Origin of the sequence: Pseudogracilibacillus auburnensis (assembly GCF_003201975.1) — a bacterium.
GTDB lineage: Bacteria > Bacillota > Bacilli > Bacillales > Amphibacillaceae > Pseudogracilibacillus > Pseudogracilibacillus auburnensis.
Genome location: NZ_QJJQ01000011.1, coordinates 1 through 115,343 on the forward strand (window position 1 = coordinate 1; position 115,343 = coordinate 115,343).

101 protein-coding genes, 1 pseudogene, 1 riboswitch and 1 other annotated feature (1 of these 104 running past the window's edge) are annotated in these 115,343 nt (G+C 34.5%); of the genes and pseudogenes, 18 read left to right on the forward strand and 84 right to left on the reverse strand.

Annotated features, from left to right (window positions below):
* Nucleotides 1-130 precede the first annotated feature (130 nt).
* A complete protein-coding gene (locus DFR56_RS14445; RefSeq protein WP_110396159.1) occupies nucleotides 131-2,560 on the reverse strand; it encodes a Lon protease family protein in 2,430 nt (809 codons plus the stop codon).
* Nucleotides 2,561-2,730: 170 nt separating this feature from the next.
* On the opposite strand from DFR56_RS14445, the gene DFR56_RS14450 reads away from it, so the two are divergent.
* From DFR56_RS14450 to DFR56_RS23020, 3 genes are all read left to right on the forward strand, one after another.
* Nucleotides 2,731-3,039 carry an ArsR/SmtB family transcription factor gene (locus tag DFR56_RS14450; RefSeq protein ID WP_110396160.1) on the forward strand — a complete coding sequence of 103 codons (309 nt, stop codon included), beginning with the start codon at nucleotides 2,731-2,733 and terminating at the stop codon, nucleotides 3,037-3,039.
* A 61-nt stretch (nucleotides 3,040-3,100) separates the two neighbouring features.
* A complete protein-coding gene (locus DFR56_RS14455; RefSeq protein ID WP_244916547.1) occupies nucleotides 3,101-3,970 on the forward strand; it encodes a permease in 870 nt (289 codons plus the stop codon).
* A 14-nt stretch (nucleotides 3,971-3,984) separates the two neighbouring features.
* Entirely contained in the window at nucleotides 3,985-4,128 is a 144-nt protein-coding gene (locus tag DFR56_RS23020) for a hypothetical protein (RefSeq protein ID WP_158525656.1), read from the forward strand.
* Between the two features lie 23 nt (nucleotides 4,129-4,151).
* On the opposite strand, the gene arsC is transcribed toward DFR56_RS23020, so the two are convergent.
* The 10 genes from arsC to DFR56_RS14505 form a co-directional block, all read right to left on the reverse strand.
* Nucleotides 4,152-4,571, reverse strand: coding sequence for an arsenate reductase (thioredoxin) (gene arsC, locus DFR56_RS14460; RefSeq protein WP_110396162.1), 420 nt, complete (start codon nucleotides 4,569-4,571; stop codon nucleotides 4,152-4,154).
* Nucleotides 4,572-4,592: 21 nt separating this feature from the next.
* Complete coding sequence (locus tag DFR56_RS14465; RefSeq protein ID WP_110396163.1) at nucleotides 4,593-5,885, reverse strand: arsenic transporter; 1,293 nt, start codon at nucleotides 5,883-5,885, stop codon at nucleotides 4,593-4,595.
* Nucleotides 5,886-5,900: 15 nt separating this feature from the next.
* Entirely contained in the window at nucleotides 5,901-6,233 is a 333-nt protein-coding gene (locus DFR56_RS14470; protein WP_242694809.1) for an ArsR/SmtB family transcription factor, read from the reverse strand.
* Nucleotides 6,234-7,904: 1,671 nt separating this feature from the next.
* Nucleotides 7,905-8,420 (reverse strand): methylated-DNA--[protein]-cysteine S-methyltransferase, encoded by a 516-nt coding sequence (locus DFR56_RS14475; RefSeq protein WP_110396165.1) that lies wholly within the window; start codon nucleotides 8,418-8,420, stop codon nucleotides 7,905-7,907.
* Between the two features lie 1,971 nt (nucleotides 8,421-10,391).
* Nucleotides 10,392-11,420, reverse strand: a complete 1,029-nt coding sequence (locus tag DFR56_RS14480) for a DUF4179 domain-containing protein (protein WP_207520523.1) — start codon at nucleotides 11,418-11,420, stop codon at nucleotides 10,392-10,394.
* The gene (locus DFR56_RS14485; RefSeq protein ID WP_110396166.1) at nucleotides 11,410-11,940 is read right to left on the reverse strand and encodes an RNA polymerase sigma factor; all 531 of its coding nucleotides are present in this window, start codon (nucleotides 11,938-11,940) and stop codon (nucleotides 11,410-11,412) included. Before DFR56_RS14485 ends, DFR56_RS14480 begins: the two co-directional genes overlap by 11 nt.
* A gap of 208 nt (nucleotides 11,941-12,148) precedes the next feature.
* A complete protein-coding gene (locus DFR56_RS14490; RefSeq protein WP_110396167.1) occupies nucleotides 12,149-12,676 on the reverse strand; it encodes a hypothetical protein in 528 nt (175 codons plus the stop codon).
* Nucleotides 12,669-13,295 carry an ABC transporter ATP-binding protein gene (locus tag DFR56_RS14495; protein WP_110396168.1) on the reverse strand — a complete coding sequence of 209 codons (627 nt, stop codon included), beginning with the start codon at nucleotides 13,293-13,295 and terminating at the stop codon, nucleotides 12,669-12,671. Before DFR56_RS14495 ends, DFR56_RS14490 begins: the two co-directional genes overlap by 8 nt.
* An 11-nt stretch (nucleotides 13,296-13,306) precedes the next feature.
* The gene (locus tag DFR56_RS14500; RefSeq protein WP_110396169.1) at nucleotides 13,307-14,041 is read right to left on the reverse strand and encodes a hypothetical protein; all 735 of its coding nucleotides are present in this window, start codon (nucleotides 14,039-14,041) and stop codon (nucleotides 13,307-13,309) included.
* Nucleotides 14,042-14,052: 11 nt separating this feature from the next.
* Nucleotides 14,053-14,868, reverse strand: coding sequence for a hypothetical protein (locus DFR56_RS14505; protein ID WP_110396170.1), 816 nt, complete (start codon nucleotides 14,866-14,868; stop codon nucleotides 14,053-14,055).
* Nucleotides 14,869-15,930: 1,062 nt separating this feature from the next.
* Between DFR56_RS14505 and DFR56_RS14510 the strand changes: the two genes are divergently transcribed.
* Nucleotides 15,931-16,452, forward strand: coding sequence for a DUF402 domain-containing protein (locus tag DFR56_RS14510; RefSeq protein WP_158525659.1), 522 nt, complete (start codon nucleotides 15,931-15,933; stop codon nucleotides 16,450-16,452).
* 241 nt (nucleotides 16,453-16,693) lie between these two features.
* On the opposite strand, the gene DFR56_RS14515 is transcribed toward DFR56_RS14510, so the two are convergent.
* The 6 genes from DFR56_RS14515 to DFR56_RS14540 form a co-directional block, all read right to left on the reverse strand.
* Complete coding sequence (locus tag DFR56_RS14515; RefSeq protein WP_110396172.1) at nucleotides 16,694-16,978, reverse strand: hypothetical protein; 285 nt, start codon at nucleotides 16,976-16,978, stop codon at nucleotides 16,694-16,696.
* A 2-nt stretch (nucleotides 16,979-16,980) separates the two neighbouring features.
* The gene (locus tag DFR56_RS14520; RefSeq protein ID WP_146214297.1) at nucleotides 16,981-17,214 is read right to left on the reverse strand and encodes a hypothetical protein; all 234 of its coding nucleotides are present in this window, start codon (nucleotides 17,212-17,214) and stop codon (nucleotides 16,981-16,983) included.
* A gap of 122 nt (nucleotides 17,215-17,336) precedes the next feature.
* Entirely contained in the window at nucleotides 17,337-18,743 is a 1,407-nt protein-coding gene (locus tag DFR56_RS14525) for a hypothetical protein (RefSeq protein ID WP_110396174.1), read from the reverse strand.
* Nucleotides 18,718-19,488: an ATP-binding cassette domain-containing protein gene (locus DFR56_RS14530; RefSeq protein ID WP_110396175.1), complete on the reverse strand. Its 771-nt coding sequence runs from the start codon at nucleotides 19,486-19,488 to the stop codon at nucleotides 18,718-18,720. The genes DFR56_RS14525 and DFR56_RS14530 overlap by 26 nt, the downstream gene beginning before the upstream one ends.
* 77 nt (nucleotides 19,489-19,565) lie before the next feature.
* A complete protein-coding gene (locus DFR56_RS14535; RefSeq protein ID WP_110396176.1) occupies nucleotides 19,566-19,856 on the reverse strand; it encodes a hypothetical protein in 291 nt (96 codons plus the stop codon).
* Nucleotides 19,857-20,263: 407 nt separating this feature from the next.
* Nucleotides 20,264-21,520, reverse strand: coding sequence for an MFS transporter (locus DFR56_RS14540; RefSeq protein ID WP_110396177.1), 1,257 nt, complete (start codon nucleotides 21,518-21,520; stop codon nucleotides 20,264-20,266).
* A 2,261-nt stretch (nucleotides 21,521-23,781) separates the two neighbouring features.
* Between DFR56_RS14540 and DFR56_RS24025 the strand changes: the two are divergent.
* Nucleotides 23,782-24,064, forward strand: a pseudogene (locus DFR56_RS24025) (IS110 family RNA-guided transposase); the annotation flags it as partial.
* A 275-nt stretch (nucleotides 24,065-24,339) separates the two neighbouring features.
* Here DFR56_RS24025 and DFR56_RS14555 read toward each other — a convergent pair.
* Nucleotides 24,340-24,978: a response regulator transcription factor gene (locus DFR56_RS14555; RefSeq protein ID WP_158525660.1), complete on the reverse strand. Its 639-nt coding sequence runs from the start codon at nucleotides 24,976-24,978 to the stop codon at nucleotides 24,340-24,342.
* 5 nt (nucleotides 24,979-24,983) lie between these two features.
* The gene (locus DFR56_RS14560; protein WP_110396180.1) at nucleotides 24,984-27,041 is read right to left on the reverse strand and encodes a sensor histidine kinase; all 2,058 of its coding nucleotides are present in this window, start codon (nucleotides 27,039-27,041) and stop codon (nucleotides 24,984-24,986) included.
* 59 nt (nucleotides 27,042-27,100) lie between these two features.
* Here DFR56_RS14560 and DFR56_RS23030 point away from each other — a divergent pair, with 59 nt between their 5' ends.
* Nucleotides 27,101-27,265, forward strand: a complete 165-nt coding sequence (locus tag DFR56_RS23030) for a hypothetical protein (RefSeq protein ID WP_158525661.1) — start codon at nucleotides 27,101-27,103, stop codon at nucleotides 27,263-27,265.
* Here the strand turns inward: DFR56_RS23030 and DFR56_RS14565 are convergent.
* Entirely contained in the window at nucleotides 27,234-28,151 is a 918-nt protein-coding gene (locus tag DFR56_RS14565; protein ID WP_110396181.1) for a polyprenyl synthetase family protein, read from the reverse strand. The genes DFR56_RS23030 and DFR56_RS14565 overlap by 32 nt on opposite strands.
* A gap of 855 nt (nucleotides 28,152-29,006) precedes the next feature.
* Here DFR56_RS14565 and DFR56_RS23725 point away from each other — a divergent pair.
* Nucleotides 29,007-29,141 carry a hypothetical protein gene (locus tag DFR56_RS23725; protein WP_280523462.1) on the forward strand — a complete coding sequence of 45 codons (135 nt, stop codon included), beginning with the start codon at nucleotides 29,007-29,009 and terminating at the stop codon, nucleotides 29,139-29,141.
* 341 nt (nucleotides 29,142-29,482) lie between these two features.
* On the forward strand, nucleotides 29,483-29,668 hold the full coding sequence (locus tag DFR56_RS14570; protein WP_110396182.1) for a hypothetical protein: 186 nt from the start codon (nucleotides 29,483-29,485) through the stop codon (nucleotides 29,666-29,668).
* Between the two features lie 2,252 nt (nucleotides 29,669-31,920).
* On the opposite strand, the gene pheT is transcribed toward DFR56_RS14570, so the two are convergent.
* The 3 genes from pheT to DFR56_RS14585 form a co-directional block, all read right to left on the reverse strand.
* Nucleotides 31,921-34,347, reverse strand: coding sequence for a phenylalanine--tRNA ligase subunit beta (gene pheT, locus DFR56_RS14575; RefSeq protein WP_110396183.1), 2,427 nt, complete (start codon nucleotides 34,345-34,347; stop codon nucleotides 31,921-31,923).
* A 482-nt stretch (nucleotides 34,348-34,829) separates the two neighbouring features.
* The gene (gene pheS, locus DFR56_RS14580) at nucleotides 34,830-35,864 is read right to left on the reverse strand and encodes a phenylalanine--tRNA ligase subunit alpha (RefSeq protein WP_110396184.1); all 1,035 of its coding nucleotides are present in this window, start codon (nucleotides 35,862-35,864) and stop codon (nucleotides 34,830-34,832) included.
* A gap of 378 nt (nucleotides 35,865-36,242) precedes the next feature.
* A complete protein-coding gene (locus tag DFR56_RS14585; protein WP_342353165.1) occupies nucleotides 36,243-36,986 on the reverse strand; it encodes a TrmH family RNA methyltransferase in 744 nt (247 codons plus the stop codon).
* 91 nt (nucleotides 36,987-37,077) lie between these two features.
* Between DFR56_RS14585 and sspI the strand changes: the two genes are divergently transcribed.
* Complete coding sequence (gene sspI / locus DFR56_RS14590; protein ID WP_110396185.1) at nucleotides 37,078-37,296, forward strand: small acid-soluble spore protein SspI; 219 nt, start codon at nucleotides 37,078-37,080, stop codon at nucleotides 37,294-37,296.
* A 379-nt stretch (nucleotides 37,297-37,675) separates the two neighbouring features.
* Nucleotides 37,676-38,437, forward strand: coding sequence for a lytic transglycosylase domain-containing protein (locus tag DFR56_RS14595; RefSeq protein ID WP_244916543.1), 762 nt, complete (start codon nucleotides 37,676-37,678; stop codon nucleotides 38,435-38,437).
* 350 nt (nucleotides 38,438-38,787) lie between these two features.
* Here the strand turns inward: DFR56_RS14595 and DFR56_RS14600 are convergent, their stop codons facing one another.
* From DFR56_RS14600 to citZ, 27 genes are all read right to left on the reverse strand, one after another.
* The gene (locus tag DFR56_RS14600) at nucleotides 38,788-39,150 is read right to left on the reverse strand and encodes a VOC family protein (RefSeq protein ID WP_110396186.1); all 363 of its coding nucleotides are present in this window, start codon (nucleotides 39,148-39,150) and stop codon (nucleotides 38,788-38,790) included.
* A 303-nt stretch (nucleotides 39,151-39,453) separates the two neighbouring features.
* Nucleotides 39,454-40,227, reverse strand: coding sequence for a YibE/F family protein (locus DFR56_RS14605; protein WP_110396187.1), 774 nt, complete (start codon nucleotides 40,225-40,227; stop codon nucleotides 39,454-39,456).
* Nucleotides 40,227-41,342, reverse strand: coding sequence for a YibE/F family protein (locus DFR56_RS14610; protein ID WP_110396290.1), 1,116 nt, complete (start codon nucleotides 41,340-41,342; stop codon nucleotides 40,227-40,229). The genes DFR56_RS14605 and DFR56_RS14610 overlap by 1 nt, the downstream gene beginning before the upstream one ends.
* A 171-nt stretch (nucleotides 41,343-41,513) precedes the next feature.
* Complete coding sequence (gene dpaL, locus DFR56_RS14615) at nucleotides 41,514-42,731, reverse strand: diaminopropionate ammonia-lyase (RefSeq protein ID WP_110396188.1); 1,218 nt, start codon at nucleotides 42,729-42,731, stop codon at nucleotides 41,514-41,516.
* A 79-nt stretch (nucleotides 42,732-42,810) separates the two neighbouring features.
* Entirely contained in the window at nucleotides 42,811-43,896 is a 1,086-nt protein-coding gene (locus DFR56_RS14620; RefSeq protein WP_110396189.1) for a M42 family metallopeptidase, read from the reverse strand.
* A gap of 19 nt (nucleotides 43,897-43,915) precedes the next feature.
* A complete protein-coding gene (locus tag DFR56_RS14625) occupies nucleotides 43,916-44,401 on the reverse strand; it encodes a dUTP diphosphatase (RefSeq protein WP_110396190.1) in 486 nt (161 codons plus the stop codon).
* Between the two features lie 340 nt (nucleotides 44,402-44,741).
* Entirely contained in the window at nucleotides 44,742-45,098 is a 357-nt protein-coding gene (rplT, locus tag DFR56_RS14630; protein WP_110396191.1) for a 50S ribosomal protein L20, read from the reverse strand.
* 118 nt (nucleotides 45,099-45,216) lie between these two features.
* Complete coding sequence (gene rpmI / locus DFR56_RS14635; protein ID WP_110396192.1) at nucleotides 45,217-45,411, reverse strand: 50S ribosomal protein L35; 195 nt, start codon at nucleotides 45,409-45,411, stop codon at nucleotides 45,217-45,219.
* Between the two features lie 38 nt (nucleotides 45,412-45,449).
* Nucleotides 45,450-45,953: a translation initiation factor IF-3 gene (infC, locus tag DFR56_RS14640; RefSeq protein WP_110396193.1), complete on the reverse strand. Its 504-nt coding sequence runs from the start codon at nucleotides 45,951-45,953 to the stop codon at nucleotides 45,450-45,452.
* A gap of 241 nt (nucleotides 45,954-46,194) precedes the next feature.
* Nucleotides 46,195-46,322 (reverse strand) — a sequence feature (ribosomal protein L20 leader region).
* 113 nt (nucleotides 46,323-46,435) lie between these two features.
* A complete protein-coding gene (gene thrS, locus DFR56_RS14645) occupies nucleotides 46,436-48,373 on the reverse strand; it encodes a threonine--tRNA ligase (RefSeq protein WP_110396194.1) in 1,938 nt (645 codons plus the stop codon).
* A gap of 726 nt (nucleotides 48,374-49,099) precedes the next feature.
* Nucleotides 49,100-49,936, reverse strand: a complete 837-nt coding sequence (gene ytxC / locus DFR56_RS14650; RefSeq protein WP_110396195.1) for a sporulation protein YtxC — start codon at nucleotides 49,934-49,936, stop codon at nucleotides 49,100-49,102.
* 432 nt (nucleotides 49,937-50,368) lie between these two features.
* Nucleotides 50,369-51,301, reverse strand: a complete 933-nt coding sequence (dnaI, locus tag DFR56_RS14655) for a primosomal protein DnaI (RefSeq protein ID WP_110396196.1) — start codon at nucleotides 51,299-51,301, stop codon at nucleotides 50,369-50,371.
* A 21-nt stretch (nucleotides 51,302-51,322) separates the two neighbouring features.
* Nucleotides 51,323-52,666 (reverse strand): replication initiation and membrane attachment family protein, encoded by a 1,344-nt coding sequence (locus DFR56_RS14660; protein ID WP_110396197.1) that lies wholly within the window; start codon nucleotides 52,664-52,666, stop codon nucleotides 51,323-51,325.
* Between the two features lie 267 nt (nucleotides 52,667-52,933).
* Complete coding sequence (nrdR, locus tag DFR56_RS14665; protein ID WP_110396198.1) at nucleotides 52,934-53,395, reverse strand: transcriptional regulator NrdR; 462 nt, start codon at nucleotides 53,393-53,395, stop codon at nucleotides 52,934-52,936.
* Between the two features lie 319 nt (nucleotides 53,396-53,714).
* On the reverse strand, nucleotides 53,715-54,758 hold the full coding sequence (locus DFR56_RS14670) for a glyceraldehyde-3-phosphate dehydrogenase (RefSeq protein WP_110396199.1): 1,044 nt from the start codon (nucleotides 54,756-54,758) through the stop codon (nucleotides 53,715-53,717).
* Nucleotides 54,759-54,947: 189 nt separating this feature from the next.
* Entirely contained in the window at nucleotides 54,948-56,051 is a 1,104-nt protein-coding gene (locus tag DFR56_RS14675) for an SDR family oxidoreductase (RefSeq protein WP_110396200.1), read from the reverse strand.
* A gap of 194 nt (nucleotides 56,052-56,245) precedes the next feature.
* Entirely contained in the window at nucleotides 56,246-56,857 is a 612-nt protein-coding gene (gene coaE / locus DFR56_RS14680; protein WP_110396201.1) for a dephospho-CoA kinase, read from the reverse strand.
* Between the two features lie 400 nt (nucleotides 56,858-57,257).
* Nucleotides 57,258-58,085 (reverse strand): DNA-formamidopyrimidine glycosylase, encoded by an 828-nt coding sequence (gene mutM, locus DFR56_RS14685; RefSeq protein ID WP_110396202.1) that lies wholly within the window; start codon nucleotides 58,083-58,085, stop codon nucleotides 57,258-57,260.
* 18 nt (nucleotides 58,086-58,103) lie between these two features.
* The gene (polA, locus tag DFR56_RS14690; protein ID WP_110396203.1) at nucleotides 58,104-60,737 is read right to left on the reverse strand and encodes a DNA polymerase I; all 2,634 of its coding nucleotides are present in this window, start codon (nucleotides 60,735-60,737) and stop codon (nucleotides 58,104-58,106) included.
* Between the two features lie 435 nt (nucleotides 60,738-61,172).
* Nucleotides 61,173-62,546, reverse strand: coding sequence for a two-component system histidine kinase PnpS (gene pnpS / locus DFR56_RS14695; protein WP_110396204.1), 1,374 nt, complete (start codon nucleotides 62,544-62,546; stop codon nucleotides 61,173-61,175).
* Complete coding sequence (locus DFR56_RS14700; RefSeq protein ID WP_110396205.1) at nucleotides 62,543-63,235, reverse strand: response regulator transcription factor; 693 nt, start codon at nucleotides 63,233-63,235, stop codon at nucleotides 62,543-62,545. Before DFR56_RS14700 ends, pnpS begins: the two co-directional genes overlap by 4 nt.
* Nucleotides 63,236-63,659: 424 nt before the next feature.
* On the reverse strand, nucleotides 63,660-63,821 hold the full coding sequence (locus DFR56_RS23035; protein WP_158525662.1) for a hypothetical protein: 162 nt from the start codon (nucleotides 63,819-63,821) through the stop codon (nucleotides 63,660-63,662).
* Between the two features lie 50 nt (nucleotides 63,822-63,871).
* Nucleotides 63,872-64,822, reverse strand: coding sequence for an IS3 family transposase (locus DFR56_RS14710; protein ID WP_110396207.1), 951 nt, complete (start codon nucleotides 64,820-64,822; stop codon nucleotides 63,872-63,874).
* A complete protein-coding gene (locus DFR56_RS14715) occupies nucleotides 64,780-65,085 on the reverse strand; it encodes a transposase (RefSeq protein WP_110396208.1) in 306 nt (101 codons plus the stop codon). The genes DFR56_RS14710 and DFR56_RS14715 overlap by 43 nt, the downstream gene beginning before the upstream one ends.
* Before the next feature lie 358 nt (nucleotides 65,086-65,443).
* The gene (gene mdh, locus DFR56_RS14725; protein WP_110396210.1) at nucleotides 65,444-66,382 is read right to left on the reverse strand and encodes a malate dehydrogenase; all 939 of its coding nucleotides are present in this window, start codon (nucleotides 66,380-66,382) and stop codon (nucleotides 65,444-65,446) included.
* Nucleotides 66,383-66,403: 21 nt separating this feature from the next.
* Nucleotides 66,404-67,669, reverse strand: coding sequence for an NADP-dependent isocitrate dehydrogenase (icd, locus tag DFR56_RS14730; RefSeq protein ID WP_110396211.1), 1,266 nt, complete (start codon nucleotides 67,667-67,669; stop codon nucleotides 66,404-66,406).
* 386 nt (nucleotides 67,670-68,055) lie between these two features.
* On the reverse strand, nucleotides 68,056-69,174 hold the full coding sequence (gene citZ, locus DFR56_RS14735) for a citrate synthase (RefSeq protein WP_110396212.1): 1,119 nt from the start codon (nucleotides 69,172-69,174) through the stop codon (nucleotides 68,056-68,058).
* A 290-nt stretch (nucleotides 69,175-69,464) separates the two neighbouring features.
* Between citZ and ytvI the strand changes: the two genes are divergently transcribed.
* On the forward strand, nucleotides 69,465-70,574 hold the full coding sequence (gene ytvI / locus DFR56_RS14740; protein WP_110396213.1) for a sporulation integral membrane protein YtvI: 1,110 nt from the start codon (nucleotides 69,465-69,467) through the stop codon (nucleotides 70,572-70,574).
* A 543-nt stretch (nucleotides 70,575-71,117) separates the two neighbouring features.
* Here ytvI and DFR56_RS14745 read toward each other — a convergent pair.
* The 7 genes from DFR56_RS14745 to dnaE form a co-directional block, all read right to left on the reverse strand.
* The gene (locus DFR56_RS14745; RefSeq protein WP_110396214.1) at nucleotides 71,118-71,507 is read right to left on the reverse strand and encodes an FxsA family protein; all 390 of its coding nucleotides are present in this window, start codon (nucleotides 71,505-71,507) and stop codon (nucleotides 71,118-71,120) included.
* Nucleotides 71,508-71,569: 62 nt separating this feature from the next.
* Entirely contained in the window at nucleotides 71,570-73,330 is a 1,761-nt protein-coding gene (gene pyk, locus DFR56_RS14750; RefSeq protein ID WP_110396215.1) for a pyruvate kinase, read from the reverse strand.
* A 527-nt stretch (nucleotides 73,331-73,857) separates the two neighbouring features.
* Nucleotides 73,858-74,817 (reverse strand): 6-phosphofructokinase, encoded by a 960-nt coding sequence (gene pfkA, locus DFR56_RS14755; RefSeq protein ID WP_110396216.1) that lies wholly within the window; start codon nucleotides 74,815-74,817, stop codon nucleotides 73,858-73,860.
* Nucleotides 74,818-75,016: 199 nt separating this feature from the next.
* Entirely contained in the window at nucleotides 75,017-75,976 is a 960-nt protein-coding gene (gene accA / locus DFR56_RS14760; protein ID WP_110396217.1) for an acetyl-CoA carboxylase carboxyl transferase subunit alpha, read from the reverse strand.
* On the reverse strand, nucleotides 75,973-76,884 hold the full coding sequence (accD, locus tag DFR56_RS14765; RefSeq protein WP_110396218.1) for an acetyl-CoA carboxylase, carboxyltransferase subunit beta: 912 nt from the start codon (nucleotides 76,882-76,884) through the stop codon (nucleotides 75,973-75,975). The genes accA and accD overlap by 4 nt, the downstream gene beginning before the upstream one ends.
* 218 nt (nucleotides 76,885-77,102) lie before the next feature.
* Nucleotides 77,103-78,356 carry an NADP-dependent malic enzyme gene (ystJ, locus tag DFR56_RS14770; protein WP_110396219.1) on the reverse strand — a complete coding sequence of 418 codons (1,254 nt, stop codon included), beginning with the start codon at nucleotides 78,354-78,356 and terminating at the stop codon, nucleotides 77,103-77,105.
* A 156-nt stretch (nucleotides 78,357-78,512) separates the two neighbouring features.
* Nucleotides 78,513-81,851, reverse strand: a complete 3,339-nt coding sequence (gene dnaE / locus DFR56_RS14775) for a DNA polymerase III subunit alpha (protein WP_110396220.1) — start codon at nucleotides 81,849-81,851, stop codon at nucleotides 78,513-78,515.
* Nucleotides 81,852-82,222: 371 nt separating this feature from the next.
* Here dnaE and ytrH point away from each other — a divergent pair, with 371 nt between their 5' ends.
* The 3 genes from ytrH (at nucleotide 82,223) to DFR56_RS14790 (ending at nucleotide 83,736) form a co-directional block, all read left to right on the forward strand.
* Entirely contained in the window at nucleotides 82,223-82,555 is a 333-nt protein-coding gene (ytrH, locus tag DFR56_RS14780; protein WP_110396221.1) for a sporulation membrane protein YtrH, read from the forward strand.
* Nucleotides 82,555-83,052: a sporulation membrane protein YtrI gene (ytrI, locus tag DFR56_RS14785; protein ID WP_110396222.1), complete on the forward strand. Its 498-nt coding sequence runs from the start codon at nucleotides 82,555-82,557 to the stop codon at nucleotides 83,050-83,052. The genes ytrH and ytrI overlap by 1 nt, the downstream gene beginning before the upstream one ends.
* 495 nt (nucleotides 83,053-83,547) lie before the next feature.
* Nucleotides 83,548-83,736, forward strand: coding sequence for a YtzJ family protein (locus DFR56_RS14790; RefSeq protein WP_110396223.1), 189 nt, complete (start codon nucleotides 83,548-83,550; stop codon nucleotides 83,734-83,736).
* A 58-nt stretch (nucleotides 83,737-83,794) separates the two neighbouring features.
* Here the strand turns inward: DFR56_RS14790 and DFR56_RS14795 are convergent, their stop codons facing one another.
* Nucleotides 83,795-84,739 (reverse strand): DHH family phosphoesterase, encoded by a 945-nt coding sequence (locus DFR56_RS14795; RefSeq protein ID WP_110396224.1) that lies wholly within the window; start codon nucleotides 84,737-84,739, stop codon nucleotides 83,795-83,797.
* A gap of 119 nt (nucleotides 84,740-84,858) precedes the next feature.
* On the opposite strand from DFR56_RS14795, the gene DFR56_RS14800 reads away from it, so the two are divergent.
* Nucleotides 84,859-85,155 (forward strand): YtpI family protein, encoded by a 297-nt coding sequence (locus DFR56_RS14800; protein ID WP_110396225.1) that lies wholly within the window; start codon nucleotides 84,859-84,861, stop codon nucleotides 85,153-85,155.
* A 401-nt stretch (nucleotides 85,156-85,556) separates the two neighbouring features.
* On the opposite strand, the gene DFR56_RS14805 is transcribed toward DFR56_RS14800, so the two are convergent.
* The 16 genes from DFR56_RS14805 to ald all read right to left on the reverse strand — a co-directional run bounded on the left by DFR56_RS14805 (nucleotide 85,557) and on the right by ald (nucleotide 101,996).
* Nucleotides 85,557-86,864 (reverse strand): DRTGG domain-containing protein, encoded by a 1,308-nt coding sequence (locus tag DFR56_RS14805; RefSeq protein WP_110396226.1) that lies wholly within the window; start codon nucleotides 86,862-86,864, stop codon nucleotides 85,557-85,559.
* Nucleotides 86,865-86,986: 122 nt separating this feature from the next.
* Nucleotides 86,987-87,214, reverse strand: coding sequence for a hypothetical protein (locus tag DFR56_RS14810; protein ID WP_110396227.1), 228 nt, complete (start codon nucleotides 87,212-87,214; stop codon nucleotides 86,987-86,989).
* Between the two features lie 72 nt (nucleotides 87,215-87,286).
* Nucleotides 87,287-88,819, reverse strand: coding sequence for a DUF7305 domain-containing protein (locus DFR56_RS14815; RefSeq protein ID WP_110396228.1), 1,533 nt, complete (start codon nucleotides 88,817-88,819; stop codon nucleotides 87,287-87,289).
* A complete protein-coding gene (locus DFR56_RS14820; RefSeq protein WP_110396229.1) occupies nucleotides 88,819-89,253 on the reverse strand; it encodes a PilW family protein in 435 nt (144 codons plus the stop codon). The genes DFR56_RS14815 and DFR56_RS14820 overlap by 1 nt, the downstream gene beginning before the upstream one ends.
* Entirely contained in the window at nucleotides 89,237-89,701 is a 465-nt protein-coding gene (locus DFR56_RS14825; protein ID WP_110396230.1) for a type IV pilus modification PilV family protein, read from the reverse strand. Before DFR56_RS14825 ends, DFR56_RS14820 begins: the two co-directional genes overlap by 17 nt.
* Before the next feature lie 14 nt (nucleotides 89,702-89,715).
* Nucleotides 89,716-90,399, reverse strand: a complete 684-nt coding sequence (locus DFR56_RS14830; protein ID WP_110396231.1) for a coiled-coil domain-containing protein — start codon at nucleotides 90,397-90,399, stop codon at nucleotides 89,716-89,718.
* Complete coding sequence (locus DFR56_RS14835; protein ID WP_146214299.1) at nucleotides 90,392-90,991, reverse strand: hypothetical protein; 600 nt, start codon at nucleotides 90,989-90,991, stop codon at nucleotides 90,392-90,394. The genes DFR56_RS14830 and DFR56_RS14835 overlap by 8 nt, the downstream gene beginning before the upstream one ends.
* 2 nt (nucleotides 90,992-90,993) lie before the next feature.
* Complete coding sequence (gene pilM, locus DFR56_RS14840; protein ID WP_110396233.1) at nucleotides 90,994-91,968, reverse strand: type IV pilus biogenesis protein PilM; 975 nt, start codon at nucleotides 91,966-91,968, stop codon at nucleotides 90,994-90,996.
* Between the two features lie 75 nt (nucleotides 91,969-92,043).
* Nucleotides 92,044-92,505: a type II secretion system protein gene (locus DFR56_RS14845; protein WP_242694689.1), complete on the reverse strand. Its 462-nt coding sequence runs from the start codon at nucleotides 92,503-92,505 to the stop codon at nucleotides 92,044-92,046.
* 374 nt (nucleotides 92,506-92,879) lie between these two features.
* Nucleotides 92,880-94,094 carry a type II secretion system F family protein gene (locus DFR56_RS14850; RefSeq protein ID WP_110396235.1) on the reverse strand — a complete coding sequence of 405 codons (1,215 nt, stop codon included), beginning with the start codon at nucleotides 94,092-94,094 and terminating at the stop codon, nucleotides 92,880-92,882.
* Entirely contained in the window at nucleotides 94,094-95,131 is a 1,038-nt protein-coding gene (locus tag DFR56_RS14855) for a type IV pilus twitching motility protein PilT (protein WP_110396236.1), read from the reverse strand. Before DFR56_RS14855 ends, DFR56_RS14850 begins: the two co-directional genes overlap by 1 nt.
* 12 nt (nucleotides 95,132-95,143) lie before the next feature.
* Nucleotides 95,144-96,799, reverse strand: coding sequence for a GspE/PulE family protein (locus DFR56_RS14860; RefSeq protein WP_110396237.1), 1,656 nt, complete (start codon nucleotides 96,797-96,799; stop codon nucleotides 95,144-95,146).
* Nucleotides 96,792-98,321 (reverse strand): G5 domain-containing protein, encoded by a 1,530-nt coding sequence (locus DFR56_RS14865; protein WP_110396238.1) that lies wholly within the window; start codon nucleotides 98,319-98,321, stop codon nucleotides 96,792-96,794. The genes DFR56_RS14860 and DFR56_RS14865 overlap by 8 nt, the downstream gene beginning before the upstream one ends.
* Nucleotides 98,322-98,395: 74 nt before the next feature.
* Nucleotides 98,396-98,479, reverse strand: a riboswitch (cyclic di-GMP riboswitch).
* A 116-nt stretch (nucleotides 98,480-98,595) separates the two neighbouring features.
* Nucleotides 98,596-99,348, reverse strand: coding sequence for a prepilin peptidase (locus DFR56_RS14870; RefSeq protein WP_110396239.1), 753 nt, complete (start codon nucleotides 99,346-99,348; stop codon nucleotides 98,596-98,598).
* A gap of 487 nt (nucleotides 99,349-99,835) precedes the next feature.
* Nucleotides 99,836-100,516 (reverse strand): metal-dependent hydrolase, encoded by a 681-nt coding sequence (locus DFR56_RS14880; RefSeq protein WP_110396241.1) that lies wholly within the window; start codon nucleotides 100,514-100,516, stop codon nucleotides 99,836-99,838.
* Nucleotides 100,517-100,880: 364 nt separating this feature from the next.
* Nucleotides 100,881-101,996 (reverse strand): alanine dehydrogenase, encoded by a 1,116-nt coding sequence (ald, locus tag DFR56_RS14885; RefSeq protein ID WP_110396242.1) that lies wholly within the window; start codon nucleotides 101,994-101,996, stop codon nucleotides 100,881-100,883.
* Nucleotides 101,997-102,639: 643 nt separating this feature from the next.
* Here ald and DFR56_RS14890 point away from each other — a divergent pair.
* Nucleotides 102,640-103,074 (forward strand): universal stress protein, encoded by a 435-nt coding sequence (locus DFR56_RS14890; RefSeq protein ID WP_110396243.1) that lies wholly within the window; start codon nucleotides 102,640-102,642, stop codon nucleotides 103,072-103,074.
* 32 nt (nucleotides 103,075-103,106) lie between these two features.
* Here DFR56_RS14890 and DFR56_RS14895 read toward each other — a convergent pair whose 3' ends face one another.
* The gene (locus DFR56_RS14895; RefSeq protein WP_110396244.1) at nucleotides 103,107-103,604 is read right to left on the reverse strand and encodes a MogA/MoaB family molybdenum cofactor biosynthesis protein; all 498 of its coding nucleotides are present in this window, start codon (nucleotides 103,602-103,604) and stop codon (nucleotides 103,107-103,109) included.
* A 373-nt stretch (nucleotides 103,605-103,977) separates the two neighbouring features.
* Complete coding sequence (locus DFR56_RS14900; protein ID WP_110396245.1) at nucleotides 103,978-104,538, reverse strand: DoxX family protein; 561 nt, start codon at nucleotides 104,536-104,538, stop codon at nucleotides 103,978-103,980.
* 158 nt (nucleotides 104,539-104,696) lie between these two features.
* Between DFR56_RS14900 and DFR56_RS14905 the strand changes: the two genes are divergently transcribed.
* Nucleotides 104,697-104,933 carry a hypothetical protein gene (locus tag DFR56_RS14905; protein WP_110396246.1) on the forward strand — a complete coding sequence of 79 codons (237 nt, stop codon included), beginning with the start codon at nucleotides 104,697-104,699 and terminating at the stop codon, nucleotides 104,931-104,933.
* Between the two features lie 114 nt (nucleotides 104,934-105,047).
* On the opposite strand, the gene DFR56_RS14910 is transcribed toward DFR56_RS14905, so the two are convergent.
* From DFR56_RS14910 to DFR56_RS14930, 5 genes are all read right to left on the reverse strand, one after another.
* Nucleotides 105,048-106,256 (reverse strand): acetate kinase, encoded by a 1,209-nt coding sequence (locus DFR56_RS14910; protein WP_110396247.1) that lies wholly within the window; start codon nucleotides 106,254-106,256, stop codon nucleotides 105,048-105,050.
* Between the two features lie 202 nt (nucleotides 106,257-106,458).
* Complete coding sequence (locus DFR56_RS14915; protein ID WP_110396248.1) at nucleotides 106,459-107,448, reverse strand: class I SAM-dependent methyltransferase; 990 nt, start codon at nucleotides 107,446-107,448, stop codon at nucleotides 106,459-106,461.
* Between the two features lie 757 nt (nucleotides 107,449-108,205).
* Nucleotides 108,206-108,706, reverse strand: a complete 501-nt coding sequence (tpx, locus tag DFR56_RS14920) for a thiol peroxidase (protein WP_110396249.1) — start codon at nucleotides 108,704-108,706, stop codon at nucleotides 108,206-108,208.
* 93 nt (nucleotides 108,707-108,799) lie between these two features.
* Nucleotides 108,800-109,807: a biotin synthase BioB gene (gene bioB / locus DFR56_RS14925; RefSeq protein ID WP_110396250.1), complete on the reverse strand. Its 1,008-nt coding sequence runs from the start codon at nucleotides 109,805-109,807 to the stop codon at nucleotides 108,800-108,802.
* 23 nt (nucleotides 109,808-109,830) lie between these two features.
* Nucleotides 109,831-110,379, reverse strand: coding sequence for a biotin transporter BioY (locus DFR56_RS14930; protein ID WP_110396291.1), 549 nt, complete (start codon nucleotides 110,377-110,379; stop codon nucleotides 109,831-109,833).
* Between the two features lie 233 nt (nucleotides 110,380-110,612).
* On the opposite strand from DFR56_RS14930, the gene DFR56_RS14935 reads away from it, so the two are divergent.
* Nucleotides 110,613-112,667: a catalase gene (locus DFR56_RS14935; RefSeq protein ID WP_110396251.1), complete on the forward strand. Its 2,055-nt coding sequence runs from the start codon at nucleotides 110,613-110,615 to the stop codon at nucleotides 112,665-112,667.
* A 170-nt stretch (nucleotides 112,668-112,837) separates the two neighbouring features.
* On the opposite strand, the gene DFR56_RS14940 is transcribed toward DFR56_RS14935, so the two are convergent.
* The 3 genes from DFR56_RS14940 to DFR56_RS14950 form a co-directional block, all read right to left on the reverse strand.
* Nucleotides 112,838-113,041: an alpha/beta-type small acid-soluble spore protein gene (locus tag DFR56_RS14940; RefSeq protein WP_110396252.1), complete on the reverse strand. Its 204-nt coding sequence runs from the start codon at nucleotides 113,039-113,041 to the stop codon at nucleotides 112,838-112,840.
* 767 nt (nucleotides 113,042-113,808) lie between these two features.
* A complete protein-coding gene (gene thiI / locus DFR56_RS14945; RefSeq protein ID WP_110396253.1) occupies nucleotides 113,809-115,008 on the reverse strand; it encodes a tRNA uracil 4-sulfurtransferase ThiI in 1,200 nt (399 codons plus the stop codon).
* Nucleotides 115,009-115,015: 7 nt separating this feature from the next.
* Nucleotides 115,016-115,343, reverse strand: the end of a protein-coding gene (locus DFR56_RS14950) for a cysteine desulfurase family protein (protein ID WP_110396254.1). It continues 812 nt past the right edge of the window; only the last 328 of its 1,140 coding nucleotides appear in the window; the start codon falls outside the window, past its right edge — the gene reads right to left on this strand; its stop codon occupies nucleotides 115,016-115,018.

Below are 115,343 nucleotides of genomic sequence, written 5' to 3' on the forward strand. Positions count from 1 at the left end.
AAGAAAAATTGGCTGGATTGAGTCCAGTCGAATACCGAACTCAATCCAGCCAATCAGCTTCATAATAAAAACTCTAACTTTTGGGGGTAACCACCATATCGATAGTGGATAACTAGTCTTTAACAAGCTTTTATTCTATTTTATCTTCTTTTTTCGATATTTTGTTAAAATGGTGTAACTTGTCAGCAACTTTTTTATAAAGCGTGTTTTCTTCATAAGCACCAAATTCATTCCGTTCACCAGCAGGTATCCCTGTTAAAGTTTCGATTCCTTCTTCGACCGTTTTTACGGCATATATATGAAACGTATCTGCTTTAACCGCATCAATCACTTCATCTTTAAGCATTAAATTCCGGACATTTTGATGAGGAATTAATACTCCTTGTTTTCCGGTTAATCCCTTATTTTTACATACCTCGTAAAATCCTTCTATCTTTTCATTCACTCCACCAATTGGTTGGATTTCGCCCTTTTGGTTCACTGACCCAGTAACAGCTAGTCCCTGATCAATCGGAACATCAGCAAGGCTTGATAAGAGTGCATATAATTCTGTACTTGAAGCACTATCTCCGTCGACACCACCATATGATTGTTCAAAGGCTAAGTGAGCTGTTAGGGCAAGTGGATATCCTTGTGCAAACTTTTGTCCTAAATATCCGCCTAAAATATAAACACCTTTATTATGTATGTTCCCACTCATTTTACTTTCTCTTTCAATATTAATAATGCCATTTTGTCCGACAAAAGTAGTTGCGGTTATTCTTGACGGCGTTCCAAAACTGTATTGCCCAAGGTTATATACGGCGAGCCCATTTACTTGTCCCACTTTTCTTCCATCTGTATCAATTAATAGTGTTCCTTCAATCATACTTTCTTGTAATTTTTCCTTATATAAATTATTGCGATAATTTTTCTCCTCGATTGCCTTGATGACATGTTTAGCTGAAACAATCTCATCATCCATCATATTTGCCCACGCGTCTGCTTCATAAATAATTTCCACTTGTTGATTAAAACGAGTAGATAATTTATTCTGATGGCCAGCAAGCCTTGTACTAAACTCCACAATTTTTGCGACCGCCGTTCGGTCAAAATGTAATAACTGATGATCTTTGCAATGTGTATGAATAAAACTCGCAAGTCTTGTCATGTTTTCCAGATTGGAATCCATTTCCACATCAAAATCTGCTTTCATTTTAAACAATTTTCTAAAGTCTTCATCATAATGATAAAGCAATTGATAGAGATGTAAATTTCCGATGATAATCACTTTTACATCTAACGGGATAGGTTCAGGATGAATCGATGTTGTCGTAAGAAGCCCTGAATGTTCACCAATATTTTCAATTTGTAATTGTTGATGTAATAGAGCTCTTTTTAATCCTTCCCATGCAAAACTTTTAGTAAAAATATCCTTCGCTTGAAAAATGATATAACCACCATTTGCATAATGAAGGAATCCAGGCTTTATTTTAGAAAAATTGGTGCTCATCACACCCATCCGGCTCTCATACTCGACTTTACCAATTAAATGATAATATGTAGGATTATCAGCAGTAATCACTGGTGCACCTTTCGTTTCACTATTATCGACAAGTAAGTTAATGCCATATTTTGAATGAATATTATTCTCTTTTTGAGGCAATATCTTGCCCAAAGGATTCGTATTACTTTCTTTTTCATCTTGGACAAAGTCATTTATATTTTTCAAAATGTCTGTCTGTACTTCCTCGAAATATGTAATGACATCTGTACATTTTTTATACTTTTTCTTTAATTCTTCGATATGAAATCCAGCCGCTGTCAAGGCTACATCTTTATCAAGTTCTTCAATGGTCTCTTTCGCTTCTTTTTCAATATTCCGTAATTCGCTCGTATAGTCTAATACTCTTTCTTGAAGGGCAGAGGATTTTTGATTCATATCTTTTAATTGTTCTCCACTTAATTTTTGATATTCTTCTTCATTAATAGGTGAACCATCCACGATCGGAATCGTCAATATCCCCGTACCAGACTGTCTTACAACAAAACCGTATTGTTTAGCGATATCATTTATTTGTTCAAAAACTTGATTACTTTTTTCTTTATATTTACGGATGATCGAACCTTTTTCTTTCTCATAGCTTTCTTCACTAAACGCCTTAGGGATGTCTATTTTTAAATCATGAATTAATTTTTCCATATCTTCTTTCAGACTTCGTCCCATTCCTACTGGAAGTTGCAAGGCTTTTGGCTTGTAATTGTCTTCAAAATTATGAACATAACACCAGTCAAATAATTCTGTATCTTTTTCGGCAAATTCTTTCACAATTGATTTTGTAAAAGTTGTTTTTCCAGTACCAGCAATACCTGAAACGTAGATATTGTATCCTACTTTATGTACGTTCAGTCCAAAATTCATTACGGCTCTTCCACGTTCTTGCCCGACAATACTCGTCAAAGTGGGCACTTGCTCTGTCGTCTCAAATTCAAAGTCGGTATAATCTACCGTTCTTTTTAACTTTTCAGGGGATAAAGCAACTTTTTGTTTTATAGATGATGCATGATCATGACTATTCATATTTATCTCCTTTACTAGTACGAATTTAGTTCCTCATATCGACTATATGAATCTATTTTCATTTTCTCAAGTGAAAAGATGTTACAAAATAGAACGATTGACACTATTTGATTATTGAATTAATATAATATGTATTACATCAAAATATTTTGATATGAGGACTGGTACATATGATAACAAATCTGCACGTCTCAAATAAAGAGTTAAAACATTTTAAAGCTAAATTTAAGGCGCTATCTGATGAAAACAGATTATATATACTTCATATACTAGCCGCAAATGGAAAGACATGTGTTTGTGATCTTAGTGAACAATTAAATTTAAGCCAATCAAGATTATCTTATCATCTAAAAGTGTTGATGGATGCTTATTTTATTTCAGTTGAAAAGCAAGGTAAATGGAATTATTACTTTACAAATCGTGAAGAAATAAAGAAAGTATTATCGTCTGATTTATGTTGTCTTTTTTATCCAGAATAATTTTTTTACATCATACATCAAAATATTTTGATGCATGGAAATGAAAGGGTGTCTTACATTGATGATTGATTTTCTAAAAAACTTTTTTATCCTTTTTATTGAATTAACGGGACTTTTTATTGTTATTAGTTTTATTGTTAGTTTATTACAACAAATTGTTTCAGAAGAAAAAATAAAGAGCATTTTACAAAAGGGCAATAAAACATCGGGATATATATCAGGAACATCATTAGGTGCACTTACTCCGTTTTGTTCATGCTCAACAATCCCTATTTTAGCTGGATTACTTAGTTCTGGAGCCCCTTTTGGCCCTTCGATTTCTTTTTTAATTTCATCACCCTTATTAAATCCAGTTATCGTTATTTTATTATGGAAACTTTTAGGAGTAAAACTAACTGTTTTCTATGTTGTCGCGATGTTTCTTTTTGCAGTTCTAGCAGGAATTGTATTTCATTTGTTAAAACTAGAAAAACATTTGCGAAATATCAAAATTAGACGTTCTCACAGTAAAGCAGAAAATGATACAAAATGGGTAGTTGCTTTAAAGGATGCATGGAATTTTTTCTACCCCGTATTACCGTATTTAGTAATCGGAGTACTCATCGGGGCAATTATTCATGATTTTATTCCAGCAGAATTTATTACATCTGTTGCTGGTAATGAACATCCTTTTGCAATTCCGATTGCCGCAATCATTGGAATTCCGATGTATATTCGCTTAGAAACGATGATTCCAATATCAGAAGCTTTAGTTAGCAAAGGAATGAGTATGGGAGCTGTCATAGCATTAATTATAGGTGGCGCTGGAGCTAGTCTCCCAGAAGTATTACTATTAAATAAATTATTTAAGCCTTGTTTATTAGTTAGTTTTCTTTTCGCCATTCTTTTTGGGGCTATTACGACAGGTTATATTCTTTACTTTATTTATTAAGGGGGTGAGTACCAATGAAAAAAGAATCAATCTTTAAGAAAATATTTTCTTCTAAGAAAGACTGTTGTTCAATTGATATCGAAGAAGTGGATGAAAAAAAAGTTAATACAATAAAGGAAGAAGCATCTCATCAAGAAAACACTTCTTCCGATAAATAATAGAAGGCCTAGAAATCCTTCTATTATTTCCCTTCTACTTTAAATTGTTTAATCCGAGCTTCAATTTCATCTCTTACTCTTTGAAAAACGATCCATTTCTCTTCTTCGGTTCCCTCCGCTTTTGCTGGATCATCAAATCCCCAATGCCATTTCGTTACATGTGGAGGTGTAATCGGACAGTTTTCATCTGCGTCGCCACATAACGTAATAATTAAATCGGCTTTATTTAGTATGTTTGGATCAATTACATCAGATGTTTGAGCCGCAATATCAACACCTGCTTCTTTCATTACTTTTACAGCATTCGGGTTTAATCCATGTGCTTCAATGCCTGCCGAGTATACATTATATATATTGCTTAAATATTTCCTACCAAATCCTTCCGCAATTTGACTTCTACAAGAATTACCTGTACATAAGAAATATAGTGTCTTTTTAGCCATTTTATTTGCTCTCCTTATTGATTAATGAACAATCTGTAACCAAATATATAGCCCGACTAACGTAATAAATAAAGTTGGTATCGTAAGAATGATTCCTACTTTAAAATAATAGCCCCAAGAAATTTTTACGCCTTTTGTTTTTAGAACATGTAACCAAAGAAGCGTAGCAAGCGACCCGATTGGCGTTATTTTCGGCCCTAGATCAGAACCGATCACATTCGCATAAATTAATGCTTCTCTCATTACTCCTGTCGTATTTGTATCAGAAATTGCTAATGCATCAATCATAACGGTAGGCATATTGTTCATGATTGATGATAAAATGGCTGCAATAAAACCCATACCAATTGTTCCAACAAACAATCCTTGATCTGCTGTAGCTTGAATGATATTCGCAAGCACACTCGTTAACCCAACATTTCTTAATCCATATACAACAACATACATTCCGATCGAGAAAAACACGATCGCCCATGGTGCCCCTTTTAAAACCGTCATTGTATGAACGACTGGACTACGTCTTGCAATGAGTAAAAATAATATTGCGATGGCACCAGCGATAAATGACACTGGAATGTTAATAAATTCACTTGCAAAATAACCGATTAATAAAACAGTGAGCACACTCCATGACAAACGGAACATAGATAGGTCTTTAATCGCTTCGATTGGCTTTTTTAACTGATTTATCTCATAATGTTTAGGAATACTGTTTCGAAAAAACAAATATAAAACGAGCATGCTTGCAACGATACTAAACAAATTAGGTACGATCATTCGTGTCGCATACTCAACAAAGCCAATTCCAAAAAAATCTGCAGAGACGATATTTACTAAGTTACTTACAATGAGCGGAAGGGATGCTGTATCAGCAATAAACCCTGATGCCATAATAAAAGGTAAAATCATTTTTTCTTTAAAGTTGAGTGCCCGAACCATCGCTAAAACGATTGGGGTTAAAATAAGGGCTGCTCCATCGTTTGCGAACAAAGCAGCAACAATCGCTCCTAAAATAGTGACTAAAAAAAACATTTTAAGCCCATTTCCGTTAGCAAAGCGAGCCATATGTAATGCAGCCCACTCAAAGAACCCAATTTCATCTAAAATTAATGAAATAATAATTAAGGCAACAAATGTAAGTGTCGCATTCCAGACAATGCCTGTTACATCCATTACATCTTGAAAAGAAACAACACCAACGAGAAGCGTCAGTAATGCACCGATACAAGCAGACCACCCAATGGATAGTCCTTTCGGTTGCCAAATAACAAATAATAGCGTAACTAAAAAGATAATAAAGGCTAAATAAACCACTGGATAACTCCTTCCCTATTCACATAAAACTCTTTTACCTTCCACCACTAAGTTGTTGACATTCCCTTTCAATGCGGGAAGGACACTTACTAAGTGAAGAAAAAATGTGTATAATGTATGCTCTTTATTCAATGAATAAAAAACCCATTTTCCTCTTCTTTCTTCTAAAATAATTTCCGCCTCTTTTAATCTTTTTAAATGTTGACTAATTGATGGTTGACTCATTTCAAGAAGTTCAACTAGTTCACAAACACAAAATGTATCGATCGTTAAATAAGAAATAATCTGTAAACGTGTTTCTTCTCCAACGGCTTTTAAACAAAACTCTGCATCACGATAATCCAACAAGATTCACCACCCAACATAAATGAATGGATATGTAAATCCATCATTTTTATTTTTTTAAATTGATATACCAATTATATAAGTGTTCGATTATATAATCAATTGATTATATGTTTTCTTTAAGTGAAATAGTACAAAAATGAATCTTTTCAAATTGACGTAAGTTTTTTTATTTTTATTTACTATTTTCCATATATAAGTAGTATGAAATATAGATATATTTGACAAAGACTCATTCATATAATTTATTAATTATTGTTATATTAACAGGCATTTCTAGGTTAGTTCCGTTATAAGTTTTACTTTTTACGTATTTCTAGATATTGTCTCTGCCAATAATGAAAATACTGAAAAGCTACAAAGTCATTTACTCATTCTTAAGGAATAGCATTTCATTATCCTTTAATACTTGTAGCTAAGAAAGACATTTTCCCTTTATATTTTCAGGGAACATTTTTATATTCTGTTGTCTCAATTGGAGTGTAGTGACGATTGCGGATATTACAAAAGCCATCTAACTTGCTCAGCCCACACCATTCTCATTCATCATGAATTCCCATCCAATGCCAATTTATTTCGACAACAATAACAGGCGATGCTTCGTTTGACGAGTTCCTTTAAAAAGGACATCAGCCAACAAAATATCAGCCTGTTTATTTTCTGCTCCTTCAAAATGTCATCCTCTTCATTATCCCACCAGGAATAATTTTTGCTTAATAACATGACATCATTGGACATATTTATATTCCATGCAAAAGAAGAACAAACATCGATGGAATTGCTTTGTATAACTTTATAATAATATTTACGTCCATTGCGCCCCATTCGATGTAGTTTTCCATATATGCACACGTTTACTTTGAAAGGATTTTGACGTAATCAACAGTAATATACCTATAACAATGAAGGGAATTGATAATGACGCTAATGAATCAGGAGGCTAATAATTCTACTAAATCCAACAACCTTTTAATTCAATAAGCTTTTATAAATTTGCACTTATTTTAATTCATCTGTTGCGGATTTAATCTTATCTGTTGTTCTTTTAAATTGCTATAAAGAATTATTTCTATCAATGATTTTTTACTCTTTCTTTAGGCGAAATTGACCAACTGTTCAAAAAAAGCGCATTTCCCCTTCCTTTCTTGAGCTTAATCAGGAAGTTATACCAAAGTCAAAAGTAATTGATTTTTTCTCTGTATTGCAATGTACAGAACAACTCCATCCTAGTAGTACAATACCAACTACATTTTAACATTATCAAATAGTTGATATAACGCTATAATGATAGCGGTCACATTCAAAGAAATAACGATAGATAATAAGGCTATTCCCGCGTCTCCATAATTAGGTAGAATGATAAAGTAAATGGACCTAAGTAAACAGCCCAAAGGAAAAGAAAAAAAACTAAGTAGAAAAGGGATTAATAATTTTGATTTCACACTTGTCCACCCTCTCGGAATAAACTAGATTCTCACAATCACGGCGGTCTGTTACCCAATTCTCTTTCTTTTTAGAAAAACCGACCACATTTTTCATATTCTCAAACTATGATTTTCCATTCTCACCATAAATTCTGGAAGCAATAATTCCAACTAAAATGCCTGTTATCGTTCATAAACTACTATAAATATTAGAAAACATGAGTTGACGATAATCCAAATCCCCAATGATTTATATAGATACCCCTTCTAGGTCGAGCAATTTCTTTTTCATCGCTATTCCACCTCGATAGCCCGTAAGTTTTCCACTTTTCCCAATGACACGGTGGCATGGTACGACAATGGGTAATGGATTTGCTCCAATGGCTGTCCCTACCGCACGGACAGCTTTCGGTTTACCAATCGAGTCAGCTACGTCTGAATAAGACTTCGTTTCACCAAATGGAATCTGTTGTAACGTTGCCCAAACTGCCTCTTGAAAAGGTGTCCCTTGTAATACAATCGGTAGTTGAAAGTTTTTCCGCTCTCCATCCATATACTGTTCTAACTCATCAGCATATTTTTTCACTTTTTCAAAATCTTCTACTAAATGATCGATAGGGCGTCGTGTTTTTTTCAACCAAGCTTTCACTTCTTCAAGTCCTCTGTTTTCCGAACCGATAAAACATAAACCATCCTTTGTAGCAACAAGATAAAGCGACCAATCTTTTGTTACTAACCTTCCATAATAATAAGTATTTTCTTTCATCTGCACGTACTCCTTTACATAAAAATACCTTTAAGTATTTAATAGATAACTCTATTTTAACTTAAAGGGGAAGAACATGCATCCGCTTATTTTTCATTTGAATAAAATAGCAATATTAAACATGTAAATCTATGAATCCTCCAGCAAAAATGCGTCAAAAACGGTCACTAAGTTTCGCATTTTAATCATATAACATAACAGGGTCGTTGATAAAAATATCATTCATAAAACTGATGCGCTGCTAAATGATATAATGACTCGCTCGTTTCGACCCAAATCCGAAAAGCTGTTTTATCATAATCTAGTTGTCGTAAAACGTTGCCGAAAACCCTATATTTAAACATACAAAAAATAATGCAGGGAAACATATCTACTGAATTTTCAAAACTCATTATGTAACGCTAGTATTGTTTTAAAAAAAGGGAGGCATTTAAAGGGTAGTTTAAATGCCTCTATCAAACAATGCCAATACATCATTACATTCTAGATCCGGTACGATCAACTAAATACTTTTCGTAACTTCTCCAAAGATAATTAAAGTAAGACAACCAAATTTAGTTCTTACTCATTCCACCTCCTTTCAATTTTCTTCTTATTATTCAGTTGAATGTATTTTTTAATAATTACGTATATAACTGAAGTTCCAGTTTATTAAATGCCAAAAAGTCTTGTATTTCCTTTTATGAATTGAAACTAGAATGAGTAGAGAAATTTTTTTCATATATTTAATTGTTTTAGTAATTTACTACTGTAAACTTGGGCTCTTTTTATTTGATTTAATCCGCTTTTCACCACTAAATAAATGAACATACATGCTGATGCAACTAAATAGTATGATGGTTAGGTATTTGCTTAAATGTGTTTAACATTAATGATCATTACAACGTTAATAAACAATTCGTGGTGATTTTTTCTATACCTATTTCGCTTTCAAAAACATCCAAAGCAAGCACAAGCTAAACCAGTCAATTTTTCCATCAGTAATTTTAATACAATGAAAGTAAAAAAAATACTATTATACATAATGCTAAAAGGACTAAAATCCACTACACATTAAATGCCAATAATATTGATTTTCTATCATTGTTGCTTGAAATATTGAAAGATAAAAGTTTTGTTAGACTGGGGATTAAAAAGTAGAGTATGTTAAAGGCTTGTCCGACATGAAAAAGGTTAAATAACTTCCCCATCATTTATCCCCATTTCCAACTATATTACCTCTAATCAGTTACTCATATAATATCACATAATTCATTCGTATTTACCGCAAAAAATCCCTAAATTAAAATACTAATTATTTTGGGGATATCCCTAAATTTATTGGTGAGTATACAGAAGATCTAATTAAATCAATCATTAAATAGCTTTAGCTAAAATTAAATTAAACTCACATTCATTCACGCCTTCTCTCCCATTTTGACAAAATCATAAATATGAACAAAGACAATTGCTAATATAATAACGACCGCTTTATTTGAGTCATTATCTTTATTCATCACCTACAAAGTTATTTATGAATCAAAAACATCTAATTGTTGCCATCCTTTCGGTTCTTATGGTTGTTTCGTTGTTTAGTAGAAATCCCGTTCAGGCTCATTAAGAAAAAGATAGTTTCACAGAACTACAGGCTGCTCCAAAAACAAGACAAGTTGAAAAGATTGATAAAGTTACAAAGCCACCATTCTATAAGCATTTTAAACATTCAGCCTATAACTACTAGATATCGTGGCTTTCTAACCCTTTATTAGAATCGATGGATATTATACAAATTATTATAAGGCTACATTGTATAGAATAGATTTACCCTATCCTACCAATTAGGGTATAGACGTATGCAATCCGTTTTGGCTCTTTCAAGATTTGAGTAGAAAATAGATTGTCATTCTCCTTTCACTTTACGCATTTAAAAATTACCATGATAAACAAATCCCGATTCCTCTTCTAGCAAGATGAATAGGGATTTTTTACCAATTATTTTTTTACAAGTTCTACCTCTCCTAATTCTTCCACGATTAGCTTTAGATTTAGGGAATCGTTATACGAAGTGATAGGGAAGTTTGTTGAAATAACAGTTTTTCCATTTTTCTTACTAATTCCAAAATCTTTTGCATGATATTCATTACCCTCTTCGTCGATGATTTTCATCCGATGAGCAAAAGTGTTTTCATCTTCATAAACTCCATCCACTGAAAAAGTTACATGTAATGACGTTGGATTTGCGTTGGCTTCAGAAACTTGGATGTTCGATTCTGAATCTAGCATTGCGTATTGAACAGTTATATTTGATTTTTCATTATTAGTTATAGGTAGCTCCCAATTTCCATCGATATCCTTCATTTTATCCGCACCATAAAAAATATGGACACTTTCTACCTCTACCACCGCATCCTTTAAAGCTGGGATACTCCCTTGATGTGACTCCATTAATACATCAAATTGAACGATTCCCGTTTCGGCATCCAAAATAGGGACATGGTATTCAAGGCCGGACACGTATCTATTTTCGCCTTTTAAAGTTTTTGTGTCTTGAATAAACTCTTCAATGTAGTCACCGTCTCCATTTTTTATTCGATAATCCATTGAAACGTCATTTGCATTCTTTAAAAAGGAAGGATTTTCAAATTCCAATTGAAAACTAATACTCATTTTATTAGCATCTGATAAATAATTGTCTAATGTTATTTTAATACCCTGGTTGGTAGCTTCACTATTATTTTCTTGGATATATCCATTATGAACAGCCTCTTCAATACCTTTATCTCCAAAGTTAAAAAATTCGTTAATACTCGCCATTATCTGTTCATTGGTAAGGACAACTCCAGTTATGATAAGAGCACAAGCGGCGGCAGCAACTTTCTTCCAAATGAAATTGACTTTTTTCTTTTCTGATTGAGCACGAATAATATCATAGGTTTGATCGAGCGTTTTCCTTACATTAACAGGAATTTCCTTGTCTCCATTCATCAGCTGAGTAAACTCCTTTTCGAAGTTATTTTTCATAAGCAGTCACTCCCTTATTTTTATAATAATTATTTCTTAATATCACTTTGGCTCTAGAGAGTCTGGATTTAATCGTCCCTTCAGGTTCTTTTAAAAATTCACTCATTTCTCTAATATTTAGGCCAACAATATAGTATAAAATGAGTGCTAATCTATAGACTTCATTTAAACTATTAAGCGCTTCTTCCAACTCTATTTTCTGAAATTCATCATTTCTTTTATCAGGAATTACATCATTATTCAACATCAAAATGTTTTTATTTTTACTGAGCAAACTGTTGCATTTATTGATTAAAATTTTACAAATCCAAGTATTAAAATACTCATTGTTTTTTAGCGTATGTAATTTTTCATAAGCCGAAATAATAGCCTCCTGCATAGCATCAGCTACATCTTCATCATTATTTAACATTCTACTTGCTGTTCGATACAATACATCTTCGTATTGCTTCACAAGTGAAACAAATGCTTCTCCATCCCCCTTTTTTGCCTTTTTGACTAAGGTTTTTAGTGATCCCATACAGGTCCCCCCCTGATTATTTATTTCAAATTCCATATTGGATACAAAGGGTATTAATTGGTTACATTAAATACGAAAATAATTGTGCGTTTAATTAATCATGATATCCGCTGAATTAATTATTGATCATGTACCCATCAAGTGAACAGGTACATGATCAGTTGAAAATCATTACTAGGAACCGTAACGTTCGTACGAATTGATAATATTATTTCGGACTTATAGTCATTTGAATATTTGTACTGTTGTTAGTGAGTTCAACCATAACATCTTCTGTATTCATAGCCTCTATTTTATTTTCTTTTACACTCGTCACCAACTCATTCACATCATACGACACTTCTAAAGAAGTGAACAACTTTTCCAAGGTCGCGATACACTCTTGTTCAATATTAGTAAATTCCGCGCTCGGTTGATCGATCAATATATAAATATATGTGAGAGCTTCATTTTTATCTGCTGAATCACTTTTATAATCTATTTGGATTAAATGATCCTTCGTTACATATCCCATTTCCGTTTCGTTTAATAAAACATCATTATTTTGTGTTTGCATATTTTTTCCGAATTGTTCAAGCGTAATTGAAAATGTCTTCATATTTTCCATCTCGGCAATTTCTTCTGGTGTAGCCTCGCTATCATTTGAATCTGAGTTAGGATCTCCTGTTAGCCCATAAGGGGAACAGGACGTTAAAAATAACAGACTCATAAAAATATAAGGAATAACTTTATTCAACAATCTCTCCCCCATTCAGCTCATATACTTGATCACATAAATAATCAATTTGCCTATCATCGTGACTCGTTAAAAGAATAGTAGTCCCTTTATTTTTATAATCTAAAATCAGATCTTGAATCTCTGTAATCGAGTCTTTATCTAATCCATTAAATGGTTCATCCAAAATTAAAATGTGTGGATGTTCCATAATAGCTTGAGCAATTCTAAGGCGTTGCTTCATTCCTAAAGAGTATTCTTTAACCTTTTTATCTTTTGCATCAATTAAACCCACTTTCTTAAGAGCGAGTAAAACATCATTCTTTGATATCATCTTTTGTATATTGGCTAGGGCGAGTAAATTATCCATCCCTGTCAAATAGTTAATAAAAGAGGGTTGTTCAATAATAACCCCTGCATTTTTAATATACTTTTCACTAAAGATAATTTGTTTATTATCTACCCATATCTCTCCAATATCAATTTTAGTAAATCCACAAATTGCTTTTAATAGCATTGTCTTACCTGAGCCGTTATGCCCTACAAATCCAACACAAATCCTTTTTTTAATAGAGATCGAGATGTTTTTTAAGATGACATGGTCTTTCATTTTTTTATTTACATTTTTAATCTCAATCATGTTATAACTCCCTATTCAATTTCATATTTTACGTTTTTAAGAAATAAGTGAGATAGAAAAATCAGAACGAACCCAATTATTATTCCACCTACAAAATAAGTATCATCACCAATAAATACAATACTTATCATTTTCCAATTCAAATCTACAATAAATAAAAATAGAATAGATATAAAAATAACTAAAAGAGCCATTATTTCATTCCATTTTATATATACATAAAACATTAATGATGAAAGTCCGATAGAGAGTAGGATGCTCGAAACGGTTAAAAAGACACTTCTCTTAATAAATTTCAACATATCTTGATAGACTAAAACATCATTAAAATAAATAAAAAGATAAATGGTGGCCACATACATCACAATAAATAGGACAACATTTTGAACATAGGGACCCCTTACTATTTTTAAAGCTTCTTGTTTGTTCTTTATTCTTGAATATATGAATTGATGGTAGTTCTTGTTAAGTAATAAATAATAGAAAGAGCCCCAGAAAATAGCCAACATATAACATGTAAACGGGCTAATAAAATGAAATACACTATTGCCTTCCATATATTCGAGTTTAACAAAATCAGTATTCACAAAAATTCGATCAAATACAGCTTCTTTCGTCAACACAACATGATAATCATTCATATAGGTAACTATGTTTTTATATCCCTGCTTAAAGTTAATGAACCCTAGTAAAATAGCAGATGAAATGATTATGATAGATAATATGATTCTATTTTTTATTGCCATATTCAAATTCCTTATCCTTCAATATTTTTAACTGTCTTATTGACACCTACTGCAAGTAATATAAGTGAAATGATAAGTAAAATAACTAACGGTATAAACGTCTCACCAGTTGAATAGAGTGTATTAAATGCTGTGAAACTCGTGAAAATATCAAACCACGTACTTTCTGTGTATACACCTAGTTTTCCATATAAGAAATAAATAAGTAGGACCAATAAAATCACTTTATACTCTCGGTCTGTCAGTAAGATTAATGCACAAGCTAACAAGCTAAATACAATCGCTAAACTAAAATAAATAGTGCATACCATAAAAACAAAAAATAAGTAGGGATGATTCATATAAAAGTTTTCAGGAAGAATAGATGAAAAACCACCTATATCATCAATACTTCGATAGACAAACAGTCCTCCGATAGAATAAAAAATTAAAAAGGAAACAACAACAGTCACCGCTGACAACAATACATATTGCATCACATCTTTATAAATCGCTTTTTTAAACGAAGGGTAACGATGTCTCCCGAGCACATATAGACTCCTTTTTTCAACAAATAAACCTAATGTTGGTAGGATAAATAGCACTGGGATAAAATTAATTACATAAAACATCGATGCATCTACGAATGTTTCCCATGTTGAAATCTGTTCTAAAAAATTATGTCTAATTTCTTTTTTCGTTCCTACTAAATCAGGTGCATTATAATCCATCGTCATAATTTCTAAAAAGTGACTGGCAAATAACCAAGAACTTGTAAGTCCGCCAATCAAAAAAATGAGCGTTAACAACATAAATCTACTTCTTATTTTAAATTTACTCGGTACCATTTCTTCCTCCATTTCCTCTTATAAACAGTCGTCTCATTTAGTACAAAAAAACTTTTGGGCTCCTTTAAAGATTTACTAATTTCTCTAATATTCAATCCACCAATAAAGGATAAAATTAGTATTAACCCGAGATAATTGCCTCTACATAGCATCCGCCACGTCTTCATCAATATTTAACAATCTAATTGCTGTTTGATGTAACACACTTTTCTCTTTTTGACTAAATCTTTTCAGTGTTCCTATGCAGACACCCCTTATTCGTATTTTGTTTTTCAATATATTAGATAGGGAAGAGTATCAATTGGTTGCATTTAAATAAAATAATTTTATTGTCGCTTTTGAAAAAGGTTATTTGATCACTAAGATCCAGGGAGAACGAAAAAACTCGCACACACTAACCAAGGTGAACGTAACCAATGGATGGTACTTATCACAGGATTTCGTGAGGCAAGTTACTTAGAAGGAATAAAATGAAATATAGAAATGATAAAAGTTTCATTATGCTGGATATTAAAAAGTAGAGGGTATGATGAAAGCATGTTCGACATTTATAAATAAGGTTAAAGAAATTCCCATAATTCATTCGTATTTATCGCAGAAAACCCCTAAATTAAATACTAATTATTATAGGGATTTCCTAAATTTATTGATAAGTATACGAATCTAGTTTATTATTTGTGAAGATTTATCTAAAGTGATTTCAAAATTATATTAGATGATTTTTTTCATTCCAAATACCGAAATGTGAGAATGTTATTGGTTACAAATGTTGATTTTACGTTATACTTTAAAAAGCGGGTCAACACTCCAAATATTGTAAATAAAAAAGAATCCTTCACAGTAACCAAATCCTTGGTATTCCAACAAAGAAAAAAACCAGGAACTAAACAAATAAGAATGATATCTTGAAATAAATTGAAATCGAATGTAAATTTGGAGAAGACAAGCACCGTACGGCATGAACCTTATTTGGTCAAGCTTCAACAGACAAGAATATGAACGTATATTTAAATGGCTAATAGTTTTGCGTTATGCTACTTCATACATAGGAGGAGAGGTCGGTTGAAAAATAATACGAATGTATTAGTTTATAAGTATAATGGAAAACTTCACTATCAATGGGAGGCTTCAATAATAGAGTATACAGAAAACTATATAGTGGTTTACGGGACACCCGAAAGAAAATTAATTCACCATACAAAAGGTAAGATTTTTGATTGCAATACTTACTCAATAGAATATTATCCTTTACGTAAGTGGTTTACGGTCAACATTGACATTGATGAGGATGGAAATCATGAATATTATTGTAATATCTGTATACCACCTAAAATCATAAAAGGAAATATCTGTTTTACAGATTTAGACATAGACGTAATTAGGAATAAAAAAGGGTTCTGGACAATTGTAGATGAAGATGAATTTGAAGAAAATTCAATTAAAATGTGTTATCCAACATATATAATTGAAAATAGTAAAAGATCATTAAACGACTTGTTATTTAAAATAAAAGAAGAACGATATCCATTCAATGGATTTTTCGAAAAATATATTAACGAGTTAGGTAAAGGGGGAATTAATTAGGCATCATCTTTACTTGATTGGTCGTGAATCCGTTTCTAGGGTTATTGAAAGTTTTTTTACCCAAGGTGATCGTTCTTAGACTAATGGATTAACTCTCGCATCGGGAATGAGTCCTTCACATTTTCTTTTTTCGTACTTACTGAAAAAATCCGTAGGTTAAAATTTGAGGTATACCCTAAATTTATTGGTATTTGTACTATTAAAACAAACATTTAGTTATGAAATCAAATTAAACCTACATTCATTTACTTCTTCTCTTCCACTTTTTTGGTATCAAGAGAGGAATCAAATAATAAAGGCTAGTTCCTAAAAGTAGGGATAGAAATAAACCTAAATTAGTCGCTTTTGAATAGAATGTATCACCATTTATTTCAATGATATATAAAGGAAAGTTGAAAATTGCAGGTTTTGAATTGATATCAGAATAGCCTAAGAGAAATAAAACAATGGGTGCAGCCATAACAATAATCATATAAATAATTACTAAGCTAATTCCTCCAAATAATGCCTTAAAAAACGTCATCATATTTATCGCTCCATTTCTTTCATACTACTTAAAGCATTTTTTCCATCTGGAAACATAGGATGCAAAAATAGCAAATTCAATATTGCTAACAGAAACATTAATGAAGTAAATTGGGATGTGAACATACCCGTGATAACTATCGCAATAAGTAAAGGAAAAGCAGATCCAGAAATCGCAACAATTAGATTTTTAAAAGGTTTTTTATACTTTATATGTGTAACATAGATATGCTTCAAACCTATTTTAATCCTAAAATCATAAATCCTTCTTCCTTCTGTTACATTAAAAATCATAATGCATATGATATGACCCAATTCATGCAATACAAACGTAAGAATCATTGCCAAAATGAAGGCCATCATTTGAAAAAAGGTTTCCTTATATAATTAGTAATAATAAAAAGCAAAAATACGATTGAGATTAAAACGTTAAACAAGTCAATATATACTGCCGCTTTTAGAACATTAAAGATGACAAAATCATAAATATTAACAAAAACAATTGCTAATACAATGACGACCGCTTTATTTGAGTCATTAATTTTAATAAAAAAGCCAACCGCCATAGAAAATGAAGTTATAAAAAAGATGGAACATAGCGTGCTGAATGTGATTATATTAGCAAGCGACTGCTTCATAAACACATAACTTATGCCCATATAGAGAATATGGACAAGCAAATTCATCAATAATACTAAAAAAAATCTAGGAATAAAGTAATATGATTCTTTATGGTTCAATAGATAACTAGCATTCCGATATTTTCTATAGGATATACCGATTGTTAAGGAAAACAAAATAAAAATTTCCTTTAATCCAAAGTTTATTAAATATAAATTAAAAATGACAAAATCATAATCCGTGAGTGTGAAATATAGAGTAAAACTAATAAGTACAAGGATGAAAAATACTAAAGATTGTTCTTTTAAAACATTATTTCTATAGAGATGTAACCACTCCAATTTCATGTTTAAATAATAGCTATTTTTGTGTTGGAAATGAAGACTTTGCTTTTTATTACGTGAACCCTCACTATTTAGTTGGATAAATATATTATTTAAATATATGGTCGATGAGCGAATCAGTATCCATCTTAACGCAAGAAAAAGTAATACCAAAATGATCAAAAAAGATGAAACCCTATAAATAACATACTTTTCAATCACATAAGTCAATATATACAAGGTGGCCCCTAAAATAGCAAAATATAAAAATGAAGTGAGATAAAACTGATCTTCTGACTTCGAAAATATTTGTTTCACTATTAGATTTGTTAGGATCCACACGGTACATGAGTAACAAAAAACAAAAGTAAGCGCTAGAAACAATACAATAACATCTAATGTAGAATGGAACTCTCCTTGATACCAAAAAATAATTAAAAAGGGGGTAAACATAAGAGTAATGATAAGCACATAAGAAATATATATAAATGCATATCCACTTAACACTAGCTCAAAAGGTTTAACACGAGAGTTTAAGAAAAAAAACATATAGGAATGATCTTTGAATTTATTTCTTGAAAAAATAACGAAAAAGCTTGAAAGAGCTGCTGTCGCATAGATCACATTTTGATACGCTTGGGTTGTGTCTAAAGGCATTGTTATAAAGTTTTTTACAATAATAATAAAATACATGGTATAAATTAATGCTAGTAAAAGAATGAATGCTACGATAGGGGTCGGATATTTAACGATAACACTACTAGCTCTGCCGATAAACTTTGGGAGTTCAACTCTTCTAATCATTTGCCTGGTTGAGTTCATGTAAGATCCCCTCAATATGTGTATAATAATCTTTATTCACTTTTGTATATATTTCTTCCAGCGTGTGATTGCTATATTGTACCTTCACCTGTTCTTTTGACGCATTTAATTTTATTTTCCCATCTCTAAGTACCATTATTTGGTCATATAATTCTTCTCCGAAACTTAAGTTATGAGTAGATAATAATATTCCTATATTCATCTTTTTAATGATTTGCAACACTTTTTTTAGCACGATAATCATGTCAGGATCCAATCCATTCGTTGGTTCATCAAAAATAATATAATTTGGTTGCTTAAGTAGTTGGGACACAATTTGCGTTTTTTTCTTATTTCCATGTGAAAGGGTCGATATTGGATTGTCAAGATAAACTTCAAGTTCAAATAACTCAATTAAAAGATTTAAAAATTTGTCATCAACTTTTTCCGTTACTGTGTTTTTCATCAGTGAGAAATATTCACTCGGTGTTAAATAATCAAATAGTGACAATTCATCAGATATATAGCTTGTTTCTCGTTTGAAAAGATCCAGATCTTGTGATTTTTTTAAGGATATGACTCTATTATTGAGTTTTAAATTTCCTTTAAATTCGACTAACCCAAATAGAGATTTAATAATTGTTGTTTTTCCGGCACCATTGTGTCCAAGCAATAGCGTTATTTCATTCTTCTTTATATCTAGATCAATTTTCTCTAATTTGAACGTGTTATTATAACTCATACGATCAATATGCAATGAAATCATTGAAGACCTCCTTTTAAATGAGATTAGTCGAAATATAGGAGTGTAGAATTAACTACACCCCTATATTTTAATTACAACTAAGAACATCTAATTCTGACCTTCGCTCCTAAAACTTCAAACTTACCATCAAACTTGGCTCCTCCTCCAAATTTATTACACGCCCACATTAAGCCAGCAAGTACAAGACCACCTACAATGAGCACTATTAATACGATAATCCAAAAAGGTGCTGCATTATGCTGGTAGTCTTTGTCCATTACAAGTGATTTATTGAGGAATTCTACTATGTTATCAACAGTATTTAGGGTGTAAATATAAAGTATTGAGGCGATAAAAGCGTACTGGTGCTGAAGAACTGAAGTATTCATGTTACCCCTCCTCTCAAATTGATGATATAAAATTAACTTCTTACACAAAATATTAGCATAGAAACGAACCGTATTTTCCGTAATAAAGACCTTAACTTTTTGCAATTAATTTTCAGGTAATACCCTAACGTATTACTAAATTACAATTAAGGCTACTGTTGTTTCTATACCGATTTATTGTAAACTTTAAGTATTGTGTAACTTTCAAAAAGAATGTTATAAGATTAGAACATTCTCACTTTCATTCTCTATAAGGTTATCATATAAATAAACTGTATTTTCCGTAAAAATACCCTTAAATTTGTTCCTATCATCTTTAGGGAATTCCCAGATTAAATTAAATAATTAATCCTTTTTAATAAAAATCCTCGAGTGAGTCTTATTATTAGATTAGAATTACTTGGTATTTAACAGATAAATTTATTATCTGTATTACCCTGCATTTGGTTGTTAGATTTAGTTTTTAAAGTTATTGCACCTATAATACCCGTAAGCAATATAGCCACTCCCCCGCCTGAAAAAACAATAGCTGTTGAAAAAATAGCTAATATGCCACTGATAGCTCCTAAAGATAATGTGTCACTAGTGTAGTTTAAAGAGGAAGAAATACTAAATACTTTACCTAATATATTTCTTGGTACTTGATTTTGAAGGATTACAACCCTAGCTAACCCCTCACTTGCTTGACCAATTCCTATTAAAATCGTTGCAACATAAATTATAGTTATTGAAGGATATATACCAATAGCTAAGAGTCCTGTTCCCCACAAAATAATGCCTGCATTAAAAACAATTAATTGACTAATTCTTTTTAATAAACCTAATAGAATTGAAGTGCCGAACGAAGTGGCTCCTAAAATACCAGTTATATAACCAAAAGTATCAATATCTTTCCCTAAGTAAGTTTCTAAATAAATAGGTAAACCTACCCTCCATAAACCAGTGTTAATCATTATACTTATTCCCTGGACAAGCATGATAAATAAAATATCCTTGTGCTTTTTTAAATAACCTATGGTTTGCTTTATATCATTTAAAGTACTCGGGGGCTTTTCTTCTAGATCAAAAAACTGCTTAGGTTTGTAGCTGATTAATAAATGAAAAATAGCTGCTATCAGAATCAAGATAAAAGCCAAACTGAACAAATGAATTTCTGTCGTAATCTTTAATACGATTCCTATCGATACCGGTACTAATATGGAAGCTCCCCGTTGAAGAGAATCTAAAAGTGCATTTCCTTCTTGAAGTTTAGATTTGGGCAATAACTCTGGTATAATTGCTCTGAAACAAGGTTCAGAAAAACAACTAAATAACGTTATCATTACTGTAATTGCCATTAATATAAAGTAATTAATCATATTAAGTTGGTATAATATAGGCAATGATATTAATAACACAGCAATCCCAATATCGCTAATAACAATAACTGTCTTTTTATTCCATCTATCAGCTTTCACTCCGCCATATATCCCAAAAAGTATAAAAGGCAACGTCTCAGCCATCACGACAAGAGAGAGCAGTAGTGGCGAATGATTTGTTAATTCCATCGTTAACCAAATCAGTTCAATACTAAATAATATTAGAGCACTGCGCTTGGAAAATCTTCCTATTAAAATATTAATGAAGTTTTTTTCTTTTAATATTTCTTTATAGGGCATATTCATTAATTAGCCCCCTTTTTGATAGCATTTGATAAATCTGTCCAATCTTCTTCTAAAACTAACTGTTCTGTAGCGCAATTTATTCGAACATAATCATAACCATTCACTTCCCGAGATCAATAAAAGCTTATGATTTTCTAAGGCATACCTAACAAAGTAATCAGAAGAACATTTTGCATCGTTAATATCAACCCAAAGAAAGAAACCACCTTCAAGTAATGTGACTTCAATTCCAGCCCTTCTTAATTTAATTTTTGCAATTTCTATATTCTTTAAAACTGCACTTTTCACCTCGTTTTAAGTATGGACACAAAAAGATAAAGCTAAATGCGTATACCGTCAAAGACGGTGGAGTTGAACCCCGCCCTTGTGAATTAAAAAGATCATAAATCAAAGGCATGATTCCACAAATTTATGTAAAATCATCAAAATCATCTTCTAGATTTATTTTAAGTATAAGTGCTATGCTATTTCTTTAAGGTTATTATTTAGGAAAGCTATTTATTTTTTTCCTTTTACAAAAAAATAAAAAAAACTAAGTTCGAAAACTAAAAAAGAAATCACCAGACTTCCCCAAATAGGATACGGAGAATCAATCGAATAGAATAGTATTAACGATAATACGAAAAAAAGTAATGTAATAATTATTATTTTTTTAAAATGACTTCTCATCCTCTCGATAATATGTTTAGAGCTCAGATTTAGTCGAAATTTCAATTGCTCCGGACAACCAGAAAGACCCTAAATCAATTTCCAGAATTAATTCTGCATTAAATGGTTGAGTAGCTACATTGCTTCCTCATCCACTCTGTTTTTTTCAACTTTTTCACCCTCCTTACCCCCAGGTGAGGAAGCCACAGCGTAGCTGCTTACTCTAGAATGTAGCCCTCAATACTTAGCTTGCAGTTTGTGGGTTCAGGGACCCGCCCAGCGAAAGCTTAGTGTTGTTCCGCCCATGGTATCCCATTTGCTGAGTTGGGTTCCCTTGAGGGATTTATTTAATCCAACCCACAATTGGACAAAACACCACGGGCGGATGGACAAGGTCAAGAGTGGCGGATAATACTAACTTTTTACCGATAATTAATACATTATCGGCTTATTTGTTATGCTTTTTTATATCTTAATATGAGAAAGTATTACTAATGTGCTAAGTACGCATTTTTTACCAATTTTTTTGATAGATTTCTTAGACTTGCCTATGGGACAATGGGATTGACAAGTTTTTCTCAGGAGATTTCTTTCCCTCCTTGCGGACACTTTTGTGTACTGCTGTTTTAGCTCTCTCCCCATGATCCATCATTGAATTTCTAACCGCTGGTTACACCTTTGACTTTAAAGGGGAAGTAGTATCCCGTTAATTGTCTTTCCAGTCGAATGAGTGCTGATGACGAAGTAGATCTAGATGGTTTCTATGGGCACCCAGGTCTGAGATAAGCTTGATTACTGCTTTACTTAGAGGTTATACTATGTGGCAAATGTTAGTTGATGCAGACGTAAGTTTAAAATTTCATCATGTACAATTCATGGCTGAGAATGGCACTTTGTGTTTCTAATGATCAAACTGAGGCAGATACCCTCATTAAAAAATGGTAGAAACATGCGAAAAGCACCAGCTAAACACAATAATAATAGAGATGGAAGCTACTTCAAATCTTGGTTGGCATCTTGCACATTATTTAAGAGAACAACTCCAAGGATATGAGCCTAATATCCAATCACATATCTACGTCTTAAATGCGAGGAATATCGCTCGTTTTAAAAAAGGGATATGATACCTTTGTGAAAATGATCGTATTAATCCCTGGGTTATCGCAGACCACCTACGTTTTGGACGACTATCTAACGAAATGAAAGAATCTTTTCATTACGAAGCCCTGCAGCGTTTAACAAGAACCCGTTTTCACTTGATGAAAAATATCACAAGGGATAAGACCCGTTTTCTAAATCAAGTATTTTTAAAGTTCAGTGGATTACATCAAGATAATCCATTTCCAATATATTTGGCGCAACTTGTATAGTTATCATCCAAGAGCTTGAACCTGAACAGGTTGCTTAAATGTCCATCGAGGGACTAATGGAGTTTATTCAGGAAAAAGTAAAAGTCGTTTTGAAAATCCTGAGAAATCGCAAAATACCTTCAAAAGATAGCGCTCAGTTCTTACCGTTTATATAAAGCGATGGCTAATCCCGTTAATATATCTTTATCCGTAACACTTAGTGTTTTTAATACATGAAATCTGAAGTGAAACGATTGGGATAAAGGTCTCGTTTGGAATCAGCCTCGATCTGGAGAGTTTGAGGCTGATGAACCGAAGCGCATGCTAACGGGAAACAAGTACCTTAGATATTATTTGGTTCAAGCAGCTGACAAAATTAGAAATCATGACTCAGAATATAGAGATTTTTACCAAAAGAAATATAGAAGTAACGAAACATCAACACAAACGAGCACTCGTCCTTGCCGCTAGAAAATTGGTACGGTTAGTGTATACGCTACCAAGCACTAATCAATTGTACACACCACCTGAAAGGAGGGATCAATAAATTCCTAACCAATACAAGTTATTAGGTGCAAATGTTAAAAATAGAGTGGATAATGGTCAACTGGCTATAAAAAATTGTTTGACAAATTACTTCTTTAAATTTTATCATATATACTAACTGTATTTACCGTAAAAAATTACTAATCTTATAAGTAGTGTTTTGAGAGGATCCCCTAAAACCCTCAATATCAAGCTATTTATAATATCCAGGAAAGTAACAACTTTTTATTGTTTGCAAAGTAAGTTTGAGCAGTAAAAGCAAACAAAAATCGCCATTTATTTTTGCTCATCCCCTTCCTCATTTAGATCTAACAAGTTTAAACGAAATGCTTCAACAACTGCTTCTTCTCTTTTTTTTACATTCAAGTTTTTGTATATCTTTGATAAATGATATTCTACCGATCTATCAGCAAGGAATAATTTTTTCGCTATTTCCTTATTACTTAACCCATCAGAAACATATTTTAAGATTGTTAAGTCTTTTTCTGTTAATCCGAGAGTATATGTATTCGTTCTTTTCTGCTTTTTATGTTTAAAAATGGATAAAGGTACAAACGTATATCCAGACAATACTGTATTTATTAATGTAATTAGCTCTGACTTTGTGGCAGTTTTACTAATCACTCCACTAATACCAACTTGTGTAAAGAGACTAAGGGACTTTTGATTGTGTAGACCAGTATATAAAATGATTTTTAAATCATTATTTCGTTTTAATAATTTTTTTGCTAATTCAATTCCTGATAAATCTGGCATATGTATGTCCACGATGTAAAGATCATATATAGTGTCCATATCTAAAACTTCTAAGGCACTTGCAACATAGTGAACACAAAATTTTTCTTCACCTTCAAGCATCTCTTTTGTTCCTTCCCCTACTAAATGATGATCATCCACAATTAAAATACTTATCAATGTATTCACCTCGGTATGGTAATATAAATTTTAACATTCTCCGGTATTTGCGTTTCAAATTCAATTTCTCCTCCGTTACTCTTGATTCTTTCCACCATTCCCTTTAACCCAATCTGATCTTTGTTACTTACTTCCTCAAAATGAAAGCCTTTTCCATCATCTAAGTAATCGATACATATTTGTTGATCTGACTCCCAAATCGTAACCGATACACGCTTCGCATCCGAATGTTTTATTGAGTTATTTAATAATTCTTCTATCACCCTGTAGATAGCTATCGGCTTTTCATAATCCACAAAGTGATCATCAGATATATCTACCTCATAAATTAATTGGAATTCACCTTTTTGTTTAAATTGTTCTAATAACTCTGCCAAAGAAAAAGCTAATCCATTGTTAGATAAATCATTTGGAAGAAGTTCCGAGCAAGTTTGTCGAGTCTTATCAATAATGTTCTTTAATCCATTCCTTATTTCTACTAACTCTGGATGATTGTTTTGCGCAAGCTCATCTAACTTTCGATAGATATATATTTGATCCTGTAAAATCGTATCATGAATGTCTCCCGCCAATTTTTTTCTTTCCGTTTCGGCAAAATGGAATAAAAAGCGCGAAAGTGAAGCCGAAGTTTTTTCTTTACTATTAGTAATTTGTTTTACATATTGCTCGTTCATTACAATATTTTCATAAGTAAGTCTAATATACGAACTAAACAAGATTAACCAAGACTTTTCATTAATCGTCAATGATCTATCGTTTTGTTTTTCAATCCATAAATATTTGGAAATAGCATTGTTTTTTGTTAAGAAAATCCCAAGAGATCTACCAATGTTAATGAACGTTTCTTCTTTATTATTTTCGATAGCTTGTTTTAATGACTTTTTGTTTACATCCGACTTTCCTACTAAATGTTTTAACTTAATTTGTTCTAGTGAGTCTTGATAATCAATAACCGTGATTGTTGTAGTATTAAAATGTATTCCTATTTCGTTTATAATGAAATTTTCTAAATCTTTTAAGGTCATGATCCTAGATAGTTCTTCCCCTATTCGTTCAATAAATTGAGCATTATTTGATTTATCATGAAATAAAAATCTACGAAAATAAAAGTCAAATCGTTCTTTTACCAATAGATAAAGAATATGAAATACATATATAATGACAAATGTTTGGAAAATGGTAAAAATATGAAAGGAAGAACTTAATAATACTAAAACAATGGATATAAATAATGAAGGAAATAATGCCATACCTCCATAATAAATGAACCGATTAAATACAAACGTAAGGTCTAATAATTTTTTTGTTAAAATTAAATAAGTATATCCAAAAGGGATAGCAAAAAATGCAATTGCTGCTACATAAGAATCTATCCATGGTTCACCGAATAACGATGGTAAAGCATGTAAAAAAATAAATGGTCCGAATGCACATGTTGGAATGAATAACATCCAGAGTAAAAAAGTTTTATGTTGTTGTGTATGTTTGTTTATTAATAATCGAGTTATTTTTAGTAAAGGTAGAGAAACATTTATAAGAAAATAAAAAATAAATAATGTTCTTATAAAATTTAATGTGGGGTTTAAATTTAAAAATTTAATATTTAATGATATGTTCACCTCTAAAAATATACTAACAATATACAGAGAAGGTAGCATAAATAAAGTAATTAGATTAAATTTCTCAAACTTTTTATTGTGTCTTTTTAAAACTCTTTTATTAAATAATGTCTCTATTATAAATCTTTGAAAATAATAGCCGGACAACTGAAAAGTATAAACAAATATAATGATTGAAGTTATATCCTCAAAACCTGATTCAGAAGAATAGAAAAATGCTGTTGAACCAGTTAATAAAAAAATAATAAGGTATTTACTGGATTTATTACCACTTTGTATGTATATAATATAAGTTAATAAACAACTTATTGCCGAAAACGAGAGTGGAAAATAAAGTTTGTCCCATAAAAATTCATAGTTTTGTTTTGTAATATGAACTATCATATAAACATGTATAAGCAGATATATAATTACAAACAGAATATAGTAGTTTTTCTTTTTCAACCGATTCCACTCCTTACGTTTAGGTAAATAAGTATTCTAAAAGAAAAGAGGTGATTATGATGATTATGAGTGCAGTAAATGAATTATTAGAAAAAGACAGTAGTCAACTTTCTCAAGTAAACGTTGATTCTTTTTCACTTGAAGAAATCTCTATTATTGAAGAAAGTATTAATCAAGATAAAGACGAAAATGTTAATTTTTCAGAAAAATATTTATGGCTGTAAAGAGTTGTTGTTTTAATCGATGACTTGTTTTTAAGTTATCAATACCAACTTTGAATTTGTTTAGAAATATTTTTATCACAATCGAACAGTAAAGCAGTGCATCACCGCTCATCAAATCCTGCTGAATTCTTTCTGCATCAAGATTTGATGAGCTATTTAAATAATAGTCTTTAATAGAATCATAGGCTTCATTTTTTGTATTTAAATAATAAATGATTGGCAAAGTCCTTTTTTTAGATAAAATATCATTTTTGATAAATCCATTTTTCATGTCTAAGACATCATTTCTTAATTGAAAAATGACCCCTAAATAATTAGCGTACTCTTTTATGCCTTTATTTATTTCATCATCCACTTTACCAGCACCTACTAAGCATGCAAGTCGTATCAATGATCCAGATTTCATATTACACATTTGAATATAATCATCTTCGCTTATGATTTCATTTTTCAAATCGATTTGTTGTCCATTTAATGACTGCAGCATAAGGTCTTTAATTTTTTGTTTGATCCACAGTGTCTCATTCACGCCTGCTATGCCATCCGTTTCTTGCAAACAAATGATTAACATTCCGACGACAATATTTAAATTAAATGCATCATCAACATTGCTCCACGGAACATCTTTTGCATCTCGATCTTGAATATCATCCAGTATATCGGATGCAAGTATAATTAATTCGACAATAGTCATCGCTTTCATTTTATGAATACTATTTTTATTTTCTCTAAAAATATCAAAATGAATTTCAGTTAATTTAGCAAAATTAATAGACTGATTAAACTTAAATTCTACATAACGTTTCGCATCAACTCTTAAACTATCTTCCATAAACCCTTTATCGATAAATTTACATGCTGTATCAATTAATCTCTCTCTAGGCATTCAAATCCCCCTTTCATTTTATATTAGCATAAATTTTAGTATAATCTCATTTTTTTACAATTTTATTATATTTATGTAAACCGTTTTTTTAAGGAATCTAGTAAATTAAAACGAATAGCAAGCAATGGTTGAATAGATATTCACAAATACCTTCCAATTACTTTATAATGGCGGTTTTTAACAAATTGTACTAGAAGTTTGATGCCCTAAATAATTCGCTCATGATTTGCCGATTTTTTTAGGAAACCTCTAAATTATTGCTTAGTAATTTCAGTGGTTTTTTACGGAAAATACGGTTGAAAATAATGGTATGATGTAATTAAGATTATTTGATAATTTTTTTGGTGATGGATCGGATAGGGAAAAATAATATGATATTGTTCAAAATATTATTAGTTGCCTCTTGTTCTTCTTTTGATCACTGTACGGGAATCAATGAATCTATCTTAAATATCACAAGTAATAAAAAATTATCTCGCGTAATTTCGATGCAAAAATGGTAGTTATGCAAAAATGGTAGTTATGCGAAAATGAAAATTCAAAATTAAAATACTCTACACCAACTCCAGAAGGGTTGGTGTATATAGATATCACTAGATACGTCTATGCGATTATGTATAACTGGGGGCAATCCCCATTGAACAAGAAAAAAGATTGCTTACAGAAGATGAATTGGAGGTTTAATAGGTGAGTGATTATTTTCGTGTGATAAAAGAACGACCGTAAGACCTGATAGAATATAATGATATTATAAAAAAATATAAATTTAATAAAAGTCCTTGAATAACATAACAATAGTATGTAGAATTATACATAATTGTTATATTATTCAAATTATTAATTGATGAGGGTGAAATGTTAGAAGAATCTTTTATTATGCTTATCGTTATGGTTATTTTACTTGGTAGTTCGGTCTCTTTTGGTAGTACAAGTTATGCTAGTGAAGCAAAAAACACTAACACTTTTATAGACATCGCTTATATTTATTAGATTTAGAAAATAATCAATATAAAATTGTTAATGAAGATAAAGGGAGTTACTAAGGTAAAGTTGCATTGGTGGGGAGCAGCTATTTAGTTGAGTAAAACCTTTGCTATAAATACATTAATAATTGATGTACCTATAACAGTAACTGGTCTTGTAAGTTTGATTAGGACTGCTACAACAAGTGTTACTGGTCCAGAAGTGTTACTCTGGTCCAGTAATTGCAGCTGTGGCGGGAACGGCTGTTTCTGCATATGTTGCACAATATGTTAGTTCTCCCATAGCCATAGGTGACAATTACAGGTAAATAAAGAACAATTCGTCCGCAGTAGGAGGTTATTTTCATCATGCAAAAAGGAACCTTTTATCCAGTATTGATAATAATATGTGCGATGATATATGCTGGTACCATTTCTTGGATGGTGACTTCATTTATACCAATTAGTAACTTTAGAACAGTTCTTTTGTTTATCTTACTTCTTTTTGGTACCTTAGTGATGGTTGGTCTGCTTAAAAAGGCTAAAGAAAGTTGAAAGATGAATTAATTGTGTTTGCAATATTACTTCGTGTAACATCAGCTCTTTATCTTGATAATAAGTATTCGCTGATTTTTACGGATTGTCTTTATTATTAAGTTTGATAGCTTTTATTTTAGCCGTTAAATATTTGAGGAATGGAAAACGTACAAATCATTAAGAGTCATATAAGTATTTGATGCTAGTATAGTTTCACGGGCATTCTTAGTTAAGTTATTAAAATCAATTTTACCAGGGTGTGCCCGATGAAACCTCAAAATAATAATAACTTCATCTCAGCCTCTAACACAATTACTTTCTATCCTACTCTTTCCTAAAACACCAGTTACAATGAAGTGATCAAATATGAGTGTGTCTGTATCTTTAAAAAAGGCAACGAAAAAAACTAATTTGATCGTGAGCAAAATGAATATGATAATAGTCCGTGTTTAAAAAGGATCGAGAAGTTCAAGGCGGCGTAGCTTTGAGGAACGGAGCGTATGCTTTTACATACGTGAGTACCGGAAAAGCCAATACAGGAATTCGATGTGTCATTTTTGTTGGACTTTTTGAACAACCTCTAAAAATATCAAAATGAACTTCAGTTAGTTTTAGCAAAATTGAATAGACTGATTAAACTTAAATGCTATATAATGTTTCGCATTAGCTTTCACACTTTCTTCCATAAACCAAACCCTTTATCGATAAATTTAATTGTCATGTTAAAACTATTACCTACTTCATTTATAAAGAGTTATCTGATTTGTAGTTTTTAAGGGATTTACCTAAATATTGTCTTTATACGTTTAGGGGATTTTTTTGCGGAAAATACAATTTAATAAAATGATATGATTTAATTAAGATGAATTTTTTTATGGGTTTAAAATTCCTTCTTTCGCTCTACAATTAGGGTTCAGCTGATGAGGAAGTGGTTTCGATGAATGATAAACTAAAGTTGAATTTAATAAAATACATAAATTCATTCCCAGTTATAGGCTTACTTTCTAGTTTACTCTCTTTTATTTTATTTTTTGGAATTATCGGTGTAAATGTATTGTTTAATGCCATTTATAGCATGGATGTTATTTTATGTAGCATTTAAATTAGTTTTAAAGAAATATAAAGATTAAAAATTGGTATGTATCCAGCCCTTAATTTTATTAAGAAGGAAGTTTTAATAAATACAAATTATTTATTATTGATCTTATTTACTAGCCCTTATGGTTTGCAATGTTTATACATTAGAAATATTAGTAATTGATAAAAAATAGCGATCCAAGGGGTCTAGGTGTTTTTGCTTCATCTTATGTTGCACGTCCACTTGTTATAGAAATAAACTGGGTAGGCCAAGTGTGCGAGGTTGGTAAAAATTGAGTCCATTAAAGCGGATATTGATAAGTTGTTTAATTGTAATAGGATTATTTTTCACAATTATTATATGGGTTAAACCAGGCGTGCTACAATCTTTTTTAGTTGGACTTACTATTTTTGTGGCTATTGTAATGACAAACTTTATCGCACAGAAAAGCGATCAAAAGAAAAAATAAAAAAGCGCTTGTCAAATGGGGATAAAGATCTTCTAAGTGTAGCCAATTCATAACCGTTGCTCAGTTTTGAGTATGACATACCTTCCCGCTTTTGGTTTTTTTATCCGAAAATCTAATCCTTTTATCAGAGTGTTCTCATTGAGAATGCTCCTTTTTTACTTTTCTAAAACTAGTAGTGGAGGAGTGCTTTCTACAGTGTTCATTGTGTACATAACTTTACGAATAGTACTACCATAAATGATCAAGTTGTTCCAGATGTTGAAAACTCCTAGTAAGAACACCAATAGCACCCAAATAGGTGGCCCATTGTTGTTTAAAAGTACCAAAACCTTTTAGGCTTCATTAACCAAAACAGAGGTGAGAATACTTGAATCAAAAAACAGATTATTTTCTACCAACCCTATTTATTATTTTGTTTGTAATAGTATTGATTAATAACCCCTTTGATAATGAACAAGTTAAACACGTTTCGTTTGTTCTATCTTTTATTGTTCTTTGTTTATTAACTTACGTTTTTTACAAGAAACGGATATATAACATAGTTTTTCTCTTCATTTTCCTCCTATTTATTTATCTATTTTTCTTTATTAAAATTTTGATCTAACTTTCCAGCTCTAAAAAAGGAAAAGTTTGTCTTCACGAAGTAAGACAAACTCTTCCATAATAATATTCTATACTATTTAATTAAATTGCACTTATCCATCACTCTATGAGTGGTTAGTTTCACGATCTTACATACCCACCAAATTTTTCACTTACCGCTTCAACAATTTCCTTAAATGATGCATCCACTTCTTCGTCCGTCAACGTTTTTTCTGGATCTTGATAATGAACATTGTATGCAATGGACTTTTCGTTATCAGCAATATTTTCACCAGTATAGACATCAAATGCTTCCACACGTTTTACAAGCGGTGTCCCGATCCGTTCGATCTCTGCTTTAATGTCGCCTGCAAGCACATTTTTATCAACAACAAATGCGATGTCACGTAAGATGGACGGATATTTTGGTACAGGTTCGTACGAAAGTTCATGTTCTGTCGTTTGTAAAATATATGCTAAATCGAGATCGAATACATATGTTTCCTTTAAGTCCTTTTCTTTTGCAAGGTTCGGATGAATTTGCCCAAGAAATCCAATTTTTTGATCATCAATGGAAATCGTTGCACATCTACCAGGATGCATCCCTTCAACTGTTGCTTGGTCAAATGTTACTTTTCGATTTAAATAACCGAATAATCCTTCGACAATTCCTTTTACAACATAGAAGTCCACTTGCTTTCGTTCTTGTTGCCATTGATGATCAAGCCATTTTCCAGTTATCGCACCCGCAAGACGAAGCTGTTCTTTTGGCTGTTTCGTAAGTGTTTCCTCTTCAGATAAAAAGACGGAACCAGCTTCATACAATGCAACATCAGCTTGCTTTCTAGCTACATTATAAGTGAGCCGATTTAGCAATTCAGGTAGTAAGCTTAAGCGTAAATATTGATGGTCTTCACTCATTGGTCTTGAAAGCTCTACTGGAATGAAATCTTTCGAGAGTTCAGGGCTAACGAATCTTGTCGCATCCTTTTGATTTAACAATGAATACGTAATTGCTTCGGATAAGCCGACACTTTGTAAATAGCCTTTCATTCGACGTTTTAACAATTGCTCGTCTGTAAGCCCACCTGGTTTGGATGCATTTGCTGGCAATGTATAAGGTAAATGATCATAGCCAAAAATGCGCGCTACTTCTTCTAACATATCTTCAAAAATAATAATATCACCACGACGTGTCGGGATATTTACAGTAAAATCCTCACCGTTTCGTTCAAATGTAAAGCGTAACTTACGTAAAATTTCTTCCATTTCTTCGATTGAAATGTCCGTACCAAGTCTTTTGTTTACATAGGATGCATTCATTGCAACCGTTTTTTCACCGCGATCTAACTGATCAAATTCAGCAACACCTTCGATTACTTTTCCACCTGCATATTGAACGAGTAATTCACATGCACGTAACCCAGCTTCTTTTACCCGATTAGGATCAACACCTTTTTCGAACCGGGAACTTGCTTCACTTCGGAGTCCTGTTTGTTTTACTGCTTTTCGGACTGTTTGCCCATCAAAATATGCTGCTTCAAGTAAAATCGTTTTCGTGTCGTCATTTACCTCTGTATTTGCTCCACCCATGACACCTGCAAGTGCGACACCTTTCTCACCGTTCGTGATGAGTAAATTTTCATCTGTTAATGTACGCGTTTGATCGTCTAATGTAACCATTTGTTCATCGTTGTTTGCACGTCTGACGAGAATTTCTTTTGAGTCGAGTAAATCATAATCAAATGCGTGTAGCGGCTGCCCATATTCAAGTAATACGTAGTTCGTAATATCCACGACATTATTAATTGGGCGAATGCCTGCCGCAAGTAAATAATTTTGCATCCATAATGGAGCCGGTCCTATCGTTACATCTTTAATGATGGACGCACCATAGTAAGGACATAAGTCAGGATCATCTACCGATACCTTCACATAGTCTGACACTTGCTCGTCTATTGCCTCTATGGTTGGTTTTGGTAACGAAATTTCTTCTCCTAATATTGCTGCTACTTCATAAGCAACGCCTAACATACTTAATGCATCCGCACGGTTCGGTGTTAAATCAAATTCAAGTACCGCATCATCTAGATTAAGCAGTTCATCAACCGACGCTCCAACTACAGCATCTTCTGGCAGCACAGCAATACCCTCTGCAAAAGCAGGTACAATAAATCTTTCTCCAACACTAAGCTCTTGTAAAGAACAAATCATTCCATTTGATTCAATTCCCCGCAGTTTTACTTTTTTAATTTTAAAATTGCCTGGTAACACTGCTCCAGGTTTTGCAACGACAACTTTTTGTCCTTGAGCGACATTCGGTGCGCCACAGATAATTTGTAACGTTTCTTCCCCTACGTCCACTTGACATAATTTTAATTTATCTGCATTAGGATGCTGTTCACATTCCTTCACATAACCAACAACGATATTTTCACTTTTTTCATTTACGATATATTCAATTCCGTCAACTTCGATCCCAGATTTCGTAATTTTCTCAGCAAGCTGTTCTGGTGTAAGCGATCCGAAATCAACGTATTTTTTTAACCAATTTAATGATACTAGCAAATTAGTCCCTCCTCTTAAAAATTCCTAAACTAATATAATTGTTTTCAGCGATACAGATCAGTCTTTCGTTTTGACAGTTGAAATTTTCGCACTTGCTCCGGATATTTACGCAGTTTGACTAAAATTCCAGCACTTATTCAAAATTTTCCGCAATGATACACGAAATTTCAGCACTTTTTCTAAAATTTACGCACTTTAATTAAATTATCCGCACTTTCCCTAGAATTTCCGCACTCTCTTGAAAGACTCAGCACTTGCTCAATAAATTTCAGCAATCCCCTTAAAATTCCAGTAATGAAACTTAATTTTCCTCAATCATGCATAAATTTTTCGCAAACAACCGAAATTCCACACAATAACAAATAAAAATTCCGCTAGGTGCCCGAAAATTTGCCGCGCTTCTAAAGCATCGTGTTACATAACGCATGAAGTTGTTTTACACTTTTTTACGGAAACTCTCCATTTCTTTGTTCATCCTACTTTTAAGCTTCATGAAACTGTTTCAAGAAGCGGATATCATTCGTATAAAAACGTCTAATATCATCAATTCCGTATTTTAACATCGCAATTCGGTCTGGTCCCATGCCAAATGCAAATCCTGTGTAAACATTTGGATCATAGCCGGCCATTTCTAGCACTTTTGGATGCACCATTCCAGCTCCTAAAATTTCAATCCAGCCTGTTTGCTTACAAACGGAACAACCTTTTCCACTACATACTTTACACGAAATATCCATTTCAACAGATGGTTCTGTGAATGGGAAAAAGCTCGGACGAAGACGAATTTCTCTGTCTTTTCCAAACATCTTTTTTGCAAATAGGTCGAGTGTCCCTTTTAAATCACTCATACGCACATTTTTATCGACGTATAATCCTTCAATTTGTGTGAACTGGTGACTATGTGTTGCATCATCACTATCACGACGGTACACCTTACCTGGACAAATCATCCGTACAGGCTCATTTCCATTAAGGGAGCGCATCGTCCGTGCTTGAACAGGTGATGTATGTGTACGCATTAGCAGTTCATTTGTTAGATAAAAGGAATCTTGCATATCTCTAGCTGGATGGCCTTGTGGTAAATTTAGCGCTTCAAAATTGAAGTAATCCGTTTCCACTTCTGGACCTTCTCGAACCTCATATCCTAAACCGATAAATAAATCTTCAATTTCTTCGATAATCGATGTTAAAATATGTGTTCCGCCAAAGTTCACTGGACGACCCGGAAGTGTGACATCAATCGTTTCTTTTTCCAATTGTTTTTCAAGTTCTGCTTGTTCTAACAATTCTTTTTTCTCATCGATTGCCTCTTGAATCGCTGCTCTTACCTTGTTCGCAAGTTCTCCAATTACCGGCCTTTCTTCTTTGGACAATTTACCCATCCCACGTAACACTTCAGTAATCGATCCTTTTCTTCCTAAATAAGCAACTTGCACTTCTTGTAAATCTTTTACGTTTTCTGTTTGACTTACTTTTTCTACCGCTTCTTTTTCTAATCTTTGTAACTGTTCTTGCATATTTAAAAACCTCCTTCATAATCATTCACTATTTGTTCTTTTTGGATGGTTCAGTTTTCGACTTACGTCATGCGTATGATTATTTAAAACAATAAAAAAAGCCCTCCCAAAAAAGGGACGAGGCTTGTTGTTCGCGGTACCACCCTTGTTGATGCAATAATGCATCCAACTTTTCATTTGATAATGGAAATCATTCCAGAACACGATTAAGTGTCAGCTCAAGTGAGTGAATCGTAACAGCTCGGTACAATAGAAATGCTTTCAATCTATGACATTTCTTCCCTTTCTTGCCCTTTGTTGCTCGTTACTTGGCTCTCTGTCAACGCCGTTTTTATATGAAACTACAAATAGTATATCCAAGCATTCATCATTATGCAACTATTTTCTCATTTTATACATTAATATGCCCGCTGCGACACTTACATTTAATGATTCTGCTTGACCGTAAATAGGAATTTTTACAATGTGATCAGCAGCTTGTAAAACCGCTTCTTCTATTCCTGCTCCTTCATTTCCGACAATGAGAGCCGTTTTTTCTTCGCCTTCTATATCATGATAATCAATAGCATCTTCTAGTGCGCTTGCCCATATTGTATACTCGTTATTTTTTAACTTTTTTATCGCTTCTAATATGTCATCCTGCTCAATTGGAATATGAAAAATCGAACCTTGTGACGCGCGAATTACTTTATCATTGTAATGATCAACTGTTCCGACTCCGAGCACAATTTTTGAAAAGCCTGCTGCATCGGCCGTGCGAATAATCGTTCCTAAATTTCCAGGGTCTTGAATCGCATCAACTAAAAGGACAAAATCATCTGCCTTTTGTTCTAATTTTTTCATTTTAACAACAGCGGCAATTCCTTGTGGTTTTTCTGTTTGTGTAACTTCTTTAAAAACTCGTTCATCAACATATGTAATTGTATATTGATTACTCCAATCTGGAACATCGACTCCTTCACGGACGATGATCGTATCTATTTCCCAACCACTTTTATATGCTTCTTCTATTAAGTGAAACCCTTCAATTAAAAAACATTTCATCTCTGTTCGGTATTTTTTTGTATGTAATTTACGCCAATTTTTCACTTGATTATTTTGAATCGATGTAATCACTTGCATCATTCCTCTAGCTTATTTATTTCTATCATACATATTCCAATGATGTCTGGTCAAACTAAATAAAAATAATGACGAAGGAGAGTAATTTGACATGGATTTGGATATAAGAAAAGCAATTTTACACAATATTAAAGAAAATTCGAGAGATCAACTAGAGGCAACAATTGTCGATGCAATTCAAGATGGGGAAGAAAAATTACTTCCCGGACTCGGGTTTTTATTTGAAATCATTTGGAAACAGTCTGATGAAGATGAAAAACTAGAAATGCTTGATGCACTTGAAAAAGGAGTAAAACAAGCTACAGTTTAAAGAAATATCATGAAAGAGGAAGCCAGTCTACTACATAAATATCAACCTTATTTGCTTCATTATTAAGGAATTTCCGCAACTAGCTTACCTCTTTTATCGTTCTTTAGTTTTTTGTTTAGAAAACTGACGTGGATGAATGCCACCGACACTTTTTCATCGTTTTCTCCTATGAGGGGAACGAGCCTGGACACAGCGTGACATTTCGACGCAGTTTCTCGTACGAAGGGAACGCGGAGGAACACTCACGTGACTTTTATGAATCGTTTGGTTCAATCATAAACGACCATTATTTTTAAAATTGCAACATTAGTCCTATTTCTTCTTGATTATTTTACTAATAAAAAGTATGATATAAAGAGAATTAAAATGGGGCGATCTAATGAATAATATGAATTATTATCTACCGAATACAATTCAATCAAACATTCAACCAAGTCAATTGATGCAAACAACGCAAGCACCGATGCAGCAGACGATGGATTTCAATCAATTATTATTAGCAAAAATTGAAATGGCAATGCAATTAAATAGTCAAATGGACAATTCCATGAATAGCATGTCCTCTTTTTTTCCTAATATGTTTCAGTTATTTAACCCTGACATGTCAAGTATGTGGAATAACCAATTTAGTTCTTATGGCACGCCAATGGAACAAGCTTTTTCGGCATATAATTCTACTCCTTATCCAATGCAAAATCCTGTGCATCCTGCTGTAAATCCTTATCAAGCGGTTGAAGGGGCGGGACTAAAGAAACAGCCGCCAACAAATGAATATAACCATTTAATCAGCCAAGCAGCCCAAAAATATAACGTCGATGAAAACTTAATTCATGCGATTATTAAAATGGAATCGAATTATAATCCAAATACGAAAAGCCATGCAGGAGCAGTTGGTTTGATGCAATTGATGCCTGTTACCGCTCGCGAAGTTGGTGTAACAGATCGCTGGGATAATGCGCAAAACATTGATGGTGGGACACACTACTTTAGTAAAATGCTCGCCCGTCATAATGGAAATGTGGAATTAGCACTTGCTTCCTATAATGCTGGTCCCGGTAACGTAAAAAAATACGGTGGAATTCCTCCTTTTAAAGAAACACAAAATTATGTGCGCAAAGTAATGGATTATTATGTAGGTTAAATTAATAATTAGACTAAAAAGGATTAGTGTTAAAAACATTAATCCTTTTTTCACTTTCGAAAAAATATCCTCATTCTTAAAGCAAAGTATTTTTAATTTATTAGTCGATAAATAACGTTATCATTTCGCTTATTAGCTATAAACTTGAACATCATTTAATGAACGTTAAAGGAACACGATAAATAATAAAATGAAACTCAATCCTACTAATAATGTTTCTGAAAAACGAATATTCCTTTTCATTCACCAGATGGTTTAAAATATCACAACAAGAAAAAGAACCCTTCCAATGAAACCGATAGTTAATAGGCATAGAGGACAAAACCAAATATGAAAACATGCCTATGAAATTAAACTTTTTGTATCATCTCCACCCTATTTCCAAATGGGTCTCTAAACTCAAAACGTTCGAAATGAGGTATTGGTACTGAATCTACTATTTTAATATGATTATTTTCAATGATCTTTCTCCAATAAGTTATGTCTCTCACTTGGTAAGCGATATGTGATTTCGTTTTTGTTCGATCAAATCCATCTTCTGTTCCAACGTGTACATCTTTATCGCCAACTTTTAACCAAAATCCTCCTCGATCTTTGAGTATTTCAGGTTTTTCAATTTCAGGTAATCCTAATACTCCACAATAAAATTGTTTCCCTTCCTCTTCCGCACCATTCGGAATCGTGATCTGAACATGATTCAAACCAATAATCATAATCTCCCTCCTTTATGATATGCCTGTATCCTTTAAACAGTAAATAATTGTAAACTTTATTATTTGCTCCAAAATGACTACCACTTTTAAATAAGGAACTATCCATTAAAGCAATGATAAAAAGATCATTATTTTTCCACACCATTACCAAAGAGGTTCTTACTCTTTAATTAGAAAGCAATTCCACTTTGGTTTGGACCTTACTCTTTTTGGGACAAGAATTTAATTTGGACTACGAAATGATCATTATAATTGTTCAACACTATTGATTTATTATGACCTTAAAGAAAAAAGAGTCTGTTTCTAGTTTCCTTCTGACTTTTCTCTTCTTTTCACCAAATAATAAGCATTAATCCAGGAGGAGATCGGAATAATGAGCGCAATCCCAATTCCTGCACTAAAGATCGTAATCATCTCCGCACTGAAAATTTTTGAATTGACAATTTGTCCAAAAGTGTAAGACAGATCCTTAAACCATATGAGTAACGCCAAGTATCCACCAATGAAGGCGAAAAAAAGTGTATTTGTATTGGAACCTAAAATATCTTTGCCAATCGTTAATCCAGATGTGAATAATTCCTTTCTACTTATGGACGGATGATGGCGGAAAATTTCTCGCATAGGAGATGTGATCGAAATAGCAACATCGGTGATAGCTCCAATCGTACTCATAATAATGACAGCTGCCCCAATTTTAACAAAATCAACTCCAAGATAAAGAGAGAATACGTTTAATTCATCTATTTCTTCCTCACCAAAACCTTGTATCATCGTTTTCTTGGTCACGATATAAATAAAAAAAATTAAAATCGTAATCGTAACTACAGTAGAAATAAAAGCTGTGACTGTTTTACTGTTCACTTTATTAATATAAAAAAGATTGATGCTACTTATTGCTGTACAAGCAAAAATTGTTATTATAATTGGATTACCATTTGGATCTGTCATAATAAATACAGTAAATAGAACTACTCCAAAGTTCAAGAACAAAGAGATAAAAGAACGTGCCCCTTTTTTTCCCCCTATTAGGACCATTAATAAAAATAATAAGACAGCTAGTAAAAATAGAACATTCATCATTTTTCCCTCATTCGATTAACGAAAAAAATAGAAGTATATAGGCCTATTGGAATGGTAATAACAATTCCGATACCACCAGCAAGTGCCCGAGCTAGTTCTAGTGAAAGATTGATAGATAGGGTAAATCCTAGCGGTGAATAATTTTTTAAGTACAAAATAAGCATTGGAATAGAACCACTTATATAGGCAAAAAACAGAATATTTGTCATCGTTCCCATAATATCTTTGCCAATGTCGAAACCTGATTTTTTTAAAGCTTTGACTGAGATATTTTTATTTTTTTGGTATAACTCGAACATCGCAGAAGATATGGATATGGCTACATCCATAACAGCTCCTAACGATCCGATAAATAGCCCTGCCAAGAACACTAGTTGATAAGGTCTAGTCAAAAATTGCATTTCCTCATAGTGAAGACCGTTTTCATCTGTGACCCACATAGCAAGATAAGTTATAAGTAGTGCAATAAATGTTCCTAAAAGTGTGGCAACGATAGCCGCATATGTTTTTCCATTAAAGCCATTCACAAGTAGTAATGAAAGAACGGTGAATAAAATGACCGTAATCCCACATAACCATAGTAAATTGATATTCGTGTTCACATATATGTCCAATGTATAGGACAATAAAATGATGTTGACTGCTAAACTGATACTTGCAAAGAGTCCTTGTTTTTTTCCGACAATAAGTAAAGTAAAGATGAAAATCCACCCGATTATTACAAGGTATTTATCACGTTTTAAGTCTGTTATGCTTCCGGTTAAATTCGTATTTTCTTTGCTATTTTTATCAAACACGATAAATACTTCATTTCCTACTTGATATGGGTAATCATAGGCTCCAGATGCTGAATATTCGTTCGTTAAGTGGATCAGCTGCCCTTTTTTATCGCCGTTTTTTATTTCAGCAACGATACGTTGAGTGAATAGCTGATCTTCATTATCATATGAATCGGTTATGTCAGTTACTTCTTCCATACTCGTTTGGGTAATTTTGGCTATTGGGCGTTCATAAAATGCATAGTTATGATAAACAAAAATAACGGAGGTGATAAAACAAAATGCGAAAATAATGAATAAAATAATATGTTTGTATGTCAGATTTTTAATCATCCTATTCAATCTAAATCCTCCCGTTATTTTGAGTTAAATTTTTGGAATCATCATTATTTTAAAGTTCATGGCTATTTTACCATAGTTAGAAAACGCTACAAACTAAAAATACACACGCTTTTTTAATCATATAAACGTGTGTATTGATAAAATTTGGATAAAGATACTGTATTATTGAGTCGGATATATTCCTTTCCATACGACATCTAAATAATGATCAAAGTCGGTATCTCCTTCTGTATTAATACATAGAACTCGGGAGTTTTCGTGTAATCCGATTTCTTCTCGAACTTCATTTTTCTCGTTTAGAGTATGAAGTAATCCGACTGCAACTGCTGCACCTGATTCACCCGAAGTAATTTTCGGATCTTGTCCGAGTGGATTCCCTAGTATCCTCATTCCAAGAGCCGCTACTTTATCATCAAGTGAAAAAGAGGCGTTCGCATATTGTGATAAAATACGAAATGCTCTAGTGTTTGGTGCTCCACAGCAAAGACCCGCCATAATCGAATCCATATGGCCAGTAACGATCTCCATTTCTCCAACCTTATTCGAAAAAGAACGATAATAACAATTTGCCAAATGTGGTTCAACAATTATGATTTTTGGGGGATTATCCCTGTAATATTGCGTAAAATATCCAGCTATTCCAGCAGCAAACGAACCGACACCAGCTTGTACGAATATATGTGTTGGGGGCTGTTCACTATTTCCCTCAAGCTCTTCGATCGCTTCGGCGGCAATTGTCGCATATCCTTGCATAATCCAAAGCGGGATTTTATCGTAACCCTCCCACGCAGTATCTTGCACCATTACCCAACCGTTTTTATCTGCTAACTCAGCGCACATTTTTACTGTATCATCATAATTTTTATCAGTAATAGCAGCATCGGCACCTTCATTCCGAATTGCATCTAAACGTGCTTGTGAGGAACCTTTCGGTAAATAAATAACTGAGTTTTGCCCTAGTTCACGAGCAGCCCATGCAACCCCTTTTCCGTGATTCCCGTCTGTTGCTGATATAAAAGTTAGTTGACCAATTTTATCACTTACTTCCTTTAATTGGGAAAAGGACAGCTGATCAATATTTTCTTCTAATTGCTCAGCTATGTACTTACCGATCGCATAAATACCACCTAGTACTTTAAATGCATTTAAGCCAAATCGATAAGCTTCATCTTTAATCTTCATATCCGCTACATTGAAATAGGATGCGAGTTGATCAAGTGAATGTAGTGGAGTCTTTTCATATGCCTCATGTGTTTGTTGAAAGTTCTTTACTTTTTTTATTTCTTCTTTATTAAAATAGATAAGTTCTTTTTCATTATAAGTCGGTGAATAGTGTTTATTTTTGACAAAAGCAATATCGTTTTTCAATACTTTTTCCAATATGCCCCTCCTAAAAAGTATATTTTTCTATCAAAAACATCGCTTATTTAATTAATATTAAACAAACGATGTTTCCTTCTTATGCTAAACGAACATTTTCTACTTTTTTTGCATCAAGTTTCTTAATCACTTCAACGATTAATGTAACCGCATGTTCAAAATCATCACGGTGTAACATAGCAGCATGTGAGTGAATGTAACGTGTCGCAATCGTGATCGATAATGCTGGTACCCCATCTGCTGTTAGATGGATTGCTCCTGAATCCGTACCGCCACCTGCCATTGATGAATATTGAAAAGGGATTTCCTTTTCTTCTGCTGTTTCAACGACCAAATCACGAGCACCTTTATGGGATATCATGGATGCATCATATAAAATAATTTGCGGTCCTTCTCCTAATTTACTGTCCGCTTCTTTATCCGAAACTCCTGGTGTGTCCCCAGCAATCCCAACATCTACTCCAAATGCGATATCCGGTTTAATTAAATGGGCAGAAGTTTTTGCACCACGAAGTCCTACCTCTTCTTGAATCGTTCCAACCCCATAGACAATATTTGGATGCTCTTCGTTTTGTAACTGTTTTAACACTTCAATCGCAATCGCACAGCCTATGCGGTTATCCCAAGCTTTTGAAAGAAGCATTTTTTCATTTTTCATTTGTGTAAATTCGAAATACGGAACAACAGAATCACCTGGACGTACACCAAATTTTTCTGCTTCTTCTTTACTAGAAGCACCAATATCGATAAACATATCCTTTATATCTACTGGCTTTTTTCGTTGTTCAGCCGATAAAATATGTGGTGGTTTAGAACCGATTACTCCAGTAAGATTTCCTTCCTTCGTCATAATGGTGACTCGTTGAGCGAGCATTACTTGGTTCCACCAGCCACCTATTGTTTGGAAATAAAGGAAGCCATCTTTATCAATTCTCGTGACCATAAAGCCAACTTCATCGAGATGTCCAGCGACCATAATTTTCGGTCCGTTTTCATCTCCTGATTTTTTGGCGATAAGACTACCTAAATGATCTGTATAAACTTCATCAGCATATGGTTTAATATACCTTTCCATTACATCGCGTGCTTCTTTTTCATGCCCTGAAATGGCATTCGCATCTGTTAAATCTTTCAGCATTGTTAACGTCGGATCCAAATTTGACATATGTATTGCCTCCTGATTTTTAATAACCTTTTTCTTGTCTTTCATAGTTTACTTCATTCTTTTTATGATATGCTTCCATGATATCTTTTTCCGCAAAACCTAAAAGTTTTGCTAAATGTAAATATTCACGAAACATATTAAGATAGTTTTCTTCTGTCTGGTGTTTATAAAAGTCCAGACATTTTTCAAATACATGATTAAATCCCATCGTTTCATTTAAATATGTAATCGAGAAATCAATTTGAGAAAATTTGTACCCTTTATGTAACCCAATCGATAAAAGAAAATGAATATTATCAACATATTCTTCTAAAATAGTCGTTTTACCTGATTTCTCTTTTGTACTCCAATATTTAAAACATCTCGTTTCGTTGGCAAGCTCACCAAGTTCAACAAGCAACGCAAGAAATCTTTCTTCAAACGTGTCTGTCTCTTGGAGTTGATGTTTATCTTCAATATAGTCATCTAGCTCTTTTTGCATCGAAAAAAGTGTGTCCCAATCCAAAGGAATTCCCCCTATCTTCTTATTATTGTAACATTATGTTCTACCTAATTTCTATTAATTTATTTGCTAAACGAGGAGATTAAGTAGGTTTTAGCTATTATTTGTAAAAAAATAAAGGGTACTGTTAGAGGTACAGGTAGGGGTTATTCGTAACCTTTTTTCAGAATTTCCGATTTTGAGAGTACGATTGGAGACTTTTCGTGATCGACTTTCCAGAATTTCCACTTTTAAGGGTAGATTAGAAACTTATTCGTTACTAAGATCGAAAAAATGCAGGAAAAAGGCACAATTTTTGTACAACATATAGAAAAAGCCAAATCTCAAGATTTGGCTTTTTTACTTATTTAATTGCAGCTTTTGCTTGGTTCACTAATTCTGTGAATGCTTTTTCATCGTTTACTGCAAGATCTGATAACATTTTACGGTTAATATCAATACCTGCAACTTTTAAACCGTGCATTAATTTGCTGTAAGAAATATCGTTTAGACGAGCTGCAGCATTAATACGTGCGATCCATAACTTGCGGAATTCACGTTTTCTTTGTCTACGGTCACGGTATGCATATTGACCTGATTTCATTATTTGTTGTTTCGCCGTTTTAAATAATTTATGTTTTGAACCATAATATCCTTTTGCTAGTTTTAATACACGTTTACGTCTTGCACGTGTAACTGTTCCACCCTTTACTCGTGGCATTGTCATTACCTCCTAAAATTACAAACCTATATGTTTTTCCGATTATATAAATAAAAATCCACACTAAAGTTTAAGCCAATTCATCTTAAAACTTCAGTAATTGATGTCTCCTATTACCTTATCTAGGTAACATTTGGTCGATACGGTTTAAATCGCCTTTTGACACCATAGAAGATTTACGTAGTTTACGTTTCTGTTTTTGTGATTTATTTGCAAATAAATGGCTTGTATACGCTTGTGAACGTTTTAAGTTTCCAGATGCAGTTCTTTTAAAACGTTTTTGCGATCCTTTATGTGTCTTCATTTTTGACATTCCATTTCCTCCTCAATTACAACTAACATTGCATTTCATTATTTTTCAGTGATTGGTGAAAGCATCATAAACATTTGACGGCCTTCCATTTTAGCCTTTGACTCCACTGAAGCAATATCTTTTACTTCGTCAGCAAGTCTATCCAACACTTCTTGTCCCAGTTCTTTGTGTGTAATTGCTCTCCCTCTAAAACGGACAGATGCTTTTACTTTATCACCATTTTCGATAAACTTACGAGCATTACGTAATTTTGTATTAAAATCATGATCACCAATACCAGGTGAAAAACGCACTTCTTTTACATTGATCACTCGTTGCTTTTTACGCGCTTCTTTTTCTTTCTTTTGTTGCTCATAACGATACTTACCGTAGTCCATAATACGACAAACTGGTGGTTTCGCTCCAGGAGCTACTAATACTAAATCAAGATTTCTCGTTTGCGCAATTTGTAATGCCTCATCACGAGATTTTACCCCGAGTTGATCACCATTTGCATCAATAAGACGTACTTCTCTTGCTCGAATCGTTTCATTAACATTCATTTCCTTGCTAATATCTAGCCACCTCCGAAATTTTTTTGATCACGAATGACAAGATGATGAGCATTTTCTATTAGTAAACTCGGCTTATCGCTAAAGAAAACACACCGACTGACGAGCCGATAGGCGACGACAAAGGTGATGTTGCACTTATGTGAATAAGTTAATTAACTTATTTACCAAGCCTTTAGACGAAAACCTTAGTTACACTTATGCAGTAGAAAAAGTTTTTACCTTCCCATCTGCCAAAATAAAAATGTGGGCACACGAATGCACCCACATGTCTCTCGATAATTTTTGAAAGATAACTAAACCAGCCAACTACAAATTTTGCGTTAGTCAGGTGAGAAGCGGGTGCTCCTACTTGTCGTTAGATCATTTATGAATTATTAAATTCAACTTATACAATATAACATGCTCCTTAATATATGTCAAATTTTCCATGTTTTTTCTAGCATTTTTATTATAGAAAAGTGATAGATCGTTTATTTATGCCCTATTTTACCCGCAATTTCTTTTTGAATAACGGTTAAAAATTCATCAAACGCTAACGATTCAGTCTGTTTCTGTCCATAACGGCGGACATTGACACCTTGCGATTCAATTTCTTTATCCCCGATCACTAAAGCAAATGGGATTTTTTTCGTTTGTGCCTCGCGAATTTTATAGCCGATTTTCTCATCACGAACATCCACTTCCACACGGATTCCTTCCCGTTTTAATTTATCTGCCACTTCATTTGCATAGTCGATATGAACATTCGGTGAAACAGGGATAACTTGTACTTGAACAGGTGCAAGCCATGTTGGAAACGCCCCTTTATATTCTTCAATTAAATAAGCGACAAATCGTTCCATCGTCGAAACGACCCCACGGTGAATAACGACAGGACGGTGATGTTTTCCGTCTTCTCCGATATAGGATAAGTCAAAACGTTCCGCGACTTGATAATCAAGTTGAACGGTTGATAGAGTCTCATCATGGCCGAGCGCTGTTTTTACTTGTACATCCAGTTTTGGCCCGTAAAAAGCTGCTTCTCCAATCGCTTCTACATATGGTAAATCAAGCTCATCCATCGTTTCTTTTAAGGCTGTTTGAGCTATCTCCCACATTTCATCATTATCAATATATTTTTCTTTATCTTCTGGGTCACGATAAGAAAGTCTAAAATAATAATCTTCAATACCGAAATCTTTGTACACTTCTCTAATTAATTCTACAACACGAACAAACTCATCTTTTATTTGATCTGGACGTGCAAATATATGTGCATCATTCAATGTCATTCCACGAACACGTTGAAGTCCCGCAAGTGCGCCTGACATTTCATAACGGTGCATCATACCAAGTTCGGCAATTCGAACAGGTAAATTTCGATAACTATATAAATTATTTTTATACACCATCATATGATGTGGACAGTTCATTGGACGTAAAAATAATTCTTCATTTTCCATTTTCATGGAAGGGAACATATCATCTTGGTAATGGTCATAATGGCCACTCGTTTTATATAGTTCTGCACTTCCAAGCACTGGAGTATATACATGGTCATATCCGAGCTTTTCTTCTAAATCAACGATATAGCGCTCGATAATTCGCCGGATTGTCGCACCATTTGGAAGCCAAATCGGGAGTCCTTGCCCTACCTTTTGTGAAACAGTAAACAGTTCTAATTCTTTTCCAAGTTTACGATGATCCCGCTCTTTTCTTTCTTCTAAAATGCGTAAATGATTTTTAAGCTCTGATTCTTTTTCAAAAACTGTCCCGTAAATTCGTTGCAACTGTTTATTTTTACTATCACCACGCCAATAAGCACCTGATATACTTAATAATTTAAATGCTTTAATTTTGCTCGTTGACGGAACATGAACTCCACGACAAAGATCAAAGAACTCACCCTGCTTATAAATAGAAATTGTATCCCCTTCTGGGATAGCTTCAAGTAATTCAAGCTTGAGATTGTCTCCAATTTCCTCAAACATTTCTTTCGCTTCTTCGCGGGATACTTCCATTCGAACAATATCTAAATTTTCATTAATGATTCGTTGCATTTCTTTTTCAATTTTTGGTAAATCTTCGGGTGTGATTGATTTTTCCATATCAACATCATAATAAAAACCTTCTTCAATGACAGGACCAACACCAAATTGTACATCTTTATAAAGACGTTTAATAGCTTGAGCCATCGTATGGGCTGTAGAATGGCGCATAATATCGATACCTTCATCATCTTTATACGTAATTATTTCCAATGCTCCGCCTTGATGAAGAGGTTGCTTTAAATCGATTACCTCTCCATCTAATTTAATGGCCAATGATTGTTTTCTTAACCCTGGAGAAATAGACTGTGCAATTTCTTCTCCTGTGATCCCTTCTTCAAAATCCTTCTCATTCCCATCTGGGAAAACAATTGTAATCATACTAGACACTCCTTTATATATGAATTAAAACTCTTTTTGCAAGAATGTTGTTGCGAAAACACTTTACACATCAAGAGGACGTCTAGTGCCTTCGACGTGAAGTCACAAATCCTCTCTGATGGGACAAAACGAAAGTACAATCCAAGAACGTGACGATTGTTATCGCTCTTGAGGAAGGTGACATAAGGGTCTCACTGACGCCTCCTCCATGACGGACTAAAGTTAAAGTGTCGACGTTAGTAAAAGGACGTGGACGTGTTTCTAGTCGATCAGCAGTCTACGGGTCTCGTGCCACAATGCACATTTCGTCATGTACTTTCTTCATTAATGCAACAATCTTTTCAAAAACAGTTCAAATTAAAAACACTCATCCCCTATACAAAAAGGGACGAGTGTTAACACGTGGTTCCACCCTCATTTTCGAAAGTAAATTACGCAAAACGCAACATACTAAACTGAATAATCAATTGTTCAGTAAAAAATGATTCGACTTCATTACTCCTTAACGCGGGGCTACGCTACAATATACTCTTATTTCCATTGCAGGGTTCAAAGGTGGTAATTATTTTCAGCCAATAGCAGAAGCTTTCAACCAATGACTTCTTTCTCTTTCTATTGCATCAAAGGATAGCGAGTCCTTATAAAAATAATCATGTCCTTATCATTACCATATATTTTAAAAAATTTTATAAAACAAATTATAACAGCAATTATGTATGATAGCAATTATTTTACATTTACATGAAAAGGAAATTGTTCTTTCGGGAAAAATTGCACTCTCTCTTGAAATAAATTAATTAATGTTAATGTTTTTGGTTCGGATGGATGATCACCATAAATATATATACTTTTTGGTAATAATGAAATAACAGGGGATAAGTTCATTTCGTTTTCATCTAATCCTAATAAATAAAGAGGTTCTTGATGCATTAACGTTCTTAATTCCAAAGACGAATATTGTTTTCCGTTCGCTTTATAAAAAGAAAAACATTCTCCTTGTACAATATAAAGTTCGTTTAACTTTGTTTTTCTTCTCGTAATATATTCCCTAGTCGATTGAATAAAGCTTTGATAATCTTCTTCCCGTTTCATCTCGTCAATGCCATATCCGACCGCCCGTTGCAAACTTTTTATAAGGGGCTTTAAATTAAAAGTAACTAATGAATCGAAATGTATAGGGTGACTAAGGTCTATATTGGCCATTAATAACTCAGTGATATATTCTTTTAATGATCGGTTATGCTCAAATAAAAACGTCTCATAATATTTTTCCGAAATGACCCAGTTTGTTAATTGACAGATTCGCTCAATCTCATCGGCATCAGTGTAATAATAGTTATCGTGAGCTATTTTTTTAATCATCCTATTCAGCCGAAAATAGATAAAAACATCGACTAAAGAGGAAATAATTTCACGTTCTGTTAATTCACGTTCCTCTAATAAAAGTTCATTGCCCCACTCCTTGTCTCTTTTCCATTGAATATAAATTTCATCTTTAATATGAAACAGCATTTCACAAAAATATATTAATTCCTCATCTAACCTAAAATAAATATTTTTCAAATGATACCACCCTCATCCTGTACTCCGTAATACATTATATGGACGAGGCTTGCAAAAAATGATTAGTAAAATATATTGAACCTAAATTACTGAAATGAATGGATCATGAGAATGGCTACACCTATAGGTAAAAGGACAAAGATCTATGAAAAAAATAAGTTAACTTTTATCTAAGCTCATCCTTAACAAAATTGACTTATCGTTAAAGAAAACACACCGATTGACGAGCCGGTAAGGCGGTGGCTAGGCGATGTTGCACTTATGTAAGTAAGCTAGCGGAGAGCTAGTTTTCTTGACGAAAAAAAACACACCGATTGACAAGCCGTTAATAAGAACTTAAATGTTACAATTATGCATCCAGAATGTTTTATTCCTTCTTATCCATCAAAAAAGGATATTCACTCGAATTCGGCGAATACCCATACCTTACCATTATTCATTTCTACGGTTTTTTCCTGCTACTTTTACTTCTTTACTAACTTGTTTAATTCGTTCCATGATCCGGCCAGCTTTTACTTTTTCCACTTCTCCTTTTGTCGAAGTAGCTAAAATATTTTCGAGTTGTTTCATCGTATAGTTAGAAGTGAAAAATACAGGCAGCTTCTCCATCATGCGATATTGTAAAATCGATCCAAGCACCTCATCTCGAAACCATGCCGATAAAGTTTCCGCACCAATATCATCCAACATCAGCACATCAGCTTGCTTAAATATATTAATCTTTTTTTGCACCGTATTATCTTGAATCGCTTCCCGAATTTCCCGAACAAATTCTGGCATATAAATAAGCATAGAAGAAATATTGTCTTCCTGTAGTTCATTTGCGATAGCGCCAAGTAAGTATGTTTTACCGACTCCAAAAGGGCCGGTAAAAAATAATCCTTTTTCAGGTAAACTGTTTTTAGCCGCCTCCAAAAAATCATCCGCTTCTTTTAATGCCAATGTCCGATGATAATCAGGATAAATATTACTCATACGAGCTTGCAAAATTTCTTTTGGCATATAAACACTTTGGATGAGCTTTTGTTTTTGTTCCATCTTCTCAAAACGCAAATGGTTTGTACATTTTTCATATGACAGATGGATCTCATTATTTACATATTGCAAAATTGGTGAATACCCTTGCAACATATTTTTACAAGCATTATAGCTTGTACAACGTTCACACTGAATAGACTGTGTAATGTACTCATACAGCTTGTTCAGTCGTTTTGTGATTTCTTGATCTGATATTTGTGGATGCTTTTCTAAAAAAAGCCTAATTTCAGGATGATTCAATATTTCCTTTTTCATCCCCTCTAGCCTTTGTTTAAAAGCATCGTTATCATTGATCCATCTTTGTAACGAAGACTGAATCGGCTTCATTTCGATCATTCCTTTGAAACATTAATTATTTTTTTGCGCATACTTTTGTAATAAGGCTATCATTTCCGCTTCTTCTTGTTCTTGCTCTTTCGTTAATACAACCTCTTCATTACTTCCTTCCTTGTTCTGCTCTTCTCTTTCTTTGAACCAGTCAGGAATAATTTCGTTCGATCTTTTCTTCTGAGAATAGCTTTTACGTGGCTTTGGCTTTGTCGCTTGTTCTGTCTGTTTTTTAGCAAATTCAACCGCTTCTTTTGCAGATTTCAACTGTGCTCGCGACCAATGACTAGCAATCTTTTCAAGATATGCTTTTGATAGTTTCATATCCGACTGTAACAAAACGTAATGGATCAGTACATTCATGACAGGAGCTGGTAAACCTTGACGAATCATAAGCTCACTAATCATTTTCATATCTTGCTCTGATGCATTATGTCCCGCAGATAAATCTTCTAGTAATTGTTTAGGAGAAATTGTTTCAAATATCTCGATAAGATTTTCTTCTCTCGTTAACGTTCTTTGTTGTTCAGGCTTTTGCACAGCTTGCTTCACGGACAATTTTACTTCAGCGACATTGTGTTTCGTTTGAAATAAATCGTGGCAGGCTGCTTTAAACTGCTCTACATCTAACTTATTTTCATCCGTTAATGCCCAAGTAAGAGCATTTTCTATTTCATACGCTTCCAGTTCGTATAAATGTACTAACTGTGTGATGATCATTTTGTTTTTTTCAGTTAATACTTTATCTACTGGAATCATTTTCCGCTTCAATGCTTGTTTAAGTGGTAAAAAGTCGATCTGTTCTACTGGAACTCCGATTGTTTTTTCTTTTGGAAACGGAGCTGGCGGACGATGGTTGTTTGTTGGTTGAAACGTCTGAAATACATCATTAAAAGAGACAGTAATATTTTGACCTGATAGTTGCTTTTCTCTTTTTGTGTAAAATTTCCTTAATGACGTAAACTTCGACTTGCCAATATGTCGATACAATAATTCTGATAGCATCGTATCCTGAAAGAACTGCTCAGGACTAAATGGAATTTGTAAAAGATATGTATAACAGACTCTTTCTTCTGTTTCCTCTTGAAATGTTTTTAACAATCCGATTCCTTCCAGCTTACATCTTGCTCCATAGATTCGATCTAGCGGTAAATTTAAATAATTCATTAATGTATGATGTGTTTGTATTTGAACCTCAGAATAAAAATCAATTTCGTGGATGAGTAGTTGATATAAACTAACAGCCTCTATTCCTAGTAACGGTTGATATAAATGCATTAATGATTGTAAGTAATCAGATGGTAGACTTTTTTCAAGTCTTACTTCATATCCGTCAACAGGTAAGATTTTTCCAAAATGTTGCATTCCTCTCACCCTTTCTATTTATGACTTTTTACTTTGGCTTTTTGATTGTTAGAAAACTTGACATACGTTAAAGAAAACACACCGATTGACGAGCCGATAGACGCCGGCAGAGGTGATGTTGCACGTATGTAAATAAGGTGGATGAACTTATTGACTAATTCTTTACTGCGAGAACAAAAGCTGCACTTACGATGTACAATGATAATTGCAACGAGTATGCAAGTCCCAGGACGTCGCGCTTTTAACAAGTGAGCGGTAAGAAAGGATTTATGCTTTCTTATCTGCTAAAATCTCTTTTAATTCGTCTAAAAAGACATTAATATTTTCAAATTGACGGTAAACAGAAGCAAACCGTACATACGCTACTTCATCAATTTCAGATAATCTTTCTAATACCATTTCCCCGATATGTTGACTATTAATCTCGGGTTTATCTGAATTACGTATTTCTTGCTCTACATCAAGAGCAATTTGTTCAATTTCTTCAATTGTAACTGGCCGCTTTTCGCAAGCTCTCATAAGTCCTCTAATTAGCTTATCACGATTAAATTCTTGTCTTGTCCCATCTTTTTTCACAATAATTAACGGCGTCTCTTCTTTTCGCTCAAACGTTCTAAAACGAAATCCACATCGTTCACATTCTCGTCGTCTTCGAATAGCATCTCCGTCTTCAAAAGGTCTTGAATCGAGAACACGTGAATTTTTATGGTAACATTTTGGACAGTTCATTTACTTTCAACCCCATTCATCTTTCGAAACCAATTAACGTCCATTCTATATTCTTATAGTTTATCATGTTTTAGACGATTTCCATAATGATTGAAAAGGATGGGTATTTTGTCCAACGTTTATCTATGAAAAATTAGTCATTGTTGTAGAAGATAATATGACAATGAACTTGATCTTACAAAGAAAAAAGGGATTTAGCCTTTGGAGGAACCTTTTACCTTTTAGGATAAAGGACATATATACGTGAAAAACTCATCATAAAACTGTATTCAAACAAGAAAAAGTTGTCCTATGAAAGACAACTTTTTTGGACGACAATTTATGAAATTTTAACCTTATTTTTCAATTCTATTTGTTCAATTGATTTTCCGACAAATTTCGCCAAATCAACAACCCTTGCGGAATAACCCCACTCATTATCATACCAAGCTAAAATTTTAATTTTCTTATCTTCCATTACAATAGTAGAAAGCCCATCAATAATTGCCGAATAATCTGTTGTAGCATAATCGATCGATACAAGTGGTTCATCACTATATTGAACAATACCGCTCATCTTCCCATTTGCCGCTTCCTTAAAAACATTGTTTACTTCTTCAACCGTTACTTCTTTTTCCACATCAACAACTAAGTCAACTAATGAAACATTTGGCGTCGGTACACGTAATGCCATCCCGTGTAGTTTTCCGTTTAAATGTGGTAATACTTCACCTAATGCTTTTGCTGCACCGGTTGAAGTTGGAATGATTGATTGACCACATGCACGTGCTCGACGTAAATCTTTATGCGGGTTGTCCAAGCTTTGTTGATCTGACGTATATGCATGAACAGTCGTCATTAATCCATTAATAATCGAATAGTTTTCATCTAATACTTTTACTACCGGGGCTAAACAGTTTGTCGTACAAGATGCATTTGAAACGACATGATCTGTTTCTGGATCATACGTGTCTTCATTTACTCCAAGAACAATTGTATTATCAACGTTCGTTCCAGGAGCTGTTATAATCACTTTTTTTGCTCCAGCTTGTAAGTGACGACTTGCTCCTTCTTTTGAATTAAATTTTCCAGTTGCTTCAATTACGATATCAATATCATTTTCTAACCATGGTAATCTTTCCGGCTCACGAGAGTTTACATGTAAAATTTTTTGTCCATTTATTTCAAAGCCGTCTTCTAAAATGTTAATATCACATTCAAAAATGCCATGGACACTATCATACTTAATCAAATGTGCTAATGTTTCCTCAGGATAACTTGCATTAATTGCTACGACATCAATATTTTCATCTAAAATAGCTTGACGAAATACCATTCGTCCAATTCTTCCAAATCCATTAATGGCAATTCGAGTTTTGCTCATGTATAGTCCTCCCAATATGTGCTACACTGATTCAATATATTTCATAATTAGTATAACACATTTAACGGAAAATGTGCTATCAAATGTGTATAATTTCGTAATTTATTTTATCCTTTTTCCATATTTACTATTCCATCTTCCATTTATTGAGATGGAATAAAAAAGGAGCAAACCTTTTTTCAAGTTCACTCATTGTATGTCAATATGTTTACTCCTATCATCTTTATATTTTCGATAAAAATCAATCATCGGGTGTAAAGTCTCTTGGAGATCAGGGCAGTCAATATTTGCTTCTTTCAAATCCGCTTGCGCTTGAGAGGAATCATAGGATGAGTGAATCGTAAAATAATCCATTGCTTCTTCTTCTACTTTTAGCCATTTTCTAATTGGTGAAAAGGATAACCATAATTTCACAAAGGATACGGGAATCGTTCCTTTCGGGGTTCTTCCAATATAAAGTTCAGCAATCATTTTTTGTAATTCGTCTGTATTGTATGGATTAGGGTCTGTTAAATGATACGTTTTTCCTTCACCAATTGGATTCATTGCTAAAAAACTTGTCGCTTTTAAAACATAATCACTAGAAACAAAATTACCTTCGGGTGGTTTCTTTGCTTTCATATACGGTAACATTGGCAAATGTTTTAATTTATCGTAAAAATGTAACATAAAATAAAGCCCATCAAACTTAATCGTTTCACCTGTTTTAGAATGGCCCTTTACAATCCCTGGTCGAATAATTGTAGTTGGCACATATGGTTTACGTTTTTCCACTAGTACTTCTGCTTCAAACTTTGTTTGTTCATAATGGTTACGGAATGTTTGCCCTTTTTCAAGTTCATGCTCATATATGCGGCCCTCACGTTTCCCGGAAACATATGCCGTACTAAAGTAAATGTATCGCTCTAAATGAGGGAGTGATTGTACCCAGTCGTTTACACATTTTGTACCATGAACGTTTACTAGTTGGGCGATTTTTTTAGGCACTGCGAGATCATAAATAGCAGCTAGATGAAAAACATGTGTCACGTTATTTTGCAACTTTTTTTGATTAAGTTCATCAATCGCTAAGCTTTCCTTCGTTATATCACCGACAATTAATGTGAAAAAGTCTTTTGGAAGAGCTGCTTTTTTCACATAATAGTTTATTTCCGTTTGTGCCTTCCCTTTTTCATTTGCTAAAACGAGTAAATAAATATGTGAAATGGAATGACGATGATCTTGAATTAACTGTCTGATTAAATATGATGCTAAAAAACCTGGATAACCTGTTAAAAATAATGTTTTTTTCATGTATCTAAGTCCTTTCACATCTTTTTAGAATTTTCTAATATTTTGTGCTGAACAAGAACAACCATGTCATGTAAACGATATGACCGAAATTCTTGCCATTTGAGTATTCTTTACTTAAACATATGCAAAGTTCCATCCAACGTGAGGTTTCAGAAATAACATCAGCAAAATCACTACTTACATAAAAATTTCACTCATGACCCTTTAACTCCCCAGGTTAATAAAATGTCCTTCAATTGTTGATATGATTGCTCTTCTGTTCCATTATTGTCAATGACAGCATCTGCCTTTTTTGCTTTTTCAGCGACCGGAATTTGGGCATCTATTCTCCGCTTCGCTTCTTCTTTTGTACTATCATCTCGCTCCATAATCCGTTTAAGTTGTACACCAGGATCAACTGCAACAACGATAACTTTGTCAACAAAATGTGTAAGTCCACTTTCATATAAAAGAGGAATATCTAAAACGACACTTTTTTCTCCCTGTTCTATATAGCGGTCTCTTTGTCTGATCATTTCTTTTCTAATTGCGGGATGGATAATTTCATTTAATTTTTTTCGTTTATGCTCGTCATTAAAAACAATTTCACCTAATGCCTTTCTATCAAGTGTCCTATCCCTATCATCTTGCAAAATTTGTTCACCAAATGCAGCAACAATCTTTTTATATGCCTCTTCTTCCGGCTCTACAACTTCACGGGCAATTACATCTGCATCGACAACTGGAATACTCCATTCACGAAACTTCTTGGCAATTGTACTTTTTCCAGTACCAATACTTCCAGTGAGTCCAATAATTAGCGCCATATGTCAATCTCCTTTTTTGTTAAGCTCACCTGCTATTTAAAACAGCCCCGAATACACTTTCGCTTCCCGATAGCAGTCGGCGGGTAAACCTCCGACGCAAAATGTTTATTGCACTAAACTGAGGTATCAGAAGTCTAGAACGTACCAATGTTGGCACAAAAGCTCTTCAATGCGACTGAGCAGACACATGGACATGACGTTTATCATTGACCTCGGAGTTCGAGTCTTCAACGGCTATAAAGGTTTCCGACGCACCTAAACGTGCTCGTGCAATCTTTACAGTGGACGAGTGAAAGCGTAGTCCAAGTTTGTAGTGTATTTAGTCAGCGTGTATTCGGTTTAGTCAGTGCATCTAATAAAGTTTTTAACTGTCTTGAAATCCTCTCTTACGGTGCCGAATCTACAAAGATTGGCATTTGGGGCATATATGGGTTCCACGACCAGCAACTTTCAATTTAATAATTTCAACACCACATACTTTACATTGTTTATTTTGTTGACCGTAAACAAATAATTCTTGCTGGAACATCCCCATTTCGCCTGCTCCATCCACATAAGACCGAATCGTCGTTCCACCTTGTTTTACTGCTTTTTCTAATACAAGATGCGCATTTTTCCATATTGTTTTTACTTCATTTTCGGTTAACTTATTTGCACGCTTTTCTGGATGAACGTTCGATAAAAACAATACTTCATCCACATAAATGTTTCCAAGTCCTGCAATAATCGACTGATCAAGCAATGTCGCTTTAATATTTCGTGTTGTTTTCATTACTTTATCCAAAACATAGTCTTTTGTATATTCCTTTTGAAATGGATCGGGTCCTAATTGATTCAATGGTTTTGTATTTAATTCTGATCCAGTTGGAAAAACATGCATCGTACCAAATTTACGAACATCATGATAACGAAGCTCTGATCCATCGGTAAAATGGAAAATGACGTGTGTATGTTTTGCCACAGGTTCACTCATTGGTACGACCCGGTATTTTCCTTCCATGCGTAAATGGGAAACAAGCACATGATCAGTTAAATAAAATAATAAAAATTTACCCCGTCGGTCGACTTTTCGGATCGTTTCATTCTTCAAAATAGTTTTGAAATGTTCCACATCATCTGGCTGCTTAATTATTTTCGGCCAATGGACAGTTATATTTTCAATTGTTTTATTGATAACCAAGTTTTCTAATGTTTTTCGAATTGTTTCTACTTCTGGTAACTCTGGCATTTCAGTTTAACCTTCTTTCTAATTCGCATCAAACCAGCTTTTCCCGTATGAATAATCTACCATTAATGGTACGTTCAGTTGGACTGTCTTTTCCATCACTTCTGGTACTATTTTTGCTAATACGTCCATTTCTTCTTTTGGCGCTTCCAAAATAAGCTCATCATGTACTTGCATTAGCATACGTGCTTGTAATTTTTCTTCTTTCAACCGTTGATCTAAATCAATCATCGCTTTCTTTATTATATCTGCTGCACTTCCTTGTATTGGTGTATTCATAGCTGTTCTTTCGGCAAAACTTCTTTGATTAAAATTACTGCTCGTAATTTCAGGTAAATATCGTCTTCGTTTCATAATCGTAGAAACGTATCCATTATGTTTTGCCTCTTGTACGATATCTTCCATATACTGTTTAACATCAGGGTAAATGGCAAAATATTTATCAATAAATTGTTTTGCTTCTTTACGTGTAATTTGTAAACTTTGGGACAAACCATAATCACTTATCCCATATACAATTCCAAAATTAACCGCTTTTGCTTGGCGTCGCATATTACTGTTAACTTCCGATTCTTCTACATGAAAAACGTCCATCGCTGTTTGGGTATGGATGTCTTTATTTTCTTGAAATGCCTCCATTAATTTTTTATCGCCCGAAATATGAGCAAGAACGCGTAATTCAATTTGCGAATAATCCGCTGCAAACATTAGCCAATCTTTTTGGGAAGAAGTGAAAGCTTGTCTAATTTTTCGGCCTTCTTCCAATCTAATCGGTATATTTTGTAAGTTCGGTTCTGTTGAACTAAGTCTTCCTGTTTGTGTTAATGCTTGGTTAAAGCGAGTATGAATCTTATGTGTATCTTTATGGACGACTTTAAGCAATCCTTCGACATATGTTGATTGTAGCTTTTTTAATTGACGGTACAATAATAGTTTCGGAATGATTTCATGTTCTGGTTGTAATCTTTCTAGTACATCGGCTGCCGTAGAATAACCTGTTTTTGTCTTTTTGATCACTGGTAATTTTAGTTTTTCAAATAAAATTACCGATAGTTGTTTCGGTGAGTTTGTATTAAATTTTTCCCCAGCAAGTTCATGTATTTCCGCTTCTATCGTATCTAAACGTTCCGTTAATTCTACACCCATCTCCTTTAAACGTTCGACATCGACTTGAACACCGACATGTTCGATGTCAGCAAGGATTAAAGCTAATGGTAATTCTAGTTCTTTAAACAGTTCCATTTGTTCATTTTTCTTTAATTCATCTATAAACCGATCCTTTAAAGTGTAAATAATATTCGTTTTTCGGGCGATATGTTCACTTAAAACGGAAAATGCTGGGACAGCAAGTTTTGCCCCTTTCCCGTATACTTCCTCGTCTAAATAAACATCTTTTTCTCCCAGACGACGGCCAATAGCTGTAATTTCTTCATTATTATCTGCCGGATTAAGTAAGTATGCAGCGAGTTGCAAGTCAAATGAAATTCCTTTTAGATGGACTCCACGATTTAATAAAGCAACTTTCATTGCTTTTGCATCAAAGACAAATTTTTTCTTTGTCTCATCTTCAAGCCATTGGATAAATACATCTGATTGGAATGCTTTTTCTGTTTCTATGACAAAACAACCTTTTTCACCAACAATACTAACTGCTTCTATCTTTGCTTCATGATAGTTTTCCGTCACCATCTCTAAATGAAGAGCTTCTTCACCTGTAAAAAGGTCTGTTGAAAGCTCGTCAATGATGTCATAATGAAACGGCTCCAGTTCCATTTGCGGTGCTTCCTCAGCTTCACCATGTAATCGATCTAGCAATGTTCTAAATCCAAGTTCTGAAAACAATGAATAAATATCTTGATATTCATACCCTTCAAAATTTAGATCTTCTAGTGAAATCGTTATTGGTGATTCTATATTAATCGTCGCTAAATCCCTGCTCATCCATGCATCTTCTTTATATGTTTCTAATTTTTCTTTTAATTTTTTCGCTGTTATTTCATCAATATGATCGTATAAATTTTCAAGTGTCCTATATTGTTTCAGTAGTTTTGTTGCTGTTTTAACCCCAACTCCGGGAACTCCAGGAATATTATCTGAACTATCTCCCATCAATGCTTTTAAATCGATAATTTGTTCTGGAGTTAATTCCATTTTTTCGAGTAAACTTTCAGGTGTATACGATTCTACTTCACTAACGCCTTTTTTCGTTACATCTACTGTTACATTTTCCGAAACGAGCTGAAGTAAATCTTGATCTCCAGAAATAACTTTTACATCCCACTTTTCTTTATTGCTCATATTAGCAAGCGTGCCAATAATGTCATCTGCTTCATACATATCTAATTCATAGTGTGGAATATGAAAGGCTTTAAGTAGTTCTCTCGTGAGAGGAAATTGTTCAGATAGTTCAGGTGGTGTCTTTTGTCTACCGCCTTTATACTCTTTAAATGTGGAATGTCTGAAAGTAGTTTTACCCGCATCAAAGGCTACGAGCATATGTGTTGGTTTTTCTTCTTCTAAAATGTTTAACAAAATATTTGTAAATCCATAAACAGCATTTGTATAGACTCCTTTATCATTATGCAGTAAAGGGAGTGCATAAAAAGCTCGGAACAATAAACTATTTCCATCAATTAGTACTAATTTTTTTGACATAAAATTGCCTCCTAAAATACAACCTCGTACACTTTATTATAGATTAAACCACAACAATGATAAAGTAAACACACCGATTGACGAGCCGTTTGGCGACGGCAGAGATGATGTTGCACTTATGTAAGCAAAACAGCGGGTAGCTGGTTTTATGACGAAAGTAAACACGATTCACGAGACAAAAGGCAAAGTTAGAGGTGATGTTTCATTTACAACGCACCAAGACGTGTTAGTGCAATGTTTTTATTACAACGGGCAAGCATGCTACACGTTTCCCAAGTAGCTGTGTTAGGGGGAATTAATTAGATTGGTTTTAGGTATATTGTGAGTGGGAGTATTTAGATAGTGGGTGTAGGAGTTTTGGGAACTGCGGAAAATTTTGAAAAAGCACGGGAATTTCGTGTGTCAATGCGGAAAAACCCCCATATCGAGGGGGTATTAATTTTGATCTTTTGGAATATAGACTGCGAAGGTGGTTCCTTTCCCTAATTCACTTTCCACCTCAATTTCACCTTTATGGACTTCCACAATATGCTTTACAATGGCAAGTCCTAGTCCAGTACCACCTGTATCGCGACTTCTATCTTTATCTACTCGATAGAACCGTTCAAAAATACGTGGTAATGCTTCTTTTCCAATGCCAATCCCAGTATCTTTCACTATAAAGCATACTTTATCTTCAAATTCTTTAATCTTTACCGATACTAATCCTTTTTCAGGTGTATAACTAATAGCATTCGTTAATAAGTTTAAAAGAATTTGTTTCATTTTATCCTCATCAGCTTCAAATTTTAATTCTTCCTCAGCATCAACTTGAACTTCTATTTGTTTTTGATCTGCATGTTGTTGAACGAGCGGTAAAATTTCATCTAACATTAGCCCGACGTGAACGGTAGATACGTTTATCGTCGACTCGTCTTTTTCCAATTTAGATAAAATGAGTAAATCGTCAATAAGTAATTGGATTCGTTTACTTTCGTCGAAAATAATATTTAAAAACTGACTACGTGCTTCTGGATCTTCGGCTGCGCCATCCAATAATGTTTCTGCAAACCCTCTAATGGATGTGATAGGAGTTTTTAATTCATGTGAAACGTTTGCAACAAAGTCTTTACGCATTACTTCTACATTTTTAAATTCCGTTATGTCATAAATTACTAGTACAGCTCCTTTTAACATATTTCGTTCATTAAAAATAGGGGCTCCGACAATTTCTAAGTAAACTCTTTCCCCACCTTCTTTTATCGAAAAAAGATGTTTTACATGTTTTTCATACAAAAATGTCTCTTGAACGGTATGATGAATTTGTTCATTTCCTAATACATCATAGTATAAATAACCAATGTAATCTTGTGGGGTTCTCCCAAACATTGAAATGAATTTTCGATTTACGACATGAATATACCCTTTTTCGTCTATTAAAACTAGTCCACTTTCTGAATTTTCTATGACAGTAGACAACTGTTCTGCTTGAATTTGTTCTTGAATCGTTAATTCACTTAAATTTCTTGCAAGTGAATTTATTTTTGTACTCAATTGTCCGATTGATCCGTTCATTCGGTGGTGAATTCTTGCGTGGTAATTCCCTTGTAATAATTTATCCATCGTTTCGGACGCTTTATCAATCGGCTTCACATATTTATCAAAAAAGTAAAATAACGCTAATACTAAGGTGATATACTCGATTACTAGCACGGCTAAAAGCACATAAAAGTTAGAAACAAATTGGAATAAAATCGCACCAGATAAGGCTAGTACGAATAAAATTAAGAATGAATAACCTATTAATTTTTTAGATAGCAGTTTTTTCATGTAGGCTCCTCCATTTTGTATCCGAAGCCTCGTACAGTCTTAATATAGACTGGATTTTTAGTATCCGATTCTATTTTATCCCGTAAGTGACTAACTTGTACATCAACAATTCGCGTATCTCCAACAAAGTCATATTCCCATACCGAATTTAACAATTGTTCTCTTGATAAAATTTGTCCCTTATGTTTAGCTAAATAAACGAGTAACTCAAATTCTTTTCTCGTTAATTCAAGCAATTCTCCTTTGAAATACGCTTCAAACCTTTCAGGATGCACTTCAAGATCCCCAACTTTTAACTCAGGTGTTTCATAATCTGTGCTTCTATCTGTACGCCTTAAAATAGCATTAATTCTAGCGATTAATTCTTTTGGACTAAATGGTTTCGTTAAGTAATCATCAGCCCCCATCTCAAGTCCATATATTTTATCATATTCGTCATCTTTTGCTGTTAACATTAGGATTGGGATATAGTCATTATTTTGCCGTATTGTTTTGCATACCTCCATCCCATCCATCTTTGGTAACATTAAATCTAATACAATTAAGTCAAACTTGTTCTTCTGCGTCTTTTCGATTGCTTCTTCCCCATTATAAGCAACCTCTGTCATAAAGCCTGCCTTTTCAAGATTATATTTTATTAATGTTACAATAGATGGTTCGTCTTCTACAATTAATATTGATCGCTCCAATATATACCCTCTTTTCTAAGATATCGGTATCTTCCTTTCTATTCTACAATGAACTATGACAAAAGTGAAAAAATTTAAAAAGAATTAATGAAAAATTTACAATCATCATGTATAAATGGAGAATATACTATACGGTGGAGAAGATTGGATAGTTTTATGGAGGACTGGGGAATTGATCGCTGTTTTGTTATAGAACCGAAAATATTTGCGATCCCTTACCCTTAACGTTTCGAGGTTTTTCTAAGTTTTGGCTGGAGGCAAATTTTTGTTGCTTCATTATATATTTTAAATGATGTTCACTTATGAACGAATTAATTATACGCTACTATCATAGTGGGGTCCTATGGTTAACATGGTATGATCTTGGGCGATTATTTAGCGATTATTCATGATTATATGGCTCATCTTGACAATTATATGGTGATTATCCATGGTTATATGGCTCATCTTGGCGATTATATGGCGATTCTTCATGATTATATGGCGCATCTTTGCGATTATATGGCGATTCTGGTCTTCTGTCAAAAAAATAGACAATAATACTCCATGGGTTGGCGTATTGTTTTCTTCCGCGCTCCGTATTCACTTCGCTTGGAGCCCTCCGCATAAGGAATAGGTCAAAAACCGACCAATTCCTTACGCAGATGTAACTTGGTCTTGTATGGCGTTTTCTTTATGCGCCATTTTATACGCCAATTCATACTCTATTGGTGTGGCGTATCCAAGAGTCGAGTGCATTCTTTTCCTGTTATAAAACTCAATATAAAACTGTACAGCTGCAATAGCTTGAGACTTTGTGTGAAATACCCATTTATGTAGATACTCCTTTTTCAATGAAGCAAAGAATGATTCAATACATGCATTATCATAAGGATTTGCTTTTCTACTCATGCTAATAGTGGCACCAGCCTCCTTGAGTGTTTCAATATATTTGTTCGAACAATATTGTGATCCTCTATCTGAATGATGGATCCATCCTTCCTTAGGATTACGTACGGCAAGGGCTCTTTTTAAAGCTCGTAATGGTAATCGATAGTCCATTGAATCATCAATCGCATAACTAATAACCCTTTTTGAACAAAGATCAAGAATAGGATTTAAATATAAGAAGCCTTCACCCGTATGAATATAGGTAATATCTGTTGCCCATACTCGGTTGGGTACTTCTGGGTTAAAGTCTCGATTTAACTTATTTTCATACACAAGTTTTTCATGATTAGAATCTGTTGTATGGATATGTTTTTTCGGAGGAATTGCGTACAATCCCATCTCTTTCATGCGGTTTGCCACCTTTTTTTCTGATACTACCAACCTATCTACTTCCCTAAGTTTCCTATGAATACGTGGACTTCCGTATGACTCTAAATTGTCGTAAAAATGAAATGTAATCCTTTCGTCTATGATACGATTCTGTTTCTCTCTTTCCGTTTCTTTTCGATCTAGCCGTTTTACATAAGCATAATAACCAGACCTAGACACACCAATCACTTCGCACATCTTCTTAATGGTGTATTCATCCTTATGCGCATGAATAAATGAAAATTTTACCCCTTCGCTTGAGTGAAGATGTGCATCGCCTTTTTTAATATTTCATTCTCCTCTTGGAGATCAAGTTTCGCTTGTAATTCTGCTTCATATAGCTCTTTATACTCGGAGGCAGTTAATAACTTATTCTGTGTAGCTTTTTCGGATTCTTGTAGTTGTTTACGATAGCTTGCTACCCATTTTTGAAGCGTATCATAAGGAATCTTAAGTTCTTTACTTACATCTACAATTCTTCGCCCATCTTGAACAATTAACTTGGAAACATACTCACGAAACTCCCCAGGATAGGATCGTTTTTTTCCCATTATAAACACGTCCTTGTTGTTGTTATTTTTATTTAAACATTACGCCAAGACCCGTGTCCACTTTTTATACTACATTCAATTCTTCACAGTTATATGGCGCATCTTGGCGGTTATATGGCGATTATTCATGATTATATGGCGCATCTTGACGATTATGTGGCGATTATCCACGCGAATATGGCGATCCCCCTCGCAACGATGTACCCTTTTAACAAAGTATATGGCAGTTTCATGGGATATGGCCGAAGTATGCTGATCGCGACACAAATACTCCATTTTTCGTGTTTGATTAACTTCTATCAAAAAAATCTCTTTCCCGTCATCAAAACGGAAAAGAGATTTTTTTTGTATTTTCAATTTAAGATAATACTTCCATTACACTTTTAACAGATTCGACTGATTTATTTAAGGCCGTTTTTTCGTCTTCTGTTAACTCTAATTCAATGATCTGTTCAATCCCTTTACCGCCTAACACTACCGGTACCCCGAGATATAGATTAGAATATCCATACTCTCCTTCTAAGCAAGCAATTGCAGGTAGTACACGACGTTGATCTTTTAAAATCGCCTCTGCCATTTCAGTTAATGCAGCAGCTGGAGCATAGTAGGCACTACCGTTTCCGAGAAGTTCAACGATCTCTCCGCCGCCTTTTCGAGTACGCTCAACGATTGCGTCTAATCGCTCTTTTGAAATTAGAGTTTCTAATGGAATTCCACCAGCATAAGAATATCGGATTAATGGAACCATATCGTCTCCATGGCCACCTAATACGAAGCCTGTAATATCTTTTACAGACAAATTAAGTTCTTGGGCGACGAATGTACGGAATCTTGCAGTGTCTAATACACCTGATTGACCAATTACACGCTCTTTTGGAAAACCAGTTTCTTTAAAAATGGTGTATGTCATGGCATCTACAGGATTAGATAGAACTAGAATGAATGTATCAGGTGCATGCTTTAGAATTTCTTGTGCAACTGATTTCATAATTCCTGCATTTGTATTTACTAAGTCATCACGGCTCATTCCAGGACGACGAGCAATACCTGCAGTAACGATGACTAAATCAGAATCTTTGATATCTTCGTAATTAGAAGTTCCAATGATATTTGCATCGAAACCTTGTACAGGGCTTGCTTCAAGCATGTCTAATGCTTTTCCTTTAGTTGGCTTCTCCATATTTGGAATGTCAACCAACACGACATCGCCTAGTTCTTTTTGAGCAACCATTAGAGCTGTTGTTGCACCAGTGAAACCAGATCCTATGACTGAAATTTTTCTCCGTTTAATACCCATTGAAAATCCCCATTTCTTTTTTTAGTTCATGTTCTTAATCAGTTCATCAGCGAATTCAGAACATTTAACTTCTGTTGCACCTTCCATTAAGCGTGCAAAGTCATATGTTACTACTTTAGATGAAATTGTTTTGTCCATCGAACTAGTAATTAAATCTGCAGCTTCTTTCCACCCTAGATGTTCTAACATTAACACTCCAGATAAAATAACAGAAGATGGGTTTACTTTATCAAGTCCTGCATATTTTGGAGCTGTACCATGAGTTGCTTCAAAAATAGCGTGACCAGTATTGTAATTAATATTTGCCCCTGGTGCGATTCCTATTCCACCAACTTGTGCAGCTAATGCATCAGAAATGTAGTCACCATTTAAGTTCATTGTTACAACAACGTCGAACTCATTTGGACGAGTTAAAATTTGTTGTAAGAAAATATCGGCAATCGCATCTTTAATAATGATTTTACCAGCTTTTTCAGCTTCATCTTGTGCTTTATTTGCAGCGTCTTTACCGTCTTTTTCAACGATACGATCATACTCTGCCCATGTAAACACTTTGTCACCAAATTCGTCTTCAGCAACTTCGTATCCCCAGTTCTTAAAAGCACCTTCTGTAAATTTCATAATGTTTCCTTTATGGACTAATGTAACGCTTTTACGTCCTTCTTCAATTGCATATTGAATACTTGCACGAACGAGACGTTTTGTTCCTTCTTCTGATACTGGTTTAATCCCAATTCCAGAAGTTTCTGGGAAGCGAATATTTTTAACACCCATTTCCTTTTGTAAAAAGTCAATGACTTTTTTCACTTCTGGAGTTCCTTTTTCCCACTCGATTCCAGCATAAATATCTTCAGTATTTTCACGGAAAATAACCATATCAACATCTTCAGGATGCTTAACAGGTGAAGGAACACCTTCAAAATAACGTACTGGACGTAAGCAGTTAAATAGGTCTAACTCTTGACGAAGCGCTACGTTTAAAGAACGGAATCCACCACCAATTGGTGTTGTTAAAGGTCCTTTGATTGCAATTTTATATTCATCAATTAAATCTAACGTTTCTTGTGGTAGCCACTCACCAGTTTTATTAAATGCCTTTTCACCAGCATATACTTCTTTCCAAGCTATTTCCTTTTTCCCATCATATGCTTTTTCTACTGCAGCATCTAATACACGACTTGCAGCAGCCCATATATCAGGACCAGTTCCATCACCTTCAATAAATGGAATTACCGGGTTATCAGGTACTCGTAATGTTCCATTTTCTACAACAATTTTTTCAGTCATAATAAAACCTCCTAATTGTATTGGCACAAACTTTTGCAGGATCGAATTACGATTTATCTTTCCGGATAATAAATGAACGTAAAAACCGATACATCTTAATACTAAAAAGTTTGTAATAAGTATTTTTTCTCTCTAAATGAATCACACTAAAGAAAACCCGCTAATGCAAGCCGTTGGGCGCTAACAGAAGCGTAGTTGCTCTTATGCAAGTAAGACAGTGGTTGACACCAGCTTACATTGCGAAATTTGGTTGATTGCTAAGCCGTCAGACGAGAACAGAAGCACAAGCTCCACTATGTAGATAGTAAAGTTTTTCTTTTCCTTTACCAAAATAATAGCCGGGAATTCCGGCTATTATTTCTGACAGCCAGTTTCCTGACCTACTATTAATTACGTTCATTCATTGGAACAAATTCACGTAAATTTGGTCCAGTATATTTTGCACGTGGTCGAATTAAACGGTTATTGTCATACTGTTCTAAAATATGTGCTAACCATCCAGACATTCGGCTAACTGCAAAAATCGGTGTAAATAAATCATGATCTATCCCTAAACTATGATATACAGAAGCGGAATAAAAATCAACATTTGCGGGTAAACCTTTATTTTCCTTAATATATTTTTCAATTTCAACGGACATTTTGTACCATTTCTCTTGTCCTGTTAGTTTTGTTAATTCTTCTGACATCTTTTGTAAATGCTTTGCACGCGGATCTCCTGAACGATACACGCGGTGACCCATCCCCATAATTAACTCTTTATTTGCTAGCTTTTCTTTAATATAAGGAATAGCATTTTCTTCTTCACCAATTTCAAGTAACATTGCCATTACTTGTTCGTTTGCTCCGCCGTGTAAAGGCCCTTTTAATGCACCAATTGCGGCTGTAATTCCAGAATAAACGTCTGATAATGTCGCGACACATACACGTGCTGTAAACGTGGAAGCATTTAATTCGTGGTCTGCATGAAGTACTAACGCTTTATCAATTGCTTCTATTTCAATTGGTTCGCCTTCTCTTCCGTTTAACATATAAATAAAGTTTTCAGCGAAACCTAGATCTTTTTTAGGCTTAACAGGATCTTTCCCTTGGCGAATTCTTGAGAAAGCAGTTACAATCGTAGAAACTTTTGCTTGTAGGCGAATCGCTTTTCGACGGTTCGCTTCTTTTTCCATGACATCCGCTTCTTCAACATATACACCTAATAATGAAATTGCCGTACGCAATGCTGCCATTGGATGAACCTTCGATACATCATATGAGCGTAAATGATCAATTACCGCATCAGGTACTTCCATTTCATTTGCTAGTTCTTGGCGAATCTCATCTAACTGCTCTTGATTAGGAAGTTCACGATTCCATAGTAAATAAACCACTTCTTCAAAAGTAGCGTTTTCAGCTAAATCATCAATCGTATAGCCTACATATGCTAACTTGTCATCAATGATAGAACAGATTGATGATTCCGTTGCGATAATTCCTTCAAGTCCTTTTGTCGCTGTCATAACTAATCTCTCCTTTTAAAATATTCCTCAATAATTGAATGAATTGTGTCTCTTTATTATTTTTTCTTTACAAATATTATAAAGGATTTTAGCCCTAAAGTGAATTGAAAGCTATTACATCTTAACGGTTTTGCCCTTATTTTGATTTATTAAAATATTTGTTGAATGAGGAAATAAGACCGTTAAGACGATATTATGAGCACGTAAAGTCTATAAATTAACTATTGAACATATAGTAAAAAAAGAGGTTTAATTTTAATAAAAAGTGATGAATGTAAAGAGGTTATTTGATGAATAATACATTATATTTCCAAATTGTACGGGCATTTTTGGTTCTGCTTATTCTTTTATGTATTTATTTCTTTTTAAAATATTTATTCCTTTATATCTATCCTTTTTTCATTGCAGTTCTTATTGCTTTTGTCTTACATCCACTCGTGACGTTATTTGAGCTGAAATGGAGGATGAATCGGGGAATCGCCACTTTTTTTGTGATGAGCAGTTTTTTCACTCTCTTTATTACTATTTGTTTTTTCTCCATGAAACAATTGCTGCATGAATCTACTAATCTTGTACAGACATTACCAGAACATGTTCATCGCATTCATCAAGTTTTGTCTAATATTGGACAAACATTCATCATTCCTTATTATGAAAAAATTACATCTACTTTTCCTTTTTTACCTCGTTTTGAGGAATGGAAGGTAGATAATTATTTGCATCTTTTAATAGATGAACTCGGTTCCTCAAGCTCCATTTTTGTGAAAAACATCGTTTTAACAACATCCAATATACTTGCTTCTTTATCTTATATTGGAACAATCCTACTCTTTATTTTAATAGCTTCTTTCATCATGACGAAAGATTTGGAAGAAGTGAAAGGTTGGTATAAAAAAATAGTGCCAATAAAAATAACGAAGCAACTCGGCAATATAATGAACCATTTAAAACGGTCTGTTTTTGGTTTTATTAAAGCACAAATTATTATTACGTTTATTTCTAGTATAATTGTATTTATCGGATTATTTATTTTTCAAATAGATCATATTTTTACTATTACGTTGACCATCTTTTTTGTGGATTTTATTCCTTATGTCGGAATCGGATTTATTTTTATCCCGTGGATCGTTTATACCTTTATCACTTCAGATTATGTATTAACCATTCAACTAGCTACACTCTATATCATTATCATTATTATCCGCCAATTGATTGAGCCGCGAATTCTCGCCTCTAGTATTGGCATTCATCCACTTATTGCCATCATCATTTTATTTATCGGGATTCAAAGTTTAGGTATTGTAGGAATATTTATGACACCGATTATTTTAATTCTTATTAGTGCGATTTATCACGCTGGTATTGTTCATTATGTATGGTATTTCGTTAAAAATGGATGAAACCGGGACAAAAGTGTTTTCACCAAAGAAAAACTCGAACAATGGTAGCTGGGTATAACCCGCCCAAAAAGACAGGTTGTCTTAATGACCAAAAGGCATGTTTTCCATACTTTTGTATCACTCACCCAATAGGATGAAAGAAAAAGTCAACATTCCATGTTTGTGTGGAATCCGAATTCACGAAGACTCCTGGGATTGCGCTAAATGCTCGTCCCATCGTAAATATTTGCGGGAAAAGCAACAGCCGAAAATCGATTTCAAACGTTTTGAATAAAACGTTTGAAATTAGTTGAGGCGTTGCCCGCGGAAAGCGAAGTGGGGTCGGATGGAACACATGTACACAAACTTTGGGGACTTTTTCAGCAGCCTCCCTTTCCTCTCGCAGGAGTCTACGTATATTTCCTTCGCTAAGGTGATACATTATTCGTTTTTATACTTGATAGTCTTCATCGCCTGTCGCCCTCGGCAAGCCGGGGCGGAGGGCACGCCCCGGGCTAGTTGGGGTATTAAAATACCCCAACTAGCCCGGCCTCCTGAACTTACTTACCATCTACGAAAAGGAATTTTCCCGTTAGCAATTCGTTTCATGATTAAAAAGCCTAGAAACGTTTTAAACGGTTTTCGGGTCATAGGTAATACAAGTAAAAAGCCTAGTAAATCGGTGATAAATCCTGGTGTTAGTAAAAATATCCCACCAGCGATGATACAGATTCCATCTAAAATTTGCTCTCTTGGAACTTCCCTGTTATGGATAGCAAATTGAGCACGCCTCCACGTTTCTAAACCTTGCTTTCTCACTAATGCGACTCCAACCATTCCTGTAAAAATAATTAATAAAGCGACAGGTAAGGCCCCAATTTTACTACCTGTCCAGATAAAAATGGCGATCTCAGTTGCTGGTACAAGAATAAAAATGAGTATTAGCCAATACATTAAATCAACCTTTCTGTTTTACATGTAGGAATACAGGAGGTGAGAAACTCTTTCATCAACGATTATAATACACTTGCATGGCCTTGATGAATATTTCCTGTACCACCATCGATCGTAATATTTTCCCCATCTTTTACTGTTTCAAATAAATTATGAACACCAACAATGACTGGAATTCCGAGATTAAGTCCAACGACTGCTGCATGAGATGTTAACCCACCTTCTTCTGTAACAATGCCACTCGCCTTTTTAATTGCTGGCATCATGTCTTTATCTGTTGCAGTGGTTACTAATATATTTCCTTCTTGCATTTTTTCGATAGCTTCTTTGGCATCATTCGTCACTACTGCTTTTCCATATGCGTAATGTCTCCCAATTCCTTGCCCTGTTGCAATAACATTACCAATCACATGGACTTTCATTAAATTGGTTGTTCCACTCACACCAACAGGAACACCTGCTGTAATAATCACTTTGGAGCCACGAGAAAATAGATTTGTTTCAAGCCCTTTGTTTACAGCTGTATCCAATAATTCGTCTGTCGTATATACTTGATCACTTAGAACTGGGTAAACTCCCCAAACTAACGATAATCGGCGATACACATTTTGGGAAAAAGTGACAGCTATAATTGGAGCTTTTGGTCGGTATTTAGAAATCATGCGTGCAGAATGTCCTGACTGTGTCGGTGTAATGATGGCACTAACACCTAAATTGGCTGCTGTATGTGTGACAGATTGACTAATTGCATCCGTAATAGTCATCGAAACCGATCTTGTCCGATTTTTAAGTAACAATTCATGATCAAGAGCTGTTTCTGTTTTATGGGCAATAACGTTCATCATTTTTACTGACTCAACTGGAAATTCGCCAGCAGCGGTTTCACCCGATAACATAATGGCATCTGTACCATCAAGAATAGCGTTAGCAACGTCGGAAGCTTCTGCTCGAGTTGGACGCGGATCCCATTGCATCGAATCAAGCATCTGTGTCGCTGTAATAACCGGTTTTCCGTCAAGATTACATTTATGTATCAATTCTTTCTGTACGAGCGGAACTTCTTCTGCAGGAATTTCCACCCCAAGATCCCCTCTTGCGATCATAATGCCATAGCTTGCTTCTAATATTTTATCAAAATGGTCGACACCTTCCCGATTCTCTATTTTAGCAATAATTTGAATGTGAGAAGCGTCGTTTTCTTCTAACAATTTTTTAATTGTTAATACATCCGTATGTTCACGGACAAATGACGCGGCAATAAAATCTACATTCTGTTCAATTCCAAATAAAATATCTTCCTTGTCTTTTTCCGTTAATGAAGGTAAATTAACGTGTACGTTCGGAATATTAACACCTTTTTTATTTTTAATTTTTCCACTATTAATTACTCTTGTTTTTATTTCTTCTTGCTCATGATCAATAGCCACTACTTCTAATTCAATTAATCCATCATCTAAAGAAATGCGTGTCCCAATTTCAACATCATCAATTAATCCTTTATATGTGACGGAAAAACGTTCAGCAGTTCCTTCGATTTCCTTCATACAAATATAAACGACATCCCCACGATTTAGCATCGCTTCTCCGCCTTTAAACGTTTTCGTGCGAATTTCAGGCCCTTGTGTGTCTAATAAGATGGAGACTGTTTTATTCATTTTCTTTGCTGCTTCTCTAATATTTTCAATTCGTTGTTTATGTTCCTCATAATCACCATGGGAAAAGTTTAATCTCGCTACATCCATACCGTTTGAGATTAATTGTTCAAGTATATCAACCGATTCTGATGCAGGTCCAATCGTACAAACAATTTTAGTTTTTCTCATTTACATTCTCCTATTCATATCCTAGATAATTTAAACTTATTTTACGTGTTCCATACAAATTTATTTATGCTAACATACCTTATACCTTTTTAATGCATGTTAAAACTTGATCTTATAAGGGTTGTTCAAAAAGTCCAGTAAAAATTACACGTCGTATTCCTTTGGTAGTAAAGAGGCTGGCAAATACCAAGTTTTCTAATTGGCTAGTTTGTTTAGCTACTCTCGTATTAAAATGCCGTAGGGGATCTTCCGTTAAATTCGCCCACGTCCTGGTCGGCTAAAAGCGGCGGTCACGTCCTGGGACTGCGCTTACTCGTCCCATCGAAAAGCGTTTGTGACCAACGCCCGACACTAGCACGTCCTGTGCGTCGTGGGCAACACGGAAGTCATTACATCCGTGAAAGTCTGTTGCTCCATGCTACGCCGCCTCAAGCTGTGACGCACAATGTTTTCGGTGGGACGAGCGTTTAGCGGAGTCCTAGGACGCCGACGATCTTAGCCGAACTCGATCCTATTTGAACATGTACTTATATAGATAGTTCCTTTGATAATCCATACATTTCTTCATTGATCTCATGGTTCCTAGATAAAACATCTGAAATATCTTGGGCTAGTAATTCGTTATTTTTTAAACCAACTATTTTCCCATCCTCACCAGCAATAAGTAAATCGACAGCCTTTGCCCCTAGCCTACTTGCTAACACGCGATCTGCTGCAGTTGGCGATCCACCACGTTGAATATGGCCTAATACAGTAACCCGAGTCTCAAATGTAGTTTCTTCTTGAATTTTTCTCCCATACTGAAAACCTTCACCTACCCCTTCGGCAAGAATAATGATACTATGCTTTTTCCCACGTTCATGCCCTCGTTTTAATCGCATAACGACATCAGCAAAATCATGTTTCTTTTCAGGAATAATAATGCTTTCTGCACCACCTGCTAGCCCTGCATAAAGCGCAAGATCTCCAGCATCTCTCCCCATCACCTCAATGACATACGTTCTTTCATGTGAAGTAGCTGTATCTCTAATTTTATCTATTGCTTCAATCACTGTATTTAATGCTGTGTCAAAGCCGATTGTTTGATCTATCCCGGCGATATCATTATCGATCGTAGCGGGAACCCCAATACTCGGTACTCCTCGCTGAGATAAGGCTCTTGCTCCTTTAATACTCCCATCCCCACCAATGACAACTAACCCATCAATTTCGTGTTTCTTCAATTGTTCCATCGCTCGTTGTTGACCGGCTTCTGTTATAAACTCTTCACTTCTAGCAGAATACAGAGATGTTCCTCCTCGATGAATAATGTCACCTACAGAGCCAACTTCCATCTTTTTAATCGTTCCATCAATTAATCCTTGAAACCCATAATATATTCCGTACATTTCAATTTCATGAAAAATTGCCTTTCTAACGACAGCTCGAATAGCTGCATTCATTCCAGGGGCATCTCCCCCACTCGTTAGTACACCTATTCTTTTCATACGATCACCTCAATTAATCATCATTATTCGTACTTTCATTGCCAATGACTCACTCTATTTATTATTTTCATGTAAATTAACATATGCTACTTCGTTGTAACTGTAAATAAATGCTATGTTATAGTGTTAATCGTATCATACTAATTGCATAAAATGAGGAAGAGGTTGACGAATGTCAACCTCTACAAAGAGTAAAATCCTATTCAGCTTCACTAATTTCTCCGATTTTTTTAAATTTTTGCCATCTGTTTTCTAGTAATTGTTCGGAAGACAAAGAAGATAAAGAATCGATTGATTGCTTTAGAACTTTGTCAATATTTTTTGCTTGTTGTTCCACATCACGATGTGCGCCACCTTTAGGTTCGGGAATAATTTCATCAATAATGTCAAACTCTTTCAAATCATATGATGTAATCCGCATTGATTCAGCAGCTTTTTGTGAAAGTGTAGCATCTTTCCATAAAATCGATGCAGCTCCTTCTGGTGAAATAACAGAATATGTTGAGTTCTCTAACATATGGACATGATTACCAACACCAAGTGCTAGTGCTCCACCACTTCCACCTTCACCAATAACGATGCAAACGATCGGAACTTTAAGTCCTGCCATTTCTTTTAAATTGTATGCAATTGCTTCACTTTGACCACGTTCTTCGGCAGCTTTCCCCGGTTCTGCCCCTTTCGTATCGATAAACGTTACAATTGGACGATGAAACTTTTCCGCTTGTTTCATATGACGAATCGCTTTTCGATATCCTTCTGGATGAGGCATTCCGAAATTTCGTCTAATGTTTTCTTTCGTTTTCTTCCCACGTTGATGGCCGATTACCGTTATAGGACAGTCATGATAAAGAGCAATCCCTGAAACAATTGCTTCATCATCACCAAAATAGCGATCCCCATGAAATTCGATAAAATCAGTGAATAAATAGTTAATATAATCTAATGTTGTTGGACGTGCCTGATGTCTCGCTACTTGAACACGATTCCAAGGCTTTAAATTAGAATAAATATCATCTTCTAAAATGGAAAGCTTTTTCTCAAGTGTATCAATTTCTTCCGTTAAATCGATATCACTATCTTTTGAAATGTTTTTTAGTTCAACAATTTTATCTTTTAAATGCACGATTGGTTTTTCAAATTCAAGTACTTGATTCATACTGATTGTCCTCCTTTTAAAGAAACGAAAGACGTTTCAGAAGACGATGTTTCATTCGTCTTTCCTTGATCATGAATTTGTAAAATAGTCGTTAATAACTCTTTCATTTCATGTCGATGGACAATACGATCAAGTTGACCATGCTTAAATAAAAATTCAGCTGTTTGGAAATCACTAGGAAGTTTTTCTCGAGTAGTTTGCTCGATTACTCTTCTACCAGCGAAGCCAATTAAAGCACCAGGTTCAGCAAAATTGTAATCTCCTAAAGATGCAAAGCTGGCAGTAACCCCACCAGTTGTAGGGTGGGTCATAACGGAGATCATTAATCCACCCGCTTCGGAAAAACGTTCAATTGCAACAGATGTTTTAGCCATTTGCATTAAACTAAGCACACCTTCTTGCATTCTTGCACCACCTGAAGCTGTAAAAATAATAAAAGGTATTGATTGCTCCCGAGCATTTTCAATTGCACGAGCAATTTTTTCACCAACTACTGACCCCATACTTCCCATTCGAAAACCTGCATCCATTACACTAAATGCTGTCGGCTGTCCACCAATGAACCCTTTTCCAGTAACAACTGCTTCATTTAATCCTGTTTTTTTGCGGTCTTTTTCCATTTTTTCCATATATTCAGGGAATTCGAGTGGATTTTTTGATTTCATATGTTTATCCCATTCAACAAAAGTACCTTCATCAAACAAACCATTTATTCTTTGCCATGCATTTTGTTGATGGTGAAAATCACAATTTGGACAAACGTTTAAATTTTTCTCTACTTCTTTACGATAAAAAATCTGGTGACAATTTTCACATTTTGTCATTAAACCTGCAGGTACGTCCTGTTTTGCTTTTTCGTCTGGAATAGTCGTATTATTTTTATTCCTAGTGAAAATTTTCTTCAGCAACTATACCCCTCCTTTATAGATTCACTGAAAATGAGAATATCAATGTGTCGATAAATAATTATATGAAGTATAAATACAAACGATTGCCATAAATAAAGTCACATTATAATCCCAAATCTTACTATACTGGAATCGAAGGCTCATTTCTACTATTTTTACTAAAAAAATAGTATTTATTGTGCTAGGTTCATTCATGTCGGATTAGATTCAGTATAGTTTTACCTTGTTTTCACAGTTTCTGTATCTAATTGACTTAATTGCCTCGTACGTTCTGCCACTTCTTCAGGATCTATTTCAATTCGAGCTACTCCTGTTTCCATTGCTGCCTTTGCAACGCTTTTAGCGACTGCAGGTGCGACACGCGCATCGAATGGTCCAGGAATAACGTAGTCTTCATTTAGTTCATCTTCTTTAATTAAAGAGGCAATTGCTTCGACTGCAGCCATTTTCATTTTTTCATTTATTCGGGTCGCCCTAACATCCAACGCACCTCTGAAAATACCCGGGAAGGCTAATACATTATTCACTTGATTTGGAAAATCAGATCGACCAGTTCCAATAATCTTCGCCCCTGCCTTTTTGGCATCTTCTGGTAAAATTTCCGGGTCAGGGTTCGCCATTGCAAAAATAATAGGGTCCTTATTCATCTTCTTAACCATTTCAGGTGTTAATGCACCGCCGACAGATACACCGATAAAAACATCTGCACCCTCGATCACTTCTTCTAAGCTACCTTGTAGTTTTTTATGGTTTGTATTTTTAGCTACAATTTCTTTTACTTTGTTCATTCGGCGGGGTCTTCCTTCATAAATAGCGCCTTGAGAGTCACACATAACAATTTCGCCAACACCAAAATTATCAAGTAGTTTAATAATAGCGATGCCCGCAGCACCCGCACCATTTGCGACAACTTTAATCTCTTTAAAGGACTTACCAACAAGTTTTAGCGCATTCATTAACCCTGCTACTGTGACAATAGCTGTTCCATGTTGGTCATCATGGAAAATAGGAATTCTCGTTTCTTTTTTTAATCTTTCTTCAATAATGAAACAATTTGGTGCAGCGATATCTTCTAGGTTAACGCCTCCAAATGTTGGTTCAAGAAGTTTGACGGTTTGAACAATTTCATCGACATCATTCGTATCTAAACAAATTGGGAACGAATCAACACCCGCAAAAGCTTTAAATAATACAGCCTTTCCTTCCATTACTGGTAAAGCGGCTTCAGGCCCAATATTACCTAGCCCTAGAACTGCTGTCCCATCACTTACAACCGCTACCATATTCCCTTTCATTGTATAATCATAAACAGCGTGCTTGTTCGAGTAAATTTCTTTACACGGTTCGGCAACCCCAGGGGAATACGCTAAACTTAAATCTTCGCCATTTTGTACAGGGACTTTCGATTTAATTGCTAGTTTACCTTTATTTATTTTGTGCATATGTAATGCTGCGTCACGCAAATTTGACATTTTCATCGCTCCTCCGATTCTACCATTAAGTTATCTATATCGTACTTTGACCACGAATTAACGACATCATATACAACTTAATATTATTTATTATAGCAAATGATTTCTAAATAGATAGTTAATTTCAAAATTTATATAAATGTTATCATATAATTATTATTCTTTTAACACAACATTTTCGGCTCCAAAGTATTTTTTTAGTTGATTCATACAATTTTCATCGTTCAAAATTGTATATTTTTCCCCTAGCTTATACGTTTTCTTTTCTTTTTCAGAATAAATAATAATCGAAAAGCTCCCCCGATAATTTTGGGCTGTTTTCCTTAAATAGGTTAATGCTTCTTTACTGTCTTTTTCTGTACTTAGTTTTATATATATATTTCCAGCCGATTTTCTATTCAGTTCCTCTAATATGAATGGCTCCATTTGGTCAATGACCATTTGCTTTTTATTTTGTCTTATGTTAATTTTCCCTTTGATAGCGACGATTTTCTCTTCTTGTAACCACTGACTTATTTCACGATATAATGTAGGAAAAATAACTGTCTCCATCTCCTCTGTTTCATCCGCAATTGTTACAAACGCCATCGAATCTCCACGTTTTGTATGAATTTTTTTAATCGACTGAACAATGACGACTGTTTTTACTTGGCTATTATTAGCTAATAATTTTGCCTGTTGTAGTGATAGAAAATGTTGTAAGGTTAATGTTGACCTATACTGTTTGATTGGATGACTCGTCACATACATATGAAGCAACTCTTTTTCATCCGATAATTTTTGCACTTGACTAAAATCATCCATTTCCATATAAGAAGGTTTCATTTGTACCTTATCGCCAAATAAATTGCCTTGTCCATTCACATCTCCAAACAATTCAGCTCTTTCCAATGCTTGGTCAATAGAAGCGAGTAAACTCGCCCGATTGGAATATGTTTCATCAAATGCACCTGCTAAAATAAGTGTTTCAAGTGCATTTCGTTTCACCGATGATGTACGGAGACAAAAATCAAATAAATCAGCAAAAGGTCTGTTTTTACGGACATTCATTATTTCTTTCACCGTTTCATAACCAATTCCTTTAATCGCTAATAGTCCAACCCGAATATGATTATTTTCAACAGTGAAATAGGCATTACTCCTATTAATAGAAGGTGGAAGGATGTGAATCCCTAATTCATTTGCTTCTCTTACATACATATTTAACTTGTTTGCTTCATTTGACACAGAACTTAAAAGATGAGCAAAAAAATAAGTTGGATAATTCGCTTTTAAATAACTAAGTTGATAAGCAATTTTACTGTAGGCTACCGAATGGCTTTTGTTAAATCCATAGTTTGCAAATTTAATAATCCAAGAAAAAATTTCTTCGGCAATTTTTTTGTCATAGCCATTTCTCATACAGCCAGAAAGAAACGTTTCTTTTAATTCATCAATGAGGCGACGTTCCTTTTTACTAACTGCCCTTCGCAAAATATCTGCCTCTCCTAATGATAGTCCAGCAAATTGGTGGGCAATTTGCATGATTTGCTCTTGATAAATTAACACTCCGTACGTTTTATGCAGAATCGGCTCTAGATCTGGATGAATATATGCAAACTGTTTATGCCCATGCTTTCGTTCGATATACGTAGGGATATTTTCCATCGGTCCTGGTCGATATAATGCATTAACTGCAATAATATCTTCTAGCGATGTTGGCATTAATTTCATTAACACATTTTTCATCCCTTGTGACTCAAGTTGAAAAACCCCATTCGTTTTTCCTGCTTGAAGTAACGTAAATGTTTTTGCATCGTCTTCAGGGATCGTATTTACATCAATCGTTTGTTTTGTCGATCTGTTAACCGACCTTACAATGCGCTCCATCATACTAAGGTTTTTTAACCCTAATATATCAATTTTCAGGAGCCCAATCGCTTCTAATTCATTCATTGCATATTGTGTTAAATACGTATCATGAGATCCTTTCGTTAATGGAACATGACGTAACAACGGCTCTTGTCCAATCACAATTCCAGCCGCATGGGTTGATATGTGACGCGGCAACCCTTCTAATTTAATAGCGATGGTAAATAACATTCGTAACTTTTTTGATTGTTTTATATACGTTTGAAATTCTTTTGATTCGTTTATATAGGAAACAATTGGCTGATGAGCGTGCACTGGAATGTTTTTCAATATATATGTTTGATCATGTTGATTAATATCCATCGTCTTCATTAATTCTCTCAGCAATGATCGTGCTGCAAATGTTCCAAACGTAATAATTTGCGCAACATGGTCTTGTCCATATTTTTCACGAACATAATCAATGACTTCCTCACGGCGGACGTCTGAAAAATCAATATCAATATCAGGCATTGTCACTCTTTCTGGATTTAAAAACCGTTCAAAAATAAGCTCATATGTTAAAGGATCTACATTTGTTATCCCTAATAAATAAGCAACGATCGAGCCAGCAGCTGACCCTCGTCCAGGACCTACTACAATATCATTCTCTTTAGCAAATTGCACAAAATCACTGACAATTAAAAAATAATCACTAAACCCTAATTTCTCAATAATAGTTAACTCGTCATCAAGTCGTGCTATTACTTCAGCTGTTACATTATTATATTTTACTGGAATTTGATCCATACATAATTTTTTTAAATAGGTGGAGGCTGATTCATTATTAGGTACAGGGAATTTGGGCAATAATTGCTGATTAAAATCGAATGTGACATGACATTTTCCCACAATTTCCTCCGTTTTATCGACCAGTTCCTGCCACTGTGAAAAAGCCTGCTTCATTTCTTCTTGTGAGCGTAAATGTCTCTGATGATTCGCTTGATTTCGTGCAGACAGCTCCCATTTTTTATTATGTTTCATCGCCTGTAAACAATCGTAACTACTATCATCTTTTACGTCCAAATATCGGACATCGTGAAGGGCAACTAGTTGTATCGGATAGCTAGCTTGAAATTGCTTCATCTGAGTGATCCGTTCATTTCCCTCTTGTTGATCATAAATTTCAATCCCTACATAGAAGTCATCTGCTGAAAACATGTGACGAAAAACAGTAAGATGATCATTCATTTCCGTCCACTTATGCTGCAGTATGAACTGTTTCAAAAAAGGTGTTTCTGTGCGGATAATACAAATAAGATCATCGGACAACGTTTCTAAAAAGGATAGGGTACATTCATTTTCTAGTTGAATATGGGAAGAGAGTTGAATTAAGTTTTTATATCCATCATTATTTTTAGCAAGCAATATACATGGAATAGTGTGATCCATAAACGGAAGATGAATAACCATCCCAATAAGTGGTTTTATTCCATTTTGCACGCACGCTCGGTAAAAAGGGATTACTCCATATAATACCTCTTCGTCCGTCAAAGCGAGTGCATGAAGTTGTAATTCTTTTGCCCGCTTTATTAATTTAGGAATGGTAATCGTACTATTAAATAAACTATACCCACTTCGAACTTGCAAATGTGTAAATGACATTGTTTCTCCTGCCTTTATTCCATGCTAAAAAATCGTAGAAAACTTGGCTATTCGCTAAAGAAAATACACCGACTGGCAAGCTGTCAAGCGATGACAGAGGTGATGTTGCACTTATGTAAATAAGTGATTAACTTATTTGCCAAGCCTTTACCGCGAATGCCTTAGCCTGAGCTTATTCGAGTCAAGAAAGGATTTATACTTTCTTCACTGTTAAAAAAGGACGATCAACTAAATAGAACTCCTATTCTTATTATAACGTTACAAAAGGTACCTTTCCACTCGGTCGACTTACGTATATTATAGTACATTGTTTTTTACATAAGTTGTCCACTTATATCATATGAATGAAATAGGATAGGAGGGATTTTATAATGGAAGAACGTTTTTTTGCATCTTTTATCCACTGTTTCTTTATTGCATTTGGCGTAGTTATTGGTGGGACAGTAATTGGCAGTATTGGATCGTTTTTAACTGGTGACGCTCCTTTAAGTGCCATGAATCGGATCGCACAATCCATAAAAATTTGGGCCATTGTCGCTGCCATCGGAGGCACGTTTGATGCCATTGAAAATTTTCAGCGAGGATTTGTCGACGGATCAACGATGGACTTGTTTAAACAATCGATGTTTATTATCGCTGCAATGATCGGCGTAAAGACAGCAATTTTATTCATTACTTGGGTTACCAATGAGGAAATAATGTAATGCATGTTCCACCATACCATAAAAAAAGATCTTGGCAAATCTTAATCATCGGAATCCTTATCGGTTCTGTCATTGCTTATCTTGTATTAGCATATATGTATGGAAAAATGTATGAAAATGTTTTATCTGATCGAATTCAATTGCAATCTAAAATTACTGAATTAGAGCGACAAAATGAAGCATTATTACACGATAAAGAAGAATTGGAGGAACAAAAAACTATTTCAATTCATTCCATCGACATTGAATTTATGAATAAGGAAGATATGCGATTTGATCGACTTATTACCCACCAATTAGAAGACCTTATCAAACAAGAAATTAATGATATTATCGGGAAAGATGTAAAAAGTGTTGCCGAAAACGATGATTTATTAGTTACGGTCATTGAAAATAAAACTTTTACAATCGATGATTTATCTTATCAATTCGAAGTGAAAAAACTATATATATCCGAGCAGGTTAAGCTTTCTCTCCATGTAAAATTAGCTAAATAAAATAAACGTAATGTGAATTTTTCATGAATAAACGGTAAAATTGATAGCCAGAATCAGTTATATTTTATAAAATAAGGGTAATTATATGAATTATTAGTCGTGTTCAAAGAGGATAAAAATGATCGAGGTCAGCTAAGACCGCTGGTATCCTGGGATTGGGACTACGCTTACGCTCGCCCCATCGAAGTGCATTTGTGCTAAATGCCGTCCCACCCGAAAACATTGTGCGTCACAGCTCGAGGCGGCGTAGCATGGAGCAACAGACTTTCACAGGATGTGATGACTTCCGTGTTGCCCACGACACACGGGACGTGCTAGTACTGGCGTTGCGACAAGGCTATTCGATGGGGCGAGTAATCGCCGCGCCTTTAGCCAGTGAGCAGTAAGAAAGGATGTATCCTTCTTCACTACCAAAGAAATGCGACGTGTCATTTTTACTAGACTTTTTGAACAGCCTCTAATAAAACTCTTGGAGAGAAAGGACGGAATAAAATAATGACAGTACTTGACAGAAGACTAATGCGCGACGAGAAAATTAAGCAACTGAAAGAAGGTCGCACTGTTTATGCTGAATCTCCCGAATTTATTCGTTTAATAAAACGCGGTATAGAAAAAGAAAGGTTACAAGTAAAATATGAAAAAACAGATGGAGGATGCTGGTTTATCCCAAATGAAAAAGAATAATCATAAAAAAGATGTGCTGATCTCACTCCCGTATTAGTTGATATCAGCACATACTATTTTATGATACATTTGCACATATATTTTCTAAATCAAGTACAAACTGTTCTGCTTCTGCCCATGTTTTTACGGAAGCTCCTGCTGCAAGCGGATGGCCTCCACCATTATATTTCGCTGCTAATGTATTTATAATCGGGCCTTTTGATCGTATGCGAACCCGGATTATATCATCCTCTTCAATAAAGAAAATCCAAGCTTTAATATGTTCAATATCTCCCAATGCCCCAACTAATTTACCAGTATCTATAGGTTCCACTTCATACTTATTTAATATATCTTTTGTTAACTTCACAGTACTAACCCCTGAAGGTGACATAGTGAAATTCTCCAAAATATATCCTCGTAATCTGGCAATATTTTGTCCAATGCTATACAGCCCATTATATAATTTAGGCCGATCAAAAGGATATTCAATTAATTGTGCTGCATATTGAAATGTTTTATTACTCGTACTTGGAAACAAGAATCGCCCAGTATCCCCTACAATTCCACCGTAAATTAGTCGGGCAATCTGTTCATCCATTTTAAATGGTTGATTTTTACCATATAAAAACAGTTCATAGATCATTTCTGAAGTCGAACTTGCAGATGTATCTACCCACATAATATCGCCATAAGGATCATTATTTGGATGATGATCAATTTTAATTATTTTATCCGCAAGCTTATAGCGCTCATCACTAATTCGACCTGTATTTGCTGTATCGCAAATAATGATAAGTGCATCCGAGAAAAGAGTGTCATCGACCTCATCCATCCGTGCTAAAAAATGTAGTGCTGGATCTTCCTCACCAACCGCATACACTTTTTTTTCTGGAAAAGATAATTGAATCATCTTTTTTAATCCGCATTGTGACCCGAGGGCATCAGCATCTGGTCGAACATGGCGATGAATGATAATTGTTTCATATTGTTTAATTGTTTGAATGATGGTTTGTTTTACCATTTTCGTTGCTCCAATCTATAAAATAGTAAGCGAATGAATCATTTTTTCTAGATAAATGTGATAGAAACAGATACAATGGTTACAGAAAGATAAGCCCATTGAAACAGGAGACGATTTATATGTTTATTTTTGCAGTGTTCATTATGATTTCAATTGTAATGTATGTATATTATAAAGTAGCTATATTAAAAACGAAAGATAAACTATCTCAAAAATATTTAAATGCAAAATCAAGGATCTTTTTAGGTAGCTTTTTATTTTTCTTCGGTATAAATCAATATATCGCTTATCAAACGAGATTTATTTTATTTATTAGTATCGTTTTTCTTCTTCTTGGAGCACTCCAAATAATTGATGGATTTAAAGAGGCAAAGCATTATCGTAATGAATGGAAAAAATTACATCCAGATGGATAATTGCTCTTGAATTTGAGCCTCTATCTAATCGGTTGCGTTTTTGACCTCTCTATTTCTATATAGAAATAGAGCCTTGCATTTTTTCAAGTGAAATAGCAGGCTCAGTTGATTATTGATTGAAGATGTTTTAAGTTTAAAAAGGGCAGAGGAGCTTCACCCCAGAAAAGAATACGATACAATGTTACCTTTCTGGGTGCAAGCCCATCTTGGAGAGAGCAATTTATCTACCATTACATCGGCACACGTTCTATGCTTAGAAAACTTGACTTACCTTCAAGTTTTATGGCGAGAACGAATCGTTGCATTCATGAAGAAATTTAGACTTGCCTGTAAAAAAGAACAAGTTTTCATTGTCTTTTTTCACTGTCCCCACTCTAGTTTGCCTTTTGTATTCCCTCTCATTAGCGATCCATTAATTGGGCCATCAACATTCCTTTACAGACAAGTTTTCGCCCATTAAAAATTTCAATATTAATTTTTGCATACAGTCGCCCAGCATCAAGTAATTCTGGTTTAATAATTAAATGACTATCCATTTGAACTGGCTCAATAAAATAGATGTTTAAACTCTCTACGACCATATTTCCTTTTTTCAAATGGAGTAAGAGTCTTGCGCTCGCTTCCGTAACGAGCGTTGTTAGCACCCCATTTGAAAGGGTTCCTAATTGGTTAGTCATTTGTGGTGTTACATCGGTTTCAAATACAGTCGGTTCTCCATCGATCGCTTCAAGGCCACGAGAAATAACATCGTGTATCGTTTCTCCTACTTGTGGCTGACGTTGCATTTCATTTAACGCTTTTAGCACATCTTGACGGGAAACGAGACCTTCTAGCTCATGAGATGGGTCTACAACTGGAACTACTTCGATTCCTTCCCAAACCATTAAATGTGCGACATAAGCGAGTGATGTTTTAGCCTGTACCGCAAATGGATTTTTCGTCATTACTTTTTCTATTAACGTTTCCCCAGGAATACCAACGACGTCTTTTGAAGTAACCATTCCACTTACTTTGCTTGCATCATCAATAACTGGAAAACGAGTATGGGATGTAAGTTCATTTAATTTATACCAATCTTCCACCGTGTCCGAATTGTATAAATGATGCACCTCATCATACGGAGTATAAATATCACTGACAAAAACGATTTCTTTTTTAATCATTTGGTCATAAATTGCTCGGTTAATCATTTCAGCAACCGTAAACGTGTCATAACTTGTCGACATGATCGGTAAATTTTTATCGTCTGCTAATTTTTTAATATGCTCGTTCGTATCAAAGCCACCCGTAATTAACACAGCAGCTCCTGCCTTAATAGCTAGTTCATGCGCCTTCACTCTATTCCCAACAATAAGTAAAGAGTCTGCATCTGTATAACGCATCATAGCTTCAAGTTGCATTGCACCAATGACAAATTTATTTAACGTTTTATGCAGACCCCCACGACCACCTAACACTTGTCCATCAACAACATTAATTACTTCTGCAAATGTTAAACGTTTAAAATGTTCTTTTTCTTTCCGTTCAATCCTTATCGTTCCGACTCGTTCAATTGTACTAACTAATCCTTGATTTTCAGCCTCTTTAATTGCACGATAAGCGGTTCCGTCACTAACACTTAGTTCTTTAGCGATTTGTCTTACTGATATTTTATGTCCAACGTCTAATGACATGATATGGCGAATGATTTGTTCATGTTTTGTTGCCATTTATTTCACCTAGCTTTCAACTGTACTAGTCTGTAATATAAATTATATTATACAGTTGTTCCACTAGAAGCTCAATATTAATCATACAATTTGACTATAACCGTATTTAGTGCCATTTTCCTTCATACATTTCGTGCACGTTGTTTCATTTCTTCACTCTGTTCCATGACAGGTGGACTGGAAATTTGTAACAATGTTGCAAAATTCCCACCAATAACGAGTAGTAAAAACCCTAGCCATGCTCCCCAAAAAAGTTTTTCGATTGGTGCGGACGCCTCAGGAATATATGGCCAAGCGAAATATAATAAAAAACCAGCAAGTAATAATCGTAAAATAGTGTAATGGCGCAAAATAAGCCCTCCTATTAGATTGTTTATTAATAATGTATGTGATTTAATTCAGAAGAGAACCAAGTCCATCAGTTAATTTGACACTTCACGGGTTGGAGAACTTATAATAGTTGGACTTGCCCCTGTTTCAACTTTTATATTTTCACCGTTTGATTCTTCATTACTATGTTCAGAATTTATTTTTAAAGCAGCTGGAGATATTGGACCATTAAGTATAAAAGGTTCACCAAAAGTAACCTTTGCACCACCTTCGTTATAAAAGTTTTTACATATGATCATTCCTTCTATTTCACCTCCTGCCATCATTTTTACATTAGCCATTGGTGCTAGGATTACTTGGCCTTTCACTTTGGATCCGCCGCTTAGAACAAATTCCTCTCCACCTGTAAAAATATTGCCAAAGATTCCCCCACTAGCAGTTAGATGAAGATTAGCTGTTTCAGCAAATAAGGATCCATATATTTTTTGATTACCCGATAGCGTTATTAGGTCAGTACCACTATAAAATATATTGACTCTACTTATATCACCATTGTTATTAATCATGCTACCAGAGCCCATGGTAATTCTATCTGTAACATAAATAGTTAAATTCCCTTTCCCTTTTAGTTCAATATGTCCATTTGTTAGATCCAAATGTTTTACTTTCATTTCTTTACTAGTTGTCCCTACATCAATAAAAAGCTTATTATTTTGATTTATTTCAATACTATTAAACTCCAAATCATCATTCATTACTAATGTATAATTATTCGTCATCCAATTTGTAATGAATAAATTATTATCCTTTATTAAATCGGTACTATTGTGTTTACTTTGTTCAAATAGTTGATCCGGTAGTTTTGTAAAATTGGTTGGTATTACTGGGAAAGTAGGGAGTTGCGGAATTGAATAATTTTCTTCAATCGCCTTTATTTCTGGTCTAATATTATGAACGTTATTAATTACAATATTTTTCCTTCCCTTGGGAACATATATTACTCCATTATGTGTTGGTCCTCCTCTTAGAAAATGAACACTTCCTTGTTTCACATTAATTGAACCAATATCACCTTCAATATGCCCATTGGACATCGTGAAATTTCCACTCGTAAATACTGCAAATGGTGGTAATTTTTGTATTTCAGTATCTCCTTCAATCAATTCATCTTTATTTTCCCAATCTATTGTAACTTCTTTTACAACTGTTCTAGATTCATTTTCCAAATATCCCGTTGATTTAATCATATATTCATTATTTTTCTCTTCAACTAATTCTACCGTAATTTCGGCACGAGTAGATTCATCTCCTACTTGAAATTCTTTATATATTTCATTGGAATTCAATAAAATGCTTTCTACTTTAGTATAAAAATCTTCTTCTGTTATTACATCAGCTTGTTTATAAACACGCTTTACTGCTTGTTCAATTTCGTTCATTTTATAATTTAATCCCCCTTCAGCAATATAAAATACAGATTGATTATCTCGTTCTGCCTTTGAGGTGTTAATTGAAGTAATTGATAACATAACAAGGCTTATCCCTAATATGGTTACGATAGTAAAAATAGCTAATACGCCAATCAATGTATAACCAGCTTCATTATGATTCTGATTGTCCATCATTACCTTTCCACCTCCCGCATCACAATTTCGGTTTTAATTTTTTTTCCCGATTCACTTTCAATCTCTAAATATATTTTATGACCGTCTTTCACTACTTCAAATGTAATTATTTCAAATATATAATTAGCCTCATTTTTCTTTAACACATTATTTTCTAAAGCATATGTCGTTACATCTCCATTGTTCTTTTGAATCGTAATAGAATTTTCATGATCTCCTACTACTATTACATCTGCTGAACGAATGTCTTTTGTAATTACTTTTACCGCAATTGTAATATCTGTTAAATATTTAGTATCTTTTGATTGGTTACTATATTGATTTTGAATGAGAATATGAATGCTAATAATAAAAGTAACGAATAAAGAAGCAATGGCAAGGGTTGCTAGTAGTTCTGCTAGGGACAATCCAACTTCATTACGGAGAAACTTCATCATCAGTCCTCCACTTTAATAAGTTTTCCATTTGTGCTTTTGGTTCAGTAGATTCATTCGAATCATAAACTTTAATGATAATTCTTGTCATTTGGTCACCTTTATCTGTCCAGCTAACCTCAATCTTATATGCTGTTCCTTCTTCACTCCTACTGAAAACTTCCCAATTATCCATCGATGGCCTATGATCATAATTTTCCTCTATAAACCACTCTGGTCGCTTACTTACCTCTAACTCTCTACTTAAATCGTACATTCTTTCCATTTCCCTTTGTGCAAGATATGTCGCATCAATAATTTCTTCAGATTTTTGATTTGTCTTTATCGTTTGAATAAAAACCATTAAAAAAGAAATCAAAACAATCGATAAAATAACAATAGAGGCTAGAACCTCAACTAATGTTAAGCCTTGCTCATTTATGAATAAAGATTTCTTTACTTCTCTCATGGGTGTGTACCCCTTTATTCCGTATAATAAAATGTCGTCAATTCAACTTCAAACAAGATCATTTCTTCCAGTTCATCTAGAAAATATGCCTCAAATTCTGCTGGCTTGAAAAACTCTAATTTGCTTACAATCGAGATACGTTCCTGTTTTTCGATCGCCTTAATTAGGTGAATTAATTCCTCGAAGTCAGGGGATGCCGCCGTAACTTTCACCGTCATTATTTGTAGATTTTCAGGCATTTCTTTTAATATTGTAGGATCAATCGTAATCCGCTCTTTTTGTTCTTCAATTCCTTCCAGTAAATTGGATTCTAGTTCCGTAATTTGATCTTCCATATCTTCCACTTCTTCGTTTATATTGCTATCATATATAAATTCAATTTTATCGATTTTACTATTTGTTCTTACTTCTAGTTGCTGTAACCCTAATATATACTCGTCCAATTCTCGTTCAAGTGGGATCTTTTTTTCCGAGATCAATTGTTCAACTTCCGTTTCTATTATTTCATCCTCCTTGTTTTTAATCGTTTGCTTTAATTGTTGGATCTCCTTTTCAATCGATTGAACTGCTTCTTCTTTCGTAGTTAAATCTACTAAAAGGGGACGTAAGAAAATAAAATATAAAACGATAGCGAAGATGAATAATAATCCTGCTAGTATAAATAAAGGGCGTTTATTTATTTGTAAATATTCATTCATCCCCGTCGGTCTCCTCTTGTAACGTATGTTTATTAATAGTTAATGTAAACTCTGTTTGATAGCGTGGGATAGTATCGAATAAGACTTCATCTTCAGTTGACTCTTCATTCGTTAACATAAATGCTTCAATTTCATCCACTTTTGTATCACGAATATATTCAGATACTGTTAAAGCAGTTGTATAAGATGCTACAGAATCAAGTACTTCAAAATGAGCGATTACTTCCGCAATTTGATTTTCATATGTATATTCTCGTAAAAAACTTTTATCAGGTAGTATATCATTTAAATGAACAATAAAAGTAGATGTTGGAATAACGTGGTTTTCCGCAAAAAGAACTGCCTGCCCTAAGCTTTCGTCACGATCATTTATTTGATTCACTTCAAGTTGTAATGTTTCCACTTCTTCATTCAATTGTGCATATATTTTATCTACCTTTTTGACACTACTTTTTGTCTTAACGTATGAAACTCCTATAAAAATATAAGCAATTAAAGTGATACTAATGAAAATAATAAAGATAGGAAAAAGATAAGAAGTTTGACGTTCATATTGGGGTAATAAATTTATATCTGGTAATCGCTCGGGCACCATTATTTTCCTCCCTTCAAAGCTAGTCCCAATGCAGGGATAAACTCTCTACTTACTTCTTGATCATGTAAGTTTTTCACAGTTAACGGGGTTACAGGTAATTCATATCGTTCTTTTAACTTCGTTTTTACATGATCTAGCTCAGGAATGTCCCCCAATAAAATAATATCTGTGACTGCCTTTTCCCCACGGTGAATCGAAAATCGATAAAAATTCATCAACCGATCGATTTCATTTAATTGGTCTTCCATTTCACCATTAAGAAAAGTTTCATCCCCAGTAAATTTCCACCGAACCGATTGTACATCATCTAGGTGCCAATCATTTGGTGACACATTTAGTCGTTGAAAACGTAAAAATTCGACTTTATGTTGATGAAAAATACTAATATTTGCAGATGTTAAATTTAATTCTAAAAATAAATATACTTTTTCAGATTGAAAACGTTCTTGCTCCCATAAAAAATAACGATATACGCCCAATGCTTGAACATCAACAGCAATTGGTTTTAATTTTATATCATCAAAAATTTCAATATACTTGATGATTTCCTCTTCAGGTGCTGCTAAAATGGTTACCTTTTGCTCATTTTTATCCGGTAATTCGTATAGATCAAAAACAGGATTAGTAAAAGGAAAATGAATCGACTGACCAATTTCCATCGTAATATATTGTTTCCATTCATTTTTTAGTACGTGGTCGGGAATAGTTATTTCACGCATAATGATTAGTTCATGTGGCACATAAAAACGAACTTGACGGTTTTTCATGCTATACTCCCGAACGAGTTCTTTCATGAATTCGTAAAATGTTACTTCATCAACAACCTTTCCGTTTACAATTGTATCTGGAGGTAATACTTTTTCAGCGAGGTATTTCATGGAGGCTAAATCTTTCCCATTGTTTTCAACCATTCGTATGACATAATCTTCTATTACTATATTTATGACACGTTTTGATTTACCGAATGTAAACATCGTATTCACTCATTTCTATTAGACTCTTTTAGAAAAAAGGTGCCTCTCGGTGATATTTTCACCGAGAGTGATTAATTAACTATCTTCGCCATCACTACCATCACAAATTTTTCGTCCATCTTTAATTAAGTCCTTTTCATCTTTATCTTCAATTTTACAATCTCCCCCATCAGAATTTGGATTCAACGTGACAGAATATACACCATCCTTAACTGTTACAGTCCCTTGTGGTTCATCATATGGCTCCTTTATCCATGGATCGATTAAAATATCAATTAGTTCTTCCTTATATAAATCTTGTCCATCGACTTTGTTATCTTGTTCTGATAATGGTTTCACTGTAGAATCATACAATTTCGCAGATGCAATCAGCTGTTGAGCGTTTGCTACATGTGTATCTTTCTTCGCGTTTTCTGTCACCTTCCCAATCATTACAAACGCAATTGTTCCAATGATTGCTAAAATAACGATCACTGCAAGTAACTCAACTAATGTTAACCCACGTTCATTTTTAAACTTTTTCATTAATTTTTTCATCATTTTTTCCTCCTTATGTATTCATTCACATTCAGACTCTTTCTACATGACGTGCTTCCAATATTTCCTTAACCACCTCCCCTAATCTGAATCAATTTCATTATTCAATATAGCGATTCAAAAACCGAACTATATTGCTTGAGCAAAAGGCTTTCACTCTAGGTGGTCGCTTTCCGCGGGCGGCTGATAAGCCTCCTCAGGCTTACGCCTTGCGGGGTCTTATCTAGGCCTCTCCTCCCGCAGGAGTCGACCACCTGCCATTCCAGCCAACATTTAATAGGATGTAAAAACGAACGATAACATTATACCTTTGTTTGTTGTTCGGTTTTATTCTAGAAGTAGTCTATTATGAAATTTATTCATCTACTAAACTATTACTGTATTTCCGTGAAAACGGAAAACATCGGAATCATAATTGCTGCTACGATAAACCCGACTACGAATGCAAGAATCACAATCATGACTGGCTCGATAAGTGATTTCAATGTATCGACAGTCCTATCTACATCCTCCTCATAGAAATCAGCTATTTTTTCAAGCATATAATCAAGTGTCCCTGTTTTCTCTCCAATTTCTGTCATTTGATGAACAAGAGGTGGAAATACCCAATGGGCGGATAATGGTTCTGATAACGTACCGCCAGATTCCAAACTTCCTCTCGACTCAAGTATTACTTTACTAATGACAGGATTGTTCACAACTTTGGCAACGATAGCTAATGCCTGTAAAATAGGAACAGCGCTTGAAAATAAAGACGATAATGTCCTTGTCATTCGTGCAATTGCAGCCTTTTGTAGTAACTTTCCGAAGATTGGCATTTTTAATAAACCACTATGAACGATATAATGAAACTGGTGGTTTTTTCGGAATAAAAACATAGTTAAGGCAATTACAACGGCTAAAATGAAGATCAAAAGCCACCATAAATGTTGGATCATTTCACTTATCTTCAAAACAAATAGGGTAATACTAGGTAGTCCCCCTCCAAATTGCTCATAAATAATAGTAAATTGCGGGATAACAAATACCATTAAAAAAATGACAACGATAAATATTAAAACAGAAAGAACAATTGGATATGCTAAAGTCGACTGGATCTTCTTTTTTAATGAATGTTGCTTTTCAAAATAAGTTGCCATCCTGTCTAACGTTTCATCTAGATTACCAGTCATTTCACCTGCCCGGATCATATTAGCAAACAAGGTTGGAAACGCTTTTGGATGTTTTTCAACGGCGTCGGAAAAAGCGATCCCCCCTTTAATATCTCGTTCCACTTCTCCGAGTACTTTCTTTAATCCTTTGCTTTCCGTTTGATCTCTTAAAATATTAGTTGCTTCAACGATCGTAACTCCTGCTCGGATAAGTGTGGCGAACTGACGACAATAAATAACAAAATGCTCATTTTTAACAGAATTCCTACCGATCGAGATATCTTTATTAAAAATAGTCGCTTTCGTTTCCGTAATTTCTCGTGGACTAATTTCTTTTCCTCGAAGTTGAGCAATAACGTCACTACGAGAAGACCCTTCGATCGTTCCCTTCTTTAATAAGCCTTTCTTCGTCCGCCCGACATACTTATACATCAACATTAAATTTCACCTGCATTCATTAAATATGGAGCTGCTTGTTCAATCGCAATCTTCCCACCGTTGATAAGTTCATTGATTGACATTTCAAGCGTATGCATACCAAAGGATTTACTCGTCTGGATTACATTATTAATTTGATCAATTTTTTCATTGCGGATTAAATTCGCCACAGATGGATAGCCGAGTAAAATTTCTGTTGCTGCAATGCGACCTGGAACATCTTTTCTAGTGAATAATCTTTGGGAAATGATGGCTTCTAAGACAGATGCTAATTGAATCCGAATTTGCCCCTGTTGGTGAGGGGGAAAAACATCAATGATCCGATTAATTGTTTGTGCAGCACTATTTGTATGTAATGTGGCTAAAACGAGATGTCCCGTTTCAGCAGCAGTGATTGCTGTTGAGATCGTTTCTAAATCACGCATTTCCCCGACTAAAATTATGTCAGGATCTTGACGGAGTGCCCCCCGTAATCCATTCGAAAAGGTTAATGTATCAAACCCTACTTCTCGTTGCTGAACGATCGACTGCTCATGATGATGTATATATTCAATTGGATCTTCAAGTGTAATAATATGTTTTTTCGTCTGTCGATTTACATAATGAATCATCGCGGCAAGTGTCGTCGACTTTCCTGAACCAGTAGGACCCGTCACTAAAATAAGTCCTTGATGCTTTAATGCTAAACTATTTAAAATATCAGGCATTTGTAAATGTTCAATGGTTGGAATGTCAGTAGGTATAACACGAGCTGCAATACTAATATTTCCTTTCTGTTTAAATGCATTGATCCGGAACCTTGCGACATTTTCAATATAGTAGGCGAAATCAATTTCACCTGTTTCTTGAAATGTTCCCCACCTTTTTCCAAGAACTTTTTTTGCCATCTTTTCTGTATCAGCGGATAATAGGATATCTCCGTATGGCATAAGTTCTCCATGCACTCGAAAAGTAGGTGGGGAATGAACAGAAATATGTAGATCAGAAGCTTTATCCTTATATGCTTTTGTTAATAGTTCGTCAATATCAATATTCACTTCTATCTCACCTCAATCTATCGTTGCAACCCGTAAAACTTCCTCTGTCGTTGTCAATCCTTGTTTTACTTTGTCTAGGCCATCATCCAGTAAAAATGACATTCCTGCTTTTTTTACTTCTTGTTGAATTTTCGTTGAGTTTGCCGCCGACATGATCAGTCCTCGAATGTCATCCGTAATTGGCAAAACTTCATGGATAGCAATTCTCCCTCGATAACCTGTATTATTACAATTTCCACAACCTCGTCCACGTTGTATATGTTCCATTTGGATATTACTTTGTGCAAATATTTCTCGTTCCCGGTCAGTTGGTTCTACTGTTTCTACACAGTCCCGACAAATTCGTCTAACGAGTCGCTGAGCAACAACGCCAGTTAAAGAAGATGAAATCAAAAACGGTTCAACCCCCATATCAATTAGACGTGTTAACGCAGCGACAGCACTATTCGTATGTAATGTGCTAAGAACGAGATGTCCTGTAAGGGAAGCCCTAATCGAAATTTGTGCTGTTTCAATATCACGAATTTCCCCGATCATTACGATATCCGGATCCTGTCGTAAAATCGATCGCAATCCTGTTGCAAAAGTCATTCCAACTGCTTCATTCACTTGGACTTGATTAATGCCAGTGAGCTGATATTCTACTGGATCTTCAATCGTAATGATGTTTACTGCTTCTTCATTCAAATGATGTAAAGCCGCATATAATGTGGACGATTTACCTGATCCAGTTGGCCCTGTAATAAGGACAATTCCATTTGGGACAGAAATCATACTTTTAAACGTCTGTTCATTTCGGGTAGAAAAGCCGATTTTGTCTAATCTATCTAATGCATTACTTAAATCGAGAATTCGCATCACAATTTTTTCCCCGTAAATGGAAGGTAGTGTCGAGATTCTTATATCAATTGGTTTAAAATTTACGCTCAGTTTTATCCGACCATCTTGCGGGACTCTACTTTCGGTGATATTTAAATTTGCCATGATTTTTAGCCTTGCAATTATCACATTTTGCATATGTTTTGGTAAAGTTCTCTCTGTCATAAGTACACCATCGACCCGATAGCGAATTTTCAGTTCTACTTCTTGTGGATCAAAATGAATATCACTGGCTCGCTGTGCTACGGCATTGGAAATAATTTGGTTAACAAGTCTGACAATCGGTGAATCTTCGTCCGTTATTCCCGTTTCCTCAACCGTTTCTTCATGTGAAAAATCACCCATCACTTCATCGAGTGATTGTTGTAAATCATAATATTTTGTAATCGTCCGTTGTAGTGCATCTTTTGTTGCTATAGCAGGTACAATTTGATATCCAGTAGCCATCCGTAGTTCTTCGATCGCAAAATAGTCCATCGGGTCAGCCATCGCAACAAATAATTGATTTTCTTCCGAACGAATTGGCATGACTTGGTACCGTTTAGCAATTTCTTGTGGGACAAGCTGGACAATTTCTTGTTCAATCGGATATTGAAAAATATTTATATGGGGTATCCCAAGTTGAAATTCAAGCACTTCGATTAATTGTTGTTCTGTTATGTAGCCTTCTCTGAGTAGCGTGTCTCCTAATTTTTCATCAGGTAATTTTTCAGCTAAAGCAGTTGATAATTGTGTTTCGGAGATAAGTCCAGATTCAACGAGTAAGTCTCCTAAACGTTTTCTACTCATTTACTCGTCCCCCCTCTTCTTGTTCGGATGTGCCTTCACTATATAAATGTTCGAGTAAATGTTCGAGCTGTTCATTCATTTTTTCGAACCGTTCTTCTGCTTCTTTTTGTCGTTTCGTTACTTCTTCATCTGTCATTCCTATGTAGGTTTCTAGTTCTTTTTCCATCTTTGATAGTCTTTCTTCTAATGTTGCCTGTGTTTGTCTTATTTTTTGTAATTGTTCTGAAAATGTTGGTGTACTAGAATCGATTGAAAAAATATCTAAAACTGATCTTTCATCCTTTAAGCCTTCTTCCAAATCATCAATCTCTTTTTCCAAGTTATTTATCTCTTCTTCGATTTCATCTTCTAGATTCTCCACTAAAGCATCATCTGGCACATCTTCAGTCGTTGAAACTAGGACAACTTTGGGTTCAGGTAAATAAACATCTTGACTAATAAATTCCGAATGAATAAATACATTTTGTTCATAGGTGGAACGATACACATCTGCTTTTAATCCTTTTCTTCCAGGTTGAATTGTCTCCTGTTCCCCTGCTTTTAGTTTTTTACTATATCGGTATAAAGTACGTTGTTTTATTTCTCGTACATTTTCAAGATCGTATGTATACGTTATATCTGATGGAGATGATCTAATTGCTACGTGAAGTTTATCCCCTCGTTTTTCTGCTTCGATTTTAAACGATACTTTATTTGGATTCATCACCAATAAATCTTTATTCCCTTTCGTATCGATCGCTACATCAAGTCCTGGCTCAGTATAGGAAGGAACCGTTAATCCTGCATGACGTTCAACAATGTCGAAGTTCGTCTGTAAAAAAAGGGTATACAATGCCGTTGCTAGGAAACTTAATTCCGCACTTGAATTTGTTAAGTGCTCTGGCAAAACGACTGCTTGTACAAAAGAAAAATGGTCTTCTGAAGCAATCATGTATTCATTGATTTCATCGATTGCATAGGTTAAAACAGCATTCGATATAGTAGGAATATTCATCTCTACCTCAGCGATCGTCTCTAACGGTATTTCTTTTCCTTCTATATATGTGATTTTCGCTTCCCCTTCTTCTAACTCACTAGCAATCTCTTTTATCTGTTGAAACATCTCTTCCGATTGAATATAATCAAGCTCTTTTACTGATTGAATGGATTCACTTTTATCATCTATTTTTACCGAAAGTGGTACATGAACATTTTTTTGCTTCATGAATAATGAAGTAAACGTTCGTTTTGTTCGATCCTTTAACATGTTGATCGATACGTCGACATCAAAAATAACGGCAGTTCTCGGGATCGTAATTTGCTGGAAGTCACTCGTTAAAATAATGTCTTCTCCTTCTTGCCATCGGTTGATTTCTTGCTCCAATAATTCCTTTATTTCCTCTTCCGTTTTATGTTCAACGGAAATAGTTGCAATCTTTGAACCATGTGGCATTTCACTAGCTGCTGCCACATTATTTGGAATAACGAACATAAAAATAATGAACATACATAGGTTGATTAGGAAACGTTTTGTTTTAACCATTTATTCAACTCCTTCCTCAAGGTGTCGTTGATGTAATTGATAAAAAAAGACCTTTACAAAACGTCTGTAACGTTTATTGTAAAGGCCGGTTGCACTACTAGCTCCATACGATCATAGTGCCCAATTCATTATCGTATTTCATAGCTTCCTTTTTATACGTATTTAGTTAATATTAACGAAGTGATAGGTTTTTTCACTAGTCATTTCGAATCATCACCATAGTATCACAATGGCTTTAACTGTGTCAATATACCTATTTAAAAAATGTCACTGTTCATAATAAAGACAAATATGCTTGAATGATGTTGTTGCCGTAAAAATAACTAATGAGCGCTCCAACAACAATATAAGGGCCAAAAGGAATCGCTTGCTTCCTGTTCACTCTTTTAACAATCATTAAAATACTACCAATAATTGCTCCAAGGCAAGCGGCAATAAAAAAAGTAAGCAATACATTCCCAATTCCGAGTACAACACCTAATACTCCAAACAGTTTCATATCTCCAGCACCCATTCCCCCCTTACTAAAGAAAATAATAAGAGCAATCAGGAGAAAGCCTATGGCAGCTCCAAAAACTGCATTATACCATGGTTCTAACGGGGATAAGGTTCTCAACAATATAAAAAATGGGAGGAAAAATAACAGTATTTTATTTGGAATAACCATGTATGATAGATCTGTTACAACAATAATCATCAGCATACTTATAAGTAGTAAAGCTGTTATAAGTTCAAGGTGAAGCCCAATTTTCATGTAAGCATACACAAATAAAATACCAGTCACGAGTTCAATAAATGGATAAATGAATGATATTCGTGTTTGACAATTTCGGCATGTACCGAATTGGATAATGAATGAAATAATTGGAATGAGTTCATACCAGTGCAGTTGTTTTTCGCAGTTCGGACAATAAGAACGATCGTTACTAAAAGGAATTTTTTTTGGTACACGCAGTCCAACAACATTAAAAAAAGAGCCAAAAATTGCCCCAGCTAAAAAAGATAAACAAGTCCAAAATAGATCCATTTTTGATCCCCCCCTTTCACTTCATGATACTTATTACCTATTATAATAGTTCTATTTCAAAATGATAGTAATAAAGGAATGGAATTGACTTTTGGCATCGAGTGGATGAAAACGAGTGGGAACACCGCAAGATGTTTTTTCAGAATACTTGAGGGTAGGGCACGTGGGAGAGCGCCATGTGACGTTGCTACATGAATTACGACGGGAAGGGAGCGATGAAGTGACGCGGTCACTTTTTTACGCTTTTTTGTTGAATTCATACCTACGAAAACAATGGTTGGTACATCTTTTATGTAGCAATGAAGGACTGGTTACTAACTGTTATGAAGGTAAAATAAATTACGAGGGTAATGGTGCTGAAGGAATGTAAAATACTCTAGACAAATGAAATAAACGCAAGCATGTCTATTAAGCATGCTTGCGCTTGTTAATAATTCTTTTAATTTTTAAGATTTACGTTACTATCTAATTTACTAAGTGTTTCTATTTATAGTTCTAATGATTCGCCAACCTGTAGAGCAATTCCTTTTCCAGTTTTCACTTTTTTTGCAAATGCTTCCCCATCTTGTTCAATCACTGGAAATGTATTATAATGCACTGGAACAACTATGTCTGCCTTTATCCAATCAGTCGCAACTAGTGCATCTTTAGGTCCCATTGTAAAATTATCACCAATCGGCACAAATGCAAGGTCAATATCGTTCATTTCTCCAATAAGCTTTAAATCTGAAAACAACGCGGTGTCTCCAACATGGTAAATAGTTTTATCATTGATCGTCAGTAAAATTCCCCCGGGCATTCCAGTATAAATAAATGTTCCGTCCTCTTCTTCATATGAAGAACTGTGAAATGCTTGTGTAAATTTTACCCGTCCAAAATCAAAATCATATGCGCCACCAATATTCATGCCATGCGCATTAAAGCCTTTTTGTCCTAAATATACCGCTAATTCATTTAATGCAACGATAAAAGCGCCAGTTCTTTTAGCAATTGCCATCGTATCACCTATATGATCTCCATGACCATGTGTCAATAATATAACATCCGCTTCCACTGTATCTGGATCTAAATCACTTAACGAATTACCAGTAATAAAAGGGTCAATTAATATTTTGTGCGAATCTGTCTCTACACGAACTGCTGAATGTCCATGGTACGAAATTTTCATACATATCTCTCCTCGCATAATGATTTTATCTTCTATTTTATCATAGATAGATTTTTTCGGAAAATATCTGGAAATTTGTTTGAAGTATGAACTACAGAATGGATGGTATGTGCTAGATACCGATTAGGTATGGATTTCATGGATTATGTGTCGCTCACAAGGAGTATTTGTCGTGGAAGCAAATTATGTGCTGATCTCAAGAATTATGTGCCACGGAAGCAAGTTATGTGGCGAAATCAAGAACTTTGTGCCGCTCGCACAGGTTATATGCCGCGAAAAACGATTATGCACTGCCAAGCAGTCATGAAAACAAAATTAAAAAAGGTACATTATTCACACGGAAATGTACCTTTTTACTCATCCATTATTTAATTAAAGATGATGCTTCAACAAAGTCATACCCGAGTGCACTTGCAACACCTTGATTCGTTACTTTGCCTGCAATTGTATTAATTCCTTTTAAGAGAGCATCATTATCACGTACTGCTTTTTCATAACCTTTATTAGCGATTTGTAATGCATACGGAACAGTTGCATTTGTTAATCCAATTGTTGAAGTACGAGGCACTGCTCCTGGCATGTTTGCAACAGTATAGTGAAGTACACCATGTTTAATAAATATTGGATCATCATGGGTTGTTACACGATCACTTGTAGCAAAATTTCCGCCTTGGTCAATTGCTACATCGACAATAACTGAGCTTTCTGACATTGATTGTACCATTTCTTCCGTAACTAAAACGGGAGCTTTTGCACCCGGAATTAATACCGAACCGATCGCTAAGTCTGATTCTGCAATCGCTTTGGCAATATCGAATGGATTCGACATTAAGACGTTGACGGAGTTACCGAAATACTCTGTTAGCTCTTTTAAACGAACTGGATTTAAATCAAAAATAGTTACATTTGCACCTAGACCAACAGCTAATTTTGCCGCATTTGTCCCTACTACTCCACCACCAATAATTGTTACTTTACCACGTTTTACGCCAGAAATCCCAGAAAGTAAAATCCCTTTTCCACCTTTTGTTTTCTCTAAAAACTGAGCACCAATTTGTGTTGCCATATATCCAGCAACTTCACTCATTGGAGTAAGTAAAGGTAGTGAGCGATCCGGTAATTGAACTGTTTCATAAGCAATCCCGATTACCTTATTATCAACCAAAACTTTTGTAAGTTCAGGATGGGAAGCTAAATGTAAATATGTAAAAAGTATCTGACCTTCATAAAAATAATCATATTCTTCCTCTAATGGTTCTTTCACTTTCATAATTAACTCTTGGGACCATGCTTCTTTTGCAGTTGCAACGATCATTGCCCCTGCTTCTGTATATTCTTCATCTGAAAAACTTGATCCTTCTCCTGCTCCAGTCTGAACATAAACTTCATGACCGGCACCTGTTAATGTATGTACGCCAGCTGGTGTTAATGCAACCCTATTTTCATTATTTAAAATTTCTGTAGGAATTCCTATCTTCATTATGGTTGGCACCTCTTCATCAATATTTTACAAAATGGTTTCCCACTAACTTATTGCAAATACAAAAACCTATTATTCATGTAATCATAAAACTAAAACCATTTTTATTTTATCAAAATTATTAATAAATTGCATTATATTATTTGTATTTCTTGTTATTTCACTTATCTTGAATCAATTTCATCATTCAATATAGCGTTTCAAAAACCGAACTATGTTGCTTGAGCAAAAGGCTTTCACTCCAAGTGGTCGCTTTCCGCGGGCGGCTGATAAGTCTCCTGCCCCGGCAAGGGGTATGCAGACGTTGCCCGCAAAGGGCGGTTTTAGTCTGTAATCTTTCGATATTGCGGGGTCTTATCTAGGCCTCTTCTCCCGCAGGAGTCGACCACCTGCCGTTCCAGTCAAAATTTTATAGGATGTAAAAACGAACAATACCATTATACTTTTGTTTGTTGTTCGGTTTTATTCTAGAAGTAGTCTATTATGAAATTGACTTATCTTAAATCAATTTTACCTAATTTGCCTTAAACTCGCTTCTTTTTTTAATATTTGCATAATTACCCTGTTTCTTTTTCCAATTTACCTATAAATAGGTTATAATTAAAGTATAGCTACATATTCAATTCTACAAGGAGGAATAGAAATGAACGGGAAATATGAAAAAATCGTAAGTGCAGTTGATGGATCTAAAGCTTCCGAAAAAGCATTTAAAAAATCTGTAGAAATTGCGAAAGAAAATAATGCTACACTTGTGTTAGCGCATATTGTTGATTCAAGAACTTTTGCAACAGCTGAAGCATATGATAAATCTTTATCAGAGCGCGCTGAAAAATATGCTAGAGACCTATTAAATGAGTATGTTGAAAACGCTAAAGAAGCTGGAGTAGAAAAGGTTGAGCTCGTTATCAAGTACGGTTCACCTAAAGTTGCGATTGCAAAAGAAATCGCTCCAGAATATGAAGCAGATTTAATTATTGTAGGTGCAACAGGATTGAACGCAGTAGAACGCTTTCTTATTGGTAGTGTTTCCGAGAGTGTTGCAAGATATTCCAAGTGTGACGTGCTTATCGTCCGTTAAATTAAAATGCCGCCCAAATTCTGGGCGGTACTTTACTTATCTTTATGTAATTCATGCAATATATGAGATAATTCTGGAATAATTAATTTATCCATTGCAAGCTTTACGGCACCTGATGAACCAGGCATCGCAAAAATTACTTTTCGATTGATGACTCCTGCAATTGCCCGGGACATAATTGCCGTCGCTCCGATGTCTTCCGTATAACTCAACATTCGAAAAATCTCTCCAAAGCCAGGAATTTGTTTTTCCACTTTCCTTTCGACTACTTCAATTGTTACATCTCGAACTGATATTCCCGTTCCACCTGTTAATAAAATAGCCTCGACTTCTTCATCCTTTATTCCTTGATCGATAAGGCTTTCAATTTCAGATTGCTCATCAGGAACAATAACATGGTTCACACATTCATGCCCTTTATCATTCAATAACGCTTTAATTAATTTACCGCTTTTATCTGTTTCTATTGTTCTCGTATCACTAATTGTTGCAATGAGACATCGTACATTTCTCTCTGTTACATAATGCACTAGACGATCATCCCTTTACTTTTACATTAACAATAACGAAAAAAATGATTGAAATCAAACTTTCCGTTCGTATAGAGGTTCAAAAAGTCCAATAAAAATGACACATCGAATCTCTGCGTTGGCTTGCTTTTCCGGTACTCACGTATGGAAAAGCATACGTGAGTACCGGAAAAGATACGCCGCCTTCGACGAACAGGACGTTCTAGTACTGGCGTTGCCACAGGGCTTTTTGATGGGACGAGCAATTTAGCGCAGTCCCAATGCTTTTCAATGGGATGAGCATTTAGCGGAGTCCCAGGACGTGGCGTTTTTAGCCAGTGGAACTTCTCAGGTCTTCTTTTATCGGTCTTTTTGAACACGCACCTATATTGTATTACGAAGACCTTTTAGTTTTAATGGACCACGGTGTACCTAATCTTGGTAATAACCAACGATCTAATCCATACCATCCCGCAACCTTCCAAGCCATTATTAAAACAATCGCAATCATAAACATGATTGGATTTGAACTTACTGTTCCCGCAAGTAAAAATGACATATTCATTAAAGCCCCAAAAAAAGCAGCAATGCCTGTTAGTAACCCGATAATTAGTCCAAGACCTACTAGGACTTCACCCCACGCAACTATATAGGAAAAAGGGACTGCATTTGGAATAACGATATTTTCCAAAAACCATGCATACCATCCAGCCACATCCCCTTCTTCTACTTTTTCAAGTGCACCACCCATGAATCCTTGAATTGCTGCACCTGCATTTTCTCCCGTCCAAACATCCGATGAAACTTTATTAATTCCAGCGACTAGCCATGAATAACCAAGATATAAACGTAGTATTAGCCAAATCCATGCAGATGTTGTATTTGTAAACAGCCATCTAGAAAATGGGTTTTCTTCGACAATGATATCCTGACCCATACTTTTTCCATTGTTCATTAAATCCCCTCTTTTTATCTTTATCAAACGATAAATAGTTCCAAAGTACTACCGACATGTATTTTAACATAGCTAATGCAATATGCCTAGTAAAATAAGAATAGTAACGATAAAATGTGAAAAACTAACTTATCTTAAGTATTAAAAAGGAGTCGATTATGTTGGCAAAAAGAGATAATAAATCTCACCACGATAAGGGTGGAAAATTGAACAATGATCGTCAAGTTCATGCAAATAGCTTTATTATGCAACGTGATCCAAGATTAAATCAACAACAAATCACAGAACAAAACTTAGCACAGAACGATGAAGATGGAAATAAAGATTATTTCCAATCACAAATCAAGGTATCAGAATCTGTCGCTGAATATAATAAAGAACAAAAAGGAACATGACATTACCTTGTTTTTTAGATGATAAAAAAGCAACGAAGAACTTCCCCTCCTCGTTGCTTACTTTTTATGATAAAGCCCCCTAAAATAAATTAACCAATTACGCTCTATTTTTTATCATGCAAATACTTTTTTTTCGACATTCCCTGCATATTTTACTGTATCCCGCGCAATCATCACTTCTTCATTTGTCGGCACTACTAACACTTTTACTGGTGAATGAGGATAATTAATAAATCCTTCCCGACCACAATTATTGTTTAGCATAGGATCCCAGTAAACGCCCATAAATTCTAGGCCTGTTAATATTTTACCACGAACAATGGAACTATTTTCTCCAACACCTGCTGTAAAAACAATGGCATCCACGCCCGCCATTCTTGCTGCATACGAGCCAATATATTGATGAATTCGTGCAGCAAAAATTTCAAGAGCTAGCTCAGCGCGTTTATTTGTTGCCGCTTCCGCTTGAATATCCCTTAAATCATTCGATATTCCTGATATGGCAAGTAAACCACTCTTTTTATTTAACACATTGATTACTTCTGATGCATTCATACCTGTTTTTTCTTTTATATATGGGATAATGGCTGGATCGATATCACCTGATCTCGTTCCCATTGTTAGCCCTGCAAGCGGTGTGAACCCCATCGAAGTATCAATTGATTTTCCATTTTCGACTGCCGTGATACTTGCACCATTTCCAAGATGACAAGTAATAAGTCTTAACTGGTCTAATGGTCGATCAAGCACTTCAGCTGCGCGCTCTGACACATACTTATGTGAAGTACCATGGAAGCCATATTTACGAATGCCATGTTTTTCATAATATTCGTAAGGTAAACTATAAATATAGGATTTTTCTGGCATTGTCTGATGAAATGCAGTATCAAAAACAGCTACCATCGGAACATTAGGTAAAAATTCTTTAAAAGCATGTATCCCTGTTAAGTTCGGTGGATTGTGTAACGGCGCAAGCTCTGAAACCGCTTCAATTTTTTCGATAACATCATTAGTAATTTTAATGGATTTGCTAAAATATTCTCCACCGTGTACAACTCGGTGTCCAATCGCGTCAATTTCGTCGTATGAACGAATCACTTTAGATGCAATTAATTCACTTAGCAATAGTTTTACTGCTTCTTCATGATCAGCCATCTCTTTCGTAATATTTTTCTGCTTACTTCCTGTTTCTAAGGAAAAGGTAGATCCTGACGCTCCAATACGTTCAATTAAACCCTTGGCTAATACTTCCTCCTCCGGCATTTTAAACAATTGAAACTTCAACGATGAACTACCTGCATTAATTGCCAGTATTTTACTCATTTTCATTTTCCCCCTTATAGTTTAAAAAGTTAACCAAAATATATATGAATATATAATGATAAGTAATATTTTTATTTCGAATAATCTGAAATCGTTATCATTTATTATAGATACTATTTTTTAAGAAAATAATTGCTTTTATCATGGTTGGAGTAAATTCGCCAATACGGAAGCATTGACGAATTTTTCACTCCCATTACTTCTAGAACAGATCGTTTGAATTTGCAAACCATTGATTTATTTTTACTAATATATTTTCCGTTGCCTTTGTGTCATTAAAAGACGGTAGTACCGCAAGTAATGGTTGCTTTATATCTTTTGTGGTCGGCCCTTTTTTCTGCAAGATGAAAATACTTTTTTTATTGTCCTTAGATGAAAATGCTGTATCTGGCAGTTGTAACAAGCCTATAATATGTGCATTCTTCTGTAGAAACGCATGTAATTGTTCCGCTTGTTCACTTTCAAACAAAGATTCTGGAATAATAAAGATTAAAAAGCCGCCTTCTTTTGTATAAGTTAAACTTTGTTCGATTAATAAATGATGTGAATACGAATGTCCTTTAGGTGCTTTTAATTCAAAGGTACTTGCATGAACATCATCTGGATAATAACCAACTGGTAAATCTGCTACAACTAAATCAACTGGATCCAATAACAGTGGTTTTAAACTATCTTGATGAAAATATTCCACTCGCTTTTTTTGTAAATTCGCATTTAACAACGATATTTTTAATAATGTTGGGTCAATTTCACTAGCATATGCTCTTACTGGCTGTGTTAAATGACTCATTACAATAAGTAATAAATTTGCTGTACCACTTACCGGATCAAAAAGTCGTACTTCTTGTCGGTTTTTCGTTAGCTTATCTGCTAAATAGCCGATGAAAAGTGAGATTGCCTCAGGAGTCATCATATGCTGGTGCTGTGTCGTTTTTTTCATCCCCTTTAGAACAGCTAGCTGTATCGCCTTTCGAATTGTTGCCGTTTTAAAAGTGTCTACGTTTACTTTTTTTAACGATTTACGAATATTTCCTTTTAACACATCATTCATTTCTTCGTGAACATCTCCGTAAAATAACGCTTCCAAACTTATCGCTAAACTATCTAAATAAGTGTCATGTAACTTTTGTTCTATAACAGTAGTTACTTCATCTATCCAATTATATAATTCTATAACTTTTGAGTCATTCATTTCCTTTGCCCTCCTATCGAGTAAGGCATTTTACGTCTTTTATATAACACTTTTTAATATTGTATCAAAAATTAGAAAAAATGTAATGTATAACAGTAAAAATGTTTGAATTGTCTATTTAACTGTTTTACTTGTAATTTTGCTCGTTTGAATGCACGAATACAGTAGCTATTATTATCGATTTAGATTCATTTTACTTATATCTTCTGAGAAAACTTAGCATTTGCTAAAGAAAACACACCGATTGGCAAGCCGTCAAGGCTGTGACTAGGTGATGCTGCACTTATGTAAGTAAACCAGCGGATAGCTAGTTTATAACGAAAGAAAACATGCCCCTCCATTGGGGGATGCCGATGTTAGGCGCAAAGCCTGTTTTTAGTCGACCTTCCTTAGAATAGCCGTTAAACTATGACTAGGTGATGCCTGAGCTTATTAAATAAGTGATTCACATTTTATCAAGCCTCTCTAGCGAATGCCTTAATTACATGTACGACGCATGATGTTTATTGCGAAGAGTAACCTCGGTCGCAAAGTTCCTTGATGGATGGGATTTATCGCAGCCCCATTACGTGCTAGCACTGGCGTTGCGACAATGGTTTTCGTAGCGTGAGCGTAAGCGCAGTCCCAGAACATTGCGTTCTTATCCGTGAGCAGTAAGAAAAGATTTATACTTTCTTATTCGCTAAAAAAAGAACGGACCCATAACATAACTAATTGTTATGTGCCCGTTTTTATGTTCACATCATCCCATATATAATTACTCAGCTTTTTTGGCAGCCTCCAATGCTGCTTCATAATCTGGGTGATTTGTCACTTCAGAAACATATTCTGTGTACGTAATTTTATCATTGGAATCAATAACAAAAATAGATCTCGCTAACAGTCTAAGTTCCTTAATAAGTACGCCATATTTTTCACCAAAATCAGCATCACGATGATCAGATAAAATATCGATATTTTTAACACCTTCTGCACTACACCAGCGTGTTTGAGCAAATGGCAAATCCATGCTAATCGTTAGTACGTGAACATTCTCAAGCTTGTCCGCTTCTTCATTAAAGCGTTTTGTCTGCTCTGCACAAACACCTGTGTCAAGCGAGGGAACGACACTAATTAATTTTATTTTCCCTTGATAATCTTTCAACGTTTTCTCTTGTAAATCATTAGAAAGGACCGTAAAGTTTGGCGCATCTTCATCGACTTTTACTTCGGTACCTAATAATGTGACGGGATTATCTTTAAATGTAACATTTGCCATCAGAGATCAACCTTTCCATTATTATTTACTTTCATTATGAATAAGGTTGTTCCTATTGTCCACTATTTAGGTGTGATTTAAGTAATATATATTTTAATCGATTAATACTTGCTTTCGATCTTCCACATTATCGTAATCAATCTCAAAGCCCAGATCCTTTAACATTTGCATATCACTATTTCCTTCTTGGCCACCAGTTGTTAAATAATCCCCGATAAAAATTGAGTTGGCAGCAAACAAACCGAATGGTTGTAAACTACGTAAATTTACTTCACGTCCGCCAGAGATACGAATTTCTTTCGTTGGGTTCATAAAGCGAAACAACGCTAATACTTTTAAACAATATAAAGGATTTAATTCATTTGTTCCTTCAAGTTTTGTCCCATCGATAGCATGTAAAAAATTGACCGGGATTGAATCCGCGTCTAACTCTTTTAATGCTTTAGCCATATCATACACATCATCCATCGTTTCTTTCATGCCAACGATAACTCCTGAACATGGTGAAATTCCTGCCTCTTTTATCTTTCCAACGGTTGAAACTCGATCATCGTATGTATGACTTGTCGTAATAGTAGGATGATGTTTTTTTGATGTATTTAAATTGTGATTATATCGGTCAACACCTGCCTCTTTTAATTTTTCGGCTTGTCCTTCACGTAAAATACCTAAACAAGCACATATACGCATATCTTCATATTCCGCTTTTATTTCTTTTACTGCGCTTGTAACAACATCAAGTTCCCTATTCGTTGGTCCACGGCCACTTGCTACAATACAATAAGTACCAGAGTTTAGTTCATTTGCTCGCTTTGCACCCGATATAATTTCTTCCTTTGTCATCATCGTATACTTTTGAATCGGTGCTGTTGAATCAATTGATTGCGAACAATATCCGCAATTTTCCGGACAATAACCCGTTTTTGTACTAATAATCATATTTAATTTTACCTTTTTACCATAGTAATGTTTACGAATAGTAAAAGCAGCATCCATTAAACGAAGAATGTCATTATCATCTGATGCTAATATGGATAAAGCCTCTTCTTTCCTTAATTCATAGCCTTCCATAACTTTTGTTGCTAATTGTGACCAATTCATCTAATCCTCTCCCAATTAAAAAATTAAACTACCTTTTCCTCGATTGGATATCTGACAGATAATCCATATTTATTTAGGCGATAAGCAAAAGCCCCTGCTAATATAGATAAGACAATATCTTTTGGTAAAGGTACTGACATCCATAACCAAGCAATTTTGTATGAAAATTCTGTTGGTGCTTCAAACCAAAATAAATAAGCTGCATACATCCAATTCGTTCCAAATACATAATTGATTGCCATCGCTATAAGTGCAGCAACGATATAAATAGGAAATGTCCGTTTTGTTTCAGCAATTTTACCAGCAACATAGGCAACAAAAATAAAAGAAATAATAAACCCGAATGTTGGTGATAAAACCATTGCTGCTCCTCCTTTAAATTGTGCAAAGACTGGAACACCAGCTAACCCTAACACCATATAGACAAACATCGAAAATGCACCAAGCCTACTTCCTAAAACAAGACCTGATAAAATAGCAAAAAAAGTTTGCAATGTAATTGGAACGCCGCCAATGACAAAAGGAATAATTGATGTTATGTTAGCGCCAATTGCAGTTAAAGCCACAAACATTGCACCAATAATTAAATTAAAAACGTTACTACGCCCTTTCCCTTTCACTTTTCTCCCCCTTTAGTTAACCATATTATTTTTAGGTTAACATACTTTTAAGAATAGCATATAAAATGAAATGGTACAAAAATAAATCTATGTTAATCATTCATGAACCGATCTGTACGTGTACCCATTTTTAGGTAACATGCATATGTATAAGAATGAATAGATTAGGATGGTGATTATTATATATGGAACGAGGGTCAAGCGATAAAAAACCTACGAATAGTAAAGATGAACAGTTAGAGCAATTCAGAATAGATAATTATGGGAAAAAGCTTACAACGAATCAGTCGGTTAGAATTTCAAATGACGAGGATTCGCTAAAAGCAGGTATCCGTGGTCCTACCTTAATGGAAGATTTTCATTTTCGCGAAAAAATCACCCACTTCGACCATGAACGAATACCTGAAAGAGTCGTCCATGCACGTGGTTATGCAGCACATGGGGTTTTTGAATTATATAAGTCAATGAAAGAATATACGACAGCAAGTTTTTTACAAGAATCTGGAACAACCACACCTGTTTTTGTTCGTTTTTCAAATGTTGTCGGTAGTGCCGGATCAAAGGATACAGCTCGTGATGTCCGGGGATTCGCAACGAAATTTTATACGGAATCTGGGAATTATGATCTTGTCGGCAATAATATTCCTGTCTTTTTTATTCAAGATGCGATCAAATTCCCTGATTTAATTCATGCCGTTAAACCTGAGCCACATAATGAAATACCACAAGCATCTTCCGCTCATGATACATTTTGGGATTTTGTAGCAAATAATCAGGAAACAGCTCATATGATTATGTGGCTAATGTCAGATCGAGCAATACCGAGAAGTTGGCGCATGATGGAAGGATTTGGTGTACACACGTTTCGTTTTGTCAACAAAGAAAGGAAAAGTACGTTTGTTAAATTTCATTGGAAACCAATTTTAGGCGTACATTCTCTTGTGTGGGATGAGGCACAAATAATTGGTGGGAAAGATCCAGATTTCCAACGACGCGATTTATGGGAAGCAATTGAACGTGGTGCTTATCCAGAATATGAACTAGGAGTACAAATGATTGACGAATCAGATGAATTTATGTTTGACTTTGATATTCTAGATGCGACGAAAATTTGGCCAGAAGAAATAGTTCCAGTTCAAATAATTGGGAAAATGACGCTAAATAAAAATGTTGATAATGTTTTTGCCGAAACCGAGCAAGTTGCGTTTCACCCAGGTAATATCATTCCAGGTATTGACTTTACAAATGATCCACTACTTCAAGGTAGATTATTCTCCTATCTTGATACACAACTTATCAGATTGGGAGGACCAAACTTTGCTGAAATACCAATCAATCGACCACTTTGTCCATTTCATAATAACCAACGCAATGGCTTTAGCAGGCAACGAATTGATATCGGAAAAGTTAGCTATCATAAAAATTCGTTAGCAAATAATACTCCTTCTACTTCTAGTCTGGAAGAGGGCGGCTTTGTACATTATGAAGAAAAAGTAGAAGGTCGCGTTATTCAAGCCCGTAGTGAATCGTTTAATGACTTCTTTTCGCAGGCAAGACTTTTTTGGAATAGTATGTCACCACCAGAAAAAAAACATATTATAGACGCATTTAGTTTTGAAGTTGGAAACGTTAAAAGTCGATCTGTTAGACAACAAGTCGTTGATATGTTCGTCCATGTTGATAAACAAATGGCTACAATAATCGCTAATAATACTGGTGTAAATCGCCCAAATGGTGCACAATCAAATGTTACCGCATCTTCCCCCGCACTTAGCCAAGAAAATACAAGCAGGTATCCTAATACGCTAAATGTCGGTGTATTAATTGGAAATGGTTTTAATGATGCAGAAGTAAAAAATGTTATTAATTTACTTGAAGAAAATGGTGTGTTTATTCATTATATCGGAGAGCAGATTGGCACTGTGACAGGTAGGATCGGGAGCAAGATTAAAATAGATGAAACATTTATGACAACGGACCCAGTACTCCATGATGCAATATATGTTGTAGGGGGAAGTGCGATTGATCAGGTGAAATTTAATAAAAACATTATGTATTATATTGGCGGAACATATAATCATTATAAGCCAATAGGAATTGCCACTACTGGGGAAATGTATTTTGATGTTCCGAATAAAAATAATATACCTGGAGTTATTTTTGCCTCTTATAATCCAAATTTTGCAATGGACTTTTTAAATGCAATTACTGAACAACGTTTTTGGAACCGGATAGTTTAGGTAAGGAAAATTGTCCTAATGGCTTTTGGGATGTAAAGTACATGAATGTAAACATTTAAATATTTAAGAGGGATAGAGATTTACATTCTCTTTATATACAGAATTGACTTTTTCTATTTTAAAAGAGTTATTCCTATTATGTAGGAATAACTCTTTTATTTTTCAATATTTTATTGTTGTCCTCCACCTAATTGTTGCTGTGCCATGTGGACAAGACGTTTTGTAATTTCTCCTCCAACAGATCCGTTAGCTCTAGAAGTTGTATCTGGACCAAGTTGTACGCCAAATTCTTGAGCAATCTCTGTTTTCATTTGATCAATTGCATGCTGTGCACCAGGAACTACCAATTGGTTTGAATTATTACTATTTGGCATGATGGTTCACCTCCTTGGTACATTTATCTTGCGCACCAAGAGGAGCAATCATACATACAAAAAATTGGTAGTTGTTGTTAGTTCAAGTATTTAATAACAATTAAGACAAATACTATTTTGAGTATACTAATAACTCAACTTTCACACCAAGATAATGAGTTCAAACAGTTCGCTTGGTTACGCTTGGGATACTTCTAATTACATCCTTGACAACCATGAGACAATAAATTTATTCACAATATTTTCTAAATGAGTAGATTTGTTGTTTATTTCATATAACAGATAAAGTGCACAGTAACATTTGGTGGTGAACGTACCGTCGCTACGGAAATACACTCCGCTTAGGTGGGTATTGTCACTCATTACGTTTATTTGTTTATGAGTGTAATCATATCGTTCACCTTAGGTATAGTTGATTGGAGCTTAGGACAGTCGACTCCTGCGGGAAAGCACGTGTCTGAAGACCCCGCAGCGGCGGTTTTTCCGCGAGGAGGCTGAAGCCGTGCCCGCGGAAAGCGACTGTCCGTGGCGGAAATCAACGGTGCTGTTACTGTCGTTCTAGCCAGAATAGCAAATTAACTTACTGCGCAGTTTCGTTCAACTACGTGATAAAAGCAACAAACTTTACGATAAGAGAAGGTGGAGTCTAGATGTAAACAGACTCCTTAGACCGAACAGTTAAGTCCAAAAGTCAACTTCAACACTATATCTACGCCCCACTTCATTCTATGAAGCTTTTTTGTCCATTTCACCCTGTTAAAGTTGAGTTATAATAATTCGTCAAAATGATCGCTTTGAACATTATGAACTATTTTAATCGTTTCTTTTTTAGCTATTGCTTCATTCATGAATGGCGTAAAGTCTACCTTTTTTTCCAGTTCATGAATGATTTCTCTTTTCGGATTAGTTGCAGGTGATTTTGGTACAAATATCGTACAGCAATCTTCATAAGGTCGGATAGAAATATCATACGTACCAATTCGTTTTGAATGGGTAATAATTTCTTCCTTATCTAGAGCAACTAATGGACGTAATACTGGTAAATTAGTTACTTCATTGATAGCGTTCATACTTGCCAATGTCTGACTTGCTACTTGTCCAAGACTTTCCCCCGTTGTAAGTGATAATATATTTTTTTCATGGCAAATTTTTTCGCTAATGGTGAGCATTACACGTCTCATTATCGTCATCGCATATCGTTCTGGCATTGATTTAAATATTTCTTGTTGTAACGTTGTAAAAGGAATCAGATGAACATTGATCGATCCCCCAAATTCTGTTAACGTTTTTGTTAAATCTAACACTTTTTGCTTGGCGCGTTCACTTGTAAAAGGTGGTGAATGAAAATGAACCATTTCAAGTTGAACACCCCGCTTCATCATTAAATATCCCGCAACAGGGCTATCAATACCACCTGATAATAATAACAATGACTTTCCACCAGTTCCTACTGGTAAACCTCCAGCTCCACGAACGACCGTTGACATAATATAAGTCGCTTTTTCCCTAATTTCTACTTTTATTTCTACATCAGGTTCATGTACATTAACTGTATATATCGATGTGTTTTTTAATAAATGGGCACCTAAGATTCGATTCATTTCTTGGGAACGAATAGGAAATCCTTTATTCACTCGACGTACGGAAACTTTAAACGTTTTTGCATTTGGACTCCCCGTCAAAGCAAACAATGCCCCTTCTTTTATAGACGATTCTTCATTTTCAACTTTTAACGCTAAACTTAAACTGTAGATTCCAAACACTTTTTTACATTGTTTCATAATTGGTTCAGGACCCTGTCCATTTAGTTCAATAAACATTCTTCCTTGTGACCGTTTTACACGAATATCTGGATAATGTTTTAATGCCTGTTGAATATTTCTTTGTAGCTGTGTAATGAATTGATTTTTATTTTTTCCTTTTAAAGCTAGTTCTCCGTATCGTATTAAAATATGATCATAATGCATGACTTATCTACTCCAATATATCTTTTAAATGTTTAATTGTTTCTGTAAACGTTCGGATAAATATTTCTATTTCCTTTTCACTCGTATCATATGACAAACTAATTCTTAAACCGGATGACGAAACAACGCTCGATCGCCCACTTGCATCTAGAACACGGCTTTTATCCGATTGTTTCGACGAGCAGGCTGATTGGGTTGAGATGACAATTCCTTTTTCAAAAAGAGCGTGAATAACGACTTCTGGTTTTAAACCTGGAACGGAAACATTCATAATATGTGGGGCGCCATGTTCAGAAGAATTTATATACACTCCATCGATTTTCCCTAAATGGTTA

What these genes read in the sequence shown, in the direction of transcription:
- DFR56_RS23725 (WP_280523462.1), top strand. Translation starts at nt 29,007, where the DNA reads ATGTTAGAAGAATCTTTTATTATGCTTATCGTTATGGTTATTTTACTT.
- DFR56_RS14910 (WP_110396247.1), bottom strand. Translation starts at nt 106,256, where the DNA reads ATGAGTAAAATACTGGCAATTAATGCAGGTAGTTCATCGTTGAAGTTT.
- sspI (WP_110396185.1), top strand. Translation starts at nt 37,078, where the DNA reads ATGGATTTGGATATAAGAAAAGCAATTTTACACAATATTAAAGAAAAT.
- DFR56_RS14505 (WP_110396170.1), bottom strand. Translation starts at nt 14,868, where the DNA reads ATGGTACCGAGTAAATTTAAAATAAGAAGTAGATTTATGTTGTTAACG.
- DFR56_RS14825 (WP_110396230.1), bottom strand. Translation starts at nt 89,701, where the DNA reads ATGAGAGAAGTAAAGAAATCTTTATTCATAAATGAGCAAGGCTTAACA.
- ytvI (WP_110396213.1), top strand. Translation starts at nt 69,465, where the DNA reads ATGAATAATACATTATATTTCCAAATTGTACGGGCATTTTTGGTTCTG.
- DFR56_RS14850 (WP_110396235.1), bottom strand. Translation starts at nt 94,094, where the DNA reads ATGTTGATGTATAAGTATGTCGGGCGGACGAAGAAAGGCTTATTAAAG.
- DFR56_RS14745 (WP_110396214.1), bottom strand. Translation starts at nt 71,507, where the DNA reads ATGTATTGGCTAATACTCATTTTTATTCTTGTACCAGCAACTGAGATC.
- DFR56_RS14815 (WP_110396228.1), bottom strand. Translation starts at nt 88,819, where the DNA reads ATGATGGACAATCAGAATCATAATGAAGCTGGTTATACATTGATTGGC.
- DFR56_RS14610 (WP_110396290.1), bottom strand. Translation starts at nt 41,342, where the DNA reads ATGATTAAAAATCTGACATACAAACATATTATTTTATTCATTATTTTC.
- dnaI (WP_110396196.1), bottom strand. Translation starts at nt 51,301, where the DNA reads ATGAAGCCGATTCAGTCTTCGTTACAAAGATGGATCAATGATAACGAT.
- DFR56_RS14475 (WP_110396165.1), bottom strand. Translation starts at nt 8,420, where the DNA reads ATGAAAGAAAATACTTATTATTATGGAAGGTTAGTAACAAAAGATTGG.
- DFR56_RS23030 (WP_158525661.1), top strand. Translation starts at nt 27,101, where the DNA reads ATGATTATGAGTGCAGTAAATGAATTATTAGAAAAAGACAGTAGTCAA.
- thiI (WP_110396253.1), bottom strand. Translation starts at nt 115,008, where the DNA reads ATGCATTATGATCATATTTTAATACGATACGGAGAACTAGCTTTAAAA.
- rpmI (WP_110396192.1), bottom strand. Translation starts at nt 45,411, where the DNA reads ATGTCAAAAATGAAGACACATAAAGGATCGCAAAAACGTTTTAAAAGA.
- DFR56_RS14450 (WP_110396160.1), top strand. Translation starts at nt 2,731, where the DNA reads ATGATAACAAATCTGCACGTCTCAAATAAAGAGTTAAAACATTTTAAA.
- DFR56_RS14845 (WP_242694689.1), bottom strand. Translation starts at nt 92,505, where the DNA reads ATGAAAAAATTAATGAAAAAGTTTAAAAATGAACGTGGGTTAACATTA.
- ald (WP_110396242.1), bottom strand. Translation starts at nt 101,996, where the DNA reads ATGAAGATAGGAATTCCTACAGAAATTTTAAATAATGAAAATAGGGTT.
- DFR56_RS14900 (WP_110396245.1), bottom strand. Translation starts at nt 104,538, where the DNA reads ATGAACAATGGAAAAAGTATGGGTCAGGATATCATTGTCGAAGAAAAC.
- icd (WP_110396211.1), bottom strand. Translation starts at nt 67,669, where the DNA reads ATGACTGAAAAAATTGTTGTAGAAAATGGAACATTACGAGTACCTGAT.
- DFR56_RS14935 (WP_110396251.1), top strand. Translation starts at nt 110,613, where the DNA reads ATGGAACGAGGGTCAAGCGATAAAAAACCTACGAATAGTAAAGATGAA.
- DFR56_RS14535 (WP_110396176.1), bottom strand. Translation starts at nt 19,856, where the DNA reads ATGAATACTTCAGTTCTTCAGCACCAGTACGCTTTTATCGCCTCAATA.
- DFR56_RS14830 (WP_110396231.1), bottom strand. Translation starts at nt 90,399, where the DNA reads ATGAATGAATATTTACAAATAAATAAACGCCCTTTATTTATACTAGCA.
- DFR56_RS14805 (WP_110396226.1), bottom strand. Translation starts at nt 86,864, where the DNA reads ATGGCAACAAAACATGAACAAATCATTCGCCATATCATGTCATTAGAC.
- pfkA (WP_110396216.1), bottom strand. Translation starts at nt 74,817, where the DNA reads ATGAAAAGAATAGGTGTACTAACGAGTGGGGGAGATGCCCCTGGAATG.
- DFR56_RS23020 (WP_158525656.1), top strand. Translation starts at nt 3,985, where the DNA reads ATGAAAAAAGAATCAATCTTTAAGAAAATATTTTCTTCTAAGAAAGAC.
- infC (WP_110396193.1), bottom strand. Translation starts at nt 45,953, where the DNA reads ATGAATGTTAATGAAACGATTCGAGCAAGAGAAGTACGTCTTATTGAT.
- bioB (WP_110396250.1), bottom strand. Translation starts at nt 109,807, where the DNA reads ATGAATTGGTCACAATTAGCAACAAAAGTTATGGAAGGCTATGAATTA.
- mutM (WP_110396202.1), bottom strand. Translation starts at nt 58,085, where the DNA reads ATGCCAGAGTTACCAGAAGTAGAAACAATTCGAAAAACATTAGAAAAC.
- DFR56_RS14455 (WP_244916547.1), top strand. Translation starts at nt 3,101, where the DNA reads ATGATTGATTTTCTAAAAAACTTTTTTATCCTTTTTATTGAATTAACG.
- DFR56_RS14675 (WP_110396200.1), bottom strand. Translation starts at nt 56,051, where the DNA reads ATGAAAAAAACATTATTTTTAACAGGTTATCCAGGTTTTTTAGCATCA.
- coaE (WP_110396201.1), bottom strand. Translation starts at nt 56,857, where the DNA reads ATGGCGCTAATTATTGGACTCACTGGAAGTATTGGTACTGGAAAAAGT.
- nrdR (WP_110396198.1), bottom strand. Translation starts at nt 53,395, where the DNA reads ATGAACTGTCCAAAATGTTACCATAAAAATTCACGTGTTCTCGATTCA.
- DFR56_RS14800 (WP_110396225.1), top strand. Translation starts at nt 84,859, where the DNA reads ATGTTTATTTTTGCAGTGTTCATTATGATTTCAATTGTAATGTATGTA.
- ytrH (WP_110396221.1), top strand. Translation starts at nt 82,223, where the DNA reads ATGGAAGAACGTTTTTTTGCATCTTTTATCCACTGTTTCTTTATTGCA.
- DFR56_RS14820 (WP_110396229.1), bottom strand. Translation starts at nt 89,253, where the DNA reads ATGAAGTTTCTCCGTAATGAAGTTGGATTGTCCCTAGCAGAACTACTA.
- pnpS (WP_110396204.1), bottom strand. Translation starts at nt 62,546, where the DNA reads ATGAAAAAACTGCTATCTAAAAAATTAATAGGTTATTCATTCTTAATT.
- DFR56_RS14565 (WP_110396181.1), bottom strand. Translation starts at nt 28,151, where the DNA reads ATGCCTAGAGAGAGATTAATTGATACAGCATGTAAATTTATCGATAAA.
- DFR56_RS14600 (WP_110396186.1), bottom strand. Translation starts at nt 39,150, where the DNA reads ATGATTATTGGTTTGAATCATGTTCAGATCACGATTCCGAATGGTGCG.
- pilM (WP_110396233.1), bottom strand. Translation starts at nt 91,968, where the DNA reads ATGTTTACATTCGGTAAATCAAAACGTGTCATAAATATAGTAATAGAA.
- DFR56_RS14880 (WP_110396241.1), bottom strand. Translation starts at nt 100,516, where the DNA reads ATGAAAATTTCGTACCATGGACATTCAGCAGTTCGTGTAGAGACAGAT.
- DFR56_RS14790 (WP_110396223.1), top strand. Translation starts at nt 83,548, where the DNA reads ATGACAGTACTTGACAGAAGACTAATGCGCGACGAGAAAATTAAGCAA.
- DFR56_RS14500 (WP_110396169.1), bottom strand. Translation starts at nt 14,041, where the DNA reads ATGGCAATAAAAAATAGAATCATATTATCTATCATAATCATTTCATCT.
- DFR56_RS14660 (WP_110396197.1), bottom strand. Translation starts at nt 52,666, where the DNA reads ATGCAACATTTTGGAAAAATCTTACCTGTTGACGGATATGAAGTAAGA.
- rplT (WP_110396191.1), bottom strand. Translation starts at nt 45,098, where the DNA reads ATGCCACGAGTAAAGGGTGGAACAGTTACACGTGCAAGACGTAAACGT.
- DFR56_RS14905 (WP_110396246.1), top strand. Translation starts at nt 104,697, where the DNA reads ATGTTGGCAAAAAGAGATAATAAATCTCACCACGATAAGGGTGGAAAA.
- DFR56_RS14595 (WP_244916543.1), top strand. Translation starts at nt 37,676, where the DNA reads ATGAATAATATGAATTATTATCTACCGAATACAATTCAATCAAACATT.
- DFR56_RS14485 (WP_110396166.1), bottom strand. Translation starts at nt 11,940, where the DNA reads ATGGGATCACTAAAAACCTTAGTCAAAAAGGCAAAAAAGGGGGATGGA.
- DFR56_RS14930 (WP_110396291.1), bottom strand. Translation starts at nt 110,379, where the DNA reads ATGTTTGTGGCTTTAACTGCAATTGGCGCTAACATAACATCAATTATT.
- DFR56_RS14585 (WP_342353165.1), bottom strand. Translation starts at nt 36,986, where the DNA reads ATGCAAGTGATTACATCGATTCAAAATAATCAAGTGAAAAATTGGCGT.
- arsC (WP_110396162.1), bottom strand. Translation starts at nt 4,571, where the DNA reads ATGGCTAAAAAGACACTATATTTCTTATGTACAGGTAATTCTTGTAGA.
- DFR56_RS14620 (WP_110396189.1), bottom strand. Translation starts at nt 43,896, where the DNA reads ATGTCAAATTTGGATCCGACGTTAACAATGCTGAAAGATTTAACAGAT.
- DFR56_RS14495 (WP_110396168.1), bottom strand. Translation starts at nt 13,295, where the DNA reads ATGATTGAGATTAAAAATGTAAATAAAAAAATGAAAGACCATGTCATC.
- DFR56_RS14915 (WP_110396248.1), bottom strand. Translation starts at nt 107,448, where the DNA reads ATGAATGACTCAAAAGTTATAGAATTATATAATTGGATAGATGAAGTA.
- DFR56_RS14570 (WP_110396182.1), top strand. Translation starts at nt 29,483, where the DNA reads ATGCAAAAAGGAACCTTTTATCCAGTATTGATAATAATATGTGCGATG.
- pheS (WP_110396184.1), bottom strand. Translation starts at nt 35,864, where the DNA reads ATGCAAGAACAGTTACAAAGATTAGAAAAAGAAGCGGTAGAAAAAGTA.
- DFR56_RS14795 (WP_110396224.1), bottom strand. Translation starts at nt 84,739, where the DNA reads ATGGTAAAACAAACCATCATTCAAACAATTAAACAATATGAAACAATT.
- tpx (WP_110396249.1), bottom strand. Translation starts at nt 108,706, where the DNA reads ATGGCAAATGTTACATTTAAAGATAATCCCGTCACATTATTAGGTACC.
- ystJ (WP_110396219.1), bottom strand. Translation starts at nt 78,356, where the DNA reads ATGTCAAATTTGCGTGACGCAGCATTACATATGCACAAAATAAATAAA.
- DFR56_RS14870 (WP_110396239.1), bottom strand. Translation starts at nt 99,348, where the DNA reads ATGGATCTATTTTGGACTTGTTTATCTTTTTTAGCTGGGGCAATTTTT.
- DFR56_RS14860 (WP_110396237.1), bottom strand. Translation starts at nt 96,799, where the DNA reads ATGAGTAGAAAACGTTTAGGAGACTTACTCGTTGAATCTGGACTTATC.
- DFR56_RS14865 (WP_110396238.1), bottom strand. Translation starts at nt 98,321, where the DNA reads ATGGTTAAAACAAAACGTTTCCTAATCAACCTATGTATGTTCATTATT.
- DFR56_RS14515 (WP_110396172.1), bottom strand. Translation starts at nt 16,978, where the DNA reads ATGATGACGTTTTTTAAGGCATTATTTGGAGGAATTAGCTTAGTAATT.
- ytrI (WP_110396222.1), top strand. Translation starts at nt 82,555, where the DNA reads ATGCATGTTCCACCATACCATAAAAAAAGATCTTGGCAAATCTTAATC.
- DFR56_RS14715 (WP_110396208.1), bottom strand. Translation starts at nt 65,085, where the DNA reads ATGGGAAAAAAACGATCCTATCCTGGGGAGTTTCGTGAGTATGTTTCC.
- DFR56_RS14670 (WP_110396199.1), bottom strand. Translation starts at nt 54,758, where the DNA reads ATGAGCAAAACTCGAATTGCCATTAATGGATTTGGAAGAATTGGACGA.
- pyk (WP_110396215.1), bottom strand. Translation starts at nt 73,330, where the DNA reads ATGAGAAAAACTAAAATTGTTTGTACGATTGGACCTGCATCAGAATCG.
- thrS (WP_110396194.1), bottom strand. Translation starts at nt 48,373, where the DNA reads ATGATTACAATTGTTTTCCCAGATGGGAATGAGAAGGATTTTGAAGAA.
- mdh (WP_110396210.1), bottom strand. Translation starts at nt 66,382, where the DNA reads ATGGGTATTAAACGGAGAAAAATTTCAGTCATAGGATCTGGTTTCACT.
- dnaE (WP_110396220.1), bottom strand. Translation starts at nt 81,851, where the DNA reads ATGTCATTTACACATTTGCAAGTTCGAAGTGGGTATAGTTTATTTAAT.
- DFR56_RS14890 (WP_110396243.1), top strand. Translation starts at nt 102,640, where the DNA reads ATGAACGGGAAATATGAAAAAATCGTAAGTGCAGTTGATGGATCTAAA.
- DFR56_RS14530 (WP_110396175.1), bottom strand. Translation starts at nt 19,488, where the DNA reads ATGATTTCATTGCATATTGATCGTATGAGTTATAATAACACGTTCAAA.
- citZ (WP_110396212.1), bottom strand. Translation starts at nt 69,174, where the DNA reads ATGACAGCGACAAAAGGACTTGAAGGAATTATCGCAACGGAATCATCA.
- DFR56_RS14480 (WP_207520523.1), bottom strand. Translation starts at nt 11,420, where the DNA reads ATGAAAAATAACTTCGAAAAGGAGTTTACTCAGCTGATGAATGGAGAC.
- DFR56_RS14605 (WP_110396187.1), bottom strand. Translation starts at nt 40,227, where the DNA reads ATGAATGTTCTATTTTTACTAGCTGTCTTATTATTTTTATTAATGGTC.
- polA (WP_110396203.1), bottom strand. Translation starts at nt 60,737, where the DNA reads ATGTCAAAAAAATTAGTACTAATTGATGGAAATAGTTTATTGTTCCGA.
- DFR56_RS14525 (WP_110396174.1), bottom strand. Translation starts at nt 18,743, where the DNA reads ATGAACTCAACCAGGCAAATGATTAGAAGAGTTGAACTCCCAAAGTTT.
- DFR56_RS14540 (WP_110396177.1), bottom strand. Translation starts at nt 21,520, where the DNA reads ATGAATATGCCCTATAAAGAAATATTAAAAGAAAAAAACTTCATTAAT.
- DFR56_RS14445 (WP_110396159.1), bottom strand. Translation starts at nt 2,560, where the DNA reads ATGAATAGTCATGATCATGCATCATCTATAAAACAAAAAGTTGCTTTA.
- accA (WP_110396217.1), bottom strand. Translation starts at nt 75,976, where the DNA reads ATGAATCAAGTACTTGAATTTGAAAAACCAATCGTGCATTTAAAAGAT.
- DFR56_RS14940 (WP_110396252.1), bottom strand. Translation starts at nt 113,041, where the DNA reads ATGCCAAATAGTAATAATTCAAACCAATTGGTAGTTCCTGGTGCACAG.